Annotated in this window: 112 protein-coding genes, 1 pseudogene and 2 riboswitches (2 of these 115 running past the window's edge); of the genes and pseudogenes, 84 read left to right on the top strand and 29 right to left on the bottom strand. The window is 69.5% G+C overall.

Annotated elements, in window-relative coordinates; translation table 11 throughout:
- Positions 1-179, top strand: partial view of an MFS transporter gene (locus ACYVAG_RS03885; RefSeq protein WP_460766738.1) — the 3' portion only. The gene continues 1,024 nt to the left of window position 1, outside the view; the window shows 179 of its 1,203 coding nt (coding positions 1,025-1,203); the start codon falls outside the window, past its left edge; the stop codon is at positions 177-179.
- Here the strand turns inward: ACYVAG_RS03885 and ACYVAG_RS03880 are convergent, their stop codons facing one another.
- Genes ACYVAG_RS03880 through mobA form a run of 3 tightly spaced genes read right to left on the bottom strand, consistent with a single transcriptional unit; the run spans position 180 to position 2,433 of the window.
- Complete coding sequence (locus ACYVAG_RS03880; RefSeq protein ID WP_460766736.1) at positions 180-1,520, bottom strand: serine hydrolase domain-containing protein; 1,341 nt, start codon at positions 1,518-1,520, stop codon at positions 180-182. It abuts the gene before it with no gap.
- A gap of 42 nt (positions 1,521-1,562) precedes the next feature.
- Positions 1,563-1,847 (bottom strand): DUF6457 domain-containing protein, encoded by a 285-nt coding sequence (locus ACYVAG_RS03875; RefSeq protein WP_460766733.1) that lies wholly within the window; start codon positions 1,845-1,847, stop codon positions 1,563-1,565.
- Entirely contained in the window at positions 1,837-2,433 is a 597-nt protein-coding gene (gene mobA, locus ACYVAG_RS03870; RefSeq protein WP_460766731.1) for a molybdenum cofactor guanylyltransferase, read from the bottom strand. The genes ACYVAG_RS03875 and mobA overlap by 11 nt, the downstream gene beginning before the upstream one ends.
- Positions 2,434-2,497: 64 nt before the next feature.
- Here mobA and ACYVAG_RS03865 point away from each other — a divergent pair, with 64 nt between their 5' ends.
- The 8 genes from ACYVAG_RS03865 to ACYVAG_RS03830 all read left to right on the top strand — a co-directional run bounded on the left by ACYVAG_RS03865 (position 2,498) and on the right by ACYVAG_RS03830 (position 20,549).
- A complete protein-coding gene (locus ACYVAG_RS03865; protein ID WP_460766728.1) occupies positions 2,498-6,253 on the top strand; it encodes a nitrate reductase subunit alpha in 3,756 nt (1,251 codons plus the stop codon).
- Complete coding sequence (gene narH / locus ACYVAG_RS03860) at positions 6,253-7,977, top strand: nitrate reductase subunit beta (protein ID WP_460766726.1); 1,725 nt, start codon at positions 6,253-6,255, stop codon at positions 7,975-7,977. The genes ACYVAG_RS03865 and narH overlap by 1 nt, the downstream gene beginning before the upstream one ends.
- Positions 7,970-8,596 (top strand): nitrate reductase molybdenum cofactor assembly chaperone, encoded by a 627-nt coding sequence (gene narJ, locus ACYVAG_RS03855; RefSeq protein WP_460766723.1) that lies wholly within the window; start codon positions 7,970-7,972, stop codon positions 8,594-8,596. The genes narH and narJ overlap by 8 nt, the downstream gene beginning before the upstream one ends.
- A 19-nt stretch (positions 8,597-8,615) precedes the next feature.
- Positions 8,616-9,494: a respiratory nitrate reductase subunit gamma gene (narI, locus tag ACYVAG_RS03850; protein WP_460766720.1), complete on the top strand. Its 879-nt coding sequence runs from the start codon at positions 8,616-8,618 to the stop codon at positions 9,492-9,494.
- A 60-nt stretch (positions 9,495-9,554) separates the two neighbouring features.
- On the top strand, positions 9,555-10,898 hold the full coding sequence (locus tag ACYVAG_RS03845; RefSeq protein WP_460766718.1) for an MFS transporter: 1,344 nt from the start codon (positions 9,555-9,557) through the stop codon (positions 10,896-10,898).
- Positions 10,895-12,319 (top strand): MFS transporter, encoded by a 1,425-nt coding sequence (locus ACYVAG_RS03840; protein ID WP_460766714.1) that lies wholly within the window; start codon positions 10,895-10,897, stop codon positions 12,317-12,319. The genes ACYVAG_RS03845 and ACYVAG_RS03840 overlap by 4 nt, the downstream gene beginning before the upstream one ends.
- Positions 12,320-13,103: 784 nt before the next feature.
- Entirely contained in the window at positions 13,104-16,592 is a 3,489-nt protein-coding gene (gene rpoB / locus ACYVAG_RS03835; protein ID WP_460766712.1) for a DNA-directed RNA polymerase subunit beta, read from the top strand.
- Between the two features lie 105 nt (positions 16,593-16,697).
- A complete protein-coding gene (locus ACYVAG_RS03830; protein WP_460766710.1) occupies positions 16,698-20,549 on the top strand; it encodes a DNA-directed RNA polymerase subunit beta' in 3,852 nt (1,283 codons plus the stop codon).
- 146 nt (positions 20,550-20,695) lie between these two features.
- On the opposite strand, the gene ACYVAG_RS03825 is transcribed toward ACYVAG_RS03830, so the two are convergent.
- A complete protein-coding gene (locus tag ACYVAG_RS03825) occupies positions 20,696-21,313 on the bottom strand; it encodes a DUF5701 family protein (protein WP_460766707.1) in 618 nt (205 codons plus the stop codon).
- A gap of 110 nt (positions 21,314-21,423) precedes the next feature.
- Between ACYVAG_RS03825 and ACYVAG_RS03820 the strand changes: the two genes are divergently transcribed.
- Together ACYVAG_RS03820 and ACYVAG_RS03815 are read left to right on the top strand one after the other, a co-directional pair.
- Positions 21,424-22,569 carry an acyl-CoA dehydrogenase family protein gene (locus ACYVAG_RS03820; RefSeq protein WP_460766705.1) on the top strand — a complete coding sequence of 382 codons (1,146 nt, stop codon included), beginning with the start codon at positions 21,424-21,426 and terminating at the stop codon, positions 22,567-22,569.
- Positions 22,566-23,036: a DUF4442 domain-containing protein gene (locus tag ACYVAG_RS03815; protein WP_460766702.1), complete on the top strand. Its 471-nt coding sequence runs from the start codon at positions 22,566-22,568 to the stop codon at positions 23,034-23,036. Before ACYVAG_RS03820 ends, ACYVAG_RS03815 begins: the two co-directional genes overlap by 4 nt.
- A 1-nt stretch (position 23,037) precedes the next feature.
- On the opposite strand, the gene ACYVAG_RS03810 is transcribed toward ACYVAG_RS03815, so the two are convergent.
- The gene (locus tag ACYVAG_RS03810; RefSeq protein ID WP_460766699.1) at positions 23,038-23,445 is read right to left on the bottom strand and encodes a MarR family winged helix-turn-helix transcriptional regulator; all 408 of its coding nucleotides are present in this window, start codon (positions 23,443-23,445) and stop codon (positions 23,038-23,040) included.
- 135 nt (positions 23,446-23,580) lie between these two features.
- Between ACYVAG_RS03810 and ACYVAG_RS03805 the strand changes: the two genes are divergently transcribed.
- Positions 23,581-25,404 (top strand): ABC transporter ATP-binding protein, encoded by a 1,824-nt coding sequence (locus ACYVAG_RS03805; RefSeq protein WP_460766696.1) that lies wholly within the window; start codon positions 23,581-23,583, stop codon positions 25,402-25,404.
- Positions 25,405-25,407: 3 nt separating this feature from the next.
- On the opposite strand, the gene ACYVAG_RS03800 is transcribed toward ACYVAG_RS03805, so the two are convergent.
- From ACYVAG_RS03800 to ACYVAG_RS03785, 4 genes are all read right to left on the bottom strand, one after another.
- Entirely contained in the window at positions 25,408-26,262 is an 855-nt protein-coding gene (locus ACYVAG_RS03800) for an LLM class flavin-dependent oxidoreductase (RefSeq protein ID WP_460766693.1), read from the bottom strand.
- A gap of 104 nt (positions 26,263-26,366) precedes the next feature.
- Positions 26,367-26,837, bottom strand: coding sequence for a tRNA (cytidine(34)-2'-O)-methyltransferase (locus tag ACYVAG_RS03795; protein ID WP_460766691.1), 471 nt, complete (start codon positions 26,835-26,837; stop codon positions 26,367-26,369).
- A gap of 114 nt (positions 26,838-26,951) precedes the next feature.
- Positions 26,952-27,770 carry a pseudouridine synthase gene (locus ACYVAG_RS03790; protein ID WP_460766837.1) on the bottom strand — a complete coding sequence of 273 codons (819 nt, stop codon included), beginning with the start codon at positions 27,768-27,770 and terminating at the stop codon, positions 26,952-26,954.
- Between the two features lie 134 nt (positions 27,771-27,904).
- The gene (locus ACYVAG_RS03785) at positions 27,905-28,465 is read right to left on the bottom strand and encodes an AAA family ATPase (protein ID WP_460766688.1); all 561 of its coding nucleotides are present in this window, start codon (positions 28,463-28,465) and stop codon (positions 27,905-27,907) included.
- Between the two features lie 178 nt (positions 28,466-28,643).
- Between ACYVAG_RS03785 and rpiB the strand changes: the two genes are divergently transcribed.
- Positions 28,644-29,093: a ribose 5-phosphate isomerase B gene (gene rpiB, locus ACYVAG_RS03780; protein WP_460766686.1), complete on the top strand. Its 450-nt coding sequence runs from the start codon at positions 28,644-28,646 to the stop codon at positions 29,091-29,093.
- Between the two features lie 16 nt (positions 29,094-29,109).
- Here the strand turns inward: rpiB and ACYVAG_RS03775 are convergent, their stop codons facing one another.
- Positions 29,110-30,354, bottom strand: coding sequence for an alpha-hydroxy acid oxidase (locus tag ACYVAG_RS03775; protein WP_460766683.1), 1,245 nt, complete (start codon positions 30,352-30,354; stop codon positions 29,110-29,112).
- A gap of 299 nt (positions 30,355-30,653) precedes the next feature.
- On the opposite strand from ACYVAG_RS03775, the gene rpsL reads away from it, so the two are divergent.
- The 4 genes from rpsL to tuf all read left to right on the top strand — a co-directional run bounded on the left by rpsL (position 30,654) and on the right by tuf (position 35,159).
- Complete coding sequence (gene rpsL, locus ACYVAG_RS03770; protein WP_460743874.1) at positions 30,654-31,025, top strand: 30S ribosomal protein S12; 372 nt, start codon at positions 30,654-30,656, stop codon at positions 31,023-31,025.
- Positions 31,025-31,495, top strand: coding sequence for a 30S ribosomal protein S7 (gene rpsG, locus ACYVAG_RS03765; protein WP_460766681.1), 471 nt, complete (start codon positions 31,025-31,027; stop codon positions 31,493-31,495). Before rpsL ends, rpsG begins: the two co-directional genes overlap by 1 nt.
- 178 nt (positions 31,496-31,673) lie before the next feature.
- A complete protein-coding gene (gene fusA, locus ACYVAG_RS03760) occupies positions 31,674-33,719 on the top strand; it encodes an elongation factor G (protein ID WP_460766835.1) in 2,046 nt (681 codons plus the stop codon).
- A gap of 246 nt (positions 33,720-33,965) precedes the next feature.
- Positions 33,966-35,159, top strand: coding sequence for an elongation factor Tu (gene tuf / locus ACYVAG_RS03755; protein ID WP_460766678.1), 1,194 nt, complete (start codon positions 33,966-33,968; stop codon positions 35,157-35,159).
- Positions 35,160-35,317: 158 nt separating this feature from the next.
- On the opposite strand, the gene ACYVAG_RS03750 is transcribed toward tuf, so the two are convergent.
- The gene (locus ACYVAG_RS03750) at positions 35,318-36,043 is read right to left on the bottom strand and encodes a DUF72 domain-containing protein (protein WP_460766675.1); all 726 of its coding nucleotides are present in this window, start codon (positions 36,041-36,043) and stop codon (positions 35,318-35,320) included.
- Between the two features lie 184 nt (positions 36,044-36,227).
- On the opposite strand from ACYVAG_RS03750, the gene ACYVAG_RS03745 reads away from it, so the two are divergent.
- The 5 genes from ACYVAG_RS03745 to ACYVAG_RS03725 are packed head-to-tail and all read left to right on the top strand — an operon-like array spanning position 36,228 to position 40,533.
- Entirely contained in the window at positions 36,228-37,433 is a 1,206-nt protein-coding gene (locus tag ACYVAG_RS03745; protein WP_460766672.1) for a zinc-dependent alcohol dehydrogenase, read from the top strand.
- Positions 37,420-38,094: a glycosyltransferase family 2 protein gene (locus ACYVAG_RS03740; RefSeq protein ID WP_460766669.1), complete on the top strand. Its 675-nt coding sequence runs from the start codon at positions 37,420-37,422 to the stop codon at positions 38,092-38,094. Before ACYVAG_RS03745 ends, ACYVAG_RS03740 begins: the two co-directional genes overlap by 14 nt.
- Before the next feature lie 2 nt (positions 38,095-38,096).
- Positions 38,097-39,203, top strand: a complete 1,107-nt coding sequence (locus tag ACYVAG_RS03735; protein WP_460766666.1) for an acyl-CoA dehydrogenase — start codon at positions 38,097-38,099, stop codon at positions 39,201-39,203.
- Complete coding sequence (locus tag ACYVAG_RS03730; RefSeq protein ID WP_460766663.1) at positions 39,200-39,946, top strand: PIG-L deacetylase family protein; 747 nt, start codon at positions 39,200-39,202, stop codon at positions 39,944-39,946. The genes ACYVAG_RS03735 and ACYVAG_RS03730 overlap by 4 nt, the downstream gene beginning before the upstream one ends.
- Entirely contained in the window at positions 39,943-40,533 is a 591-nt protein-coding gene (locus ACYVAG_RS03725; RefSeq protein WP_460766660.1) for a class I SAM-dependent DNA methyltransferase, read from the top strand. The genes ACYVAG_RS03730 and ACYVAG_RS03725 overlap by 4 nt, the downstream gene beginning before the upstream one ends.
- Here ACYVAG_RS03725 and ppk2 read toward each other — a convergent pair.
- Complete coding sequence (gene ppk2, locus ACYVAG_RS03720; protein ID WP_460766658.1) at positions 40,530-41,384, bottom strand: polyphosphate kinase 2; 855 nt, start codon at positions 41,382-41,384, stop codon at positions 40,530-40,532. The genes ACYVAG_RS03725 and ppk2 overlap by 4 nt on opposite strands.
- A 140-nt stretch (positions 41,385-41,524) precedes the next feature.
- Positions 41,525-42,361: a bifunctional hydroxymethylpyrimidine kinase/phosphomethylpyrimidine kinase gene (thiD, locus tag ACYVAG_RS03715; RefSeq protein ID WP_460766655.1), complete on the bottom strand. Its 837-nt coding sequence runs from the start codon at positions 42,359-42,361 to the stop codon at positions 41,525-41,527.
- Positions 42,362-42,392: 31 nt separating this feature from the next.
- Positions 42,393-42,500, top strand: a riboswitch (TPP riboswitch).
- Here thiD and thiC point away from each other — a divergent pair.
- From thiC to ACYVAG_RS03695, 4 genes are all read left to right on the top strand, one after another.
- The gene (thiC, locus tag ACYVAG_RS03710; protein WP_460766652.1) at positions 42,496-44,274 is read left to right on the top strand and encodes a phosphomethylpyrimidine synthase ThiC; all 1,779 of its coding nucleotides are present in this window, start codon (positions 42,496-42,498) and stop codon (positions 44,272-44,274) included. It overlaps the preceding riboswitch by 5 nt.
- Positions 44,271-45,617: an MFS transporter gene (locus tag ACYVAG_RS03705; RefSeq protein ID WP_460766649.1), complete on the top strand. Its 1,347-nt coding sequence runs from the start codon at positions 44,271-44,273 to the stop codon at positions 45,615-45,617. Before thiC ends, ACYVAG_RS03705 begins: the two co-directional genes overlap by 4 nt.
- Positions 45,618-45,634: 17 nt before the next feature.
- Positions 45,635-46,417, top strand: a complete 783-nt coding sequence (thiM, locus tag ACYVAG_RS03700) for a hydroxyethylthiazole kinase (RefSeq protein WP_460766647.1) — start codon at positions 45,635-45,637, stop codon at positions 46,415-46,417.
- The gene (locus ACYVAG_RS03695; protein WP_460766644.1) at positions 46,414-47,070 is read left to right on the top strand and encodes a thiamine phosphate synthase; all 657 of its coding nucleotides are present in this window, start codon (positions 46,414-46,416) and stop codon (positions 47,068-47,070) included. The genes thiM and ACYVAG_RS03695 overlap by 4 nt, the downstream gene beginning before the upstream one ends.
- Positions 47,071-47,074: 4 nt before the next feature.
- Here ACYVAG_RS03695 and treY read toward each other — a convergent pair whose 3' ends face one another.
- Positions 47,075-49,351 (bottom strand): malto-oligosyltrehalose synthase, encoded by a 2,277-nt coding sequence (gene treY, locus ACYVAG_RS03690; RefSeq protein WP_460766641.1) that lies wholly within the window; start codon positions 49,349-49,351, stop codon positions 47,075-47,077.
- 144 nt (positions 49,352-49,495) lie between these two features.
- Between treY and ACYVAG_RS03685 the strand changes: the two genes are divergently transcribed.
- Both ACYVAG_RS03685 and ACYVAG_RS03680 read left to right on the top strand, forming a co-directional pair.
- A complete protein-coding gene (locus tag ACYVAG_RS03685; protein ID WP_460766639.1) occupies positions 49,496-49,651 on the top strand; it encodes a hypothetical protein in 156 nt (51 codons plus the stop codon).
- Entirely contained in the window at positions 49,651-50,340 is a 690-nt protein-coding gene (locus ACYVAG_RS03680; RefSeq protein WP_460766636.1) for a hypothetical protein, read from the top strand. The genes ACYVAG_RS03685 and ACYVAG_RS03680 overlap by 1 nt, the downstream gene beginning before the upstream one ends.
- 68 nt (positions 50,341-50,408) lie before the next feature.
- Here the strand turns inward: ACYVAG_RS03680 and ACYVAG_RS03675 are convergent, their stop codons facing one another.
- The gene (locus tag ACYVAG_RS03675; protein WP_460766634.1) at positions 50,409-52,283 is read right to left on the bottom strand and encodes a Na+/H+ antiporter; all 1,875 of its coding nucleotides are present in this window, start codon (positions 52,281-52,283) and stop codon (positions 50,409-50,411) included.
- Between the two features lie 371 nt (positions 52,284-52,654).
- On the opposite strand from ACYVAG_RS03675, the gene rpsJ reads away from it, so the two are divergent.
- Genes rpsJ through rpsQ form a run of 11 tightly spaced genes read left to right on the top strand, consistent with a single transcriptional unit; the run spans position 52,655 to position 58,103 of the window.
- Entirely contained in the window at positions 52,655-52,963 is a 309-nt protein-coding gene (gene rpsJ, locus ACYVAG_RS03670) for a 30S ribosomal protein S10 (protein ID WP_012923688.1), read from the top strand.
- A gap of 14 nt (positions 52,964-52,977) precedes the next feature.
- The gene (gene rplC / locus ACYVAG_RS03665) at positions 52,978-53,640 is read left to right on the top strand and encodes a 50S ribosomal protein L3 (protein WP_460766631.1); all 663 of its coding nucleotides are present in this window, start codon (positions 52,978-52,980) and stop codon (positions 53,638-53,640) included.
- Entirely contained in the window at positions 53,637-54,368 is a 732-nt protein-coding gene (gene rplD, locus ACYVAG_RS03660) for a 50S ribosomal protein L4 (RefSeq protein ID WP_460766629.1), read from the top strand. The genes rplC and rplD overlap by 4 nt, the downstream gene beginning before the upstream one ends.
- A complete protein-coding gene (rplW, locus tag ACYVAG_RS03655) occupies positions 54,365-54,676 on the top strand; it encodes a 50S ribosomal protein L23 (RefSeq protein WP_460766626.1) in 312 nt (103 codons plus the stop codon). Before rplD ends, rplW begins: the two co-directional genes overlap by 4 nt.
- Positions 54,677-54,701: 25 nt before the next feature.
- Positions 54,702-55,538 carry a 50S ribosomal protein L2 gene (gene rplB, locus ACYVAG_RS03650; protein ID WP_460766623.1) on the top strand — a complete coding sequence of 279 codons (837 nt, stop codon included), beginning with the start codon at positions 54,702-54,704 and terminating at the stop codon, positions 55,536-55,538.
- A 15-nt stretch (positions 55,539-55,553) separates the two neighbouring features.
- The gene (gene rpsS / locus ACYVAG_RS03645) at positions 55,554-55,841 is read left to right on the top strand and encodes a 30S ribosomal protein S19 (protein ID WP_460766620.1); all 288 of its coding nucleotides are present in this window, start codon (positions 55,554-55,556) and stop codon (positions 55,839-55,841) included.
- A gap of 29 nt (positions 55,842-55,870) precedes the next feature.
- A complete protein-coding gene (rplV, locus tag ACYVAG_RS03640) occupies positions 55,871-56,326 on the top strand; it encodes a 50S ribosomal protein L22 (protein ID WP_460766618.1) in 456 nt (151 codons plus the stop codon).
- A 1-nt stretch (position 56,327) separates the two neighbouring features.
- Positions 56,328-57,149 carry a 30S ribosomal protein S3 gene (gene rpsC, locus ACYVAG_RS03635; RefSeq protein ID WP_460766615.1) on the top strand — a complete coding sequence of 274 codons (822 nt, stop codon included), beginning with the start codon at positions 56,328-56,330 and terminating at the stop codon, positions 57,147-57,149.
- A 2-nt stretch (positions 57,150-57,151) separates the two neighbouring features.
- Positions 57,152-57,571, top strand: a complete 420-nt coding sequence (rplP, locus tag ACYVAG_RS03630; protein WP_460766612.1) for a 50S ribosomal protein L16 — start codon at positions 57,152-57,154, stop codon at positions 57,569-57,571.
- Positions 57,571-57,807 (top strand): 50S ribosomal protein L29, encoded by a 237-nt coding sequence (gene rpmC, locus ACYVAG_RS03625; protein WP_460766609.1) that lies wholly within the window; start codon positions 57,571-57,573, stop codon positions 57,805-57,807. The genes rplP and rpmC overlap by 1 nt, the downstream gene beginning before the upstream one ends.
- A gap of 2 nt (positions 57,808-57,809) precedes the next feature.
- Complete coding sequence (gene rpsQ / locus ACYVAG_RS03620; protein ID WP_460766607.1) at positions 57,810-58,103, top strand: 30S ribosomal protein S17; 294 nt, start codon at positions 57,810-57,812, stop codon at positions 58,101-58,103.
- A 62-nt stretch (positions 58,104-58,165) separates the two neighbouring features.
- On the opposite strand, the gene ACYVAG_RS03615 is transcribed toward rpsQ, so the two are convergent.
- From ACYVAG_RS03615 to ACYVAG_RS03600, 4 genes and pseudogenes are all read right to left on the bottom strand, one after another.
- Positions 58,166-59,056, bottom strand: a complete 891-nt coding sequence (locus ACYVAG_RS03615) for a contact-dependent growth inhibition system immunity protein (protein WP_460766604.1) — start codon at positions 59,054-59,056, stop codon at positions 58,166-58,168.
- On the bottom strand, positions 59,053-59,886 hold the full coding sequence (locus ACYVAG_RS03610) for an ABC transporter ATP-binding protein (protein WP_460766601.1): 834 nt from the start codon (positions 59,884-59,886) through the stop codon (positions 59,053-59,055). Before ACYVAG_RS03610 ends, ACYVAG_RS03615 begins: the two co-directional genes overlap by 4 nt.
- Positions 59,859-60,316 (bottom strand): annotated as a pseudogene (locus tag ACYVAG_RS03605) (iron chelate uptake ABC transporter family permease subunit). Before ACYVAG_RS03605 ends, ACYVAG_RS03610 begins: the two are co-directional and overlap by 28 nt.
- A 46-nt stretch (positions 60,317-60,362) precedes the next feature.
- Entirely contained in the window at positions 60,363-61,370 is a 1,008-nt protein-coding gene (locus ACYVAG_RS03600; protein ID WP_460766598.1) for an ABC transporter substrate-binding protein, read from the bottom strand.
- A gap of 80 nt (positions 61,371-61,450) precedes the next feature.
- Positions 61,451-61,528, bottom strand: a riboswitch (cobalamin riboswitch).
- A gap of 268 nt (positions 61,529-61,796) precedes the next feature.
- Between ACYVAG_RS03600 and rplN the strand changes: the two genes are divergently transcribed.
- From rplN to ACYVAG_RS03475, 25 genes are all read left to right on the top strand, one after another.
- Positions 61,797-62,165, top strand: a complete 369-nt coding sequence (gene rplN, locus ACYVAG_RS03595; RefSeq protein WP_460766594.1) for a 50S ribosomal protein L14 — start codon at positions 61,797-61,799, stop codon at positions 62,163-62,165.
- 1 nt (position 62,166) lies between these two features.
- On the top strand, positions 62,167-62,538 hold the full coding sequence (gene rplX / locus ACYVAG_RS03590) for a 50S ribosomal protein L24 (protein WP_460766591.1): 372 nt from the start codon (positions 62,167-62,169) through the stop codon (positions 62,536-62,538).
- Positions 62,538-63,188: a 50S ribosomal protein L5 gene (gene rplE, locus ACYVAG_RS03585; RefSeq protein ID WP_460766588.1), complete on the top strand. Its 651-nt coding sequence runs from the start codon at positions 62,538-62,540 to the stop codon at positions 63,186-63,188. Before rplX ends, rplE begins: the two co-directional genes overlap by 1 nt.
- 7 nt (positions 63,189-63,195) lie before the next feature.
- Entirely contained in the window at positions 63,196-63,381 is a 186-nt protein-coding gene (locus ACYVAG_RS03580) for a type Z 30S ribosomal protein S14 (protein WP_460766585.1), read from the top strand.
- A gap of 97 nt (positions 63,382-63,478) precedes the next feature.
- On the top strand, positions 63,479-63,886 hold the full coding sequence (gene rpsH, locus ACYVAG_RS03575; RefSeq protein ID WP_460766580.1) for a 30S ribosomal protein S8: 408 nt from the start codon (positions 63,479-63,481) through the stop codon (positions 63,884-63,886).
- Between the two features lie 27 nt (positions 63,887-63,913).
- The gene (gene rplF, locus ACYVAG_RS03570; protein WP_460766578.1) at positions 63,914-64,456 is read left to right on the top strand and encodes a 50S ribosomal protein L6; all 543 of its coding nucleotides are present in this window, start codon (positions 63,914-63,916) and stop codon (positions 64,454-64,456) included.
- A gap of 2 nt (positions 64,457-64,458) precedes the next feature.
- Positions 64,459-64,842, top strand: coding sequence for a 50S ribosomal protein L18 (gene rplR / locus ACYVAG_RS03565; protein ID WP_460766832.1), 384 nt, complete (start codon positions 64,459-64,461; stop codon positions 64,840-64,842).
- Between the two features lie 25 nt (positions 64,843-64,867).
- A complete protein-coding gene (rpsE, locus tag ACYVAG_RS03560) occupies positions 64,868-65,509 on the top strand; it encodes a 30S ribosomal protein S5 (RefSeq protein WP_460766575.1) in 642 nt (213 codons plus the stop codon).
- Positions 65,509-65,691: a 50S ribosomal protein L30 gene (gene rpmD, locus ACYVAG_RS03555; RefSeq protein ID WP_460766573.1), complete on the top strand. Its 183-nt coding sequence runs from the start codon at positions 65,509-65,511 to the stop codon at positions 65,689-65,691. The genes rpsE and rpmD overlap by 1 nt, the downstream gene beginning before the upstream one ends.
- A gap of 1 nt (position 65,692) precedes the next feature.
- Complete coding sequence (gene rplO / locus ACYVAG_RS03550) at positions 65,693-66,133, top strand: 50S ribosomal protein L15 (protein WP_460766570.1); 441 nt, start codon at positions 65,693-65,695, stop codon at positions 66,131-66,133.
- Between the two features lie 381 nt (positions 66,134-66,514).
- Positions 66,515-67,810 (top strand): preprotein translocase subunit SecY, encoded by a 1,296-nt coding sequence (gene secY, locus ACYVAG_RS03545; RefSeq protein ID WP_460766567.1) that lies wholly within the window; start codon positions 66,515-66,517, stop codon positions 67,808-67,810.
- Positions 67,807-68,400, top strand: a complete 594-nt coding sequence (locus tag ACYVAG_RS03540) for an adenylate kinase (protein WP_460766565.1) — start codon at positions 67,807-67,809, stop codon at positions 68,398-68,400. Before secY ends, ACYVAG_RS03540 begins: the two co-directional genes overlap by 4 nt.
- Entirely contained in the window at positions 68,400-69,248 is an 849-nt protein-coding gene (gene map, locus ACYVAG_RS03535; RefSeq protein WP_460766562.1) for a type I methionyl aminopeptidase, read from the top strand. Before ACYVAG_RS03540 ends, map begins: the two co-directional genes overlap by 1 nt.
- Before the next feature lie 279 nt (positions 69,249-69,527).
- On the top strand, positions 69,528-69,821 hold the full coding sequence (locus ACYVAG_RS03530) for a GIY-YIG nuclease family protein (RefSeq protein WP_460766559.1): 294 nt from the start codon (positions 69,528-69,530) through the stop codon (positions 69,819-69,821).
- Positions 69,822-69,923: 102 nt separating this feature from the next.
- Positions 69,924-70,301 (top strand): DUF1707 SHOCT-like domain-containing protein, encoded by a 378-nt coding sequence (locus ACYVAG_RS03525; protein WP_460766556.1) that lies wholly within the window; start codon positions 69,924-69,926, stop codon positions 70,299-70,301.
- A gap of 19 nt (positions 70,302-70,320) precedes the next feature.
- Positions 70,321-71,205, top strand: a complete 885-nt coding sequence (locus tag ACYVAG_RS03520; protein WP_460766553.1) for a GTP-binding protein LepA — start codon at positions 70,321-70,323, stop codon at positions 71,203-71,205.
- A gap of 119 nt (positions 71,206-71,324) precedes the next feature.
- Positions 71,325-71,546, top strand: coding sequence for a translation initiation factor IF-1 (gene infA, locus ACYVAG_RS03515; protein WP_460743921.1), 222 nt, complete (start codon positions 71,325-71,327; stop codon positions 71,544-71,546).
- Between the two features lie 88 nt (positions 71,547-71,634).
- Positions 71,635-71,748, top strand: a complete 114-nt coding sequence (rpmJ, locus tag ACYVAG_RS03510) for a 50S ribosomal protein L36 (protein WP_094363093.1) — start codon at positions 71,635-71,637, stop codon at positions 71,746-71,748.
- Positions 71,749-71,966: 218 nt separating this feature from the next.
- Positions 71,967-72,338, top strand: a complete 372-nt coding sequence (gene rpsM / locus ACYVAG_RS03505; RefSeq protein ID WP_460766550.1) for a 30S ribosomal protein S13 — start codon at positions 71,967-71,969, stop codon at positions 72,336-72,338.
- Positions 72,339-72,393: 55 nt separating this feature from the next.
- Positions 72,394-72,798 carry a 30S ribosomal protein S11 gene (rpsK, locus tag ACYVAG_RS03500; protein WP_460766547.1) on the top strand — a complete coding sequence of 135 codons (405 nt, stop codon included), beginning with the start codon at positions 72,394-72,396 and terminating at the stop codon, positions 72,796-72,798.
- Between the two features lie 25 nt (positions 72,799-72,823).
- Positions 72,824-73,429, top strand: a complete 606-nt coding sequence (gene rpsD, locus ACYVAG_RS03495) for a 30S ribosomal protein S4 (protein WP_460766544.1) — start codon at positions 72,824-72,826, stop codon at positions 73,427-73,429.
- Positions 73,430-73,553: 124 nt separating this feature from the next.
- On the top strand, positions 73,554-74,582 hold the full coding sequence (locus ACYVAG_RS03490; RefSeq protein ID WP_460766542.1) for a DNA-directed RNA polymerase subunit alpha: 1,029 nt from the start codon (positions 73,554-73,556) through the stop codon (positions 74,580-74,582).
- 51 nt (positions 74,583-74,633) lie between these two features.
- Positions 74,634-75,335 carry a 50S ribosomal protein L17, sunset domain variant gene (gene rplQ / locus ACYVAG_RS03485; protein ID WP_460766539.1) on the top strand — a complete coding sequence of 234 codons (702 nt, stop codon included), beginning with the start codon at positions 74,634-74,636 and terminating at the stop codon, positions 75,333-75,335.
- A gap of 140 nt (positions 75,336-75,475) precedes the next feature.
- Positions 75,476-76,657 carry a glycosyltransferase gene (locus tag ACYVAG_RS03480; RefSeq protein WP_460766536.1) on the top strand — a complete coding sequence of 394 codons (1,182 nt, stop codon included), beginning with the start codon at positions 75,476-75,478 and terminating at the stop codon, positions 76,655-76,657.
- The gene (locus ACYVAG_RS03475) at positions 76,654-77,319 is read left to right on the top strand and encodes an arylamine N-acetyltransferase (protein WP_460766533.1); all 666 of its coding nucleotides are present in this window, start codon (positions 76,654-76,656) and stop codon (positions 77,317-77,319) included. Before ACYVAG_RS03480 ends, ACYVAG_RS03475 begins: the two co-directional genes overlap by 4 nt.
- Positions 77,320-77,444: 125 nt before the next feature.
- Here ACYVAG_RS03475 and ACYVAG_RS03470 read toward each other — a convergent pair whose 3' ends face one another.
- The 5 genes from ACYVAG_RS03470 to trmB all read right to left on the bottom strand — a co-directional run bounded on the left by ACYVAG_RS03470 (position 77,445) and on the right by trmB (position 80,630).
- On the bottom strand, positions 77,445-78,053 hold the full coding sequence (locus ACYVAG_RS03470) for a superoxide dismutase (RefSeq protein WP_460766530.1): 609 nt from the start codon (positions 78,051-78,053) through the stop codon (positions 77,445-77,447).
- A 116-nt stretch (positions 78,054-78,169) separates the two neighbouring features.
- A complete protein-coding gene (locus ACYVAG_RS03465; protein WP_460766527.1) occupies positions 78,170-78,358 on the bottom strand; it encodes a CsbD family protein in 189 nt (62 codons plus the stop codon).
- 108 nt (positions 78,359-78,466) lie between these two features.
- Positions 78,467-79,105, bottom strand: coding sequence for a class I SAM-dependent methyltransferase (locus tag ACYVAG_RS03460; RefSeq protein ID WP_460766525.1), 639 nt, complete (start codon positions 79,103-79,105; stop codon positions 78,467-78,469).
- Positions 79,102-79,911: a tRNA pseudouridine(38-40) synthase TruA gene (truA, locus tag ACYVAG_RS03455; protein ID WP_460766522.1), complete on the bottom strand. Its 810-nt coding sequence runs from the start codon at positions 79,909-79,911 to the stop codon at positions 79,102-79,104. Before truA ends, ACYVAG_RS03460 begins: the two co-directional genes overlap by 4 nt.
- Positions 79,908-80,630 carry a tRNA (guanosine(46)-N7)-methyltransferase TrmB gene (gene trmB, locus ACYVAG_RS03450; protein WP_460766520.1) on the bottom strand — a complete coding sequence of 241 codons (723 nt, stop codon included), beginning with the start codon at positions 80,628-80,630 and terminating at the stop codon, positions 79,908-79,910. Before trmB ends, truA begins: the two co-directional genes overlap by 4 nt.
- Before the next feature lie 173 nt (positions 80,631-80,803).
- Between trmB and ACYVAG_RS03445 the strand changes: the two genes are divergently transcribed.
- The 9 genes from ACYVAG_RS03445 to ACYVAG_RS03405 all read left to right on the top strand — a co-directional run bounded on the left by ACYVAG_RS03445 (position 80,804) and on the right by ACYVAG_RS03405 (position 89,576).
- Entirely contained in the window at positions 80,804-81,520 is a 717-nt protein-coding gene (locus ACYVAG_RS03445) for a response regulator (RefSeq protein WP_460766517.1), read from the top strand.
- 231 nt (positions 81,521-81,751) lie between these two features.
- Positions 81,752-82,252: a cytochrome c nitrite reductase small subunit gene (gene nrfH, locus ACYVAG_RS03440; protein WP_460766514.1), complete on the top strand. Its 501-nt coding sequence runs from the start codon at positions 81,752-81,754 to the stop codon at positions 82,250-82,252.
- Positions 82,253-82,257: 5 nt separating this feature from the next.
- The gene (locus ACYVAG_RS03435; protein ID WP_460766511.1) at positions 82,258-83,115 is read left to right on the top strand and encodes an ammonia-forming cytochrome c nitrite reductase subunit c552; all 858 of its coding nucleotides are present in this window, start codon (positions 82,258-82,260) and stop codon (positions 83,113-83,115) included.
- A complete protein-coding gene (locus tag ACYVAG_RS03430; protein WP_460766508.1) occupies positions 83,079-83,816 on the top strand; it encodes an ammonia-forming cytochrome c nitrite reductase subunit c552 in 738 nt (245 codons plus the stop codon). The genes ACYVAG_RS03435 and ACYVAG_RS03430 overlap by 37 nt, the downstream gene beginning before the upstream one ends.
- A 419-nt stretch (positions 83,817-84,235) precedes the next feature.
- Entirely contained in the window at positions 84,236-85,222 is a 987-nt protein-coding gene (locus tag ACYVAG_RS03425; RefSeq protein WP_460766502.1) for a tetratricopeptide repeat protein, read from the top strand.
- 5 nt (positions 85,223-85,227) lie between these two features.
- Positions 85,228-86,682: a cytochrome c biogenesis protein ResB gene (locus ACYVAG_RS03420; RefSeq protein ID WP_460766499.1), complete on the top strand. Its 1,455-nt coding sequence runs from the start codon at positions 85,228-85,230 to the stop codon at positions 86,680-86,682.
- Position 86,683: 1 nt separating this feature from the next.
- A complete protein-coding gene (ccsB, locus tag ACYVAG_RS03415; RefSeq protein WP_460766497.1) occupies positions 86,684-87,601 on the top strand; it encodes a c-type cytochrome biogenesis protein CcsB in 918 nt (305 codons plus the stop codon).
- Positions 87,588-88,184 carry a TlpA family protein disulfide reductase gene (locus ACYVAG_RS03410; RefSeq protein WP_460766494.1) on the top strand — a complete coding sequence of 199 codons (597 nt, stop codon included), beginning with the start codon at positions 87,588-87,590 and terminating at the stop codon, positions 88,182-88,184. Before ccsB ends, ACYVAG_RS03410 begins: the two co-directional genes overlap by 14 nt.
- A gap of 108 nt (positions 88,185-88,292) precedes the next feature.
- A complete protein-coding gene (locus ACYVAG_RS03405) occupies positions 88,293-89,576 on the top strand; it encodes a citrate synthase (protein ID WP_460766491.1) in 1,284 nt (427 codons plus the stop codon).
- Positions 89,577-89,814: 238 nt separating this feature from the next.
- Here the strand turns inward: ACYVAG_RS03405 and ACYVAG_RS03400 are convergent, their stop codons facing one another.
- The 3 genes from ACYVAG_RS03400 to ACYVAG_RS03390 are packed head-to-tail and all read right to left on the bottom strand — an operon-like array spanning position 89,815 to position 91,906.
- Positions 89,815-90,954 carry a glycerate kinase gene (locus ACYVAG_RS03400; RefSeq protein WP_460766489.1) on the bottom strand — a complete coding sequence of 380 codons (1,140 nt, stop codon included), beginning with the start codon at positions 90,952-90,954 and terminating at the stop codon, positions 89,815-89,817.
- Between the two features lie 20 nt (positions 90,955-90,974).
- Complete coding sequence (locus tag ACYVAG_RS03395) at positions 90,975-91,328, bottom strand: GntR family transcriptional regulator (RefSeq protein WP_460766486.1); 354 nt, start codon at positions 91,326-91,328, stop codon at positions 90,975-90,977.
- Positions 91,325-91,906 carry a hypothetical protein gene (locus ACYVAG_RS03390; RefSeq protein WP_460766482.1) on the bottom strand — a complete coding sequence of 194 codons (582 nt, stop codon included), beginning with the start codon at positions 91,904-91,906 and terminating at the stop codon, positions 91,325-91,327. Before ACYVAG_RS03390 ends, ACYVAG_RS03395 begins: the two co-directional genes overlap by 4 nt.
- Positions 91,907-92,280: 374 nt before the next feature.
- Here ACYVAG_RS03390 and rplM point away from each other — a divergent pair, with 374 nt between their 5' ends.
- Genes rplM through glmM form a run of 3 tightly spaced genes read left to right on the top strand, consistent with a single transcriptional unit; the run spans position 92,281 to position 94,659 of the window.
- The gene (rplM, locus tag ACYVAG_RS03385; RefSeq protein WP_460766479.1) at positions 92,281-92,751 is read left to right on the top strand and encodes a 50S ribosomal protein L13; all 471 of its coding nucleotides are present in this window, start codon (positions 92,281-92,283) and stop codon (positions 92,749-92,751) included.
- Positions 92,752-92,771: 20 nt separating this feature from the next.
- Positions 92,772-93,299 (top strand): 30S ribosomal protein S9, encoded by a 528-nt coding sequence (gene rpsI / locus ACYVAG_RS03380; RefSeq protein ID WP_460766476.1) that lies wholly within the window; start codon positions 92,772-92,774, stop codon positions 93,297-93,299.
- Positions 93,300-93,306: 7 nt separating this feature from the next.
- On the top strand, positions 93,307-94,659 hold the full coding sequence (gene glmM, locus ACYVAG_RS03375; RefSeq protein ID WP_460766473.1) for a phosphoglucosamine mutase: 1,353 nt from the start codon (positions 93,307-93,309) through the stop codon (positions 94,657-94,659).
- Between the two features lie 460 nt (positions 94,660-95,119).
- Here the strand turns inward: glmM and ACYVAG_RS03370 are convergent, their stop codons facing one another.
- On the bottom strand, positions 95,120-97,501 hold the full coding sequence (locus ACYVAG_RS03370; protein WP_460766470.1) for an ATP-binding cassette domain-containing protein: 2,382 nt from the start codon (positions 97,499-97,501) through the stop codon (positions 95,120-95,122).
- A gap of 103 nt (positions 97,502-97,604) precedes the next feature.
- The gene (coaA, locus tag ACYVAG_RS03365; RefSeq protein ID WP_460766467.1) at positions 97,605-98,561 is read right to left on the bottom strand and encodes a type I pantothenate kinase; all 957 of its coding nucleotides are present in this window, start codon (positions 98,559-98,561) and stop codon (positions 97,605-97,607) included.
- 46 nt (positions 98,562-98,607) lie between these two features.
- On the opposite strand from coaA, the gene glmS reads away from it, so the two are divergent.
- From glmS to ACYVAG_RS03325, 8 genes are all read left to right on the top strand, one after another.
- Positions 98,608-100,455, top strand: coding sequence for a glutamine--fructose-6-phosphate transaminase (isomerizing) (gene glmS, locus ACYVAG_RS03360; protein ID WP_460766465.1), 1,848 nt, complete (start codon positions 98,608-98,610; stop codon positions 100,453-100,455).
- 2 nt (positions 100,456-100,457) lie between these two features.
- Positions 100,458-101,243 (top strand): 2-keto-4-pentenoate hydratase, encoded by a 786-nt coding sequence (locus ACYVAG_RS03355; protein ID WP_460766462.1) that lies wholly within the window; start codon positions 100,458-100,460, stop codon positions 101,241-101,243.
- Entirely contained in the window at positions 101,240-101,590 is a 351-nt protein-coding gene (locus tag ACYVAG_RS03350; protein ID WP_460766460.1) for a holo-ACP synthase, read from the top strand. Before ACYVAG_RS03355 ends, ACYVAG_RS03350 begins: the two co-directional genes overlap by 4 nt.
- A 46-nt stretch (positions 101,591-101,636) precedes the next feature.
- The gene (locus ACYVAG_RS03345) at positions 101,637-103,067 is read left to right on the top strand and encodes an NAD(P)H-hydrate epimerase (RefSeq protein ID WP_460766457.1); all 1,431 of its coding nucleotides are present in this window, start codon (positions 101,637-101,639) and stop codon (positions 103,065-103,067) included.
- Positions 103,064-104,227 carry an alanine racemase gene (alr, locus tag ACYVAG_RS03340; RefSeq protein ID WP_460766455.1) on the top strand — a complete coding sequence of 388 codons (1,164 nt, stop codon included), beginning with the start codon at positions 103,064-103,066 and terminating at the stop codon, positions 104,225-104,227. Before ACYVAG_RS03345 ends, alr begins: the two co-directional genes overlap by 4 nt.
- The gene (locus tag ACYVAG_RS03335) at positions 104,224-105,321 is read left to right on the top strand and encodes an alpha/beta fold hydrolase (protein ID WP_460766451.1); all 1,098 of its coding nucleotides are present in this window, start codon (positions 104,224-104,226) and stop codon (positions 105,319-105,321) included. The genes alr and ACYVAG_RS03335 overlap by 4 nt, the downstream gene beginning before the upstream one ends.
- A gap of 382 nt (positions 105,322-105,703) precedes the next feature.
- Positions 105,704-108,415 (top strand): LamG-like jellyroll fold domain-containing protein, encoded by a 2,712-nt coding sequence (locus ACYVAG_RS03330; protein ID WP_460766448.1) that lies wholly within the window; start codon positions 105,704-105,706, stop codon positions 108,413-108,415.
- Between the two features lie 15 nt (positions 108,416-108,430).
- On the top strand, positions 108,431-113,462 hold the 5' portion of the coding sequence (locus tag ACYVAG_RS03325; RefSeq protein ID WP_460766446.1) for an RHS repeat-associated core domain-containing protein. 1,370 nt of this gene lie beyond the right edge of the window; only the first 5,032 of its 6,402 coding nucleotides appear in the window; its start codon is at positions 108,431-108,433; its stop codon lies beyond the right edge, outside the window.

Here is a 113,462-nt window from a genome sequence, read left to right as displayed (position 1 = left end):
CCGCCGCCCGCGTCAGCGTGGTCTCGACGATCGGCTACACGGCGTTCCTCGGCGGCCCGCCGCTGCTGGGCTTCCTCGGTGCCCATGTGGGCGTGCTGCAGTCGCTGCTGCTCGTCGGTGGGCTCGCGGTGGTCGCACTCCTCCTGGTGCCGGTCACGCGGCCGCAGCAGGATCGGTGATCACTCCCAGTCCATCACCCCGCCCGGCACGTCCGCAGCCGGGTCATAGGGCGTACGCGTGAACCGGAAGCTCGCCACGTCGAGGTGGCTGACGGTGTCGTCGGGCCGGCGTACGACCTGCAGCGGCTCGCCGCAGTAGTAGCCGTCGAGGCCCTCCCAGGCGTCCGGACCCGTACGCCGGAACCGGGCCCCGCGCCCGGTGCCGGGGTCGCCGAGCACGAAGTGCTCGCCGCGCAGCGTTCCGGTGGTGACCGACGGCCCCCAGTGCCACGTGCCGACGAGCTCGAGGTCGTCGACCGAGCCGGACGCCGACCACGGCGCGACCGGGTGGGGTTCGTGGGCGGACAGCAGGTCGAGCAGTTCCGTGGCGACCGGGCCGATCTTCCCGGTGGTCGAGTTCGTGAAGATGACCACGCCGTCTCCGGTGGCGAGGTCGACCTGCAGTCCCGCGAGGAAGCCGGGCATCGACCCGCCGTGGCCGGCGATCCGACGCCCGTCCTCGTTCCAGATCTGCCAGCCGAGCCCGTGGCCCGAGGCCCAGGGCTGGCCGGGGGAGTCGACGACCACGCGGGGGTGCAGCATCTCGGCGAGGGTCTCGGGCGACAGCAGTCCCGCCGTGTCGCCGGCCAGGAACGCCGCCCAGCGGCCGATGTCGGCGACCGTCGACCACAGTTGGCCCGCCGGCGCCATGGCGCCGGCGTCGTGTTCGGGCTCGGCCAGCAGGACGTCGGCGAAGGGGTGGACGGCGAGCCCGGGGGCCGCGCCCGGCCGGGGACGGGTGGTGGTGTCGGCCATGCCGAGGGGCTGGAGCAGCTCGCCGGCGAGGACCTCGTGCCACGCCGCGCCGCGGTGCACCTCGACGAGGCGGCCGAGGGCCGCGTACCCCACGTTGGAATAGTGGTGCCGCACGCCCGCGCCGAAGCGCTGCGTCACCGTCGGCGCCAGGGCGTCCCAGTCGCCGCCCGGCGTACGCTCCCACCATGGGCCGTCGGTCTCGGCGCGGACGCCCGCGGTGTGGCTGAGCAGCTGGGCGATCGTGACGCGGTCGATCGGCGAGCCGGGGACGTGCTCGCCGAAGCGGTCGTCGAGGTCCAGCAGGCCCTCGTCGCGCAGGCGCAGCACCAGGACGCCGACGAAGGTCTTGGTGAGCGAGCCGATCCGATACTGCACGCCGGGGGCGGCGGGCGTGCCGTCCGCGCGGCCGTCGAGGGTCCCGACGGCGCCCTCCCAGACGAGTTCACCCCCGCGGACGAGGCCGGCGGCGAGCGAAGGGACGCGTACCTCGGCCTGGGCGCGGGCGAGTCGATGGTCGAGCAGGGTGCGGGTATGGGGTGCGATCACCCGCGCCACCCTAGCGACGGCAGCCGATGGGTGCGGCGGTGTTCAATGGCGCCGCGACGGGTCCGGCCCGTGCTCGGCCTCGAACGCGGCCGCGCCGTCCCGGAGCGTACGCAGGGCCTCGGCCGGGTCCATCCCGCGGCCCACGGCCAGCCCCAGCACAAACGCCGACACCGGTACGCCGGGCCTCATGACCGCGCGGGCGACGTCGGTGGAGAGGCCGAGGATCTCGGGGATCGGCACGGCGCCGGGGTCGATCCCCAGCGGGGGACCCACCGCCTCCAGATAGGCGTCGAGTCGCGACAGGTCCTGGTTGGTGTCATGGGGCATGGGGCACCTCGATGCCATAGCGGTGGGCGGACTCGGGGTCGTCGACGTCGCCGACCAGCGCGTCGTCGAGGGGGACCTCGACCACGTTCAGGGGGGCCACGAGGCTGCGCACCGACCGGTCGCGTACGCCCCCGAGCGCGGCCAGCGCGCCGTCGAGCGCCGGGCGCCGATAGAGCGCGAGCAGGTTCTGGCGGAATCCTGCCCCGTCGACGGCGGCGTACGCGTCCACGCCGGGCACGTCCTCGGCCGCGTCGAGCAGGCGGGCGACCGCGGCCGGCGACTCCGGATAGTCGACCGCCAGTACCAGGACCCACGGCGCCGGACCGGCGTACGCCAGGTCGGTCATGCCGGCGGCGATCCCGGCGACGGGACCCCCGAACGGGGGGTCCTCCAGCACGCGCCGCGCGGTGCCTACGGCGGGGGAGTCGGGGGCGACCACGACGGTGGCGGCGGCTCCGGAACACGCGTCCAGCGCCCGCTCCAGCAGGGAGTGTGACCTGTATGACAGTGTGGCCTTGTCGACGCCTCCCATGCGGGAGGAGCGGCCGCCCCCGAGGATGAGGGCGTCGAAGAGCGGGATGGGCACGACACGCACCTTAACGTCGCACCGGCCAATTGCGCTAATAAGTCTGGAACTCTAGGATCAAACTATGACGACGTTGGAACCCCGCCCCACCGGTGTGACGGGCGCTCGCCCGGACGGGCCGTTGGCCGATGCGATGCTCGGCCTCGGCAAGTTCTTCACCCGCTACGACGGGACGCCGGACGGCCGCGTGATCTTCAAGAAGGGCGGTCGCGAGGGCGACGTCTTCTATCGCGACCGCTGGAGCCACGACAAGGTCGTGCGGTCCACCCATGGCGTGAACTGCACCGGCTCCTGCTCGTGGAAGGTCTACGTCCGCGACGGCATCATCACGTGGGAGGCTCAGCAGACCGACTATCCGACGGCCGGCCCCGACCGCCCCGAATACGAGCCCCGCGGCTGCCCCCGCGGCGCGGCCTTCTCCTGGTACACCTACTCGCCGACCCGGGTGAAATACCCCTACGGCCGCGGCGTCCTGCTCGAGATGTTCCGCGAGGCCAAGAAGACCCACGGCGACCCCGTGGAGGCCTGGACCTCGATCGTCTCCGATCCCGAGAAGCGCCGCCGTTGGCAGCAGGCCCGCGGCAAGGGCGGCCTGGTCCGCATGAGCTGGGACGAGGCGCTCGAGCTCACCGCCGCCTCCTACGTCCACACCATCAAGACCTGGGGCCCGGACCGCGTGGTCTCGTTCTCGCCGATCCCGGCGATGTCGCAGGTCTCCCACGCCATCGGCACGCGCTTCACCCACCTGCTGGGCGGCGCGATGACCTCGTTCTACGACTGGTACGCCGACCTCCCCGTCGCCAGCCCCCAGGTCTTCGGCGACCAGACCGACGTGCCGGAGTCGGGCGACTGGTGGGACTCGACCTACCTCATGATGTGGGGCTCCAACGTCCCGCTGACGCGTACGCCGGACGCCCACTGGATGACCGAGGTCCGCTACCGCGGCACCAAGGTCGTCACGGTGTCGCCCGACTACGCCGACAACACCAAGTTCGCCGACGAGTGGATGCCGGCCCAGGCCGGCACCGACGCCGCGCTGGCGATGGCCATGGGCCACGTCGTGCTCAACGAGTTCTTCGTCAAGAAGCAGACCCCCTATTTCCACGACTACGTCCGCACCTACACCGACCTGCCCCACCTCGTACGCCTGGCCGAGCACCCCGACGGCCATGGCCTGACGGCCGGCAAGTTCCTCACCGGCGCCGACCTCGGCGACACCAACGAGGACCCGGCGTTCAAGACGGTCGTGTTCGACCTGAAGCAGGGCGACGTCGCGATCCCGAACGGCTCGATGGGCTTCCGCTATCACGAGGACGGCCAGGGCAAGTGGAACCTCGACCTCGGCGAGGTCGACCCGGCGCTGTCGATCATGGACACCGAGGGCTTCGAGACCGTCGAGGTCGCGCTGCCGTGCTTCGAGGATCCGCGCGGCGAGGGCTCGATCATCCGCCGCGGCGTTCCCGTACGCCGGGTCGGCGACCACCTCGTGACCACGGTCTTCGACCTGATGCTGGCGCAGTACGGCGTACCCCGTGACGGGCTGCCGGGCGTCTGGCCGAGCGGCTATGACGACGCGACCACGCCCTACACGCCGGCCTGGCAGGAGGAGATCACCTCGGTCCCCGCCCAGCAGTGCCTGCGCATCGCCCGCGAGTTCGGCCGCAACTCCGAGCAGTCGAGGGGCCGTTCCATGATCATCATGGGCGCCGGCGTCTGCCACTGGTTCCACGCCGACGTCGCCTACCGCTCGATCATGGCGCTGCTGATGCTGACCGGGTGCATCGGGCGCAACGGCGGCGGCTGGGCCCACTACGTGGGCCAGGAGAAGTGCCGTCCCATGATCGGTTGGTTCAACATCGCCAACGCGCTCGACTGGTCGCGCCCGCCGCGGACCATGATCGGAACCGGCTACTGGTACATGCACACCGACCAGTGGCGCACCGACGGCTATTCGGCCGACGCGATCAAGAGCCCGCTGTCGACCGGCGAGCTGGACGGCCTGCACACCGCCGACGCGCTGGTGAAGGCCAACCGCCTGGGTTGGATGCCGTTCTATCCCCAGTTCGACCGCAACCCGCTCGACCTGGCCGACGAGGCCAAGGCCGCCGTCGAGGCCGGCGAGGCCGAGACGCCGGGGGAGTGGATCGCGAACGAGCTCAAGGAGGGACGCCTCAAGAGCGCGATCGAGGACATCGACGCCCCCCAGAACTGGCCGCGCAACCTGATCCTGTGGCGCTCGAACCTGTTCGGCAGCTCGGCCAAGGGCAACGAATATTTCCTCAAGCACCTCCTCGGCACCCACAACAACGTGATGGAGAACGGCCACGGCTCCGACCTGCGGCCGACCGAGATCGCGTGGCACGACGAGGCGCCCGAGGGGAAGCTCGACCTGCTGGTCTCCGCCGACTTCCGCATGACGTCGACGACGCTGCTGTCCGACATCGTCTTCCCGGCGGCGACCTGGTACGAGAAGTACGACCTCAGCTCCACCGACATGCACCCGTTCGTCCACGCGTTCACGCCGGCCATCTCGGCGCCGTGGGAGTGCAAGTCCGACTTCGAGCTGTTCCGCCTGCTGTCGGAGCGAATCTCGCTGTACGCCGGCAAGCACCTCGGCACGCGGTCCGACATCGTCGCCGTCCCGCTCCAGCACGACACCCCCGGCCAGATCGCCCAGCCCGGCGGCAAGGTCTACGACTGGAAGAACACCAACCTCCCGGCCAGGCCCGGCAAGAACATGCCGAACCTGATGGTCGTCGAGCGCGACTACACCGCGATCGCCGACAAGCTCATGACCGTCGGTCCACTGGCCGACAGGCTCGGCTTCACGATCAAGAACATCACCTACGACGTGAAGCACCAGGTCGACCACCTCGGCCGCCTGCACGGTGTCTACGACCGCGGGCCGGCCGCCGGCCGCCCCGCGATCAACACCGACGAGCGCATGGCCGAGGCGATCCTGATCTTCTCCGGCACCACCAACGGCGAGCTCGCCACCCAGGGCTTCCGCACGCTGGAGAAGATGACGGGCCGCAAGCTGGCCGACCTGTCGGAGGGCTCCGAGGAGCGCCGCATCACCTTCGCCGAGACCCAGCAGGCGCCCCAGCCGGTGATCACGTCACCGGAGTGGTCGGGCTCGGAGACCGGCGGCCGCCGCTACACGGCGTTCACGATCAACACCGAGCGCCTCAAGCCGTGGCACACGCTGTCGGGACGCATGCACTTCTTCCTCGACCACGACTGGATGATCGACGCGGGCGAGCAGCTCCCGATCTATCGCCCGCCGCTCAACATGACCCGCATGTACGGCGAGCCCGAGCTCACCGGCCAGGCCGGCCCCAGCGGCGCCAACGGCCGCGAGCGCGAGATCGCGGTGCGCTACCTCACGCCACACAACAAGTGGGCGATCCACTCGGAATACCAGGACAACCTGTTCATGCTCTCGCTGAGCCGCGGCGGCCCCGCCTGCTGGCTGAGCGTCGAGGACGCCGAGGCGATCCAGGTCAAGGACAACGACTGGGTCGAGCTCGTCAACGCCAACGGCGTGTTCGTGGCGCGCGCGATCGTGTCCCACCGCATGCCGGCCGGCATCGTCTACGTGCCGCACGCGCAGGAGCGTACGGTCGACGTCCCCAAGTCCGAGGCCACGGGTCGCCGCGGCGGCATCCACAACTCGGTCACCCGCATCCTGCTGAAGCCCACCCACCTCATCGGCGGGTACGCCCACCAGGCGTACGCGTTCAACTACATCGGACCGACGGGTGTCCAGCGCGACATCGTCTCGGTGATCCGCAAGCGCAACCAGGAGGTGCAGTACTGATGCGCATCATGTGTCAGGTCGGCATGGTCATGAACCTCGACAAGTGCATCGGGTGCCACACCTGCTCGGTGACCTGCAAGCAGGCGTGGACCAACCGCGCCGGAACCGAGTACGTCTGGTTCAACAACGTCGAGACCCGGCCCGGTCAGGGCTATCCGCGGCGCTACGAGGACCAGGAGAAGTGGAAGGGCGGCTGGAAGCTCAACCGCCGCGGCCGCCTCGAGCTGAAGTCCGGCAATCGGCTCCAGAAGCTGTTCGGCATCTTCGCCTCCCCGGTCCAGCCGGAGCTGAACGACTACTACGAGCCGTGGACGTACGACTACCAGACGCTGGTCGAGGCGCCGCTGGGCGACGACTTCCCGGTCGCGCGCCCCAAGTCCTTGATCACCGGCAAGGACATGAAGATCGAATGGTCCTCGAACTGGGACGACGACCTCGGCGGCGTTCATGAGAAGGGCGAGCTCGACCCGATCGTCGCGAAGCTCCGCAAGGAGGCCAACGACAAGATCAAGTTCAGCTTCGAGCAGACCTTCATGTTCTACCTGCCCCGCATCTGCGAGCACTGCCTGAACCCCTCGTGCATGGCGTCGTGCCCCTCGGGCGCGATCTACAAGCGCGAGGAGGACGGCATCGTGCTGGTCGACCAGGACCAGTGCCGCGGCTGGCGCCAGTGCATCACGGGCTGCCCCTACAAGAAGATCTACTTCAACCACCGCACCGGCAAGGCCGAGAAGTGCACGATGTGCTACCCGCGCCTCGAGGTCGGCCTGCCCACCGTGTGCGCCGAGACGTGCGTGGGTCGCCTGCGCTACATCGGCGTGTTCCTCTACGACGCCGACGCGGTGACCGCAGCGGCGAGCGTGCCTGACGAGCAGGACCTCTACCAGGCCCAGCTCGACCTCATGCTCGACCCGAACGACCCGCAGGTCCAGAACCTGGCCCGCCAGCAGGGCATCCCGGAGGACTGGCTCGACGCGGCGAAGAAGTCGCCGGTGTACGCGCTGGCCAAGAAATACAAGGTCGCGCTGCCGCTCCACCCGGAATACCGCACCATGCCGATGGTCTGGTACATCCCGCCGCTGAGCCCCGTCGTCGAGTTGCTGCGCGAGCAGGGCCACGACTCCGAGGCGGCCGGCACGCTGTTCGGCGCGATCGACGAGCTGCGCATCCCGGTGGAATACCTCGCCGAGCTGTTCACGGCCGGCGACGTCTCCGAGGTCGACCGTGTGCTCAAGACCCTCGCGGCCATGCGGGCGTACATGCGTGACATCACGCTGGCCCGCGGAGCCGGACCCAACGCGTCGGGCGGCACCGAGGCGGCCGACGAGTCGATCGCCAACGCGGTCGGACTGTCGGGCGACGAGATGCAGGCCATGTATCGCCTGCTCGCCATCGCCAAATACAACGAGCGCTACGTGATCCCGACGGCCCACGTCGAGGACGCCCACAACCTCGAGGAGATGGGCTGCTCGCTCGACCTCGACGGCGGCGCCGGCATGTACGACAGCGGCGCGTTCGGCGAGGGCTCCGGCCCTGCGATGCCGGTGGCCATGGAGACCTTCCAGGCGCTCAAGCAGCGCCAGACCACCGACGTCCCGACCGGGCGCGAACACCTGCAGGGCCGCGTCAACCTGCTGAACTGGGACGGCAACGGCACCCCGGACGGCATGTTCCCGAAGGACCGACTTCCGAGCGAGCGAAGCGAGTCGAGGAACGATGCGTGACGTCCAGCTCCCCGAGCGTACGCAGCGCGTCCTCTGGCAGGCAGCCGCCTGGCTGCTGTCCTACCCCGACGAGCAGCTCCTCGAGCGCCTCGACCTGATCGAGTCCGCGCTCGCGGAGGAGGGCGTACGCGACCTCGTGTCGCCGATGCTGGACCACCTGCGGTCGACCGACCTGTACGCGTTGCAGGCCTCCCACACCCAGGAGTTCGACATCTCGCGGCGCCATGCGCTGCACCTGACCTACTGGACCGACGGCGACACGCGCCGTCGCGGCGAGGCGCTGTTGGAGTTCAAGCAGGTCTATCGCGACTCGGGCCTGCTGGTGGACCTCGACGGCGAGCTGCCCGACTTCCTGCCGATGGTGCTGGAGTTCGCGGTGGCCGAGCCGGCCGCCGGCCGCGCGCTGTTGATCAAGAACCGCCCCAGCATCGAGCTGCTGCGCCTGGCGCTGCGCGACGACGACCTGCCCCAGCGCTGCGTCGTCGAGGCCGTCTGCGCCACGCTGCCGGGGGAGTCCCCGGCCGACCGGCTGGCGGTGTCTCGGATGAACGGCTACGAGCCGCCCACCGAGTCCGTCGGCCTCGCCCCGTTCGCCACCCGCCTCCCGCTTCTCGACTGACCGGACCCAGGAGCACGCCATGTCACTGATTCCCCTCGCCCTGATCCCGCTCGAGTTGTCGCCGCCCGCCACGACCGCGCTCGACATCCTGCTGTGGGGCGTGCTGCCCTACGTGTCGTTCGCGCTGCTCGTCGGCGGCACGATCTGGCGCTGGAAGTACGACCAGTTCGGCTGGACGACCCGCTCGTCGCAGCTCTATGAGGGTGGCCTGCTGCGCATCGCGTCGCCGCTGTTCCACTTCGGCATCCTGGCCGTCCTGATGGGCCACGTCATGGGCCTGGTGATCCCGAAGACCTGGACCGACTTCGTGGGGCTGTCGCAGCACGCGTACCACCTGATGGCGCTGGTCGTCGGCGGCGTCGCCGGCTTCTGCACCCTGGTCGGCATCGCGCTGCTGATCTACCGCCGGCGCACCACCGGCCCGGTCTTCATGGCCACGACGGTCAACGACAAGATCATGTACGTCTTCCTCGTCGGCGCCATCGTCCTCGGCCTGCTGGCGACGTTCCTCGGCACGACGGGCCGCGACGGGGCCGAGCACAACTATCGCGAGACCGTCTCCATCTGGTGGCGCTCGCTCTGGTATTTCCAGCCCAACGTCGAACACATGGCCGCCGCGCCGCTGTGGTTCCACGTCCACGTGCTCGTGGCGATGGCCCTGTTCGCGCTGTGGCCGTTCACCCGCCTGATCCACGCGTTCTCGGCGCCGGTGCAATACCCGTTCCGCCCCTACATCGTCTATCGCTCGCGCGGTGGTCGCCCCGCCAACACCTCGCCCGTACGCCGGCGCGGCTGGGACCCGATCGGCACGCAGGACAACAACAGCCTCACCCGCACGCGACAGAGCCGCGGCGCCACCCAGGTGAAGAAGAAGCCCACCTCGGTCGAGAAGCCCTGAGGCCTCGGCCCCCGGATCCCTGATTGAACACGTCCCCCTGACAGAAGAAGAACCCCTGACATGAGTACGCAACCGCGCCCCGAGGCCGCACAGCCCGGGGCGGGGCGAGTGCTGACGCTGTCGACCGTCGGCTTCACCGTGATGTTCGCGGTGTGGATGATGTTCGGCATCCTCGGCAAGCCCATCCAGAAGGAATTCCACCTCACCGACGTCCAGCTCAGCTGGATCAGCGCCGTCGCGATCCTCAACGGGTCGATGTGGCGCCTGCCGGCCGGCATGATCACCGACCGGATCGGCGGCCGCAAGGTCATGACCGTCATCCTGCTGCTGTCGGCCGCCGCCTCGTTCGCGGTGTCGTTCGCCCAGAACTATCCGATGCTCCTGCTGCTGGCGTTCCTCGTCGGCTTCGCCGGCAACTCGTTCACCGTCGGCACCGCATGGAACTCCGCCTGGTCGACCAAGAACCGTCAGGGGCTCGCGCTCGGCGTGTTCGGCGCCGGCAACGTCGGCGCGTCGGTGACCAAGTTCATCGGCCCGCCGCTGATCGCCGGCACCGCCGGAGCGCTCTATCTCGGGTTCGTCCCCGGCGGCTGGCGTCTCGTGCCGGTCATCTACACCGTGCTGTTGTTGGTGCTCGCGGTCCTCACCTGGGTGATGACCCCGTCGGCCGACCGCATGCCGGGCGCCGGGCGGCCGATCCGCGAGATGCTCGCGCCGCTGCGCGAAGTGCGCGTGTGGCGCTTCAGCCTCTACTACGTCGCGGTGTTCGGCGCGTACGTCGCGCTGAGCTCGTGGTTGCCGAAGTACTACATGGACAACTTCGACGTCTCGCTGACCACAGCGGGCCTGCTCACGGCCACCTTCATCTTCCCGGCCTCGCTGCTGCGGCCCGTGGGTGGCTGGTTCGCCGACAAGTGGGGCGCCCGCAAGGCCATGTACGGCACGTTCGCCGTCATGCTCGCCACGACCGGCATCCTCATGATGCCCAACGGCCACCTCGTCATCTCGCACGCCGACGGGCGCCAGACGCAGCACCTCGCGTACGCGATGGGGCTCGTGCCGTTCGTGATTCTGGTCTTCCTGCTGGGCTGCGCGATGGGCGTCGGCAAGGCCGCGGTCTACAAGCACATCCCCGAGTACTTCCCCGACAACGTCGGCTCCGTCGGCGGCCTGGTCGGCATGCTCGGGGGCCTGGGCGGCTTCTTCCTGCCGCCGCTGTTCGCCTACACCAAGCAGTGGTCGGGCTTCCCGACCAGCACGTTCTTCGTCCTGTTCTGCCTGACCGCGCTGTGCACCCTGTGGATGCACCTCACGGTCGTACGCATGCTCCACCGCAACTCACCCGAGCTCGCGGACCACTTCGAGATTCCCACCACCACGCCCACCGCGGAGGCACGATCATGAGCACCAACACGAGCGCGGCCGCGTCGCCGCAGAAGGGCCGCACCGGCGGCGAGTGGCTCCAGAACTGGAACCCCGAGGACGAGGCGAACTGGGACAAGGGCCTCGCCTGGCGGACCCTGTGGATCACGACCTTCACCCTCACCCTGTGCTTCGTCGCGTGGTTCCTTCCCTCGGCGATCGCGCCGAAGCTCACGAACCTCGGCTTCAAGCTGACCAACAACCAGCTCTACTGGCTGACGTCGATGCCGGGCCTCGCCGGCGGCCTGATGCGCATCGTCTGGATGGTGCTGCCGCCCATGATCGGCACCCGCAAGATGGTCGCGCTGACCACGGCGCTGCTCATCTTCCCGGTGCTCGGCTGGGGCGTCCGCGTGCAGGACCCGACGACGCCGTTCTGGGAGCTGATGATCCTGTCGTTCCTGTCCGGCATCGGCGGCGGCGCGTTCTCGGGCTTCATGCCGTCGACGTCCTATTTCTTCCCGAAGTCGAAGCAGGGGACCGCGCTCGGTCTCCAGGCAGGCATCGGCAACTTCGGCGTCTCGCTGGTCCAGCTCATGACCCCGTGGCTGATCGGCTTCGGCATGCTCGGCTTCATGGGCAGCTCCCAGAAGATGATCGGCCTGCCCGGCAAGCCCCCGACCGACGTCTGGTATCAGAACGCCGCCCTGTTCTACATCCCCTTCATCGTCATCGGCGCCATCGTGGCCTGGCTGATGCTGAAGTCGGTGCCGATCAAGGCCAACATCAAGCAGCAGTTCGACATCTTCAACAACGCCGACACCTGGTACATGACCATCATCTACATCATGACCTTCGGCACCTTCTCGGGTCTGTCCGCCCAGTTCGGCCTGCTGATGAAGAACCTCTACGGCGCCGGCAACCCGCAGATCGTGCAGGGCGTGGGCGCCACGGCGAAGCTCCTCGTGCCGGGCTATGCGGTGCCTGACCCCGTCGCATACGTCTTCCTCGGTGCGCTCGTCGGCGCCGGGGCCCGCATCATCTTCTCGCCCCTCACCGACCGCATGGGCGGCGCGATCTGGACGCTGGTCTCCGGCATCGGCCTGTTCGCCTCGATCGTGTTCACGATGACCGCGCTCACGCCGAACCCGGCCGCCGGCGCGGCCGCGCTGCAGGCTGACTTCTCGAAGTTCCTGTGGGGCATGCTCGCGATCTTCCTGTTCACCGGCATCGGCAACGCCTCGACGTTCAAGCAGATGCCGATGATCTTCGAGCGGCGCCAGGCCGGCGGTGTCATCGGCTGGACGGCCGCGATCGCCGCCTTCGGCCCGTTCCTGTTCGGCATCGGCCTGACCCTGATGTCGGCCTGGACGTTCTATCTGATCGGCGCGGTGTACGCGCTGCTCTGCATCGCCATCACCTGGATGCGGTACGCCCGCCCGGGGGCCCCGAAGAAGAGCTGAGGTACGCAGGGGCCCGCTCGGTCGATCCGAGCGGGCCTTTGGCGTTCCCGAGCGCTGGTTGAGCTAGCGCAGCGAGTCGAGGAGCACCTCCCGTACGTTCTCCGAGCTAGCGCAGCGAGACGAGGAGCACTCGTCGAGCCCAACTGCTTCCCCGCGAGCCCCATGGGGCTCGCTCACAAACACCTTGGCTCGATCAGTGGTGCATACGCGCCGCTGGCCGAGCGCGCGGAGCGAACGAAGTCGCTTCAGCCGGGGCCGGGGGAGTACTACTACCGGCGCACTGAGCCGATGGCTGCGCGCACGGGCCAGCGGATCGGTCTGCCAGGACGAGGCCATCTTTCAGTCGATCACGCAGGCGTTGAGGGAGAATCCCGCCCGACAAGCGGGCGGCGATGCTCGTCGACGGCCCACCCCCGTGGGTGCCGCTCCCGGGGCGCGACTGCAGGCGTGTCGAATCGGACCCGACACGGAGGTCTTTCAGTGCACCTGACCGGCCGACGGGGCCCGACGAGGCCGACATCACCCGCCCCGCCGCACCGCAGTGCTTGCGCACGGGCCTCGTCTCGCTATGCTTTTCGCAGGCGTTCAAGGGCTCGTGGGTTTCCGAGCCGCTGACTTGACCGTTCTGCTCCGCCGCGCGCTCGGCGACTTTACAAAGCGCTCATCCGGGTCTAGAGTGGGTGTTTGCCCACGCTCATTGTCGACCCTTCGTCCAGCCAGTGCTTGACACGGGTCGTTCAGCATGCATACAGAACGCAAGCGAGTTCTCGGAAGGACCAAGCTGTTGGCCGCCCCGCGCACTGCCTCGAACACGAACATCATCTCCCCCGCCGGTCGAATCTCGTTCGCGAAGATCGCCGAGCCCATGGAGGTCCCCGACCTCCTCGACCTGCAGGTCGACTCCTTCGACTGGCTGATCGGCAACAAGGTCTGGCGTGACCGGGTCGATGCCGCGCTCGAGGAGGGCCGCACCGACGTCAACACCAAGTCCGGCCTCGAGGAGATCTTCGAAGAGATCTCCCCGATCGAGGACTTCTCCTCGACGATGTCGCTGTCGTTCCGCGACCACCGTTTCGAGGACCCGAAGTTCTCCGTCGACGAGTGCAAGGACCGCGACGTGACGTACGCGGCCCCGCTCTTCGTGACGGCCGAGTTCATGAACAACGACACCGGCGAGATCAAGTCCCAGACGGTGTTCATGGGTGACTTCCCCCTGATGACCGACAAGGGCACCTTCGTCATCAACGGCACCGAGCGTGTCGTGGTGTCCCAGCTCGTCCGTTCGCCGGGCGTCTATTTCGAGCAGACCCCCGACAAGACGTCCGACAAGGACATCTTCACCTGCAAGGTGATCCCGTCGCGCGGCGCGTGGCTCGAGTTCGAGGTCGACAAGCGCGACATCGTCGGCGTGCGTCTCGACCGCAAGCGCAAGCAGAACGTCACCGTGCTGCTGAAGGCGCTGGGCTGGACCGACGAGAAGATCCTCGAGGAGTTCGGCGACTACGAGTCGATGCGTTTGACGCTGGAGAAGGACTCGACGACCGGCCAGGACGACGCGCTGCTCGACATCTACCGCAAGCTGCGCCCGGGCGAACCGCCGACCCGCGAGGCCGCCCAGTCGCTGCTGGAGAACTACTACTTCAACCCGAAGCGCTACGACCTCGCGAAGGTCGGCCGTTACAAGATCAACAAGAAGCTCGGCCTGACCGAGGCCTTCGACCAGCAGGTCCTGACGGTCGACGACATCGTGGCGGCCATCCGCTATGTCGTCGCGCTCCACGAGGGTCGCGAGACGCTGCCCACCGAGGGTGACGCCGTCGACCTGATCGTCGAAGAGGACGACATCGACCACTTCGGCAACCGCCGCCTGCGTACGGTCGGCGAGCTGATCCAGAACCAGCTCCGCACCGGCCTCGGCCGCATGGAGCGCGTCGTCCGCGACCGCATGACGACCCAGGACATCGAGGCCATCACGCCTCAGACCTTGATCAACATCCGCCCCGTGGTGGCGGCGCTCAAGGAGTTCTTCGGCACGTCGCAGCTGTCGCAGTTCATGGACCAGAACAACCCGCTCGCGGGCCTGACCCACAAGCGTCGCCTGTCGGCGCTGGGCCCGGGCGGCCTGTCGCGCGACCGCGCCGGCATGGAGGTCCGTGACGTCCACCCGTCGCACTACGGCCGCATGTGCCCGATCGAGACCCCTGAAGGCCCGAACATCGGTCTGATCGGCTCGCTTGCCTCGTTCGGTCGCGTCAACGCGTTCGGCTTCATCGAGACGCCCTACCGTCGCGTCGAGAACGGTGTCGTCACCAACGACATCGACTACCTCACCGCCGACGAGGAGGACCGCTTCGTGGTCGCCCAGGCGAACGCCATCCTCAACGAGGACGGCTCGTTCGCCGAGGAGCGCGTCCTGGTCCGCAAGCGCCACGGTGACGTCGACACGATCCCGGCCGCCGAGGTGCAATACATGGACGTCTCGCCGCGCCAGATGGTGTCGGTCGCGACGGCCCTGATCCCGTTCCTCGAGCACGACGACGCGTCGCGCGCCCTCATGGGCGCCAACATGCAGCGCCAGGCCGTGCCGCTCATCCAGAGCGACCGCCCGTTCGTCGGCACCGGCATGGAATACCGCGCCGCCGTCGACGGCGGCGAGGTCACGGTCGCCGGCAAGGGCGGCGTCGTCTCGTCGGTCTCGGCCGACCTGATCGAGATCACCTGCGACGACGGCACCTACCAGACCTACCGCCTCCAGAAGTTCCGTCGCTCGAACGCCGGCACCTGCATCAACCAGCGCCCGCTGGTGTCTGCCGGTGACCGCATCGAGCCCGGTACGCCGCTGGCCGACGGTCCGGCGACCGACAACGCCGAGATGGCGCTGGGCCGCAACCTGCTCGTGGCGTTCATGCCGTGGGAGGGCCACAACTACGAGGACGCGATCATCCTGTCGCAGCGCCTCGTGCAGGACGACGTCCTCACCTCGATCCACATCGAGGAGCACGAGGTCGACGCCCGCGACACGAAGCTGGGCGCCGAGGAGATCACGCGGGACATCCCGAACGTCTCCGAGGAGATGCTGGCCAACCTCGACGAGCGCGGCATCATCCGCATCGGCGCCGAGGTCGGCACCGGCGACATCCTGGTCGGCAAGGTCACGCCCAAGGGCGAGACCGAGCTCACCCCCGAGGAGCGCCTGCTGCGCGCCATCTTCGGTGAGAAGGCCCGCGAGGTCCGCGACACCTCCATGAAGGTGCCCCACGGCGAGTCCGGCACCGTCATCGGCGTCCGCGTCTTCGACCGCGAGGAGGGCGACGAGCTCGCTCCCGGCGTGAACCAGCTGGTCCGCGTCTATGTCGCCCAGAAGCGCAAGATCTCCGACGGCGACAAGCTCGCCGGCCGCCACGGCAACAAGGGCGTCATCTCGAAGATCCTGCCCGTGGAGGACATGCCGTTCCTCGAGGACGGCACGCCGGTCGACGTCGTTCTCAACCCGCTGGGCGTGCCCTCCCGCATGAACGTGGGCCAGGTCATGGAGCTTCACCTCGGGTGGATCGCCAAGACCGGCTGGGACGTGACCGAGGTCGACGAGCCCTGGGCACACCGCCTGGTCGAGAACGGCATCGGCATGATGCAGGGCGACCAGCGCCTCGCGACCCCGGTGTTCGACGGCGCCACGGAGGAGGAGATCTCCGGTCTCCTCGCCCACGGCCTGCCCACGCGCGACGGCAAGCAGCTCGTGGACGGCACCGGCAAGGCCCCGCTGTTCGACGGCCGTTCCGGTGAGCCCTACCCCGAGCCCATCGGCGTCGGCTACATGTATGTCCTGAAGCTCCACCACCTGGTCGACGACAAGATCCACGCGCGCTCGACCGGCCCCTACTCCATGATCACGCAGCAGCCCCTGGGCGGTAAGGCCCAGTTCGGCGGCCAGCGGTTCGGCGAGATGGAGGTCTGGGCCCTGGAGGCGTACGGCGCCGCCTGGGCACTGCAGGAGCTCCTGACCATCAAGTCGGACGACGTGCAGGGCCGCGTGAAGGTCTACGAGGCGATCGTCAAGGGCGAGAACATCCCCGAGCCCGGCATCCCCGAGTCCTTCAAGGTGCTCGTGAAGGAAATGAAGTCGCTGTGCCTGAACGTCGAGGTGCTGTCGTCCGACGGCACCGTCGTCGAGCTGCGCGACAGCGACGAGGACAACTTCCGCGCGTCGGAGGAATTCGGCATCGACCTCTCCCGCCGTCCGGGCGAGGGCTTCGCCGGAGTCGAAGAGGTCTGAGCACGGTGAGCCCGGCGTACGCACGCCAACCCGCGTACGCCGGCTCCCGCTCGGTCCCCACCACCTGAACCCACTGGCTGACGCCTGAAGGAAAGAGAAAACAACGTGCTCGACGTGAACTTCTTCGACGAACTGCGCATCGGACTCGCGACCGCGGATGAGATCCGTGAATGGTCCCACGGCGAGGTCAAGAAGCCCGAGACGATCAACTACCGCACGCTCAAGCCCGAGCGCGACGGCCTCTTCTGCGAGAAGATCTTCGGACCGACCCGCGACTGGGAGTGCTACTGCGGCAAATACAAGCGCGTGCGCTTTAAGGGCATCATCTGCGAGCGCTGCGGCGTCGAGGTGACCCGTTCCGGCGTACGCCGTGAGCGCATGGGCCACATCGAGCTCGCGGCTCCCGTGACCCACATCTGGTATTTCAAGGGCGTCCCGTCGCGCCTGGGCTACCTGCTCGACATCGCCCCGAAGGACCTCGAGAAGGTCATCTACTTCGCGGCCTACATGATCACCGGAGTCGACGAGGAGGCGCGTCACCGCGACCTCGCCTCGCTCGAGGCCAAGGTCGAGAACGAGCGCAAGCAGCGCGAGAAGCAGCGCGACTCCGACGTCGAGAACCGCATGAAGAAGCTCGAGGAGGACATGGCGTCCCTCGAGGCCGAGGGCGCCAAGGCCGACCAGAAGAAGAAGGTCAAGGACGGCGCCGAGAAGGAGGTCAAGCAGCTGCGCGACCGCGCGCAGCGTGAGCTCGACCGCCTGGACGCCGTGTGGAGCCGGTTCAAGTCGCTCAAGGTCCAGGACCTCGAGGGCGACGAGATCCTCTACCGCGCGATGAAGGAGCGCTTCGGCAAATACTTCGAGGGCTCGATGGGTGCCGCCGCGATCCAGCGCCGCCTGGAGACCTTCGACCTGACCGCCGAGGCCGAGTCGCTGCGCGACACCATCACCAACGGCAAGGGCCAGCGCAAGACTCGCGCCCTCAAGCGCCTCAAGGTGGTGTCGGCGTTCCTGTCGACCCAGAACTCGCCGACCGGCATGGTGCTGGACTGCGTCCCGGTCATCCCGCCGGACCTGCGCCCGATGGTGCAGCTCGACGGTGGCCGCTTCGCGACCTCCGACCTGAACGACCTGTATCGCCGCGTCATCAACCGCAACAACCGCCTCAAGCGCCTCCTTGACCTCGGTGCGCCCGAGATCATCGTGAACAACGAGAAGCGCATGTTGCAGGAGGCCGTCGACTCCCTGTTCGACAACGGTCGTCGCGGCCGCCCGGTCACGGGCCCCGGCAACCGGCCGCTCAAGTCGATCTCCGACATGCTCAAGGGCAAGCAGGGTCGCTTCCGCCAGAACCTGCTCGGCAAGCGCGTCGACTATTCGGGCCGTTCGGTCATCGTCGTCGGCCCCCAGCTCAAGCTCCACCAGTGCGGCCTGCCGAAGGCCATGGCGCTCGAGCTGTTCAAGCCGTTCGTGATGAAGCGTCTGGACGACCTGAACCACGCCCAGAACATCAAGTCGGCCAAGCGCATGGTCGAGCGCCAGCGCCCGGTGGTGTGGGACGTCCTCGAAGAGGTCATCTCGGAGCACCCGGTGCTGCTCAACCGCGCGCCCACGCTGCACCGCCTCGGCATCCAGGCCTTCGAGCCCCAGCTGATCGAGGGCAAGGCCATCCAGATCCACCCGCTCGTCTGCACGGCGTTCAACGCCGACTTCGACGGTGACCAGATGGCCGTCCACCTGCCGCTGTCGGCCGAGGCCCAGGCCGAGGCCCGCATCCTCATGTTGTCGACGAACAACATCCTGAAGCCGGCCGACGGTCGCCCCGTCACCATGCCGACCCAGGACATGATCATCGGCCACTACTTCCTGACCCAGCAGCGCGACGACCTGCCCGGTGCGGGCCGCGCGTTCGGCTCGGTGGCCGAGGGCCTCATGGCCTTCGACCGCAAGGAGCTCGGCGTGGGCGCCCCGATCAAGCTGCGCCTGCGTGACATCGTCCCGCCGGCCGGCCAGGAGCTGCGCGCCGACGGTTCGATCATGATGGAGACGACGCTCGGTCGCGCCCTGTTCAACGAGGCGCTGCCGGCCGACTACCCCTTCGTGAACGCCGAGGTCGGCAAGAAGCAGCTGGGCGTGATCATCAACGACCTCGCGGAGCGCTATCCGAAGGTGGAGGTCGCCCAGACCCTCGACAACCTGAAGGAGCTCGGCTTCCGCTGGGCGACCCGCTCGGGCGTCACGGTCTCGATCTCCGACGTGCTCACCCCGGCCGACAAGCCGGAGATCCTCGCCGGCTACGAGGAGCGCTCGACCAAGATCGACAAGCAGTACGAGCGTGGCCTCATCACCGAGGAGGAGCGCCGTCAGGAGCTCATCGAGATCTGGACCGACGCGACCGCGGTGCTCACCGCGGCCATGGAGAAGAACTTCACGCGTACGAACCCCATCGCCATGATGGTGAACTCGGGCGCGCGAGGAAACATGACCCAGATGCGTCAGATCGCCGCCATGCGTGGCCTCGTGGCCAACCCGAAGGGCGAGATCATCCCGCGCCCGATCAAGTCGAACTTCCGCGAGGGCCTGACCGTCCTGGAATACTTCATCTCCACCCACGGTGGCCGAAAGGGCCAGGCCGACACGGCGCTGCGTACGGCCGACTCCGGCTACCTGACCCGTCGCCTCGTCGACGTGTCGCAGGACGTCATCATCCGCGAGGAGGACTGCGGCACCGAGCGTGGCCTCACCAAGGCGATCGCGCTCGACGAGAACGGCAAGCTGCTCATCGACGACAACGTCGAGACCGCGGTGTACGCGCGTACCCTCGCCGTCGACATCACCGACGACAAGGGCGACGTGCTGGTCCCGGCCGGCGTCGACCTCGGTGACGTCAACATCGCGATGCTCATCAACTCGGGCGTCACGAAGGTCAAGGTCCGCTCGGTCCTGACCTGCGAGGCCGTCACCGGCACGTGCGCCATGTGCTACGGCCGCTCGCTGGCCACCGGCAAGCTCGTCGACGTCGGCGAGGCCGTCGGCATCGTCGCGGCCCAGTCGATCGGCGAGCCCGGCACCCAGCTGACGATGCGTACCTTCCACACCGGTGGTGTGGCCGGCGACGACATCACGCAGGGTCTGCCCCGTGTGGTCGAGCTCTTCGAGGCCCGCCAGCCCAAGGGCAAGGCCCCGATCGCCGAGGTCGCCGGACGCATCCGCATCGAGGAGGGCGAGCGCTCGCGCAAGGTCTACCTCGTCCCGGACGACGGCACCGAGGAGATGGAGGTCGTCATCGGCCGCCGTGCGCGCCTCGAGGTCGAGGACGGCGACTCCGTGACCGTGGGCCAGCAGCTCACGGCCGGTACGCCGGACCCGCAGGACGTGCTGCGCATCCTGGGCGTCCGCAAGGTGCAGGAGCACCTCGTGGAGGAGGTCCAGAAGGTGTATCGCACGCAGGGCGCCGCGATCCACGAGAAGCACATCGAGATCATCATCCGCCAGATGCTGCGACGCATCACGGTCATCGAGTCCGGCGACACCACCCTGCTGCCGGGTGACTGGGCCGACCGCACGGCGTATGAGGGCGAGAACCGCAAGGTCGTCGCCGAGGGCGGTCAGCCGGCCTCGGGTCGCCCGGTCCTGATGGGCATCACCAAGGCATCGCTGGCCACCGAGTCGTGGCTGTCGGCGGCGTCCTTCCAGGAGACGACGAAGGTCCTCACCGACGCGGCGATCCACGGCAAGTCCGACTCGCTGCGCGGCCTGAAGGAGAACGTCATCCTCGGCAAGCTGATCCCGGCCGGCACCGGCCTGGACCGCTACCGCAACGTGCGCGTCGAGCCCACCGCCGAGGCCAAGGCCACGGCGTACTCGATGACGTACGACCCGTACGACTACGACTTCGGTCAGGGTTCGGGTGCGGCAGTGCCGCTGGACGACTTCGACCTCGGAGAATTCCGCTAAGGAGACACCGAAAGCCCCCGCGACCCAAGGGTCGCGGGGGCTTTCCCGTTGGCTGAGCGAGCGCAGCGAGTCGAAGCTACGCCACGCGCTCACGTTCTCCGAGCGAGCGCCAGCGAGACGAGGAGCCGCACTGGTCGACTGGCGCTCTACGCCACGCGCTCCCGCCCGCTCGCGAACCCCAGCCACGTGTGGCGGTTGCCGTGCCAGCACCAGCCCACCTTCGGCGCACCCTTCCGCGCCCGGCCGTCGCGGCCCGTGCCGCCGCTGATCCACAGCGCCGGCGTCCGCGCGTCGAAGCCGCCCCGCGCCTTCGGCTTCCGTGACCCGATGCACATGAAGCAGCGGTTCGGCTCGAGGCGCCCCGGCTCCTGCAGCAGCCAGCCGATGCCCTCGCTGATCGTCAGCGGCGTGCGGCCGCGGCGGGTGAGCTCCGGCAGGGCGTCCGCCGGCGTCCAGTTGAGCAGGTCGTCGCCGCGGTCGACGTCGGTCACCAGATAGAGGGGTGCCTCGGGGACGTCCAGCCCCGGCAGCGGCACGAACTCCGCCAGGTCGACCATGTCCTCCACCACGAAGCCCGGCAGCCCGTCCCGCGACAGCAGGGGAGCGAGGTCGGCGGCGGGGACGAGTGCCGGGTTCACCACGACGAGCCCGTCGGTCACCTCCGGCAGGGCGCGGCCCAGGGCGTCGAACTCCGCTCGGGACAGCCCCGCCAGCGCGGGGACGCCGAGGTCGCCGAGGCGGGCCACCTGCTCACTGATGGTCATGTCCAGCGAGCGTACGCTCGGGCCAAGAATTGCCTCGGTGAGAAGCCGCCCGCATCGCACTACCGGCAAGTAGCATGGCCCCAGACCACCGCGACCCCGAAAGGCCCGTCATGCCCCGCCACCTGTTCGAAGAAGAGCACGAGGACTTCCGCGCCTCCGTCCGCGAGTTCGTCGACCGGACGCTGATGCCCCGCGCCGACGAGATGATCGAGGCCCACGAGATCCCGCGCGACATCTGGCTCAAGGCCGGCGAGCAGGGCTTCTTCGGCTTCGGCATCCCGGAGGAATACGGCGGCGTCGGCATCGACGACTACCGCTTCTCGGCGGTCGCGACCGAGGAGTTCGCCCGCAGCAGCGCCGCGGTCAACTCGTGCTTCGGCATCCACTCGGGCGTCACGGCGCCCTACATCGTCCACCTCGGCACCGAGGAGCAGAAGCAGCGCTGGCTGCCGGCTGTCGCCGCGGGAGAGAAGATCCTCGCGATCGGCATGACCGAGCCGTCGGGCGGCTCCGACCTGGCGTCGCTCAAGACCACCGCCGTACGCGACGGCGACGGCTGGGTCATCAACGGCTCGAAGACGTTCATCACCAACGGCCACCAGTGCGACCTCGCCGTCGTCGCGGCCCGCACCGATCCCGAGAAGAAGGCGAAGGGCATCTCGCTGTTCGTCGTCGAGACCGGCACCGAGGGCTACACCAAGGGCTCGAAGCTCGACAAGGTGGGCCAGGACGAGTCGGCCACCTCCGAGCTGTTCTTCGACAATGTCCGCGTGGGCGACGACGCGCTGCTCGGCCCGCTCGACATGGGCTTCATCGAGATGATGAAGCACCTCCCGCAGGAGCGCATCGGCTCGGCGATCGCCAACATCGCCCACGCCACGTGGATCCTGAAGGAGACGATCGAATACACGAAGGAGCGCAAGGCCTTCGGGCAGGCCATCGGCTCGATGCAGCACAACAAGTTCAAGATCGCCGAGCTGCAGACCAAGGTCGAGGTCACGCAGGCGTACGTCGACGACTGCGTCCTGGCCCACTCACAGGGGAAGCTGACCTCGGTCGACGCCGCCAAGGCCAAGTGGTGGTCGTCGCAGGTGCAGGGCGAGGTGCTCGACGAGTGCGTCCAGCTGCACGGCGGCTATGGCTTCATGAACGAATATCGCGTGGCGCGCGCCTGGCGCGACGCCCGCGTGACCCGCATCTGGGCCGGCTCGAACGAGATCATGAAGGAACTCATCGGCCGCGACCTCGGCCTGTGAGCGGGGAGCGACTACGGTTCACGCCGCGCACGCTGACCTGGGGCCTGCGCGTCTGGCCACCGTTCCTCGGCGCCGGCATCTTCGTGCGCCACATCGCCGACGACTGGTCGTCCGCGCGCATCGAGCTGTCCCACAACCCCTTGGTCGCCAACGCCAACCGCACCGCGTTCGGCGGGTCGATCCAGTCGATGACCGACCCGCTGTACGCCCTGCTCCTCATGGGGCGCCTCGGCCATGACTACAACATCTGGGACACCGCGGCCGAGACGCGGTTCGTGAAGCCCGGGCGTACGCGCATGCACGCGACGATCGTCCTCACCGACGAGGTCGTCGAGCAGATCAGGGAGAAGACGGCCGACGGGTCGAAGTGCCTGACCTGGTTCGACGTCGACATCCTCGACGCCCACGACGAGGTCGTGGCCCACGTGCGGCGCGAGGTCTACGTGCGGCGCAAGAAGGGTCGCTGAGTCAGCGGTCGCCCTCGAGGAGCGCCAGCAGGCGGGCGAGCTCGGCGCGCTCGGCGCTGCTGAGCACCGAGAAGTACGCCGCCGCGCCCGCCTCCCGGTCGCGCTCGATCGCCGCGTGGACGCGTACGCCGTCGTCGGTGAGCCGCAGCAGGGTGGCGCGACGGTCGTCGGGGTGGGGGAGGCGCTCGACGAGCCCGGCCGCCGCGAGGTGGTCGAGCACGTCGGTGGCCGAGCGTGGCGCGATGCGGAGGCGCTCGGCGACGTCGGAGGGCCGCGGGTCGTCGAGCTGGGCCACGGTGCGCAGCGCCCGCAGCTGGTGGGGGTTGAGCCCATGGGGCTCGGCGGCCGCGACGGTGAGCCGCCGCAGGGCGTGCGAGACCCGGCGTACGCGGTCGGGCAGGTCGTCCATGGGAACAAACCTAGTGGGTCGCGTGTTAGCCTCATTGTGAGGTTGCCTCAATAAAGCGTGCGCTTTCCGTTCTGCAGGTGAGCGCAGCGAGTCAAGGAGCCTCGCGCACCACTCCGACTCCCGAGAGGAGCTCAGTTGTCTGAGTTCGACTTCTCCGGCGGTGGCGGCGGTGGCCGAGGTCCCCGACGGGTCGACCCGGCCGATCGCGCCCAGCTCGCCGAATCCCCCGTCCGCGCGGGCCGCGTGCTCGCCCTCTTCCGCGGCCACTGGCCCGCCGTGGCGACCGTCATGGCGCTCATCGTCGCCTCGTCGGCGGTCTCGCTGGCCCAGCCGTTCCTCGTGCGCGCCGTGATCGACGACGCGCTGCCCCACGCGAACACGCGCCTGCTGCTGTGGTGCGTCGCGGCCATGATCGGCATCGCCGTCGCCACCTCGGTGCTCGGCGTCCTCCAGACCTGGCTGTCGACCAGCGTCGGCCAGCAGGTCATGCACCGGCTGCGTACGCAGGTCTTCGACCACCTCCAGCGCCAGTCGATGGCGTTCTTCACCCGCGAGCGCAGCGGGGAGGTGCAGTCACGCCTGACCAACGACATCGCGGGCATGCAGAACGTCGTCACCACGACTGCCACCTCGATCGCCTCGAACCTGACCACCGCCGTCGGCACCGCCATCGCGATGGCCGCCCTGAGCTGGCGGCTGTCCCTGCTCTCGCTCGTCGTGCTGCCGCCCGCCATCTGGGTGAGCCGCCGCGTCGCGCTGATGCGTCGCGACAAGACGTCGACGCTGGCGCGCCTGCGCTCCGGCCTGCAGTCGCAGATCGAGGAGCGTCTTTCGGTCTCGGGCGCCCTGCTGGTCAAGACGCTCGGCGCCTCGCGTCGTGTCTCCGCCGACTTCGCCGAGGCCTCGGCCGACATCGCGCGCCTCGAGGTCGCCTCCCAGCTCGCCGGCCGCTGGCGGATGTCCACGATGACGATCATCTTCGCGACCATCCCCGCGCTGATCTACCTCGCCGCCGGCTTCCCCGCCACCTCGGGCGGCATGACCATCGGCACCCTGGTCGCCTTCAGTGCCCTGCAGGCCACGATCTTCCGGCCGATCATGGGACTGCTCTCGGTCGGCGTCCAGTGGGTGTCGTCGATGGCGGTCTTCAGCCGCATCTTCGGCTACCTCGACCTGCCCGTCGACGTGCCCGCGCCCGACCCCCCCGCGGTCGTCGACCATGATCACGTACGCGGCCGCGTGCGCTTCGAGGGCGTGGGCTTCACCTACCCGGGGTCGTCCGTGCCCGCCCTCACCGGCATCGACCTCGACGTCCCCGCCGGCTCGTCGCTTGCCCTGGTGGGGGAGACCGGGTCGGGCAAGACCACCCTCGCCTCGCTGGTCTCGCGGCTCCACGACCCGACGCTCGGCCGCGTCACGATCGACGACGTCGACCTGCGCGACCTCGCCCCGGAGGACCTCGCCCGCATCGTCGGCGTCGTGAGCCAGGACGCCTATCTCGTCCACGCCACGATCCGCGAGAACCTCCTGCTGGCGAAGCGCGAGGCGACCGGGGCCGAGCTGTGGCGCGCGCTCGCGGCAGCCCAGGTCGACGACCTCGTCGCGACACTGCCGGCCGGGCTCGACACGGTGGTCGGCGCCCGCGGACACCGCTTCTCGGGCGGCGAGAAGCAGCGCATCGCGATCGCCCGGACGCTGCTGCGCGACCCCCGCGTACTGGTGCTCGACGAGGCCACCAGCGCGCTGGACAACGAGACCGAGCGTGAGTTGCAGGCCGCACTCGACCGGCTCGTCGAGGGCCGCACGACCATCACCATCGCCCACCGGCTGTCGACGATCGAGGGTGCCGACCGCATCGTCGTGCTCGACCACGGCCGCATCGCCGAGGCCGGCGACCACGCGGAGCTCACCTCCCGCGGCGGCCGGTACGCCGGGCTCGCCGGCGCCCACGCCGCCTGAGGCTCACGCGAGCAGCGGGCGGACCTCCCTGCCGAGGAACTCCACGAGGCCCTCGATGTCGGCGCCGCGCGTGGGGTGGGCGACCACCGTCGTGGCGCCCGCCTCGGCCTGGCCCCGGATCACCTCGGCCACCTCCCCGGCGCTTCCGGCGGCCACGATGCCGGGCTCGTCGGGGTCGCTGAACCACCGCCGGGCCTCGTCGGCGGCCTGCTCGCGAGCCCCGTCACCGGTCGCCACGATCACGGTGACCGCCGTGGGGATCGGTCCGCCGTGGGTTTCGGAGGCCAGCTTCACGCGCTCGGCCAGCGTCGCGCGACCCGTCCACGGCAGCAGGAGCCCGTCGCCGACGCGGCCGCACAACGCTACGGTCTTCGGCCCGGTGCCGCCGGCCCACAGCTCCACCGGGGGCGGCGGCCAATGCAGACCCACGTCACGGAGCCGCACATAGCGCCCCTCCACCGTTACATTCTCGCCGGCCAGCAGCCGGCGGAGCGCGCCCGCGTACTCCTCCAGCAGCGTCAGCGGCGACTCCACCTTCGCGCCGACCTGGTCCATCCACTCCTGGACGCCGTGGCCGACGCCGGGCACGAGCCGGCCGGGGAACATGCGCGCGAGCGTGGCGACCTCCATCGCGGTGAGAGCGACGTTGCGCAGCGGCGTGGGGAGAAGCCCGATGCCGACGCGCACGCGCTCGGCCGACGCCAGGATGGCGGCAGCCGCGGCGATGCCGCTCTCCTTGAAGCAGTCCTCCCACACCCAGACGTCGTCGAGGTGGGGGTCACAGGCCCGGGCGAGCGGCACCATGCGCTCGGGGGCGATGTCGTCGGGAACGAGGGCGAGTCCGAGTCGGGTCTCCATGGGCCCCATGGTGTCAGGAGGCACTGACGGGCGAGCCCCCAGGGAGAACACTCTCCGAGCGAGGCCGCCTGCGGCCGAGACGAGGAGCCGCGCGCCCGAGGCGATCAGGTCCCCGCGTACCCGTGCTGGCGCCACGCCTCGTAGACCGCGATCGACGCCGCGTTCGCGAGGTTGAGCGAGCGGCGCCCCGCCAGCATGGGGATGCGCACGCGTGCGGTGACCCGCGGGTCGGCCAGCACCTCGTCGGCCAGCCCGGTCGGCTCCGGCCCGAACAGGAGGACGTCCCCCTCCTGGTAGGCGACCTCCGAGTGCGTCACCTCGCCGTGCGCGGTGAACGCGAACACGCGCGCCGGCAGCAGCGCCGCATAGGCGTCCTCGAGCGACGCGTGCGCGGTGAAGCTCGCGAGCTCGTGGTAGTCGAGGCCAGCCCGCTTGAGCCGCGCGTCGGTCAGCTCGAACCCCAGCGGTCCCGCGAGGTGCAGCGGTGCGCCCGTCACCGCCGCGAGCCGGATCGCGTTGCCGGAGTTCTGGGGGATGCGCGGCTCGTGGAACAGGATGCGGACGGGACAGGCCATGGGGGTCATCCTGTCATCGACGGCGTTGGGTGTGACGTTTCGCTCATCAGTGATGATCTCGAGGCGGCAGACGGCCCCGAGATCGTCACTGATGAGCGAAAAGTCACGCCACCGTCAGCTCCCGTGCTCCCGCGCGCTCACATACGCCCGCGGCGTCCCGTCGACGGGGTCGGTGAACGCGAGCCGGCGGGCGATCAGCTCCAGCGGCGTCGAGAAGTCGTCGACGTCGTCGGGCAGCACGTCGGGATAGAGCGGGTCGCCCACGATGCCGATGCCCAGCGCCGACAGGTGTAGCCGCAACTGGTGGGTGCGCCCGGTGTGGGGCGTCAGCCGATAGTGGCCGACCGCGCCACGGCGCTCGACCAGCTCGATCAGCGTCTCCGCGTTCGGCGCGAGCCCCTCCACCTCGTACGCCCGCAACTCGCCGCGCTTCTTCACGATGTGGCTGCGCCGCACCTGCGGCAGTTCGAGGTCGTCCCGCAGCCCCGCCAGCGCCGAATACTCCTTCTGCACCAGCCTCTGCTCGAACAGCCCCTGGTAGGCCGGGCGCCATCTCCGCTCGGTCGTCAGCAGCAGCACGCCCGCCGTCAGTCGGTCCAGCCGGTGCGCCGGCACGAGGTCGGGGATGCCGAGCTGGGCCCGCAGCCGCACGACCACCGTCTGCGTGATGTGGCGCCCGCGCGGGATGGTCGCCATGAAGTGGGGCTTGTCGATGACGACGATCCGCTCGTCGCGGTGGATCACGGGGATCGCGAACGGCACCTCCGGCTCGTCCCGCAGCACCCGGTGGAACCACACGAACGTGTGCGGCCGGTACGCCGCCCCGGGCTCCCAGGGGATGCCCTGCGCGTCGACGAACCCGCCCTCGGCGAGTTGGAGGTCGATCTGGGCGGGCGGAACCGGGTGGAGCCGGTCGACCAGGAAGTCCCGCATCGTCGCCCACGCCTTCGGCTCCGCCCCGCGGTCGGGCGTCCGCACCCAGGCGGCGTCGAGGCCGTGGCGGCGCGGGAGCGGGGAGCGGGGAGGCACGCGGGAACCCTACGCCCTCGACACCCGGCCGGCAGGGCTCAGACCCGCGCCTTCTCCAGGTTCTCCAGGATGTCGGCGACCGTCTCCTCGGGCGTCTGGGCCGACGAGTCGAGCCAATAGCCGACGTGGGCGGTCTCGGCGCGCAGCGCGTGGTCCATCGCGCCCGGCGAGAAATACACATAGCCGGCCTTGGCTCGCTGCTGCTCCCGCCATTCCAGCGCCGACACGCTCGGCGACAGGACGACCAGGAACCGCTCGGGATTCTTGACGCGGTCGATGAACGCCGGCAGCTCCGGCCCCACAATGACGTCCTGGACGATCGCGTCGAAGCCGGCCGCCGCGTACGTGTCGGCGACCTGGGCCGCCAGGTCATAGCGCAGGTGGAGCTGCCTGAGAGCGGCCTCGTCGGGCTGGGGCGTCATCTCGGCGCGGCCGTTGACGACCATGCGGCGGAACGCGTCGCCGCGCACGTGGACCGACCGCTCGAAGTGATGCGCCAGAAGCTCTGCCACGGTGGACTTCCCCGCCGCCATGGCGCCCGTGATGACGACGACGCGCCCGGCGCCGTCGTTGCGGTGGGATGTGGGGGAGGGATCCACGGGTCACATTCTGAGGGGAAAGGATGAATCAGGGGTCACGACGTTCGAAGAATGTCATGGCCGGGGTTGACTGGGGTCCATTGGGTCATCCCGGGTGTGGCGGGCCGTGCCAGAATGATCGGCGTACGCCGCATCGGCGTGCGCCGAACCCCCGCAACGACCCCGAGAAAGGCCCGTCATGAAGATCGCCCTGGGCGCCGACCACGCCGGCTTCACCCTGAAGAACGAGGTCTCCTCCCACCTGACCGGGCTGGGCCACGAGGTCGTCGACGCCGGGACGAACTCGCCCGAGCGCACCGACTATCCGCTCTGGGGATCGCGCGCCGCCCACCTCGTCACGTCGGGCGAGTGCGAGCTCGGCATCATCGTCTGCGGCTCCGGCATCGGCATCTCCATCGCCGCGAACAAGGTGCCCGGCGCCCGCTGCGTCGTGTGCACCGAGCCCTTCTCCGCCGAGATGGCCCGCCGCCACAACAATGCCAACATGCTCGCGATGGGCGAGCGCTTCGTGGGCGTCGACATGGCGAAGGCCATCGTCGACTCATTCCTCGCCGCCGAGTTCGAGGGCGGCCGCCACGAGGCGCGCGTCGACCTCTTCGCCCGCATCGAGCAGGGCGAAGAGATCTGACGCACGTCCTGGGCGGCTAGAGCCCGCGTACGGTCACGTGCTCCGGTGACAGCTCGCTGACGCGGGTCACGCCGAGCAACTGCATGGTGCGCGCCATCTCGGAGCGCAGGATGTCCAGCGCCCTGCGGACGCCGAGGTGCCCGCCGGCCATCAGCCCATAGAGGTACGCCCGCCCGATCCACGCGGCGTCCGCGCCCAGGGCGACCGCGGTGACGATGTCGTCGCCGCCCATCACGCCGCCGTCGATGAACAACTCGGCGTCGGGGTACGCGGCCCTCACCTGGGGCAGCAGCCGCAGCGGCGGCCTGCCGCGGCCGATCTGGCGACCGCCGTGGTTCGACAGCACGATCGCGTCGGCGCCGACGTCGAAGGCACGGCCCGCGTCGCCGACCGTCTGGATGCCCTTCACCACAAGCTTTCCGCCCCAGATCGACCGCAGCCAGGCGACGTCGTCCCACGTGACCGTCGGGTCGAACATGGCGTTGATCATGTCGGCGACGGTGCCCTCCCAGTTGTCCAGAGAGGCGAACTCCAGCGGGGCGGTCGTGAGCACGTTGGCCCACCAATAGGGGTGCGCGGCCATGTCGAGGAAGGTGCTCGGTGTGAGCTTCGGCGGGATCGTCAGGCCGTTGCGCTCGTCGCGGAGCCGGTTGCCCGCCACCGCCGTGTCGACGGTGACGACGAGCGCGCCATAGCCGGACGCCGCCGCCCGGTCGATGAGCTCGCGGCTCGCGTCGCGGTCGTTCCAGACATACAGCTGGAACCAGTGGGGCGTGTCGGGGCAGAGGGCGGCGACCTCCTCCATGGGCGTCGTGCCCATGGTCGACAGCGCGTACGGCAGCCGTGCCCGGTTGGCCTCGAACGCCACCGCGGTCTCGCCCTCGTGGTGCATCATCCGCGTGTAGCCGGTCGGGCCGAGCGCCAGGGGCATCGGCACGGTCTCGCCCAGCATCGTCGTGGTCAGGTCGATCCCGGTGATGTCGTGGAGCACCTCGCCGTGGAACTCCGCCGACGCGAACAGGTCGCGGCTGCGGGTCAGCGACGACTCGTCGTCGGCGGCGCCGTCGGTGTAGTCGAACACCGAGCGGGGCGTGCGCCGCTTCGCCATCGCGCGCAGGTCGTCGATGGTGACCGCACGCCGCAACCGGTTCTCCGTGCCGATCGCGGGGGGCGCGAATCCCAGCAGGGGCTGCAGCTCTTTCCACCGGGGGAGCTGGCGGCGTACGCCGGGGAACGGGGTTTCGTCGTGGTGTGTGTCCATGCCCCGAAACTAGCGTCGCGCAAGACGACGCGCCGTACGCGACCGCCCGCGCGTACGACGTTTTGACCCATCGCCCCGCTGAAGGTAATCTCGTACCTTGTGTTCGGCCTGTCCGAGCCCTCGTTCGTGCCCATCGCGGCCCAGAGGCATTGCCTCTGTCGCAGGAGCGGACAGAACCACAGCAGCGACCTTCTGGCCTGAGCGTTGGCTCGGCGGTGGGGAGTTGCGCCCCACATGCAGCAGTCGTCCAGACGCAGCCCCGGTCCGCCGGGGCGACCAACGGAAAGAGATACCAGCCGGTGCCCACTATCCAGCAGCTGGTCCGCAAGGGCCGGACCGACAAGGTCAGCAAGAACAAGACGCCCGCGCTCAAGGGCTCGCCCCAGCGCCGCGGCGTCTGCACGCGTGTCTACACGACCACCCCGAAGAAGCCGAACTCGGCGCTCCGCAAGGTCGCCCGCGTGAAGCTGTCGTCGGGCATCGAGGTCACCGCCTACATCCCGGGTGTCGGTCACAACCTGCAGGAGCACTCGATGGTGCTCGTCCGCGGTGGCCGTGTGAAGGACCTCCCGGGCGTCCGCTACAAGATCATCCGCGGCTCGCTCGACACCCAGGGTGTCAAGAACCGCAAGCAGGCTCGCAGCCGCTACGGCGCGAAGAAGGAGAAGTAATGCCTCGCAAGGGTCCCGCGCCTAAGCGCCCCATGCCCGCCGATCCGGTCTACGGCTCGCCGCTGGTCTCCCAGCTCGTGTCGAAGATCCTGCTCGACGGCAAGAAGACCGTCGCCCAGCACATCGTCTACACCGCCCTCGAGGGCGCCCAGGCGAAGAGCGGCGTCGACCCCGTCCAGACGCTGAAGCGCGCGCTCGACAACGTCAAGCCGAGCCTCGAGGTGAAGTCCCGCCGTGTCGGTGGCGCCACCTACCAGGTGCCGGTCGAGGTCAAGCCGAACCGCCAGACGACGCTCGCCATGCGCTGGCTCGTCATGTTCTCGCGCCAGCGTCGCGAGAAGACGATGGCCGAGCGCCTCATGAACGAGATCCTCGACGCCTCCAACGGCCTCGGTGCCGCGGTGAAGCGCCGCGAGGACACCCACAAGATGGCCGAGGCCAACAAGGCGTTCGCCCACTACCGCTGGTGATCCCACACCCTCAGTTCTGAGCCCCGGGGCCCGGTCCCGCCGATTCGTGCGCGACCGGGCCCTTCGGGCAGACTGGGGGAGATTCACGATCCGATCGCAAAACCACACAGATAAGAGGAACGCTTCCGTGGCTGTCGACATCAAGACCGACCTGGGCAAGGTCCGCAACATTGGCATCATGGCCCACATCGACGCGGGCAAGACCACCACAACCGAACGCATCCTGTTCTACACCGGCATCAACTACAAGATCGGCGAGGTGCACGAGGGTGGCGCCACGATGGACTGGATGGAGCAGGAGCAGGAGCGCGGCATCACGATCACGTCGGCCGCGACGACCTGCCACTGGAAGGACCACCAGATCAACATCATCGACACCCCCGGGCACGTCGACTTCACGGTCGAGGTGGAGCGCTCGCTTCGCGTGCTCGACGGTGCCGTCGCGGTGTTCGACGGTGTCGCCGGTGTCGAGCCCCAGTCGATGACGGTGTGGCGTCAGGCCGACAAATACCACGTTCCCCGCATCTGCTACGTCAACAAGCTCGACCGCACCGGTGCGTCGTTCGACCACTGCGTCAACACGATCATCGAGCGCCTCAAGGCCACCCCGCTGATCATGCAGCTCCCGATCGGCGCCGAGGGTGACTTCATCGGCGTCGTCGACCTGGTCGAGATGCGCGCGCTGACCTGGCGCGGTGAGACCACGATCGGCGAGGACTACGAGATCGAGGAGATCCCGGACGACCTCCGGGCGAAGGCCGAGGAGGCCCACCAGAAGCTCATCGAGCAGCTGGCCGACTTCGACGACGCGCTCGCCGAGAAGTTCCTCGACGGCGAGGAGATCACGCCCGCCGAGATCCAGCACGCCGTCCGCGCCGCCGTCCTGTCGACGAAGGTCACCGCGGTGTTCTGCGGCACCTCGTTCAAGAACAAGGGCGTCCAGCCGCTGCTCGACGCGGTCATCGCCTACCTCCCGGCTCCGACCGACGTCCCCGCCATCGAGGGCTTCAAGCCCGGCAACCCCGACGAGAAGATCGAGAAGCACGCCGACGCCTCCGAGCCGCTGGCCGCCCTCGCCTTCAAGATCGCTGCCGATCCCCACCTCGGCAAGCTGACCTATGTGCGCGTCTATTCGGGCGTGCTCGAGGCCGGCACCTCGGTGATGAACTCCGTGAACGGCAAGAAGGAGCGCATCGGCAAGGTCTACCAGATGCACGCGAACAAGCGTGAGGAGATCAACTCGGTGGGCGCCGGCCAGATCGTCGCCGTGATGGGCCTCAAGGCCACCACGACCGGCGAGACCCTGTGTGACCCGTCGTCGCCCGTCGTCCTCGAGTCGATGGACTTCCCCGCGCCGGTCATCGAGCAGGCCATCGAGCCGAAGACGAAGTCCGACCAGGAGAAGCTGTCGACGGCCATCCAGCGCCTCGCCGAGGAGGACCCGACCTTCCGCGTCCACACCGACGAGGAGACCGGCCAGACCATCATCGCCGGCATGGGCGAGCTGCACCTCGAGGTGCTGATCGACCGCATGAAGCGCGAGTTCAAGGTCGAGGCCAACATCGGCAAGCCCCAGGTGGCCTACCGCGAGACCCTCCGCCGTCCGGTGGAGAAGGTCGAATACACCCACAAGAAGCAGTCGGGTGGCTCTGGCCAGTTCGCGAAGGTCATCATCAGCCTCGAGCCGCAGGAGGCGGGCTCGGGCTACGAGTTCGTCAACGGCGTCACCGGCGGCCGCATCCCCCGCGAATACATCCCCGCGGTCGACCACGGCATCCAGGAGGCCATGGGCACCGGTGTGCTCGCGGGCTACCCGGTCGAGGACATCAAGGTGACCCTGACCGACGGCGCCTACCACGACGTCGACTCCTCGGAGCTCGCGTTCAAGATCGCCGGCCTCAACGTCTTCAAGGAGGCTGCGCGCAAGGCCGACCCGGCCCTGCTCGAGCCGATGATGAAGGTCGAGGTCACCACGCCGAACGACTACCTCGGCACCGTGATCGGCGACATCAACTCCCGCCGTGGCCAGATGCAGGGCACCCGCGAGGAGCACGGCAACCAGGTCGTCGAGGCGCTCGTACCGCTGTCGGAGATGTTCGGCTATGTGGGCGACCTCCGCTCGAAGACCTCGGGCCAGGCCTCCTACGCGATGGAGTTCGACTCCTACGCCGAGACGCCCAAGTCGGTCTCCGACGAGATCATCCAGAAGGCCCGCGGCGAGTGATCACCCGCCCCGCGTCCTGACGCTCGACTGGCCGGCCCCCGCGCTCACCCCATGGTGTACGCGGGGGCCGGCCATTTGACTATGCGGCGCGGGTGCACAAGACTTGGTCGGGTCGCCCTCAGGCGTGCTCGTGCGTGTGCTCAGCGCTCATGACGTGTGCTCAGGGGCCCCGACTGGTCCAGGCGGACCAACCAACCAGACGAATGTCGCGCAAACCCGCGGGGCATTGACCCAGAAGGAGCCCAAGTGGCAAAGGCCAAGTTCGAGCGGACCAAGCCGCACTGCAACATCGGCACCATCGGGCACATCGACCACGGCAAGACCACTTTGACCGCGGCGATCTCGAAGGTGCTCCACGACACGTACCCGGACCTCAACGAGGCCTCGCCGTTCGATCAGATCGACAAGGCTCCCGAGGAGCGTCAGCGCGGCATCACGATCTCGATCGCGCACATCGAATACCAGACCGACAAGCGTCACTACGCCCACGTCGACTGCCCGGGTCACGCTGACTACGTAAAGAACATGATCACCGGCGCTGCTCAGATGGACGGCGCGATCCTCGTGGTCGCCGCCACTGACGGCCCGATGCCCCAGACGCGCGAGCACGTCCTCCTGGCCCGCCAGGTCGGCGTCCCCTCGATCGTCGTCGCGCTCAACAAGTGCGACATGGTCGATGACGAGGAGCTCATCGAGCTCGTCGAGATGGAAGTTCGCGAGCTGCTGTCGGACAACGAGTTCGACGGTGACGACTGCCCGGTCGTCCGCGTGGCCGCCTTCCCGGCGCTGAACGGTGACGCCAAGTGGGCCGAGTCGATCGTCGAGCTCATGAACGCTGTGGACGAATACATCCCGCAGCCGGAGCGCGAGACCGACAAGCCCTTCCTCATGCCCGTCGAGGACGTCTTCACGATCACCGGTCGTGGCACCGTCATCACCGGCCGCATCGAGCGTGGCATCGTCAAGGTCAACGAGACCGTCGACATCATCGGCATCCGTGAGGAGAAGCAGACCTCGACCGTCACCGGCGTCGAGATGTTCCGCAAGCTCCTCGACGAGGGCCAGGCCGGCGAGAACGTGGGCCTGCTGCTCCGCGGCACCAAGAAGGAAGACGTCGAGCGTGGCATGTGTGTCATCAAGCCCGGCTCGACCACGCCGCACACCGAGTTCGAGGCTCGCGTCTACATCCTCAACAAGGACGAGGGTGGCCGTCACAAGCCGTTCTTCTCGAACTACTCGCCGCAGTTCTACTTCCGCACCACCGACGTCACCGGCACCATCGTCCTCCCCGAGGGCACCGAGATGGTCATGCCCGGCGACAACACCGACATGACGGTCAAGCTGATCCAGCCGATCGCCATGGAGGAGGAGCTGAAGTTCGCCATCCGCGAGGGTGGTCGCACCGTCGGCGCCGGCCGCGTCACGAAGATCCTCAAGTGATCTGACGCCTCCCAGGCCTGAACGAGGCCCCGCATCCACTCGGGTGCGGGGCCTCGTTGTTTCCCCTCAGTTCGTATTAGCGACCGATAATCACACTCAGCACACCGTGCACGGTGTGCTGAGTGTGATTACGGGTCGCTAATACGGGGGTGGGTGGGCTAGCTTCCCAACATCCCCCGCAACGTCCTTGCGTTGCGCACGGCGTGCCCGTGCCCGTCGTTGTTGAAGTACGCCCAGACATGCGCGCCGCCGTCCTCCCACTCGCGGATCCGGTCGGCCCACCAGCGCAGGTCGTCGTCGGAGTAGGAACCCGCGTACAGATGGTCGTGGTCGGGGCCGTGCAGCCGCACGTAGACGTCAGCGGCCGTGCGCCGCAGCACGCACGGCAGGCCGGCTCCGCTCATCACGACGTACGCGGCCCCGCGCCGCTCCAGCAGCGCGAACACCGCGTCGTCGAGCCAGGACGGGTGGCGGAACTCGACCGCGGGGCGCGACCACGGCGGCAGTGCGGCGAGGAAATGGTCGAGCCGCGCGTCGTCGCGCGCGAGGCCGGGCGGGAGCTGCACGAGCAGGGGGCCGCGACGGTCGCCGAGTGCGTGCAGCCCCTCGGTGAGGCGCGGCAGCCAGCTCTCCGGATCGAGGAGCTTCTTGCTGTGCGTCATGACGCGCGGCGCCTTCACCGCCATCGCGAATCCCTCGGGCAGGCGGTCGTGCCAGCCGGTGAACGTGGTCGTCGCGGGCCAGCGATAGAAGCTCGCGTTCAGTTCGACGGTGTCGAACGCCGCGACGTAGTGGTCGCGGCGGGCCCGCACCGGCGTGCCGGCGGGCCACAGCACGTCGTCCCAGTGGTCATAGCTCCAGCCCGAGGTCCCGATGCGTGCCATGTGCCCTTCCTCCGTCCCCTCCCTGCACCGGCATCGTAGCGATGTCGATATATTGATGGGTACGCCGCGTCCAGACCAGACGCGGTCCACCACGCTGGCTCAGCGAGTGCCCACACGCTGGCTGAGCGAGCAGACCCCACACGCTGGCTGAGCGAGCGCAGCGAGTCGAAGCCGAGGAGAGAACATGAAGGCTGTCACCTGGCAGGGCAAGAACGACGTGCAGGTCCGCGAGGTCCCCGATCCGGTGCTCCAGGAGCCCACCGACGCGATCGTGCGGGTCACCTCGACCGCGATCTGCGGGTCCGACCTCCACCTCTACGGCCCGCTGGCGCCGTTCCTCGACAAGGGCGACATCCTCGGCCACGAGGCCATGGGCATTGTCGAGGAGGTCGGCTCGGGCGTCTCGAACCTCCGGGTCGGCGACCGCGTCGTCGTCCCGTTCAACATCTCCTGCGGCCACTGCTGGATGTGCGAGCGCGGGCTGCAGTCACAGTGCGAGACCACGCAGGTCACGAGCCAGGGCAGCGGCGCGGCGCTGTTCGGCTACACGCGCCTGTATGGCTCCGTCCCCGGCGGCCAGGCCGAACTCCTGCGCGTCCCGCAGGCCCAGTACGGCCCGATCGTCGTCCCCCACGACGGCCCCGACGAGCGCTTCCTCTACCTCTCCGACATCCTGCCCACGGCCTGGCAGGCGGTCGCGTACGCGGAGGTCGGCGCCGGCGACACCGTCGCGGTCGTCGGGCTCGGACCGGTGGGCCAGCTCGCCGCGCGCTGCGCGAAGCTGCAGGGCGTCGAGCGGGTCATCGGGCTCGATCTCGTGCCCGAGCGGCTCGCCGCGGCCCGCGCCCACGGCATCGAGACGATCGACGTGTCCGAGGTCAAGGACCCGGTCGCGGCCGTACGCGACCTCACGGGCGGGCGCGGCGCCGACGGTGTCATCGACGCCGTCGGCATGGAGGCCCACGGCAGCCCGATCGCCGAGACCCTGGTCAAGGCCGTCAGCAGCATGCCGGCGCCGCTGGCGCGGATGGCGACCGAGAAGGCCGGCATCGACCGCCTCGCCGCCCTCCACCTCGCCCTCGGGCTCGCCCGCCGGGGCGGGACGGTGTCGCTGTCCGGCGTCTACGGCGGCATGGCCGACCCGATGCCCATGATGGAGATGTTCGACCGTCAGCTCACCCTGCGCATGGGCCAGGCGAACGTCCGCCGGTGGACCGACGAGCTGCTCGCGCTGGTGCGCGACGGCAACGAGGTCCTCGACGTCGAGGGCCTGGCCACCCATCGGGTCGCGCTGGACGACGCGGCCGACGCGTACGCCATGTTCCAGGAGAAGTCCGACGGCTGCGTGAAGGTGGTCCTGCGCCCGGGCGGCGTCCATGGAGCCCAGTGACATCACCGTCGTCGTCCCGGCGCACGACGAGGAGGACTGGCTGGGCGCGTGCCTGGCCTCGGTGTCCCGCGCGGCCGCGGGCGTACGCGTGCCCGTGCGGGTGGTCGTCGTGCTCGACGGCTGCACCGACCAGACCGCGGCACGGGTCCACGGCGGGGTGACGACCGTGGTGGTCGACCACCGGAACGTGGGGGCGGCGCGCGCTGCAGGATTCGCCGCGGTCCCGGTGGGGGAGGCGACGTGGTTCGCGACCACCGACGCCGACTCGCGGGTGCCCGAGACGTGGCTGGCGGCGCAGCTCGCGGCGGCGCGCGACCACGACGTCGTCGTCGGGACTGTGCGGGTCGACGACTGGTCGGGCCGCGGGCCCGAGGTCGGGCAGGCGCACGACCGGGCGTACGCAGCCCGCGACGGCCACCGCCACGTCCACGGCGCGAACCTGGGCCTCAGCGCGCAGGCGTACGCCCGGCTCGGCGGGTTCGCGCCGCTGCCGGTGCACGAGGACGCCGACCTCGTGGCGCGGGCCGACGCCGCGGGCCTGCGCATCGCGTGGTCGGGGGCCGCCCCCGTGGTGACGTCGGCGCGCGTCTCCCACCGGACCCCGGACGGTTTCTCGGCGACCCTGGACCGGCTCGAGACGGCCGGGGGCGAGAGGATCTGATCATGGATGAGCTCCGAGTCGACCATCGTGACCATGACGACGTCGGCGATCGCGTCCGTGCGGTGATCGCCCAGCCTGCCCCGCCGCTGCCCGGCTCGGGCCGGACCCGGGAGCGCTGGCGACGGCTGCGCGAGGAGGCGTCGGTCGACGTCGTCGTCGGTCGCCTCGCCGAGGCCCACTGGGACGCCGACGCGATCCTGGCCGATCTCGCGGCCGATCGACCGGCGGCGGGCGAGTGGTGGGGCGTGTGGGCGGCCGAGCCGCCGCTGCCCCTGGTGATGGCCGACGGTGACACCGGTTCCGTCCGACTGAGCGGCGCCAAGCCGTGGTGCTCGGGGGCGGGCTGGTGCAGCCACGCGCTTCTGACTGTGCGGTCCGCCGACGATCCGGAACGCCGACTGCTCGCCTCGGTCGCGCTCGACCAGCCGGGCGTACGGGTCGAGGACGGCCCGTGGCACAACGCCGGCATGGCGCGCTCGCACACCTGGACGGTCCACCTCGACGACGCCGCGGCCCAGATCGTCGGCACGGGGGACGACTATCTCGAGCGGCCCGGGTTCTGGCACGGCGGGGCCGGGGTCGCCGCGTGCTGGCTCGGCGGGGCGGAGGCGGTCGCGCGTGCGCTGGCCGCCCGTCCGCGCGACGCGCACGCGCGGGCCCACCTGGGCGCCGTGGACGCGGCCCTGGCGGGGGCGCGCTGGGCGCTGGACGCGGCGGCGGAAGAGCTGGACGGGGCGTCGGAGGAACCATTCACGTTGGCTGAGCAAGCGCAGCGAGTGGACGCCGCCCGCCTCCGCGCCCTCCGTCTCCGCGCGATCGTCGAATCGGCCGCCGCGCTCACCCTCGAGCGCGTCGGCCGCGCGCTCGGCGCGGGGCCGCTGTGCCTCGACGCCGACCACGCGCAGGCGGTCGCCGACCTCACGGTCTATCTGCGGCAGAGCCACGCGGAGCGTGACCTGGCGGGGCTGGGCGAGCTCGCGTCGACACGTTCTCCGAGCGAGCTGGTCGCCCCGCGTTCTCCGAGCGAGCTGGCCTCCCCACGTTCTCCGAGCGAGCTCGCCTCCCCACGTTCTCCGAGCGAGCGCAGCGAGTCGAGGAGCAGACCATGATCGAATCCAACGCCGATCGCCTCGGCGTCGTCGCCGAGTCCGAGTCCGACCGCGGTACGCCGGCCGAGGTCTGGGCTGATCATGGTCCGGACCTCCCGCCGCTCGACCCGTCGGCGTGGACCCGCGTGGTCGTCGTCGCGCCCCACCCCGACGACGAGGTCCTCGGCGTGGGGGCCCTCGCCGCCGCGCTCGCCGGCCGCGGCGTCGAGGTCGTCGTCATCGCCGTGACCGACGGCACCGCCGCCTATCCCATGCTCGACCCCGACGAGCTCGCCGCGATCCGCACCCGGGAGTCCGAGGAGGCCTGCGCCGTCCTCGGGCTCGCGCCCCCGCGACGGATGGCCCTGCCCGACGGCGCTGTCGCCGGCCACGAGGACCGCCTCGCCGGCCTGCTGGCCGATCACCTCGGCCCCGGCGACACCTGCCTCGCCACCTGGCGCGGCGACGGCCACCCCGACCACGAGGCCACCGGCCGCGCGGCGGCGAGGGCGTGCGCCACGGCGGGGGCGACCCTGGTGGAATACCCGGTCTGGATGTGGCACTGGGCGCAGCCCGGCGACCCGCGTGTGCCGTGGAGCCGGGCGTACGGGTGGGGGGTGGGGGAGGCCGACCTCGCCCGCAAGCGCGAGGCGGTGGCGCGCTTCACCAGCCAGCTCGAGCCGCCCGCGGCGGGCATCGACCCCATCCTGCCGCCCTTCGTCATCGACCGCCTCGTGACCCCCCGCGAGGTGGTGTTCACGTGAAGGACGGCTATTTCGACGCCATGTACGCCGCCGCCGACGACCCGTGGGGCTTCGAGACGCGTTGGTATGAGGAGCGCAAGCGCGCCGTCACCCTCGCCAGCCTGCCGCGGCGGCGCTATCGCGCGGCGTTCGAGCCCGGCTGTTCCATCGGCGTGCTCAGCGAGGGCCTCGCTGATCGCTGCGACCGGCTGGTCGCCTGCGACCTCGTCGAGTCCGCCGTGGAGCGTACGCGGGCCCGGCTCGCCGGTCGCGATGTCGAGGTGCGGCGCTGGAGCCTCACCGACGCCTGGCCCGACGAGGCGTACGACCTGATCGTGCTGAGCGAGGTGGCCTACTACCTCTCGGGGGAGGACCTGCCGCGCGTCGCCGCGACCGCGGCCGACCACCTCACGCCAGACGGCCACCTCGTCGCGGTGCACTGGCGCCACCCGGTCGACGACTATCCCCTGACCGGCGACGAGGCCGATTCCCTGCTGAGACAGGGATCTGAGCTTCACGTGATCGCCGAACACGTCGAGGACGACTTCCGCCTGACGGTGCTGGCGCACGACCCGCGCTCGGTCGCGCAGGTCGAGGGCCTCGCCTAGGTGCGCTCGCGCCCGCCCCGCACCCGCACCTTCGTCAGGTCGGCCACGTCCGACGGCAGGCTCGCCGCATAGTCCGGCACCTCGTGCTGCAGCTCGCGGTCGGGCCGCTGATAGCCGGTCGACGCCGGCCGCTTCGGTACGCGGATCTCCGGCACCGGCACGTCCTCGTACGGGATCGACTCCAGCAGGTGGGCGATCATGTTGATGCGCGCGCGGCGCTTGTCCTCGGACTCGACCACGTTCCACGGAGCCTCGGGGATGTCGGTGTGGACCAGCATCTCGTCCTTCGCCCGCGAATAGTCCTCCCACCGCGTCAGCGACTCGAGGTCGGTGGGGGACAGCTTCCAGCGCCGCATGGGGTCGGTGAGCCGCGACCGGAACCGCTTCTCCTGCTCCTTGTCGGAGACCGAGAACCAATATTTGCGGAGGATCACGCCGTCCTCGATCAGCAGCCGCTCGAAGATCGGCGTCTGGTGGAGGAAGCGGTGATACTCGGCCTGCGTGCAATAGCCCATGACCTTCTCGACGCCGGCGCGGTTGTACCAGGAGCGGTCGAACAGCACGATCTCGCCGGCGGCGGGCAGGTGCTCGATGTAGCGCTGGAAATACCACTGCGTCCGCTGCCGGTCGGTCGGCGCCGGCAGCGCGACGATCTTCGCCACGCGGGGGTTGAGATATTCGGTGACCCGCTTGATCGCGCCGCCCTTGCCGGCGGCGTCCCGGCCCTCGAACACCACCACGACGCGCTGCCCGGTGGCCTTCACCCACTCCTGCATCTTGACCAGCTCGGCCTGCAGGCGCAGCAGCTCGGCCTCATACACGGCCTTGTTCAGGCGCTTCACCCTGCTCATCGGCGACCTCCTCGGTTCATCGGGCCAGATCGGCTCATCCGGCCAGATCGGCTCATCCGGCCAGATCGGCTCATCCGGCCAGATCTGCTCATCCGGTCAGACTAGGCCGTACGCGCGGGCGCGGGAACGATCCCCGGCGATCATCTCCAGCGCTCCAGCTCGTGGAAGTGGTGCACCGGCCCCGGGCCCCGACCCACCCGCAGCTCGTTCGCTTGCCGCAGCGCCTCGGTCAGCCACGCCTTCGCTTCGTGGACCGCGGGGAGCCAGGCCTCGTGCCGCGGGCGGAGCGCCGCGATGGCCGAGCTGAGCGTGCAGCCGGTGCCGTGCGTGTGGGCCGTCGCGACCCGCGGCGTACGCAGGGTCACCGGCCCGTCCTCGGGAGACCACCAGAGGTCGACCGCGTCGGGTCCGTCGAGGTGCCCGCCCTTGAGCAGCACGCGCCGCGTTCCCCACGCACACAGTGATTCCGCCTGCGTACGCATCGTCGCCTCGTCGCCCGCGAGGTCGACACCGAGGAGGACGGCGGCCTCCGGCAGGTTGGGCGTGAGGACGTCGGCGCGGGGGATGAGCTCCCGCAGCGCGCCGACCGCGTCGTCGGCCAGCAGGCGCGAACCCGAGGTCGAGACCATCACCGGGTCCAGCACCACCGGTACGCCGGCCAGCGGCCCCTCCAGCGCCTCGCGGACCACCGCCACGAGCGCCGCCGACGAGAGCATGCCGACCTTCACGACGTCGATGGTGACGTCCGCCACCAGCGTCTCCACCTGCTCGCGCACGAAGTCGACCGGCACCTCGTGGACGCCGGTCACCCCGGTGGTCGCCTGGGCCGTGAGGGCGGTGATGACGCTGGTGCCGAAGGCGCCCAGTGCGCTGAAGGTCTTGAGGTCGGCCTGGATTCCGGCGCCGCCCGAGGGGTCGCTGCCGGCGATCGTCAGGGCGATGGGCGGGCGGCCGGGGCCGGCGTACGCGGGGGTCATGCACGGGACGCTACCGGGCGGGTTAGGGTGATGACATCCCCACGGGAGCTCGGGCACGAGCTGAGATCGCGCTGTCGCCGCGCGGACCGTCTGAACCTGTCCGGGTCATGCCGGCGAAGGAAGAGGAGGCGCTGATGCGCACCCAGGAACGTGCCCACGAAGAGGTCCACCCCCAACACCGTCCCCACCTCGTGGTCGACGAGGCCGATCCCACCATCGGCGTGCCGGTGACGGCGGTCCGGCTCGCCGACAGCCCCGACGGGACCCCGAACCCCGACGTGCACCTCTATCGCACGCGCGGCCCGGGCTCCGACCCCGAGGTCGGTCTGGCCCCGTTCCGGCACGACTGGATCACCGGCCGCGGCGACGTCGAGACGTACGCGGGCCGCGACCGCGACCTCGCCGACGACGGTCGCTCGGCGATCCGCCGGGGCGAGGCGTCCCTGGCGTGGAAGGGCGAGCGGCGCTCCCCGCTGCGCGGCCGCGACGGCGCCTGCGTCACGCAGATGCACTACGCGCGCCGTGGCGAGGTCACGCCCGAGATGCGCTTCGTGGCGCTGCGCGAGGGCTGCAGCGTCGAGTTGGTCGTCGAGGAGGTCGCCGCCGGCCGCGCGATCATTCCCGTCAACGTCAACCACCCCGAGTCGGAGCCCATGATCATCGGGCGGGCGTTCCTGACCAAGGTCAACGCCAACATCGGCAACAGCGCGGTGACCTCGTCGATCGCCGAGGAGGTCGACAAGCTCAGCTGGGCCACGCTCTGGGGCGCGGACACGGTCATGGACCTGTCGACCGGCGACGACATCCACACCACGCGCGAGTGGCTGATCCGCAACAGCCCGGTGCCGATCGGCACCGTCCCGATCTACCAGGCCCTCGAGAAGGTCGACGGACGGGCCGAGGCCCTGACCTGGGAGGTCTTCCGCGACACCGTCGTCGAGCAGGCCGAGCAGGGTGTCGACTACATGACGATCCACGCCGGCGTCCTCCTGCGCTATGTGCCGCTCACCGCCCGGCGGGTCACCGGCATCGTCAGCCGCGGCGGTTCGATCATGGCCGGCTGGTGCCTCGCCCACCACCAGGAGTCGTTCCTCTACACCCACTTCGACGAGCTCTGCGAGATCTTCGCCCGCTATGACATCGCGTTCTCCCTCGGCGACGGCCTGCGCCCCGGCTCGGTCGCCGATGCCAACGACGAGGCCCAGCTCGCGGAGCTGCGTACGCTGGCCGAGCTCACCGAGCGCGCCTGGCGCCACGACGTGCAGGTCATGGTCGAGGGCCCGGGCCACGTGCCGCTCGACCTCGTCGAGGAGAACGTCCGGCTCCAGCAGGACTGGTGCCACGGCGCGCCGTTCTACACCCTCGGCCCGCTGGTGACCGACATCGCGCCGGGCTATGACCACATCACCTCAGCCATCGGCGCGACCGAGATCGCGCGTCACGGCACGGCGATGCTCTGCTATGTCACCCCGAAGGAACACCTCGGCCTGCCCAACCGCGACGACGTGAAGACCGGCGTCATCACCTACAAGATCGCGGCCCACGCCGCCGACGTGGCCAAGCGCCACCCGGGGGCGCGTACGCGCGACGACGCCCTGAGCAAGGCGCGGTTCGAGTTCCGCTGGCACGACCAGTTCGCGCTCTCGCTCGACCCGCAGACGGCCATGGCCTACCACGACGAGACGCTGCCGGCCGAGCCCGCCAAGACCGCACACTTCTGCTCGATGTGCGGGCCGAAGTTCTGCTCGATGCGCATCAGTCAGGACATCCGCGACACGTTCGGCGCGACCGCCGAGGAGCAGGCGTCCGGCCTGGCGCGGAAGGCCCAGGAGTTCGTCGAGCTCGGCTCGAGCGTCTATCTCCGCCCGGGGCCGGCGGGCGCGAAGGACGACGCCGACGTGACGGTCCGGTGACCGCGATCGCCACGGAGAGCGGGCGCCGCCTCGTCCCCGACCTGCCCGTGGAGGGCAGGGCGGCGGTCCGGGGCGGGGTGATCGGCAACTACGTCGACCAGATCAACATCTTCCTGCCCGTCGTGGCGCTCACCCCGGCCCTGCCGACGCTCGCCGGGACCCACGCCTCGGCGACGACCGGTGCGGTCGTCATCATGGCCACCCTCCTGGGGCGTCCGCTCGGGGCGATCATCTTCGGGCGCATCGCCGACCGGGTGGGGCGCACGGCCACGACAAAGGTCGCGATCGCCGGGACCGCGGCGTGCTCGCTCGCCATCGCCGCGGTGCCGGGCCACACCGCGATCGGCGCGTGGGCCATCGGGCTCGTCATCGCGCTGCGGCTGCTCGGTGGGGTGTTCCTCGCCGGCGAATACACCTCGGCCATCCCGCTGGCCATGGAGTGGTCCCGGCCGCGGCGGCGCGGCCTCGTGTCGGGCCTGATCATGTCGATGGCGCCGTGGGCCCAGTCGACGATCGCCTTCGCCACCGCGGGGCTGTTCGCGGCGCTGGGACCCGCGGCGTACGCGGCCTGGGGCTGGCGCCTCGCGTTCGTCGCGGGCGGCCTCGGGAGCCTGGCCCTGCTGGCCTACTACCGCGCGCGGGTGGCCGACGCGCCCGCCGTGACCCGGCGCCGGGAGCAGGTGGCGGACCAGCCGGTCGCCGTCGGCCTGCGGGCGGTGCTGGTGGGGGCGTACGCGCGGGCCTTCTGGCAGGTGTTCGGGCTGATGACGGGCCTGTGGATCCTGACCAACCTGGTCGTCATCGTCCTGACCCAGCGGCTCGCGACCGACGTGGGGCTGCCCGCGGGCCGGGTGGCCGTGGTGATGGGGGTGGCGGCGATCGCGCAGGCGTTCGTCATGGCCGCGACCGGTCACCTGTCGAGCCTCCTCGGACGCCGGCGGTTCTTCGTAGTGTGGGGGAGCCTCGCCGCGATCACGGCGCCGCTGCTCTGGTGGCTGCTGATGTCCAGCTCGACGCTCGCCCCGCTCGTGATCATGGTCGGGGCCATCGGGCTGCAGGTCGTGACCGTCACGGCGTACGGGCCGATCGGCGCCTACCTTGCGGAGCGTTTCCCGGCGCACGTGCGGGCCACGGGCTATGGCACGGCCTACTCGCTCTCGATCGTCGGCCCGGCCCTCTATCCGTTCTGGCTGCCCACCGTCGAGAGGTGGCTCGGCCGGGACGGCTCGGTCATGGTCCTGCTGGCGCTGGGCGGCGTCCTCGTGGCGTCCTTCGGCGCGGCGGGCCCCCGGCTGTCGCCCCACGAACTCGACGACGACGTCGACACGGTGGCCGCCTCGTGAGCGCGGAGGGGAACCCGTTGAGGGCCGACGTCACCGCCGCGCTCGAGGCGTTCCGCCGAGACGCGCCCTTGGTGCACTGCATCGTGTCCACGGCCTCGATGTCGCTCGTCGCCGACGGCCTGCTCGCGGCGGGCGCGCGGCCGATGATGACCGAGACCAAGGAGGAGGCGCCGACCCTCGTGGGATCCGCCGACGCCCTCCTGGTCAACCTCGGCACGCTGAGCCGCGACGGCGCGGCCGGCATTCCGGCGACGGTCGCGGCGGCCCGAGCGGCCGGAGTCCCGTGGGTGCTCGACCCGACCGCCGTGGGCCTGGCCCCGGTGCGGACCCCGCTGGCGCGCACGCTCCTCCACGAGGGCCCTGCGGTCGTCCGGGGCAACGCCTCGGAGATCCTCGTGCTCGTCGGTGGGCAGGGCGGCAGGGGAGCGGACTCCACCCTGGAGCCTGCCGCGGTTGCGGCCGTCGCCCACGAGCTGGCCTGCCATCACCGGTGCGTCGTCGCGGCGTCGGGGGCGGTCGACCACCTCGTCGACGCCACGACCGTCGTCCGTCTGGCCAACGGGACGCCGATGTTGACCCGCGTGACCGGAACCGGCTGCCTCCTCGGCGCCCTCACCGCGGCGCTCGTCGCGGCGACGGAGGCGCGCATCGCCGCCGTGGCCGCGACTGCGCTCCTCACGGTGGCCGCGGAGTCGGCGCTCGAGCGGTCCTCGGGGCCGGGGAGCTTCCGGGTCGCGCTGCTCGACGCGCTCGCCGCGGTCTCGCCCGACGAGGTCGCCACGCGGATGGTCCTGCAATGACGGTCGATTGGCGCGTCCACGTCGTCACCTCCGGCACCGGTGCACCGACGGTGAGCGCCGCGGCGGCCGCCGCGCGGGCCGGGGCCGGCATGGTCCAGGTCAGGGCGAAGGAGGCCACCACCCGCGAACTGCTCGCCCTCGTCCGCGCGGTCGCCGACGCGGTGTCCGCGGTCGCCCCGGCCACGACGGTGATCGTCGACGACCGGGCCGACGTGGCGTACGCGGCCCGCCGCGCCGGAGCCCACGTCCACGGGGTCCACCTGGGCCAGGACGACCTCGCCGTGGCCGACGCCCGCGCGATGTTGGGGTCGCAGGCCGTCATCGGGCTCACGACGGGCACGCGGGACCTCGTGGTCGAGGCCGAGTCGCGGCGCGGCGGCGACCGTCCGGACTATCTGGGGGCGGGGCCGTTCCGGCCGACGCCGACCAAGGACTCCGGCCGGGAACCCCTCGGGCTGGCCGGCTATCCGCCGCTGGTCGCCGCGACCTCGCTGCCCATCATCGCGATCGGCGACGTCCGGCCCGACGACGTGGCCAGCCTCGCCGCCACGGGGATCGCGGGGGTGGCGCTGGTGCGTGCGATCATGGGCGCGGCAGACCCGGGCGCGGTGGTCGAGCGCTGCTTGGCGGGGTGGCAATCCGCGGCCCGGTGAGAGGTCAGTCCTTCACCAGCAGCGCCACCGGGAAGTGGTGCATCAGGTCGCTGACCGCGACCCGTCCCTCGTGGCGAGCGCCCGTCAGCACGTCGGTGTACGCGCCCGCCAGCTCGAGCCGGGTGTCGCGCCAGCCGCCCTCGGTCGCCAGCGTGTAGGGCAGCCGCGTCGCCACGGTGATCGCCCCGCCCCGGTCGAACGCCACCAGGTGGTCGGCCGCCGCGCCGTCGGCGCGCAGGGGTGCGTACGCCGAGAACAGCTCGGGGCGCTCGCGCCGCAGCCGCAGGGCCTTCGTGGTGACCCAGAGCTTGGCGTGGCCGCTGCCGTCGACGCGGGGCGCCTCGGTGGTGGCGAGCAGGCGGCGGCGCTCGTCGAAGTCGACCCGGCGCCGGTTGTCGGGGTCGACCAGCGAGTCTTCCCACAGCTCGGTGCCCTGATAGACGTCCGGGACACCCGGCATGGTGAGCTGGATCAGCTTCTGAGCCAGGGAATTCGACCATCCCGGCTGCTCGATGAGCGCCAGCAGCTTCTCGAGCCGGTCGTTCAGCCCGTCCTGGTCGTACGCCATGTCGACCAGTGCGTGCACCGCCGCCTCGAAGTCGGCGTCGGGGTCGCTCCACGTGGTGCCGTCGGCGGCCTCCCGCATCGCCTTCTCGGCGTACGCGTGGAGCCGCTCGCGCTCGACCAGCCCCGCGCCGACGATGTTCTGGGTCAGGAAATACACGAAGGGGCGACTCGGCACGTCGCGTCCATGGGCGAGGAACGCCCCGACGAGCTCGGCCCAGTGGTCACCGATCTCGCTCAGCACGGCCAGCCGCGCCCGCACGTCCTCGCCGCGCTTGGTGTCGTGGGTCGACAGCGACGTCATCGACGAGGGCTGGTCGGCCTGGCGCTTCTCCTGCTCCGCATGGAAATCATCGAGGGTCGAGCCGAACGCGGCCGGGTTGCCCCCGACCTCGTTGAGCGCGACGAAGCGCCCATAGCGGTAATAGGCCGTGTCCTCGACGCCCTTCGCCATGACCGCGCCCGTGAACTGCTGGAAGCGGCGCGCGACCTCCTGGTCGGGGTCGGACAGGAGCGGCATCAGGTCGCCCACGATCCCTTCCAGTGCAGGGTTCTCGGCGATCGCGGCGTCGGCCGCGGCCTGCAGGCGCTCGACGCCGGCGGGCAGGTAGGAGCGATAGACCTCCATGTGGGCGGCGATCGCGACGAGGGCCTCGCGTACGCGGGGTCCGTCCAGCCCGGGCGCCAGCGTGACGAGCCGGTCGAGCTCGGCCGGCAGCAGGACGGTCGCCGCCATCTCCTTGCCCACAAGGATGTGCGCGGCGATGTCGCGCTCGTCGCCGGTCATCTCGCGATAGAGCGCCGTGAAGAACTCCTCGGCGCGGGGGTCGACCATCAGGCGGCCGACCTCGTTCATCGCGTCATAGCCCGTGGTGCCCTCGACCGGCCAGTCGGCGGGGAGCTGCTCGCCGTGCTCGAGGATCTTCTCGGCGATGATCCACGCCTTGGGCGCGGCCTCGCGCAGGCGGGTCAGGTAGGCGCCGGGGTCGACGAGTCCGTCGGGGTGGTCGATGCGCAGGCCCTCGATGTGGTCCTCGTCCACCCAGCGCAGCACGCGCTCGTGGGTCGCGTCGAAGACCTCCGGCTCCTCCACGCGGACGCCCGCGAGCGTCGTCACGGCGAAGAACCGGCGGTAGTTCAGCTCGTCGGCGCCGCTGCGCCACGGCGCGAGGCGATAGTGCTGCCGCGCGAGCACGTCGGCGACGGCGTCGCCAGGCGCGTACGTCCCTGCGGCGATCGGGAAGCGGTGCTCGTGGTAGCGCACCTCCGGCCCGCCATCGCCGTCGGCGATCTCGAGCGCCTCGGGGTCGTCGCCGAGGATCGGCACCAGCACCGGCTCGCGCGTCCAGTCGATGTCGAACCACCCCGCGTACGCCGAATCGCGCCCCTTCGCCAGCACGTCCCACCAGGCCGGGTTCTCCGCCGGGGCGGAGATGCCGAGGTGGTTCGGCACGATGTCGACGACGACCTTGAGGCCGTTCGCGCGGGCCTGCCCGACGAGCGCGCGCCAGCCCGCCTCGCCGCCGCGCGCGGGGTCGATCGTGGTCGGGTCGGTTGTGTCATAGCCGTGGTCCGACCCGCGCGTCGAGGTCAGGATGGGGGAGAGGTAGACCGCGTCCACCCCCAGGTCGGTGAGATAGTCGGCGAGCCCGGCCGCGTCGTCGAGCGTCAGCGAGTCGCGGATCTGCAGGCGATAGGTCGAGGTGGGAGTCGTCACAGGGGCGAGCCTACTTGTGGCGATGTGGTGCCGACGAGCCGTGGAACGTTCCGCCTCTGACGGCGCGCCGGGGCGGCCCCGGATCCGCTTCCATGGCGTCATTGGGCGGCCGCAGCGGCGGCCCGGTGAACGGGGGGCAACACCATGCGTCGAGTATTCGTGGCGGGGGCGGCAGCGGCCGCGCTCAGCACCGCAGCGGCCGTCGGGATCGTGACCGATCGCGCCGGGGCGACCACGTCCGCGTGCCAGCGGGCCGACAACCACGTCAAGGTCGTCACCGCGACACGGGCCGTGAGCTGATGCACGGCGGCAAGGCCCCGATCAGCCCCAACCGCTACATCAGCTGGGTGGTCCTGAAGGATCGCGCGAGCGGCCGCAGGACGGTCTTCATGAACACCCACATGGTGTCCGGCGCGTGGAACGCGACGCACGACGACACCGACCCGTGGCGCCAGGCCCGCTGGAACGAACACCGCACCAAGCAGATGGCCCGGGTCGAGGCCTTCGTCAAGGCCGGCCACTCCGTCGTCTACGGCGGCGACTTCAACCGCCAGGAGATGGGCAAGCTGCACCCCCGCGACGAGCAGGTGTCGCCCAGGGGCATCGACAAGGTCGGCGTGGTGCTCGCCACGGGCGATCAGGTCGAGAAGGTCCACGCCCGGGAGACGGTCCAGCTCAACTCCGACCACAACGCGAAGGTCGTGAAGGCGACGCTGTCGGGCTGCACGAAGAAGGAGGTCCCGACGCCGACGAAGACCCCGACGAAGACCCCGAGCGTGACGCCGACGAAGACCCCGACCAGGACCCCGACGCCCACTCCCACGCAGGTTCCCGTCCCCTCGACGAGCCCGACCCGTGTGCCCGCGCCCCCGCACGGCGGCGGGGGAGGCACCCATGCGCCTCAACACACTGAGAAGCCCCAGGACACCCAGCCCCAGGACATCGCGCCGAAGGAGTCCGAGGGCGGACTGGCCAACACCGGGTCCTGACCGCCCGGGTGGCGACCAGATGCCGCGTACTCCCGGCATGTGCTCGCCACCCACCCGGTCAGCCGGCCCTAGGCCCCCAGCACCTCGTCCACATAGCACCAGCGCCACGACTCACCCGGCTCGATCGACCGCATGACCGGGTGCCCGGTCTCCCGGAAGTGCCGGTCGGCATGGCGCCCCTCCGACGAGTCGCAGCAGCCGACCTCGCCGCACGCGAGGCACATCCGCAGGTGGACCGGCTGCGTCCCCTCCGCGCGACAGGCGCCACATGCGGCCCCGGCCGCGCTGTCCCTGGGCGATCTGGCGCATTGCGCGTCCCCCAGGTGATCGCAGGGGGCATCCGGCAGTGCGGGCGCGAGGGGAGTGGTCGAGGCGCGCTGGGCGCCCTCGTTGAGCCGGATGAGCAGGGACTCCTCGAGATCGAGCGTCGCCAGGACGCGGGCGAGCACCTCGTGATCGGCCCGCCCCTCATCACGGATCCGCAACAGCGTCGCCCGCTCCGCCTCCAGCGCGACCAGTCGGAGCCGGCGATAGGCATCCGAGGGGGTGTCCACCTCGTCGCTGGGGCGGCCGAGCCGCTCCCAGGCGGCGTTCACGCGGGTGTCGTACGCGTCCTCCAGTCGCGCGAGCACCAGCCCGTCGCCGGGTGAGGCCGCCTCCCGGGCCGCGGTCAGCCCGTCGCCGAGCGCCGCCTGCAGCACGGTCGCCTCCTGCAGCGCGTCCTCCCGCGGGTCGGGCCCGCGTACGCCGAGCCGCCGCGCGAGCAGGGGCAGGGTCAGGCCCTGCAGCACCAGCGTGCCGAGGGTGGTCGTGAGCGCGACGAGGATGAGGGTCGCCCGCATCGGCGTCGCCAGCGGCAGGGTCAGGGCCGCGGCCAACGTCACCACGCCGCGCATGCCCGCCCAGCCGACCACCAGGGACTCGGCGAGCGTCAGGCGCGGCTCGCGACCGCGGCGGCGCCCGGGGATCAGCCACACCCGGCTCACCAGGACCCAGCCGACCCGGAGGACGATGACGGTGGCCAGGACGGCCAGGCAGAGGCCGGCCAGGGTCCAGCCGCTCGTCTCGGCCGTCCCCGCGACGACGATGCGCCGCACCTGCAGGCCGATGAGCAGGAACACCGAGTTCTCCAGCACGAACTGCACCGTGGCCCAGTTCAGGCGCTGGAACAGACGGGCCGGCGCGTCCTGGGTGGTGGGGCTGTGGTGGCCGACGAACAGGCCGGCCACGACGACAGCCAGCACGCCGGACGCGTGCAACTCCTCCGCGGGCGCGTACGCCGCGAACGGCACCAGGAACGTGAGCACCGTGGTGGTGATGGGATCGGTGATGTGGCGGAAGACCAATCCCGCGAGCTTCGCCACCACCACCCCCACCACGATGGCGATCGCCACGGCCTTGGCGAAGTCCAGCCCGATGGCCATGGCGGAGATCGGCGCGGCCAGTGCCGCCACGGCCGTGCGCAGCGACACCAGCGCGGTCGCGTCGTTGACCAGCGACTCGCCCTCGAGGATCGTGACGACCTTGCGCGGCAGCCCGATCTGCCGGGCGACTGCGGTGGCCGCGACGGCGTCCGGCGGCGCCACCACCGCCCCGATGGCGAAAGCCGCGGCGAACGGCACGTCCAGCACCTGCCAGACCACGAGCCCCACCCCGAGCGCGGTGAACAGCACCAGCCCGACCGACAGCCATCCGATGGGGGAGAAGTTGTCGCGGAAGTCCATCAGCGAGGTGTTGACGGCGGCCGCGTACAGCAGTGGAGGGAGGACGCCGACGAGGATCAGCTCGGGGGACAGGGCAGGCTCGTGCACGAACGGCAGATACGATCCGAGGACGCCGAGGGCGAGCAGCACCAACGGTCCCTGGACGCCGAGCCGGCGCGACACGAGGGTCCCGCCGAGCACGGCGAGGACGAACAGGGTGACGGCGATGAGGACTTCCACCCCCAGATCGTGTCACCGCCACGCCGGTCGGCGCGATGCTTGACACCGGGCGGGCGCCCGATTTGGTCTCGCCGTCGATCTCTGTCAAGATTGTCAGGTTGCTCCGACGGGGTCGCCGGGGCGTGGCCATGGAACACGGGCTTTGACAACTGGACAGAAGTGATCTTCCCTCCAGCCCCGCCATGTCGTTACGCCGCACCGCGAGACCCAGCCGGGCGAGTCACTTCGCCAGACAGCGAACATGCAGGGCAGAACTTTGCCCTGCGCGCGTCCAGCGGGTGCGACACGCCCGACCGCGTGGGTCGGAGGGACGCACGAACGGCGGCTCATCAGAGCCATCCGGACCAGCAGGGACGAGAGAAGGACGAACTGTGGCGGGACAAAAGATCCGCATCAGGCTCAAGGCCTATGACCACGAGGTCATCGACTCGTCGGCGCGCAAGATCGTCGACACGGTGACGCGTACGGGTGCCAAGGTCGCCGGCCCCGTGCCGCTGCCGACCGAGAAGAACGTGTTCTGTGTGATCCGTTCGCCCCACAAATACAAGGACAGCCGCGAGCACTTCGAGATGCGTACGCACAAGCGGCTCATCGACATCATCGATCCCACCCCGAAGACGGTCGACTCGCTCATGCGTCTCGACCTTCCCGCGGGTGTGGATATCGAGATCAAGCTCTGAGGGACGTGACTGACTTGAGCACTGTTGAACGCAACGTCAAGGGCATCCTGGGCACCAAGCTCGGCATGACCCAGCTCTGGGACGACAACAACAAGGTCGTCCCCGTGACCGTGATCCAGGCCGGCCCCTGCGTCGTGACGCAGGTCCGCACCCCCGACTCCGACGGCTACTCCGCCGTCCAGCTCGGTTTCGGTGCCGTGAAGGCCAAGAAGGTCACCAAGCCGTCCGCGGGCCACTTCGAGAAGGCCGGCGTGACGCCCCGCAAGCACCTCGTCGAGCTGCGCACCGCCGACGCCACCACCTACGAGTTGGGCCAGGAGCTCAACGCGGACGTGTTCGAGGCCGGCAACATCATCGACGCGACGGGTGTCAGCCGAGGCAAGGGCACCGCCGGTGTCATGAAGCGCCACGGCTTCCACGGCCTGCGCGCCTCCCACGGTGTGCACCGCAAGCACCGCTCGCCCGGTTCCATCGGCGGCTGCGCGACCCCCGGTCGCGTGTTCAAGGGCCTCAAGATGGCCGGCCGCATGGGCGTCGACAAGGTGACCGTGCAGAACCTCGTGATCCACTCGGTCGACACCGAGCGCGGTCTCATCCTGGTCAAGGGTGCGATCCCCGGTGTCAAGGGCGGCCTCGTCGTCCTGCGTACCGCTTCGAAGAAGGGTGAGAAGGCATGAGCGACCTCAACATCGACGTCGTCGACGCCAAGGGCAAGAAGGCCGGCAAGGCCGAGCTCCCCGCAGAGCTGTTCGGCCTCGAGCCGAACGTGCCGCTGATCCACCAGGTCGTCGTGGCCCAGCTCGCCGCTGCCCGTCAGGGCACCCACTCGGTCAAGGGCCGTGGTGAGGTCCGCGGTGGCGGCAAGAAGCCGTGGCGCCAGAAGGGCACCGGCCGCGCCCGCCAGGGTTCGACCCGCGCCCCCCAGTGGGTCGGCGGTGGCATCGTCCACGGCCCGACCCCGCGGTCGTACGCCCAGCGCACCCCCAAGAAGATGGTGGCCGCCGCCCTGCGCGGCGCCCTGTCCGATCGGGCCCGCGAGGGTCGCCTCCACGTCCTGAGCAGCCTGGTCGAGGGCGAGACGCCGTCGACGAAGGCCGCGCTCGCCGCCCTCGCGAGCGTCGCCAAGACCGACAAGGTCCTGGTCGCACTCTCGCGTGACGAGGACGTCGCCTGGCTGTCGCTGCGCAACGCCGCGAACATCCACGCGCTGGCCGTCGACCAGCTGAACGCCTACGACGTGCTCGTCGCCGACGAGATCGTCTTCACCTCCGCCGCGCTCGACGCGTTCGTCGCCGGTCCGACGAAGGGCAAGGCCGCCAAGGCCGTCGCCACCGAGTCCGAGGCCGCCGCCGAGTCGACAGAGACCGACGTCGTGACCGAGAAGAAGGGCAAGGAGTCCAAGTGAGCGACGCACTCAAGATCCGCGACCACCGCGACATCCTGCTCGCGCCCGTCGTGAGCGAGAAGAGCTACGGCCTGATCGACCAGAACAAATACACGTTCCTGGTCGCTCCGGACGCGAACAAGACCGAGATCAAGATCGCCGTCGAGCAGGTCTTCGGCGTCAAGGTCACCGCTGTCAACACGATCAACCGCATCGGCAAGAAGCGCCGTACGCGCGCCGGCTGGGGCAAGCGCCCCGACACCAAGCGCGCCATCGTGTCGGTCGCCGACGGACAGCGCATCGACATCTTCGCCGGCTCGGCCAGCTGACCGGGAAGCTGAGAGGAAGAAACCCATGGGTATTCGTAAGTACAAGCCGACAACGCCGGGCCGTCGTGGCTCGTCGGTTGCCGACTTCGTCGAGCTGACCCGGTCCACCCCGGAGAAGTCGCTCCTCGCGCCGAAGAGCAAGACCGGTGGTCGCAACAACACCGGTCGCATCACCACCCGTCACATCGGTGGTGGTCACAAGCAGGCCTATCGTCTCGTCGACTTCAAGCGCTACGACAAGGACGGCGTGCCGGCCAAGGTCGCTCACATCGAGTACGACCCGAACCGCACCGCCCGCCTGGCGCTGCTCCACTACGCCGACGGCGAGAAGCGCTACATCATCGCGCCCCACAACCTGAAGCAGGGCATGTCGGTCGAGGCCGGCGAGGGTGCTGACATCAAGCCGGGCAACAACCTGGCCCTGCGCAACATCCCGGTCGGCACCACGATCCACGCCGTGGAGCTCCGCCCCGGTGGCGGCGCCAAGCTCGGCCGCTCGGCCGGCGCGGCGATCCAGCTGGTGGCCCGCGAGGGCAAGATGGCGACGTTGCGCATGCCTTCGGGCGAGATGCGCATGGTCGACGTCCGCTGCCGCGCGACGGTCGGCGAGGTCGGCAACGCCGAGCAGTCGAACATCAACTGGGGCAAGGCTGGCCGCTCGCGCTGGAAGGGCAAGCGCCCGACCGTCCGCGGCGTCGCGATGAACCCGATCGACCACCCGCACGGTGGTGGCGAGGGCAAGACCTCCGGTGGTCGCCACCCGGTCTCGCCGTGGGGCAAGGCCGAGGGCCGCACCCGTGACAAGAACAAGGCGAGCAATCGCCTCATCGTCCGCCGCCGCAAGTCCGGCAAGAAGCGCTGAGCAGGAGTCTGAGATATGCCACGCAGCCTTAAGAAGGGCCCCTTCGTCGACGACCACCTCATGAAGAAGGTGGAAGTCCAGCTGGAGAAGGGTTCCAAGAACGCAGTCATCAAGACCTGGTCGCGCCGTTCCATGATCGTCCCGGACATGATCGGCATGACCATCGCGGTGCACGACGGTCGCAAGCACGTCCCGGTCTTCGTCACCGACTCGATGGTCGGTCACAAGCTCGGGGAGTTCGCTCCGACCCGCACCTTCAAGGGTCACGTCAAGGACGACCGGAAGTCGAAGCGCGGCCGCTGAGCCAGCGTGAGAGATAGGAACAGAATCTGATGAGCACTCAAGAGAAGGCACGGCCCAGCCGCCGCGCCGCCCTGCTCGGGGATCGTCCTGGCTCGTACGCCATCGCGCGTCACGTCCGGATGTCCCCCACCAAGGTGCGCCGTGTCGTGGACATCGTCCGCGGCATGGACGTCAACGAGGCCCTGACGGTGTTGAAGTTCGCACCCCAGGCCGCCTCGGAGCCCGTCTTCAAGGTCGTCGCCAGCGCCGCCGCGAACGCGGAGAACACCGACTCGCTGCGCGCCGACGACCTCTACATCTCGCAGGCCTTCGTGGACGAGGGTGTGACCATGCGTCGCATCCGCGCCCGCGCCAAGGGTTCGGCGTCGCGCATCCTCAAGCGCGGCAGCCACATCACCGTGGTGGTGGAGCCCCGCGAGGCCCGCGACGCGAAGCCCGCACCCAAGGCCGCCAAGGCCGAGACCGAGACCGAGAAGGAGGCCTGACATGGGACAGAAGATCAACCCGCACGGTTTCCGTCTCGGGATCACGACCGACCACAAGACCCGCTGGTTCGCCGAGAAGAACTACTCGGAGATGGTCGGCGAGGACGTGAAGATCCGTGAGTTCCTCACGAAGAACCTCGAGCGCGCCGGCATCTCGTCGGTCGAGATCGAGCGTCGTTCGGAGCGCGTCACGATCTTCCTGTACGCCGCCCGCCCGGGCATCGTCATCGGCCGCAACGGCGCCGAGGCGGAGCGCGTCCGCGGTGAGCTCGAGAAGCTCACGGGCAAGCAGGTCCAGCTGAACATCCTCGAGGTCAAGAACCCCGAGATCGATGCCCAGCTGGTCGCCCAGGGCGTCGCCGAGCAGCTCGGCCAGCGCGTGGCCTTCCGCCGCGCGATGCGCAAGGCCCAGCAGTCGGCCATGCGCGCCGGCGCCAAGGGCATCCGCATCAAGTGCTCCGGCCGTCTTGGCGGTGCCGAGATGTCGCGCTCGGAGTTCTACCGCGAGGGCCAGGTGCCCCTGCACACCCTGCGCGCCGACATCGACTACGGCTTCTACGAGGCCCGCACGACGTTCGGCCGCATCGGCGTGAAGGTCTGGATCTACAAGGGCGACGTCTCGGGCACCCGCGCTGAGCGCGCTGCCCAGAAGGCCGCTCGCAACAACGCTCCCGGCGGTCGCGGTGGCCGTCCGCAGCGCGGCGGTCGCCCGCAGCGCGGTGACCGTCCCGAGCGCGGCGGTCGCCGTCGCGCCGAGGGTGCCGAGGGCAACGACAACGCAGCCGCGCAGGCTGCTCCCGCCACCGAGACCGCAGGAGCCTGATCATGCTGGTACCTCGTCGAGTCAAGTACCGCAAGCAGCACCACCCGAAGCGCACCGGCATGGCCAAGGGTGGCACCCAGCTTGCCTTCGGTGACTACGGCATCCAGGCGATGGAGTCGGCGTACGTCACCAACCGTCAGATCGAGTCCGCTCGTATCGCGATGACGCGTCACATCAAGCGTGGCGGCAAGGTGTGGATCAACATCTACCCCGACCGCCCGCTGACGAAGAAGCCCGCCGAGACCCGCATGGGTTCGGGCAAGGGCTCGCCCGAGTGGTGGGTCGCCAACATCAAGCCCGGACGCGTGATGTTCGAGCTGTCCGGCGTGCCGGAGGAGATTGCTCGTGAGGCCATGCGCCTCGCGATCCACAAGCTCCCCATGAAGGCGCGCTTCATCAAGCGTGAAGGTGGTGACAACTGATGGCGAAGACACTCGTCGCCGCCGATCTTCGTGGGCTGTCCCGCGAGGAGTTGAACAAGAAGGTGACCGAGCTGAAGGAAGAGCTCTTCACCCTCCGATTCCAGAACGCCACGGGCCAGCTCGAGTCGCACGGCCGTCTGCGTGCGGTCCGCAAGGACATCGCGCGCATCTACACCGTGCTGCAGGAGCGCAACCTGGGCATCGTGGCCGAGCCCGAGACGAATGAGAAGGCGTGAGCATGGCTGAGAAGACCACCGAGAACACGGTCGAGGCGCCGCAGCGCACCTCGACCCGCAAGGTCCGCGAGGGCATGGTCGTGTCCGACAAGATGGACAAGACCATCGTCGTCGCGGTCGAGGACCGCGTGAAGCACCGCCTCTACGGCAAGGTCCTGCGCCAGACGACCCGTCTGAAGGCGCACGACGAGAACAACGAGGCCGGTGCGGGCGACCGCGTACGCATCATGGAGACGCGTCCGCTGTCGGCCACCAAGCGCTGGCGCCTGCTCGAGATCGTCGAGAAGGCCAAGTGAGCAAGGCTTTCTGAGCCGACGACGGCGCCCGTTCCCCATGGGGGAGCGGGCGCCGTCGGCGTTCATGGCGGGGAAGTGGAGTCAGGTGGTTGTGGACCATCTGCGGAGGAAGGTGCGGACGAGGCCGAGGAGTACGTCGTCCGCCTCCTCCGGCGGAGAACACTCGAGGACGCGGAGCGTGTGCAGGAGACTCTTTCGGGCCGAGTCCTGCGCTCCCAGAGCGCGTCGGGGAGTCCGAGTGCTGCTTCGAGCACGTCGCCCTCGTAGAGGTCGCCCTCCATCAGGGGGTCGGTGCGGAGTCGGCCCACAGCGATCGGCATGACGAGCTCCGGATCGATCTGCTGGCCCAGCAGCAGGCGCAGGTCCTCAGGGGTGAGCTGGCTCACTGGGACGCGCCGTGCGAGCGTGGCTCTGACCTGCAGCGACGTGGCCTCGATTCTTGTGCCATCGGGCAGCCGGCGCACGCATCCGGCTAGTCGAGCGCCGTGGCCCATCAGCTCGACGTCCCACACGTCGACCATGTTCGGGGTGTCGAAGGCACCGCCGACGAGGAATGGGGCGATCGGCATGAGGCGACGTCGAGGCGCCAGCGGACCATGCTTGTCCGGTCGGATCCCGGCGAGGTCTGCCAATCCGGTGATCGGCGGAAGGCAGACGTCGGCGATGACTGCGGAAAGATCGTGGGCCGACACCGAGGGCCCCGTCGTGGCCAATCCCCCCAGATAGCCGTCGGGCCGGAGCCATCCCCGTGTCGGATCCGGTCGCGGCGCGATGCCAGTCATCACGACCCCCGCCACGAGGGGGAACACGATCACGCTGGACGCCGAATACCACCACAGGGTGGCGTTGACCCTCGGGTCGGCGTGGTTCCACCGGAGGCCGGTGTCGTTGATCCGCTCACGCAGCCATGACTCGTCGCCGAGGCCGAGTGACACCATGTCGGGTCGACTCATGGTGTGCCCGATCGTGCCACCAGCCCCTTCACGACCAGCCGCCGCCCGTCGTCGTCGGTGACCAGGCGTCCGCGGACGCCGAACACTGCGGCGAGGACATCGGGGGTGAGGACGTCGTCCGGGGTCCCGTGTGCCACCACCTGCCCGCGATGCAGCACGGCCAGACGGTCGCAGAACTCGGCCGCCAGCCTCAGGTCGTGCAGGGTGAGCACCACGGCGCGGCCACGATCGCGCTGGGCGGCGAGCAGTTCCATGATCGAGATCTGGTGATGCAGGTCGAGATGGTTCGTCGGTTCGTCGAGCAGCAGCACGTCGGCATCAGTGGCCAGCGCCCGGGCCAGTGAAACCCGTTGCCGTTCGCCCCCGGACAGGGCCGCGACATCGCGATCGGCCAAGTCCGTCAGCCCGACCTCCTGCAGTGACCGGGCCACGAGCTCGGCGTCGACGGGCGTCTCGCGTGCGAGCACTCCGTGGTGCGGGCTGCGTCCCAGCGCGACCGACTCGCGTACGGTCAGCCCGGCGGTCGGCGGTGGCTCCTGGGCTGCGACCCCGATGCGACGGGCCAGTTCGCGCCGCGGCAGGCGGGTGACGTCGACGCCGGCGACGACGGTACGCCCGGCCGCCGGTGTCAGCGCCCGATAGCAGCAGCGCAGAGCGGTCGTCTTACCCGACCCGTTCGGCCCGACGAGGCCCAACAGTTCGCCGGGTCGGGCCTCGAGGTCGACCCCCTGCAGCACCGGCGTGGCGCCGAAGCTGTGGCGCAATCCGTCGGCGCGCAGGCCCCCGGCGGTCGTCGAGCCCGTCACGACAGCCTCGTGCGCGAGTGCCACAGCATGACGACAAGGATCGGAGCGCCCACGAGGGCGGTGACGACGCCGACGGGCAGTTCCACCTTCGCCGACACCGAGCGGGCCCCGGTGTCGGCAGCCACCAGGGCGACTGCGCCGAGCAGCGCCGCGACGGCAGCAGCCGTCGTGCGCTCGCGCCGACGAGCAGGGCGGCCAGGTGGGGGATCAACAGGCCGACGAACCCGATGCCGCCGGCGACCGCCACCGAAGTCCCGGCCAGCAGCGAGACCCCCAGCAGCGTGGTGACGCGGAAGCGTACGGCGTTCATGCCGAGGGCGGCCGCGCCGTCGTCGCCGGCGTGCAGGAGATCCAGGCGTCCGCCCGTGGCGACCATGACGGCGCCAATCACCAGCAGTGCTGCACCCGGCAGCCACACGCTCTGCCACCGGGCGTCACCGAAGCCCCCGGCCATCCGAGGAGCCAGAGGACAAGCGGGACCCTGCGCCCGAGAGCCGAGCTCATCCGGGGATCCGGTCGGGGTGCAGGAACCGGGCGATGGTCTGGGCGGAGCCGACCAGCCGGGGGCTTTCGAAGAAGTCGTCGAGAGGCACGACCACGAAGCGGCCGGCCCGAACCGCCGGCGTGGTGCGCATCACCGGGTGGTTCTTGAGGAACTCGATCTTGTCGGTGGCCGAGGTCTTGCCGTAGTCGAGCACCACGATGGCCTGCGGTGCCCGTTCGGAGATCTGTTCCCAGCTCGCCTTCGCGTACGGCCGGGTGCCCTCGTCGAAGAGGTTCTTGGCGCCCGCCGCCGTGACGATGAGGTGACCCACGCCGACGCCACCGACGGTCAGCGGCTCCTTCTCGCCGGAGTCGTAGACGAATGTCGGCACCGGCGTCGTCCCCTGGAGCCGGTGGCGCAGTTCCTCGAGGGAGCGCTGGACGTCCTGGCCGACGCGTACGCCCTGGTCGGGCTGGCCGAGGATCACCCCGAGCTGGGCATAGTCGGTCGTCAGCACGTCCAGGGTGGCCAGGCCCTTGCCGCAGTATTCGGAGAACAGGAACGTCGGGACCTTCTTCTCCGCCAACTGGTCGCGGGAGCGCCCCCTCTTCTCGTCGAAGGCGCTCGACATGCCGCCGACGACGAGATCGGGTTCGGCGTCCAGCAACTGTTCGGCGGAGGGATATTCATCTGCCAGTTTCGGGATCTTCGCCCACTGCGCGGCGTATTTCGGACGGGGCGAGGCCTTTCCGTATCCCATGCCGACGATGCGGTCGCCGACGCCCATCTCGAGGAGCACCTCGGTGACGTGGTCGTTCATCGAGACGATGCGCTGCGGCGGTCGCTCTAAGGTCAGGGGGCGATCGCAGTTGGTGACGTGCACGGGGGTGCCGTACGCGGTGGGGCGGGCTGCACCGGGTTGTGACGGCGTGGCTGAGGTCGCGCAACCGGTCGCGGTCAGGGCCAGAGCGGCCAGGACAGCGCCGACGCGGCGTACGCGTGCGGAGGGGGTGGGGGCGGGCATGGGCTTCCTCGGGGGATGCGCGCGGTCGACACCATGCAGCCGGGGCCACAGTTCGTTGACCACGACGAACTTGTACGGGCGTGTCCGGGCAGGCGATCGGGCTCTCCGCCGAAGGCGGACTACCGTTGCGGGACAGCGCCGGACTTGGACCGGCTTCCCCTGCGTCGAACGTCTGGGAACCTAGCACAGCCGATTCGCGGCGGCGCACGACGCCTCGGACCGCGACCGTCGTCGATTTCTGTCGCGGCGCCCACTGATGTACGCTTGCACGGTTGCCCAGCGTCGAGCCCGGGGTGAGTCATGCCCGGGGACCTTCACTGTGCAGCCGACACAATGTCCGTTCCACCAGGCCCGCCCGCACAGACCTGGACCACTGAGCCAGTGCAACACGGTGTCGGGAACCGGTGAGACAAACAGGAGAAATCAATGATCCAGCAGGAGTCGCGACTCAAGGTCGCCGACAACACTGGTGCCAAGGAGATCCTTTGCATCCGTGTCCTCGGTGGCTCCGGTCGCCGCTACGCAGGTATCGGTGACACCATCGTCGCCACCGTCAAGGACGCGATCCCCGGTGGCAACGTGAAGAAGGGCGACGTGGTCAAGGCCGTCGTCGTCCGCACCGTCAAGGAGCGCCGTCGTCCCGACGGCTCTTACATCAAGTTCGACGAGAACGCCGCTGTCATCCTGAAGACCGACGGCGAGCCGCGTGGCACGCGCATCTTCGGCCCGGTGGGCCGCGAGCTGCGCGAGAAGAAGTTCATGCGCATCGTCTCGCTCGCCCCGGAGGTGATCTGACATGGCGAACAACCTCCATGTGAAGAAGGGTGACCGCGTCATGGTCATCGCCGGCAAGGACAAGGGCACCGTGGGTGAGATCCTCTCGGTCGACCCCCGCGCCGAGCGCGTCATCGTCGAGGGCGTCAACATCGTCAAGCGCCACACGCGCGAGCAGGCCACCCCGACCGGCAAGACCGAGGGCGGCATCATCGCGTCCGAGGCGCCGATCCACGTGTCCAACGTGCAGCTGGTCGTGAAGGTCGACGGCAAGGAGGTCGTCACGCGTGTCGGTTTCGAGCGCAAGGACGTCACCAAGCGCCGCGCCGACGGCACGGAATACCAGGCCCAGCGCAGCGTACGCATCGCCCGCAAGACCGGGAAGGAGATCTGATGACCGAGACGATCGAGACCTCGGAGCAGACCGAGCGCACGAACACCCCGCGCGAGCTCCCGCGTCTGAAGAAGCAGTATCGCGAGGACATCAAGCCGGAGCTCCTCAAGGAGTTCGGCTACGCGAACCCGATGCAGGTCCCGGGCCTCGTCAAGATCGTGGTGAACATGGGTGTCGGCGACGCCGCCCGTGACTCCAAGGTCATCGACGGCGCCATCAAGGACCTCACGGCCATCACCGGCCAGAAGCCCTCGGTGACGAAGGCCCGCAAGTCGATCGCCCAGTTCAAGCTGCGTGAGGGCCAGCCCATCGGCTGCCACGTCACGCTGCGCGGCGACCGCATGTGGGAGTTCGCCGACCGTCTGCTGACGCTGGCGCTCCCGCGTATCCGCGACTTCCGCGGCCTGAACAGCCACCAGTTCGACGGCAAGGGCAACTACACCTTCGGCCTCACCGAGCAGGTCATGTTCCACGAGATCGACCAGGACCGGATCGATCGCGTCCGTGGCATGGACATCACCTTCGTGACGACGGCCACCAACGATGAGGAGGGCCGCGCGCTGCTGAAGCACCTCGGGTTCCCCTTCAACGACAACCCGAAGCCGCCGAAGGCCAAGGCCAAGGGCCCGGCATACCAGCGGAGGAAGTGAATAACCCATGGCTAAGACAGCTCTGAAGGTCAAGCAGTCCCGCAAGCCGAAGTTCGCCGTTCGCGGCTACACCCGGTGCCAGAAGTGCGGCCGTCCCAAGGCCGTGTTCCGCAAGTTCGGCCTGTGCCGAGTCTGCCTCCGCGAGATGGCCCACGCCGGCAACCTGCCCGGTGTGACCAAGTCCTCCTGGTGAACCCCACCAACCACTTTTCACATAACCCGCAGCAGGTCCCTCGGGAGACCTCCGGTTGCCCGGACGGAAACCACTGCGAGAAAGAGGCTTCCAAGCCATGACGATGACTGATCCCATCGCAGACATGCTGACGCGTCTGCGAAACGCCAATCAGGCGTACCACGACTCGACCTCCATGCCCCACTCGAAGATCAAGGTGGGCATCGCCCAGATCCTCAAGGAGCAGGGCTACATCAGCGACTTCGAGGTCGCTGAGCCCGGCGAGGGCGAGGTCGGCAAGTCGCTGACCATCACGCTGAAGTACGGCCAGAACCGTGAGCGTTCGATCGCCGGCGTACGCCGGATCTCGAAGCCCGGCCTGCGCGTGTACGCCAAGTCCAACGAGCTCCCCAAGGTGCTCGGCGGCCTCGGCATTGCCATCATCTCGACCTCTCAGGGCCTCCTGACCGATCGTGATGCCAACTCCAAGAGCGTTGGCGGGGAAGTCCTCGCCTACGTCTGGTGATCCGACAAACACGAGAGGAGACAGAGAATGTCGCGCATTGGCAAGATGCCGATTGCAGTCCCGTCGGGTGTCGAGATCACCATTGACGGACAGGACGTCCAGGTCAAGGGCCCCAAGGGCCAGTTGACCCACACCGTCCCGAACCCCATCATCATCGCCCGGGCCGAGTCCGGCGAGATCGAGGTGTCGCGTCCCAACGACGAGCGCGTGAGCCGCTCGCTCCACGGCCTGACCCGCACCCTGGTCGCCAACATGGTCCAGGGCGTCACCGAGGGCTACGAGAAGAAGCTCGAGATCGTGGGCGTCGGCTACCGCGTCATGGCGAAGGGCCCGCAGCAGCTCGAGTTCAACCTCGGCTTCTCGCACCCCGTCGTCGTGAACGCGCCGGAAGGCATCACGTTCACCGTCGAGAACCCGACCAAGTTCGCGGTGCAGGGCATCGACAAGCAGACCGTCGGTGAGGTTGCGGCCAACATCCGCAAGATCCGCAAGCCGGAGCCCTATAAGGGCAAGGGTGTGCGGTACGCCGGCGAGCACGTTCGCCGCAAGGTCGGAAAGGCTGGTAAGTGATCATGGGAATCGCACTGTCCAACAACAAGGGCATGTCCCCGAAGGCTGCCTCGCGCACCCGTCGTCAGGTCCGCGGCCGCAAGAAGCTGTTCGGCTCGGCGGAGCGTCCGCGCCTGGTCGTCTCGCGCTCGGCGAAGCACGTCTTCGCCCAGGTGATCGACGACTACCGCGGCGTGACGCTGGCCTCGGCCTCCACCATGGAGGCCGACCTGCGCACCCTCGACGGCGACAAGTCGGAGAAGGCGAAGAAGGTTGGTGGGCTGCTCGCGGATCGCGCGAAGCAGGCCGGCATCGAGAGCGTGGTCTTCGACCGCGCTGGCAACAAGTACCACGGTCGCATCGCGGCGCTGGCTGACGGCGCACGCGAGGGCGGTCTGGACTTCTGAGAACGACGGATACGAGGAGATAGCGATGAGCAACACCGCTACCCAGAGCACCCAGGGCCGAGGCCAGCAGGGTGGTCGTGGAGGCAACGGCGAGCGTCGCGGCCGCGATGACCGTCGTGGGGGCCAGCAGCGCGAAGAGAAGAGCCTTTACATCGAGCGCGTGGTTGACATCAACCGCGTGGCGAAGGTCGTGAAGGGTGGTCGTCGCTTCAGCTTCACCGCCCTGGTCGTCGTCGGTGACGGCGAAGGCATGGTCGGCGTGGGCTACGGCAAGGCCAAGGAGGTGCCCGCGGCGATCGCCAAGGGTGTCGAGGAGGCGAAGAAGCACTTCTTCCGCGTCCCCCGCGTCCAGGGCACCATTCCCCACCCCGTCCAGGGTGAGAAGGCCGCAGGCGTCGTCATGCTGCGTCCGGCGTCGCCCGGTACGGGCGTCATCGCGGGCGGCTCGTGCCGCGCCGTGCTCGAGTGCGCCGGCATCCACGACGTGCTCGCCAAGTCGCTCGGCTCGGCGAACGCGATCAACGTGGTGCACGCCACTGTCGCCGCCCTGCAGGGCCTGGAGGAGCCTGCCGCCGTGGCCAAGCGTCGCGGCATGGCGATCGAGGACGTCGTCCCCGCCGCCCTCCTTCGCGCCCAGCAGGCCAAGCCGGAAGAGGAGGCCAACTGATGGCTCGTCTCAAGGTGACCCAGACCCGTTCCGGGATCGGCTGCAAGCAGAACCAGCGCGACACGCTGCGTACCATCGGCTTGAAGCGCATCGGCGACGTGGCCGTCAAGGAGGACCGTCCCGAGATCCGCGGGATGCTCAACACTGTGACGCACCTGATCAGCGTCGAGGAGGTCGACTGACATGGCACTGAAGGTCCATCACCTTCGCCCCGCCCCGGGCGCCAAGACCGCCAAGACCCGCGTGGGTCGAGGCGAGGGCTCCAAGGGCAAGACCGCCGGACGTGGCACCAAGGGCACCGGCGCTCGCAAGAACACCCCCGAGAACTTCGAGGGTGGCCAGATGCCGATGCACATGCGTGTGCCGAAGCTTCGTGGTTTCAAGAACCCGTTCCGCACGGAATACCAGGTCGTGAACCTGACCAAGCTGAACGAGCTGTTCCCCAACGGTGGCAAGGTCGGGGTCGATGACCTGGTGGCGAAGGGCGCCGTGCGCTCCGGTCTGCCGGTCAAGGTCCTCGGCAACGGCGAGATCACCGTCGCGGTCCAGGTGACCGCCGACAAGTTCTCGTCCACCGCGAAGGACAAGATCGAGAAGGCGGGCGGCTCGGCCAACGAGCGCTGATTTCCGCTGACCAACGCCGCGGCCCGGGAGTGATCCGGGGCCGCGGCGTTCTGCGTACCATCGTTGGCTGAGCGAGCGCGGCTCCCACGTTGGCTGAGCGAGCGTGGCTCCCACGTTGGCTGAGCGAGCGCGGCTTCCACGTTGGTTGAGTGGGCGCGGCTCCCGCGTTGGTTGAGCGAGCGCGGCTTTCACGTTGGTTGAGTGGGCGCGGCTCCCCGTTGGCTGAGCGAGCGTGGCTTCCACGTTGGCTGAGCGAGCGCCAGCGAGTCGAAGCCTCTTCTTCAGTTCTTTGTTTTGCGCCCCCGCTTGCTACGCTGCCCGGGTTGCCAATTCGGTGACGCGTGCTCACGCATGCCCGTCAGTCACTCAGGAGAGGGCCCGGTGCTTTCCGCCTTCGCTAACGCGTTCAAGACGCCGGATCTTCGGAAGAAGATCTTGTTCACGCTGATGATCCTCGTGGTCTTCCGCCTGGGCTCGGTCATCCCGACTCCGAACGTCAACATCCAGCAGGTCGATGTCTGCCGCAAGATGATGGCGGCGGGTGAGCAGGCCGGCCTCTATTCGCTGGTGAACCTCTTCTCCGGTGGCGCCCTCCTCCAGCTCGCGATCTTCGCGCTGGGGATCATGCCCTACATCACGGCGTCGATCATCCTGCAGCTGCTGACCGTGGTCATCCCGCGTCTCGAGGCGCTGAAGAAGGAGGGCGCGTCGGGTCAGAACACGATCACGCAGTACACGCGCTATCTGACCCTGGTGCTGGCCGTGCTCAACTCGACCGCGTTCGTCACCCTGGCGGTCAACGACCAGCTCTTCCAGGGCTGCACCGGCATCGTCTATTCCAAGGACATTTTCCCGATCATCGTGATGATCATGACGATGACCGCCGGCACCGGCATCGTGATGTGGCTCGGCGAGCTCGTCACCGAGCGCGGGCTCGGCAACGGCATGTCCATCATGATCTTCACCCAGATCGCGGCGACCTTCCCGACGGCCCTGTGGGACGTCAAGCAGAAGAACGGCGTGGCCGCCTTCATCATGGTCCTCGCCATCGGCCTCCTGGTCATGGCCGGCGTCATCTTCATGGAGCTCGGCCAGCGCCGCATCCCGGTGCAGTACGCCAAGCGCATGGTCGGTCGCCGCATGTTCGGCGGCACCACGACCTACATCCCGCTCAAGGTGAACCAGGCCGGCGTCATCCCGGTCATCTTCGCGTCCTCGATGCTCTACCTGCCGTCGCTGTACGCGCAGTTCCGCCCGAACGACGCGGCCTCCAGCTGGATCCAGAGCCACTTCGTCACCGGGTCGAGCCCGATCTACATGCTCATCTTCTTCCTCCTGATCGTGTTCTTCGCCTACTTCTATGTGGCGATCACGTTCGACCCGGTCGAGGTCGCCGACAACATGAAGAAGTACGGCGGCTTCATCCCCGGCATCCGCGCCGGCAGGCCGACCGAGAAATACCTCGGCTTCGTGCTGTCCCGCCTGACGTTCCCGGGCGCCCTCTATCTGGGCCTCATCTCCCTGATCCCCTCGATCGCCTTCATTGCGCTCAAGGCCAACCAGAACTTCCCGTTCGGCGGCACGTCGCTCCTCATCATCGTGGGCGTCGGCCTCGACACCGTGAAGCAGATCGAGTCGAAGCTCCAGCAGCGAAACTATGAAGGGTTCCTCCGTTGACGCGTCTCCTCATCATGGGTCCGCCCGGTGCCGGCAAGGGCACCCAGGCCAAGGGCATCGCCGAGGCCTTCGGCATCCCCGCGATCTCCACCGGCGACATCTTCCGGGCCATCTCCAAGGCCGATGAGAAGACGGCCTCACCGCTGGCGCTCGAGGTCAAGGAGATCATGGACGGCGGCGGCTACGTCTCCGACGAGATCACCAACCGCATCGTCGCCGAGCGCCTCGACGAGGCCGATGCCAAGGACGGCTTCCTGCTGGACGGCTACCCGCGTACGGCCGGCCAGGTCGACGCCCTCGACGCCATCCTCGCCGAGCGCGGCGAGAAGCTCGACGCCGTCATCTCGCTCGAGGCCGACCAGGACGCCCTGGTGGAGCGCCTCCTGAAGCGTGCCGAGACCGACGGCCGCGCCGACGACAACGAGGCCACCATCCGCAAGCGCCAGGAGGTCTACGTCGCCCAGACCGCCGACCTGCTGAAGGTGTACGCCGACCGCGGCCTCCTCGTCGCCGTCGACGGCCTCGGTGAGATCGACGAGGTCTCCGACCGCATCACCGACGCGCTGGACACCCACCTCAACGGCGAATGATGCGCGGACCCGGTCGCGGCATCGAGGTCAAGACCCCCGACCAGATCCGCGTCATGCGCCGCGCGGGCCTTGTGGTCGAGCGCGCGCTGACGGCGGCCTGCGGGGCGGCGCGCCCCGGCGCGACGACCGCCGAGGTCAACGCCGTGGCGGAGGACGTGATCCGGTCTGCCGGTGCGGTGCCGTCCTTCCTCGACTATGGCGCTGATGCGCGCGGTCGGGGTGGCTTCCAGGGTGTCGTCTGCATCTCGGTCAACGAGGAGATCGTCCACGGCGTGCCGGGGGAGCGGCTGCTCGCCGACGGTGACCTGGTGTCGATCGACTGCGGCGCGATCGTCGACGGTTGGCACGGCGACTCGGCGCGTTCCGTCTTCGTCGGTACGCCGACCGCGGAGCTCCAGACGCTGAGCGATGTGACCCGCGAGTCGCTGTGGAGGGGCATCGCCGCGGCGCGCCTGGGCGGACGGGTCGGCGACATCTCCGCCGCCATCGACGACTACGTCACCGAGCAGCCCGTCGAGTACGGAATCGTGGAGGAGTTCGTGGGCCACGGCATCGGCTCGGCCATGCACCAGCCGCCGGACGTCCACAACTACCGCGTGGGCGGGCGTACGCCGAAGATCGTCGAGGGCCTGTGCCTCGCGGTGGAACCCATGCTGACGCTGGGCTCGCCCGACAACGAGACGCTGGCCGACGACTGGACCGTGGTGACGCGGGACGGCTCGGTGGCCTGCCACTGGGAGCACACGATGACGGTCACGCGGACGGGCGTGTGGGTGCTGACGGCTGCCGACGGGGGCGAGTCCGAACTGAAGCGCCTGGGCGTACCGTTCGGCCCGCTGGCCGACTGACACCGACGTTCTCCGAGCGAGCGTCAGCGAGACGAGGAGCGGGGACCTTCGTTCTCCGAGCGAGCGGAGCGAGTCGAGGAGCCGGGACCTCCGTTCTCCGAGCGAGCGGAGCGAGTCGAGGAGCGGGGACTTTCGTTCTCCGAGCGAGCGCCAGCGAGACGAGGAGCGGGGACTTTCGTTCTCCGAGCGAGCGTCAGCGAGTCGAGGAGCGGGTCAGAGTTATCCACAGATCTTCGTCGCGGGCGCCCACCGGCCTTGATGGCCCACAAGACTTGAGTCATGCCATGGACCTACATGTTGACCTGCGCCGATGGCTCGACCTACGTCGGTAGCACCAGGAATCTCGACGCGCGCCTGATGGAGCACCACAACGGACTAGCGGGCGCGTACACCAGGGATCGACGACCCGTCCAACTGATCTGGGCCCAGGAATTCGAGCGCATCGACGAAGCCTGGGACGCCGAGCGCCGACTGCACGGTTGGAACCGCGGGAAGCGCTTGGCGCTGGCCGAGGGGCGGCTCAACGACCTCGGCGGATACTCGGCCAGGTCACGGAAGCGGATGAGAGGGTAAGTGCACAGGGCGAATCAGTGGGTGCTCCTCGACTCGCTGCGCTCGCTCGGAGGGCGTTCGGGCTCCTCGCTCGGAGAACGGCGGCCGGGTACGCTCGGTCCTGTGAGCAACCTTCCGATCTCCTCGAAATACCGCAGCCGGCCGAACGATCCCGTTCCCGAGGCCGAGCGGAACGACCTGAGCACCCAGCTGAACCAGGCGTTCACCGACGGCAAGGTCGACCAGGACCAGTACGACCAGCTGCTCAACCAGGTCTTCGACGCCCAGAACCTCGGCGAGCTCGCCCCCGTCGTCGAGGCCCTCGGCAAGCCCATGTCCCACAACACCCCGGCCATCGTGGCCCAGGCGTCCGGCGGGCGGCCCGGCGAGCTGGCCGAGGGGCGCAAACCGAGCAACCGGCAGACCATGGTCGTCGTGGGCGCGCTCGGCGGACTGGCCTTCATCATCGCCCTGATCCTGGGCCTGCTCATCGCCTTCTGACCGACGCTACAATCGTCACGTGGGCGCAGACCTCATCACCGAACAGAAGATCCTGGACCACGTCCAGCGACTCGGCGAACAGCACCCCCCGATCTCCATGGGGTCGGTCGACCGCACCATCCACGCCCCCCGCCTCGTCCGGCAGCGCTACAGCCACGTGCTCGACTACCTCGCGCGCGTCGAACTCGAGGTCGACCGGAACGTCCTCGAACTGCTCGTGCTCCTGCCCGACGTCAGCGAGGTCGACCGCCTCTTCTACCAAGACGTCTGGCAACCCCAGGAGATCCAGCACGGGTTGATCCTCGACCGGGTCCAAACCGACCTCGGCATGGCCCCGGCCGAGCCCATGCTCGAGATCCAGATGTCGATGAAGGTCCTCGGCGCGCTGTCCCACCTCGACCCGATCCAGGACGTGACCCGCCTCCTCTACTACTTGACGGGGGCCTCCACCGAGCGTCAGGCCACCCTCGCGTACAACACCTTCGCCAAGGGACTCATGGCGATGGGGGAGGAGCCTCTGGCCCGCACCGTCGTCGAGCCCATCAAGCGGCAGGAACCCGGCCACTTCGCCTTCTACGCGATGTCGGCGACCTCGCTCGTGCAGAGCGGCGTCCTCAAGCCGTGGCAGATGTTCCTGGCCCGCCAGCTCCGGTCGACCTCCTACATGCTCGTCGGCGTCAACGGCGTCAAGGAGTTCAAGATCGACATGGGCGGCGTGATCGTGGAGCTGGACATCCACGACGAGTTGGAGGCGTACGCCCGGGAGATCGGCCGTCTGGAGGCCAGACTGCTGTGGGCGAATCGGCGTGGCATGGAGTTCCCGCCCTACATCCTCGCCGCGCTGCGGGAGTCGGTGGACCTCTACCGCGAGCGTGGCATGAACCCACGCCTGGCCTTCGCCTGAGCCCCTACACACACGATTTGGGTCACGTCAAGCAATTGGCGTAGAGTGTCACGTCGGTCACCCATGCCGGTTGGCCGATGCATCCTGACGTCCCCAACCACCGGACAGATTGAGAGTACATGTCGAAGAAAGAGGGTTTCCTCGAGATGGAGGGCACCGTGGTCGAGGCCCTGCCCAACGCGATGTTCCGCGTTGAGCTGGCCAATGGTCACAAGGTGCTCGCCCAGATCAGCGGCAAGATGCGGCAGCACTACATCCGCATCCTTCCGGCCGACCGCGTGGTCGTCGAGATCTCTGCCTACGACCTCAATCGCGGACGCATCGTCTACCGCCACAAGTGATCACAGTCCGGCCGCCCCTGTCGGGGCGGTCAATCATCCATCACAGGTACGCCGCCCTGCGGCCTGCCTCGAATCAGAAGGTTGCTCGATGAAGGTTAAGCCGAGCGTCAAGAAGATGTGCGACAAGTGCAAGGTGATCCGTCGCCACGGTCGCGTGATGGTGATCTGCGACAACCCGCGCCACAAGCAGCGCCAGGGCTGAGCATCTGGCACTGCGGAGCGGACGGCCCGCAGAGCACCCGTCTTGACAACTGAACATCCACACAACGTGATGCCAATCCCGCACCTGTGCGGGGCTCACGCCCGGTCGGAGGCCGGGCCCGGAAGAACTCCGGACGCATCACGCCACACACCTCCGCGGATCGTGGACAACCGTCGCTGGAACCGACGCCACGACCGGATCCGAAGGGACACTGCCTGATGGCACGCCTCATCGGTGTCGACCTCCCGCGCGACAAGCGCCTCGAGGTCGCACTCACCTACATCTTCGGCGTGGGTCGCACCCGCGCCCTGGAGACCCTGGACGCCACCGGAATCTCCGGTGACCTCCGCGTACACGAGCTCACCGACGAACACCTCGTCGCGCTGCGTGACCACATCGAAGCCAACTACCAGACCGAGGGTGACCTCCGTCGCGAAGTGGCTGCCGACATCCGCCGCAAGATCGAGATCGGCTCCTACCAGGGCCGTCGTCACCGCGCCGGTCTTCCCGTGCACGGCCAGCGCACGCGCACCAACGCGCGTCAGCGCAAGGGCAAGCGCAAGGCCGTCGCCGGCAAGAAGAAGAAGTGACCCGGTCACTTCCCGCGTACGCGTGAAACCACTCTTCCAGGAGAACTAGAAACTTATGGCTACAGCAGGCCGCAACACCGGCGCCAAGAAGGTGCGCCGCAAGGAGAAGAAGAACGTGGTCGCCGGACAGGCGCACATCAAGTCCACGTTCAACAACACGATCATCTCGATCACCGACCCCACCGGCCACGTCATCGCGTGGGCCTCCGCGGGCACGGTCGGCTTCAAGGGCTCGCGCAAGTCGACCCCGTTCGCCGCCCAGATGGCCGCCGAGTCGGCCGGTCGTCGCGCCATGGACCACGGCATGAAGAAGGTCGATGTGTTCGTCAAGGGTCCCGGCTCCGGCCGTGAGACCGCCATCCGCTCGCTGACCGCGATCGGCCTCGAGGTCAACGCCATTTCCGACGTGACCCCGGTGCCGCACAACGGCTGCCGCCCGCCCAAGCGCCGTCGCGTCTGATCGGCTGAAGAGGAGTATTTGAACCATGGCTCGCTACACCGGTCCCATGACCAAGAAGTCGCGTCGACTCGGCACTGACCTCGTCGGCAACGACAAGGCCTTCGAGCGCCGCCCCTACCCGCCCGGCATGCACGGCCGCGGCCGCACCAAGGACTCGGAGTACGCCCTCCAGCTTCGTGAGAAGCAGAAGGCGCGCTTCACCTACGGCGTCCTCGAGAAGCAGTTCCGTCGCTACTACGAAGAGGCCCACCGTGTCTCCGGCAAGACCGGCGACACGCTGCTTCAGATCCTCGAGTCGCGTCTCGACAACGTGATCTACCGCGCCGGCTTCGCGTCGACCCGCCGTCAGGCGCGTCAGCTCGTCGTGCACGGCCACTTCCTGGTCAACGGCCAGAAGGTGAACATCCCGTCGTTCCGCGTCTCCTCCCACGACGTCATCGACGTCAAGGAGAAGTCGCTCAACCTCCACCCGCTGGTCGTGGCTCGCGAGACCCACGGCGAGCGCGAGGTCCCGGCCTGGATGGACGCGCGTCCGAACCAGATGCGCATCCTCATCCACCAGCTGCCCGTTCGCGCGCAGATCACGGTGGACGTCCAGGAGCAGCTGATCGTCGAGCTCTACTCGAAGTGATCCCTCGTACGCCCGGTCGCGAGATTTCGATCTCGCGCCCGGGCGTACGCGCGGTCCCGGCGCCCGCCTGGACCCCCGCATGATTCGCGCTTTCAAATAGTGGTTGGCGCGGAAAGGAAACGAAATGCTCATCGCACAGCGTCCGTCCCTCTCCGAAGAGGTCGTCGACGAATACCGTTCGCGGTTCGTCATCGAGCCCCTCGAGCCGGGCTTCGGCTACACCCTCGGCAACTCGCTGCGTCGCACGCTGCTGTCGTCCATCCCGGGCGCGGCCGTCACCAGCATCAAGATCGACGGGAACCTCCATGAGTTCTCGACGATCGACGGCGTCGTCGAGGACGTCACCGAGATCATCCTCAACCTCAAGGGCCTCGTCGTGTCGTCCGAGGAGGACGAGCCGGTGGTCATGTATCTCCGCAAGGCCGGCGCCGGCGCCGTCACGGCGGCCGACATCGCTCCGCCCGCGGGTGTCGAGGTGCACAACCCCGACCTCCACATCGCGACCCTGAACGACAACGGCAAACTCGAGATGGAGCTCGTCGTCGAGCGTGGCCGCGGCTATGTGTCGGCGTCCCAGAACAAGTCGGGCGAGACCGAGATCGGCCGCATCCCGGTCGACTCGATCTATTCGCCCGTGCTGAAGGTGACCTACAAGGTGGAGGCCACCCGCGTCGAGCAGCGCACCGACTTCGACCGCCTCGTGGTCGACGTCGAGACCAAGCAGGCCATGCACCCGCGCGACGCCGTCGCGTCGGCCGGGCGCACCCTGGTCGAGCTGTTCGGCCTGGCCCGTGAGCTCAACGTCGAGGCCGAGGGCATCGAGATCGGCCCGTCGCCCGTCGACGAGCAGCTCGCCGCCGACCTGGCCCTGCCGGTCGAGGACCTCAACCTGACGGTCCGGTCCTACAACTGCCTCAAGCGTGAGGGCATCCACACCGTGAGCGAGCTCGTCTCGCGCTCGGAGCAGGACCTGCTCGACATCCGCAACTTCGGCTCGAAGTCGATCGACGAGGTCAAGCTGAAGCTCCACGAGATGGGCCTGTCGCTGAAGGACTCCGCTCCCGGCTTCGACCCGATGACCGCGATCGGCCGCTACGACGACGAGGAGGGCGAGGACGGCGACGCCGACTTCGCTGAGACCGAGCAGTACTGAGCACACTGACCCCGGGCGTGCCCGCACGCTCACGACTTCTGGAGAACTGACATGCCCAAGCCCACCAAGGGTCCCCGCCTCGGCGGTACGCCGGCCCACGAGCGCATCATCCTCGACAACCTGGCTTCCCAGCTGTTCGAGCATGGCCGCATCACCACGACCGAGACGAAGGCCAAGCGCGTCCGTCCGCTCGCGGAGAAGCTGATCACGAAGGCCAAGCGCGGCGACCTGCACGCCCGTCGCCTCGCCGCCACCCACATCCGTGACAAGGGCGTCCTGCACGTCCTGTTCACCGAGATCGCCCCGGCCGTGGCCGAGCGCGAGGGCGGCTACACCCGCATCACGAAGATCGGCCCCCGCAAGGGCGACAACGCCCCCATGGCGATCATCGAGATCGTGACCGAGGCCGTCGCGAAGAAGCCCGCCAAGTCGCAGGCCGCGGCGAAACCGGCGAAGGTCGTCGAGACCCCGGCCGAGGAGACCTCCGTCGAGGAGACCTCGACCGGGGCCGCCGAGCAGCCGTACGGCGACGAGTCGTTCCGCGGCGAGAACCCGCCGGCCGGCTTCGACATCAAGGGCAACGAGGACTCGATGAAGTTCCACACGCCCGAGTCGCGCTGGTATGACGCCACCGTCGCCGAGGTCTGGTTCAAGACCGCCGCGGCCGCCGAGAAGGCCGGCTTCACCGACGCGATGGCCGGCAAGACCGCCGACGCGGACGACGCCGACGAGAAGGCCGACAAGGACGCCTGAGTCCTCGACCACGACAGCGCCCGCCCCGATCAGTGATCGGGGCGGGCGTTTCGCTTGGGTGAAAGCGGCTCGGGTGAATCGCTCATGGCTCCATCGTGGAGCCTCACCTCGCGTGAGGGGCAAGGCCCTAGGCTGATCCGGTGAGTTCTCCCCTGCGTATCGCCCAGCTGGCGAACTTCGTCGGGCCCGTCTCGGGCGGCATGCGCACGGCCATCGACCGCCTCGGCCACGGTTATGTCGAGGCCGGCCACGAGCGCATCCTCGTGGTGCCGGGGGAGCGCGACCACTACGAGGAGACGGCCGACGGCGTCATCGTCCACGTCGAGTCGCCCCACCTGCCCAACTCCGCGTACCGCATGATCGCCCAGCCCTGGCGCGCGCTGGACGTGCTCGACCAGTTCCGGCCGACCAGCGTCGAGGTCTCCGACAAGTGGACCCTGTCGCCGGTCGCGCGGTGGGGACGCCGCAGGGGCATCGGCTCAGTGCTGTTCAGCCACGAGCGGCTCGATGGCATGTTGAAGGGCTGGTTCCGTCGCCAGTTCGGCGTGGAGAGCGCCGTCGGCGCGCTGAACCGGCGCCTGGCGCAGGCGTTCGACGCGGTGGTCGTCACGAGCCAGTACGCGGCCGACGAGTTCGTGAACACCGGCGCCAACCTCGTCCGCGTTCCTCTCGGGGTGGACCTCGAGACGTTCCGCCCCGGCCTCGCCTCGCCGATCGATGACGGTGTGACCCGCCTCTGCTATGTCGGGCGGCTCTCGCGCGAGAAGAGCCCCCACCTGGCCGTGGCCTCCGCGGTCGAGGCCGCCCGCCGCGGGGCTCCCATCGAACTGCACGTGTTCGGCGACGGGCCCGACACCGACGAGCTGCGCGCGATCGCCGGCGACGGGCCGGTGGAGTTCCACGGGTTCGTGTCCGGCAGGGACGAGGTCGCGCGGGCCTTCGCGCGCTCGGACATCTCCCTGTCGGTGAGTCCCAACGAGACCTTCGGCCTCGCGGTGCTCGAGGCGCTGGCCTGCGGGACGCCGGTGGTCACCTGCAACCGCGGCGGCGCCCGCGAGTTGGTCACCACCGACTGCGGCGAGTGGGGCTCGCCCGACCCCCACGGCATCGCCGACGCCATCGAGCGACTGGCGGCGCGAGACCCGGCCCGCGTACGCCCGGCCGCCCGCGCCCAGGCCGAGCGCTACGACTGGGGGAGTAGCGTCGAGCGCATGTTGGACCTGCACGCCCAACTCGCCACCGAGGTGCCCTATCGCCCGGTGTGGAGCCAACGGCTGCGCGAGCGCTACACCGACCGCTTCGACAGGGGAGGCACCCCATGACCGACCGCACGCGATCCAGGGTCGACCGGCTGATGACCACCGTGGCCGGGACTGCCGGAGTCGTCGCACTGGCCCTCGCCCCGGCCATCGTCAAGGCGCCGACGCCGGTGCGCGCGACCCCCGACGGCGTACGCACGCTCGCGGACGCCGTCGCCGCCTGCCGGGCGACCGGTCTGGAGGGCTGGGACCTGGTGGCGTACGCGCAGCAGCTGGTGTTCCGGAAGTTCACGCGCTATTCGATCCTGAACCTGTGGGAGAGTCCCGCGCTGGCGTTCCGCAACAGCCGTGGGTTCTGCAACCAGTACAACGCGGCGCTCGGCCGCATCCTCGAGGAGCTGGGCTTCGAGGTCGAGCGCGTCCACGCGAGTCGCGTACGCCAGGACGACAACCCGTGGTGGCGCATGGGCCACTCGTGGCTCCGCGTGGAGGTCGACGGGGTGTCGAAGGAGGTCTGCGCGGGGCGCGCGAGCCACCGCCCGGGACACGTCGAGTTCGTGCCGGTGTCGGAGATCCACCCCTTCACGACCTTCACCTACCTGAACACGACCAACGGCATGGTGCTGTTCACGGTGTTCCAGGCATGGCGCTCGGTGTTGACGGGCAAGCCCCTGCCACGCTGGGTCTACCGGCCGTTCGGGGAGCGGGTGCAGGAAGAGGACTGACGCCTCGCCCCGCGAGCCTGCTCGGAGAACGCTCCTCGTCTCGCTGGCGCTCGCTCGGAGAACGTCACCACGCGAAAGCGGGCCGGCCCCGAAGGGCCGACCCGCCTGGGGTTCGCTGGGGTCGCTCAGACCAGCTTCGCGCCCTGCGCGTTGTCGAAGCGCTCCTGGGCGTCGGCCCAGTTCACGACGTTCCACCACGCCTTGACGTAGTCGGGCTTCACGTTCTTGTACTGCAGATAGAACGCGTGCTCCCACATGTCGAGCTGGACGACCGGGACCTGGCCCTCGGGGACCTGGGCCTGCTGGTCATACATCTGGAAGACGTTGAGGCGCTTGCCGAGCACGTCCCACGCGAGGACGGCCCAGCCGGAGCCCTGGATGCCGGTCGCGGCAGCCGTGAAGTGCTTCTGGAAGGCGTCGAAACCGCCGAAGAACTCGTCGATGGCGACCTCGAGGTTGCCGGTCGGCCTGTCGCCGACCTCGGGGGACAGGTTCTTCCAGAAGATCGAGTGGTTGACGTGGCCGCCGAGGTTGAAGGCCAGGTCGCGGGTGAGCTGGTTGACGTAGCCGAGGTCACCCTTGGCGCGCGCCTCCTCCAGCTTCTCCACCGCGGTGTTCGCGCCCTTCACGTAGGTCGCGTGGTGCTTGCTGTGGTGGAGTTCCATGATCTCCGGCGCGATATGGGGGGCCAGGGCGCTGTAGTCATAGGGAAGGTCGGGAAGTTCGTACGTCATCGTCACTCCTAGAAGTCGTGGGGACTTTGGTTCGCCCTCGAGTCTATGGGGGCCGTACGCGGCGGCGGGGCCGGGGGTGTGCCGTTCGGCACACTCCCGGCCCCGCTCGGTCCGGTTCAGCGTCGGTCGGTGACGTCCTTCGCGGCGTCCTTGACCTTCTCGCCGGCCTGCTTCACGTTGGCCGAGCCCTGGTCGCCGCGGCCCTCGGCCTCGAGGCGCTCGTTGTCGGTCGCCTTGCCGAGGCCTTCCTTCACCTTGCCGGCCGCGTTCTGCGCCGAGTTGCCCAGCTTGTCGTCGATCCCCATGTCCTGCTCCGTTCTCTCGTTCGGGCGGCGGGTTGCCGTACAGGAGACGATAACCCGGCGAGTCAATAGGTCGACATGGGGGGGTGGGTCCGAGAGGGATCGCGCCGCTCAGCCTGCGTGCCGCGTCACCGCGAACACCCGGAACCCCTTCGCGCTGGCCGTGCGTGCGCAGTCCCAGCCCTGCTCGCCGAGCCACCGTTGCAGCGAGTCGGCGCCAAGGTTCTTCCCGACCACCAGCCGCGCGACGCCGCCCGGTGCGAGTCGCGGCAGCCAGGTCAGGAGCAGGTCGTGCAGCGCGTCCTTGCCGATCCGGATGGGCGGGTTCGACCAGATCTCGTCGTACGCGGCGCCCGGGTCGGCCTCGGTCGGCAGGAGCGGGCGTACGCGGTCGCCCAGCCCGAGCGCCGCCGCGTTGTCGGCGCACAGCCGAAGGGCGCGCTCGTTGACGTCGACCGCGTCGACGACCGCGCCGGGGCAGTGGTCGGCCAGGGCCACCGCGATCGGTCCCCAGCCGCAGCCGAGGTCGAGGATGCGTGGCGCGCCGGCAGGGGGCTCGGTCTCGCGCAGCAGCACCGCGGTGCCGAGGTCGAGGCCGTCGAACGAGAAGACGCCGTTCGCCGTGGTGAGCTCATAGTCGGTGCCCCACACCGCGAACCGCACCGTGCGGCGCTTCTCGGGGCCGGCCGGGGTGGTGAAGTAGTGCCCCGCCCCGTCGGTCGGGCCCACCTGCTCGTGCTCGTCGCTCATGACAGCTCGCTCTCCTCGCGCATGGTCCGGGCCCGCGCGGCCCGCGCGGCCAGCTCGTCGTCGGGCGGATAGCCGACCTCCTCGAGGCACAGGCCATGGGGCGGCATGACGGGGATCGTCGACGCGCGCCCCGGTGCCGCCATGACGGCGCGCAGCCAGTCGGCGTCGCGGTGGCCACGCCCGATCTCGGTCATCGCCCCCATCAGCGAGCGCACCATCGAGTGGCAGAACGCGTCGGCGCGGACGGTGAACTCGAGGTCGCCGCGGGCGGCGCGGGCGGCGTGGAGCTCGGTCAGTGTGCGGATCGTCGTCGCGCCCTCGCGACGCTTGCAGAACGGCGCGAAATCCTTCAGGCCAAGGAGAATGGGGGCGGCGGCGTTCATCGCCTCGACGTCGAGGGGTCCGCGTACGCGCACGACATGTCCACGCTGCAAGGGATCCGGGGCGCTCGTCTGGTCGGAGATGCGGTAGGCGTACCTGCGCCAGACCGCCGAGAATCGGGCGTCGAACCCCGGAGCGGCGGGGCGCACGTCGCCGACCACGACGTCGCCGGGGAGAACGCGGAAAAGCCTGTGCTGCAAGCGATCCGCGCCACAGTCGTCGGGAAGGTCGAGGTGGCAGACCTGCCCGCGCGCATGCACGCCGGCGTCGGTGCGTCCGGCACAGACGAGCTGGGCCGGGGCGTCGAGGCGCAGCACCTGGCCGATCCATTCCTCGAGCACGCCCTGGACCGTGCGCAGCCCCGGTTGGCTGGCCCAGCCCGAGAACCCGGTGCCGTCGTACGCCACCGCGAGCCGCCACCTCACGCGCGCCGCCCGTACGCCAGGTCGAACACCGCGCGGCCCTGGTCGATGCCTCGCTGCTCATATTTCGTGACGGGGCGCGCGTCCAGGCGCGGCGCCCAGTCGTGGTGGAGGTTCACCAGGTCGGGATGGTCGTCGAGCACGGCGCGGCAGTGGTCGGCGTACTCCTCCCAGTCAGTGGCGATGTGCCACGTCCCGCCGGGGGCGAGTCTCGAGGCGACCAGCGCCCCGAGTTCGGCCGACACCAGGCGGCGCTTCGCGTGGCGCGCCTTGTGCCAGGGGTCGGGGAAGAAGGTCCAGACCTCGTCGACGGTGCCGGGGGAGAACAGCGTACGCAGCCCGTCGACGCCGTCGGCCTCCACGAGGCGCACGTTGGTCAGCCCGCGCTGCTTCGCCTTGATGATCGTCGAGGCCAGGGCGGGCCGGAACACCTCGAACGCGACGTGGTCACGGTCGGGGCGGGCATCGGCCATCACGCTCAGCGCGTCGCCGGTGCCGCAGCCGATCTCGACGACCAGCGGCGCGCGGCGGCCGAACACGGCCCCCCAGTCCACATCGGCCTCGGGGGCGATCGACGTGGTCGTCTCGCGCCGCGGGACGTCGACCAGCCAGCGTTCGCGATCGGCCCAGGCCTTCTCCTGCGAGAGGTTCATGCGGGTGCTGCGGCGGACGAACGACACGATCTCGCGGTGCACGCGGTCGGGGCGCTCAGGGCTGTCCATGGGGCAGGAGTCTAGCGGCGCGAGCCCGCGTACGAATGACGAGGAGAAACCGGGAAATATGACGAAGGTCTCGTCCCGAAGAGGTGCCGACGGGCACAGCCTGTTCATAGACTGCCCGTGTACAAGGGCATCCCCCCACAGTGGGGGAACAGCCCCGAGAGGAGCCCGTGACCATGACGGTCATCACCCCCGCGCCGCACCGCAGCGCCAGTGCCCCCACCTGTGCCCGCGTGGTCGTCGCCGACGGCCAGCCCCTGTTCCGGCACGCGATCGGCGCCCTGTTGGCCGCCCAGCCCGACTTCGAGGTCGTCGGCGAGGCCGGCACCGGCCCCGAGATGGTCGAGCTCGTCCAGGAGCTGTCGCCCGACCTGGTGATCCTCGACCCCGGTCTGGGCGTGATGGACGACCTCGAGCTCGTCGCGATCCTGCGCGCCAAGCACCCGCCCGTACGCGTGGTCATGCTCGGCGCGCGCGCCGACGACGACCAGCTGCTGAGCGCGGTGCGCCACGGGGTCAACGGCTACCTGCTCAAGGACCTCCACCCGGGTGAGCTGTTCGACCAGCTCCGGCTCGTCCTGCAGGGCCAGACCCAGGTCGCGCCGTCGCTCGTCGGCCGGCTCGTCGCCGCCCTGCGCGAGACGGGCTGTGAGCCGAGCGCCGCGCGCGCCAACGCGCCGGCCCCCGAGGACTCGCTGTCGCACCGCGAGCTCGAGATCCTCCAGCTGGTCGCCCACGGCCTCAGCAACAAGGAGATCGGCCGTCGGCTCTCGATCACCGAGGGCACCGTGAAGAACCACGTGCACAACGCGCTGCACAAGCTCCACATGTACAACCGCATCCAGGCGGCCGCGTACATCGTGAAGCGGGGACTGGGCGCACCGCTGAACTGAGAAGGGACGGACGCTCTCGAGCGGGGCGGAAGTGAAGGAACGTTCTCCGAGCGAGCGCTTCTGCGGAACGTTCTCCGAGCGAGCGCCAGCGAGACGAAGAGCGATTTTTCACAGTTATACCAAAGATGTATCCCCCGGGGGATGGTCGCACGACCCAGGAACCGGAACGATCAGACGCAGGGTGGCTCGGACTGACCGATGCCACCGGCGAACTGATCATGGGAGGACCCGATGCGCGGTCTGCTCGACAAGACCATCGCCCTGCTGGGCGGCGCCCGACAGGCGCTCATGTCGGTGCTCGTCTTCTTGGTCAGCATCCTGTTCGGCGTCGCGGTGTTCACCTTCGGGTACGCGAACGGCTGGGCCTATTTCGGCAAGGACCCGAAGTCGTGCCAGCAGTGCCACTCGATGAACGAGCAGTACGCCGGGTGGGAGAAAGGGAGCCACAAGAACGTGGCGACCTGCCAGGACTGCCACTCGCCGGCGGACAACCCGGTGAAGTGGGCGTACGAGGAGGCCGACAACGGCTTCTGGCACTCCCTGAAGTTCACCACCGGGTGGTATCCGGAGAACATCAAGATCCGCGAGATGAACAGCCACACGACGCAGGAGAACTGCCTGCGCTGCCACAAGGACTTCGTCTCCAACATCGAGGGACCGCGGCTCGCCAAGTCCCACGACCAGCAGGTCAACTGCCTGCGCTGCCACAACGAAGTCGGTCACAAGAGGTGAGGGACATGGACGAGAAACCCGACGAGCCCGGCGGTGCGGCGCCGAAGGGCGCGACCCCGGCCGCCGACGCGAAGGATGGCGGCCGTCCCAAGCGGCGCCTGTGGGGGATCAAGTTGCTGCCGCTGGCGGCCTTCCTGGTCCTCGGGGCGCTGGCGACGGTGACGGCGCTCGCGCTGCTCGTGAACATCATCCAGAAGAAGGAAGAGGCCAAGGACCCCTGGTTCCGTGTCGTCGAGCAGACCGAGACGACCTATGACCCGGCGGTCTGGGGCCAGAACTTCCCCCTGCAGTACCAGGGCTGGAAGAAGACCAACGCGTGGCCCGAGGCCGACAAGGTCAAGCAGGCCCCGACGGCCCAGGACCCGCGCGAGTGGAAGACGCCGAGCAAGCTCCAGGACGACCCCCGCCTGGTCACCATGTGGCAGGGGTACGCCTTCGCGGTCGAATACAACGAGCCGCGCGGCCACGACTGGATGCTGAGCGACCAGCAGAACGTCAAGCGCGTCACACAGTTCAAGCAGCCGGGCGCGTGCCTGAACTGCCACGCGTCCACCGTCGAGATCATGCGGGACCTCGGCAACGGCGACATGAACGCGGGCTTCGACGCGATGAACAAGATGCCGTACGCGGATGCCACCAAGCTGGCCAAGCACCCGGTGGGCTGCATCGACTGCCACGACCCGAAGACGATGGCGCTGCGCGTGACCCGTCCGGCCTTCATCAACGGCATCAAGACGCTCAAGGCGGGCCAGGGCCTCAAGGACTACGACGTGAACAAGGACGCGACGCCGCAGGAGATGCGCGCGTTCGTGTGTGCCAGTGCCACGTGGAGTACTACTTCAAGGGTGACGCCAAGACGCTGACCTTCCCGTGGGAGAAGGGATTGACGGTCGACGACGCGCTCGCGTACTACGACGAGAAGGGCTTCACCGACTTCAAGCACGCCATCACGGGCGCCAACGTGGTCAAGGCCCAGCACCCCGACTTCGAGACCTGGAGCAACGGTGTCCACGCCCGGGCCGGCGTCACCTGCGCCGACTGCCACATGCCGTACCGGCGTGATGGCGCGATGAAGTACAGCGACCACCAGATCAAGAGCCCGATGGTCGACGAGGTGCAGATCAACCGCACCTGCCTCACGTGCCACAAGGAGACCGAGAAGGAGATGAAGGAGCGCGTCGAGCAGATCCACAGCCGCTACGAGCACTCCAAGGACGTCTCGTTCGACGCCTTCGACGCCCTGGTGAAGGACCTCGACAAGGCGCGCAAGGAGAACTCGGCCACGGCCGACCGCATCCAGCTGGCGCAGAACTACCAGCGCAAGGCCTCGTTCTTCCTCGACTACGTCGTCTCCGAGAACTCCCGAGGGTTCCACGCCCCGGCGTACACCCAGCGGATCCTCAACGACGTGACCGACGCCTCCCGCCTGGGCCAGTTGGCCCTCCGCGGCGGGGAGATGCCGGCGACGGGCACGAAGCCGGCGAACCCGGTGCCGGCCCCGCCGGCCCCGGCGCCGGTGCCGACGGCGACACCGGTCCCGGTCCCGGCCCCGACCCCGAAGTGAGCTGGCCGCGGTGGTGAGGCGCCGCGGTCGAACGGAGGGCAGGCCCGATGGGTCTGCCCTCCGGGACGTTCTGGGCAGGACGGGGAGGTGGTTGGCGCGGTCGACTGTGAAAAGTGCACAGGTGTGCGCAACACGCCGGGCGGGGCGGGTGTCGGGCTGCTGATTGGGCGCAGGTGTGCGCAATGCGCCGGGCGGGGCGGGCGCGGGGCCGCCGAATGGGCGCAGGTGTGCACTTTCCACACCCCTGGCCGACGTGATTTACACCGCTTTTCGGTGACTAAAGATATAGTCCGTCGGCCCGGTGCCCTGTGCCCACCGGCCCACGCGTGTGCCGTAAACGTGCCGCGCGAAGGATGGTCGCCCACGACGCTTCTTGGGACGCTCGAGTTGTTGAACGAACGCCTCACAAGGAGACACCGATGGCACCCCGAGACCGCGACCAGGGCATGGCCCAGACCCTGGAGGAGCTGGGGCTCCCGCCGGCCGCGGGTCCCGATGAGGTCCGGGCCGCGCGCGATGCGTTGGACAAGTTGCTGGCCGACCTCGAGCCGGCCGGTGTCGCGCAGCCCGTCGAGGCCGCCCCGGCCGCCCCCGAGCCCGACACCGTCGTCGACGGTGACACCTACGTGGATGTCGCCGAGCTGGACGGGGCGCTGCCGGCCGACGCCGCGTCGGTGCCGGCGCCCACGCCTGCGAAGAAGCCCCTCGCCCGCCGCGCTCCCCGCACTCCCCGCACTCCACGCCCCGCCAAAGCAACTCGCCCCGCCGCCGCCCCGACCTCGCGCCACCGCCGCGCCAGCCTCGCGGTCATGGCCCTGCTCGTCCCCGCACTCGTCTGGGGCGTGTACGCCGTGGGCGCCCCCGCGAAGACCATGCCGGCGAACCACCCGGCCACCGGCGGGACCGCCACCCCCGCCCCGCAGGCGACGTTCGACGCGGCGAAGGCCGAGGAGCTGAACAAGCGCATCGCCGCCGACCCCGACGACATCGAGGCCCGTCGCTCCCTGGCCACCATGCACTTCAAGGTCCAGCAGTTCGCCGAGGCCGCCACCGTGATCAACGGCCTCCTCGAGCGCCGCCCGCAGGACTTCGACTCCCGGCTGATCCTCGGGGTCGCCTACTTCAACGTCGGCGACCTCGCCGGCGCCGAGCGCGAGTGGACGCGCTGCGCCCAGCAGGATCCCAAGAACGCCGACGTCCACTACAACCTCGGCTTCCTCCACATGAGCACGAACCCGCCCGACATGGCGAAGGTCGAGGCCGAGTGGCGCCTCGTGGTCGAGCTCGCGCCCGGCTCCGAGATCGCCAAGACCGTGACCAACCACATGGAGAAGCTCAACGGAGCTGCCCCCTCCGCGACCCCCGCGAATCCCGCCGCCCCCTCCGCCACTCCCGCGAAGAAGTGATCCCGATGACGACCACGACCCGACCCCCCGCACCCGTCGAGCCCAATGCCCCGCAGCCCGTCGAGCACGACCTCTCGCTCGGCCAGCTCGCCCGCCGCGTCTATGCGCTGTTCCACAACAAGCGCTTCGGCCTGCTGCTGATCCTGGCCATGGGCATCCTCACCCTGTTCGGCGTCCTGTTCATCCAGGCGCCCGAGCCCGTGCGCGCCGATCCCGCCCAGTACGCCGAGTGGCTCGAGCAGGCCAAGCAGCGCTACGGCGGCTGGGCCGTCGTGCTGGACATCCTCGGCGTGTTCCACATGTTCAGCTCCCTGGCGTTCCGCACGGTCACCACGCTGCTCGCCCTCAGCATCATCGCCTGCACGACCCACCGCATGCCGAACCTGTGGAAGCAGGCCAAGCACCCGCACGTCCACGTGCGCGAGGGCTTCCACGAGCGCGCCCGCACCCACGGGGCCGCGTACGTCGAGGCCAGCCCCGAGGAGGCGTACGCCGCCGCCACGGCCGCGCTGAAGAAGAAGGGCTTCCGCGTGGTGCGGGACAGCGACACCCCGTACGCGGCCTACACCGACCGGTTCCGCTGGGCGCCGTTCGGCACCGTTGCCGCCCACGCGGCCTTCGTGATCATCCTCGTCGGCGTCCTCGTGACCGGCTCGCTGGGCTTCCGCGACGACGACTTCGTCGTGCCGGTGGGCCAGCGCGTCGACGTCGGCAATGGCACCGGCATGGCGGTCGAGGCCAAGGCGTTCACCGACACCTACCACCCCGATGGCCGGCCGAAGGACTACTACTCCGACCTCGTGCTCTACAAGGACGGCCAGCAGGTCGCCGCCCGGCAGGTCAGGGTCAACACGCCCCTGCGCCACGGCGGCGTGGCCTTCAACCAGGCCACCTTCGGCGTGGCCGCCGATGTCGCGATCACCGGCGACGGCGTCGACCGGCGCGCGAGCGTCCCCCTGAAGTTCACGACCCAGGACGAGAAGGGGGTCTACGGCACGCTCGACCTGCCCGAGAAGAACTTCGAGGTCTATGTCATGGGCGCCGCCTCGGGCTCCGGTGACGGCCGCGTCAAGCCGGGCCAGATGCTCGTCGAGGTCTATGGCAAGGACCAGCGCAAGCCGCTGGCGAGCTCGGTGCTCGACCAGGGCAAGCCCGCCAAGGTGGGCGACCTGTCGATCACCTTCGAGCGCGAGCGTCAATACACGGGCCTGATGGTCGCCCGCGATCCCGGCGCCCCGCTCGTGTGGATCGGCTCGATCATGATCATGATCGGCATGTGCCTGACCATGTTCCTGCGCCACCACCGCGTGTGGCTGCGCGCCGATCCCGAGGGCACGGGCAGCATCGTCCGCCTCGCCTCGCCCGACCGTCACGACATCACCTTCGAGCGCTGGTTCGCCAGCCTCGTCGCCGGGCTCGGCACCCCGGTCTCCACCACCCATCAGAGCAAGGAATCCTGACATGCTTGACGCCTCGCGCTACTGCCTGACCGCAGCAACGATCATGGTCGCGCTCGCCGCGATCTGCTACCTCGCTGTCCTCACCGTGCGGCGGCGTACGCCCGTCGCGGTCGCCACCACGGCGGCTACGCCGGCCCTCGTCGGAGCCGGGGCGCCCGTCCCGGAAGTGCCGGCCGAGCACGTCGACCACGCCACGCCCGAGGGCCGCAGCCACGGCGTCGCCTGGATCGGCGAGCGCCTGGTCGAGCTCGCGCTGGCGGTGCTCACGGTCTCCCTCGTGCTGCGGATGATCGTGGTCGGCCACGCGCCGTTCTCGAACCAGTACGAGTTCTCGGTCTCCTTCGCCTGGGGCATGCTCGTCGCGTTCGTCTATTTCCAGTGGCGCTACCGCACCCGGATCCTCGGGCTGCTCGTGCTGCCGATGACGCTCGGCATGATGCTGTTCGCCGGCACAATCAGCTCCGAGACCGCCCCGCTGATCCCCGCGCTGCAGAACCAGATCCTGTTGCCGTTGCACGTCGTCACCGCCGTCCTCGGCTATGGCGCCGCGGGCGTCGCCTCGGGCGCCGGGATCCTCTACCTCCTGTCCGACCACGTCCACCTGCCGGCGATGCCGAAGAAGGAGCTGCTCGAGGAGATCGGCTATCGCGCGGTCGTGTTCGCCTTCCCGCTGATGACCCTCACCAACATCCTCGGCGCGATCTGGGCAGACATCGCGTGGGGCCGCTACTGGAGCTGGGACCCCAAGGAGACCGCATCCCTGTGCACCTGGCTGGTCTACGGGGCGTACCTCCACGCCCGTGTCGTCAGCGACTGGCGCGGGAACCGCGCCGCCTGGCTGCTGATCCTCGGCTTCGTCGCGGTCCTGTTCACCTTCTTCGGCAACTACTTCTTCGGTGGTCTCCATGGGTACGCGTAGTCCCTCGCCCACGCAGTCGCGCGGCGGGGAGCTCTCTCCGCTCGCACGCATCCTCGCCCTCGTCGTGGTCGTCGCGGTGCTGGTGGGCGGGTTCGTCCTCGCCCAGCGGCTCCGCGGGGGCGACGCGTCCGCGGCCCCGGTCGCGGCCGGCGACGCCCACCTGCCGCGGGTGGGGGAGATGGCGCCCGACTTCACCGCGCGTACGACGACCGGCGAGCAGGTCTCGCTGTCCGGCCTGCGCGGCAAGCCCGTCTGGGTGACGTTCGGGGCGAGCTGGTGTGCGGGCTGCCGCGCCGAGGCGCCCGACATCGAGCAGACCTACAGGGACTCGCGCGAGGCCGGCGTACAGGTGTTGGCGGTGTATCTCTCCGAGGACGCGCAGGCGGTGCAGGCGTACGCCGGCAAGCTCGGCATGACCTACCACCAGATCCCCGACCCGAACGCGACCGTCTCGAACCTCTATGGGGCCCGGGCCGTGCCCATGCACGTCTTCGTCGGACCGGACGGCCGGGTGAAGCGTGTGCACGCCGGAATCCTCACTCCGGAAGGGATGCGGGAGGCGGTCGGGCAGCTGCGGGCGTGACCCATATCACCCGGTCCGTGGACGCTCGGTGTGCGGAGCGCTCCACGATGGGCATAACCTGTGGCCAACTGGTTCGCCGGCAGTGATGCCGAAAACCCTAGGAGAGAAATGTCGAACGACGACGTCGCCGTGCTCCAGCACGGAGAGCACAAGGTCGAGCTTGCGATCACCGAGGCCACCGAGGGCAACTCGGGCTACGGCATCAGCCAGCTGATGAAGGTCACCGGCAACACAACCCTGGACCCCGGCTTCACGAACACGGCGAGCTGCAAGTCGGCCATCACGTTCATCGACGGTGACCAGGGCATCCTGCGCTACCGCGGATATCCCATCGAGCAGCTGGCCGAGAAGGCCACGTTCCTCGAGGTCGCCTGGCTGCTGATCTACGGCGAGCTGCCCACCGCCGACGAGCTCGAGACGTTCGAGGACAACATCACCCGCAAGTCGGTCCTCGACGAGCGCATGCGCGACCTGTTCCGCTGCTTCCCGCGCCGCTCCCACCCGATGGCCGTGCTCGCGTCGGGCGTCAACGCCCTCGCGGCGTTCAACGCCGACGCGCTGGCGATCAAGGACCAGGCGCAGGTCGAGAAAGCCACGATCGGCCTGATGGGCCAGTTCCCGACGCTGGCGGCGTACGCCCACAAGAACTCGATCGGCGAACCGTTCCTCTATCCCCAGTCGAAGCTCTCCTATGTCGAGAACTTCCTGCGCCTGTCGTTCGGCAACCCGACCGAGGAATACGAGCTCGACCCGGCCGTCGTCCGTGCGTTCGAGACGCTGTTCATCCTCCACGCCGACCACGAGCAGAACTGCTCGACGTCGACGGTGCGCCTGGTCGGTTCGGCCGAGACGAACATGTACGCGTCCGTCGCCTCCGGCGTGAACGCCTTGTCGGGCCCGCTCCACGGCGGCGCCAACCAGGCCGTGCTCGAGATGCTGATGCAGATCCGCAACGAGGGCATGGACATCAGCACCTTCGTGAACAAGGTCAAGGACAAGAAGTCGGGCGTGAAGCTCATGGGCTTCGGTCACCGCGTCTACAAGAACTTCGACCCGCGCGCCGTGATCATCAAGAAGCACGCCGACGAGATCCTCAGTCAGACCGGCAAGTCGAACGAGCTGCTCGACCTGGCCAAGCAGCTCGAAGAGGTCGCGCTGCAGGATCCCTATTTCGCCGAGCGCAAGCTCTATCCGAACGTCGACTTTTACACCGGCCTGATCTATGAGGCGATGGGCTTCCCGGCGTCCTATTTCACCGCACTGTTCGCGCTGGGCCGCCTGCCCGGCTGGATCGCCCAGTGGCGCGAGCAGATGTCGGACCCCGACGGCAAGATCGGGCGTCCGCGCCAGGTCTACGTCGGCGAGACCGAGCGCGACTACCCGAGCAAGTGATCATGGTTTGAGTGGAGGGGCCGTCCCGGAAGGGGCGGCCCTTTCGCGTTGCCGCGGTCCGTGAGCGAGCGGAGCGAGTCGAGGAGCCGAGCGAGCGCGCGCCCCCACGTTCCCTGAGCGAGCGGAGCGAGTCGAGGAGCCGAGCGAGCGCGCACCCCCACGTTCCCTGAGCGAGCGCCAGCGAGTCGAAGGGACTACCCACCACGTTCCCTGAGCGAGCGCCAGCGAGTCGAAGGGACTACAGCCCCATCCGCAGCACCGCCCCCACGTTCCGCGCCGTGCGCGTGAGGTTGGCCGCCGCGTCGGCGAGGACCTCGTCCAGCGTCGCGACCCCGGGGATCACCGAGAACACCGCGTCGAAGCCGCTCGCGTACAGTTCCTCGACCCCCTCGCCCAGGCCGCCCGCGATCGCGATCACCGGCACGCCGTGGCGTACGCCGACCTGCGCCACCCCGAACGGGGTCTTGCCGAAGCGGGTCTGGCCGTCCATGCGGCCCTCGCCGGTGATGACCACGTCGGCTCCGGCCACCGCGGCGTCGAGCCCGGCGCGCTCGATGACGATCTCGACACCGCTGCGCAGCCGCGCATCGGTGAAGGCGAGCAGTCCGGCGCCGAGGCCGCCCGCGGCCCCCGCGCCGGGGATGTCGGCGACATCGCGCCCAAGGTCGGCGCGCACCCGCTCGCCGAACACCGCGAGGGCGGCGTCCAGCTCGGCGACGCACGCCGGGTCGGCGCCCTTCTGGGGGCCATAGATCGCCGAGGCGCCCTCGCGCCCGCACAGGGGGTTGGACACGTCGCAGGCGACCTCGACGGCGAGATCGGCGACGCGCGGGTCGAGCCCGGAGGCGTCGATGCGGGCGAGGCGGGCGAGGGCGGCCCCGCCGGGCGGGAGGTCGTTCCCGTCGGCGTCGAGCAGGCGTACGCCCAGGGCCTGCGCCATGCCGGCCCCCGCGTCGTTCGTGGCCGATCCGCCGAGGCCGACGATGAGGCGGCGTACGCCGGCGTCGAGCGCCGCGAGGACCAGCTCGCCGGTGCCGCGCGTGGTCGCGGCCCGGGGGTCGCGCCGGGCGCGCTCGACCAGGCCCAGCCCGCTGGCCTCGGCCATCTCGATGACGGCGCTCTGGCCGTCGCCGAGGAGCCCCCAGGTGGCGTCGACGGCGTCGCCGAGGGGCCCGGAGACGCGGGTCGTGACGGTGCGGCCGCCGGTGGCGTCGACGAGCGACTGGACGGTGCCCTCACCGCCGTCGGCCATGGGCACGTGGACGAAGGTCGCGTCGGGGAAGCTCTCGCGCAGCCCGTCCTCGAGCGCCACACAGGCCTGCTGGGCGGTGAGGCTCTCCTTGAAGGAGTCGGGCGCGAGGACGAACGTCGGCTTCATGGACCGAGGATAGGGCCGGGTCAGCCCTTCAGCGCCCGGCCCACCGCGACCGCGATCGCGGCATCGTCCGCGCCCAGGCTGCGGGCGTCCGAGACGTACGCGGCCGCGCGTACGGCCAGTGCCTTCGGCAGCGCCTCCTCGGTTCCCGTGACGAACGACCCGTGGCGTCCACGGGTCTCGATCACGCCGGCGGCCTCCAACTCGCGGTACGCCCGGGCCACGGTGTTGGCCGCGACCCCGAGCTCGGTCGCGAGGTGGCGTACGGGTGGGAGGCGATGGCCCGCCGGGAACTCACCGGTCGTGCGCGCGGCCGCGATCTGGTCGCGGATCTGCTCGAACGGGGGAGCGGGCAGACCGGGGTCAATGACGATCATCGACGCGCGGGCTTCCGCTCGACGACGGCCCAGGCGACAGCGAACGCGACGAGGACCGCCGCGTACGCCCAGGCGAGTCCCGCGAGCGGTTGCACGGGAGCGTTCATGGGGCCGTCCCCCGAGGTGTACGCGGCGGCGGCCAACCCAAAGGTCAGACCTGGTCCAAGCACCAGCAGGGCCGACACGTCGCGTCGCCGCAGCGTGTCCGACCAGGCGAGCTCCTCGGCCGAGGACGCGAGCTGGGGCTGCCGCACGAGCCACAGCGCCGCAACCCACCCCGCGACCGTGCCGATCAGGGCGAGTACGCCGGTCGCCACCACCCATCCGCGCACGTCGGGCCTAAGGCCCACCGCGAGAGGGAGGTACGCGGCCGCGAAGCCTGCACTCACCACGGTCAGGGCCACGGTGAGACCCAGGGGGATGAGTCCGCCCAGCCGCGGAACCGACACGCGTGACAGGCGTGGACCCGGCGTACGCTCTCGGAGGACGTCGGCCGGCGCGAGCGCGCTGCTGTTGATGCTGAGCGCGACCGCGCCGCCGACGAGGGCGGTCGCGAGCATCTGGGCCAAGGTGTCCATGGAGTGAATGTAGCATGCTTTGTATTAACTGTCGGAGGCGACGCCCCACGTCTCGTGTGCACGAGTTGCGTCGACACGCCGGGGCACCGGCCCAACCTGTGCACCCGCGTGCACAAGTTGCGTCAGGGGTGAGGGCATGCGTCAGCGCCCTGGATTTGCCGCTCGCCGCCCACCCCGCGTACAGTTCCGTCTGTTGCGCTCGACGCAAACGGGAGCCCGTCCGCCGCGGACGACTCCGACTGGCCGAAACATCGACTCCCCGGAGTCGTGGGTTCGAGAAGCGGACGCTGCACTCCGGCGCCTTTCTCGAGCGCTGTTGAGGATCATCGAGCGTCTGCCGAATGTCTGTCCAGTTCCTACCGAAGAAGGTTTGCGTGTCCACGTACAGCCCCAAGCCCGGCGAGATCGACCGCAAGTGGGTCGTCATCGACGCTGAGGACGTCGTCCTCGGGCGTCTCGCCGTTGCCGCCGCCACCCTCCTGCGTGGCAAGCACAAGCCCACCTACGCGCCCCACGTCGACGGCGGTGACTTCGTCGTCGTCGTCAACGCGTCGAAGATCTCCCTGTCGGGTGCGAAGCGCACCGACAAGATGGCCTACCGCCACTCGGGCCGCCCCGGTGGCCTGAAGGCCGTTCCCTACGGCGAGCTGCTCGACAAGGACCCGCGTCGCGCCGTCGAGCTGGCCGTGTGGGGCATGCTGCCCAAGAACCGCCTGAGCCGTCAGCTCATGAAGAAGCTCAAGGTCTATGCCGGCCCGGAGCACCCGCACACGGCTCAGAAGCCTGAGTCGTACCAGATCACCCAGATCGCCCAGGTCGCCACGACCTCCGCGAACGCCAAGTGAAGCCCGGAGATCCGCAGAACATGTCTGAGCACGTAGAAGAGACCGAGACCGTCGTCGACGAGGCGACCCCGTTCACCGAGGGCGACCGCGAGATCGCCTATCGCTCCGAGGCTGGCGCCCCGTCGGGCCAGGCCCAGCCGACCGGCCGTCCCGCGGTCGTCGCCCCCGGCATGGCCACCGGCCGCCGCAAGGAGGCCGTCGCCCGCGTCCGCATCACCCCCGGCTCCGGCCAGTGGAAGATCAACGGCCGTACGCTGGAGGACTACTTCCCGAACAAGGTGCACCAGCAGATCGCGTCCGACCCGTTCGCGACCGCCGGTGTCGAGGGTTCCTATGACGTCATCGCCCGCATCCACGGCGGCGGCATCACGGGTCAGGCCGGCGCCCTGCGCCTCGGCATCGCCCGCGCCCTCAACGGCATCGACGCCGAGGCGTCGCGTCCGGCCCTGAAGAAGGCCGGCATGCTGACGCGCGACGCGCGCATCAAGGAACGCAAGAAGGCTGGTCTCAAGAAGGCCCGCAAGGCTCCCCAGTACAGCAAGCGCTGATTCGGCTGTGGCACGCCTCTTCGGAACCGACGGGGTCCGCGGTCAGGCCAATCAGGACCTGACCGCGGAACTCGCGCTCGACCTCTCGGTCGCCGCTGCCCACGTGCTCGGCGAGGCCGGCGCGTTCGGTCGGCACAAGCCTGTTGCCCTCGTGGGTCGTGACCCGCGCGCGTCGGGCGAGTTCCTGGAGGCTGCTGTGGTCGCGGGGCTGGCCAGCGCCGGCGTGGACGTCGTCCGCGTCGGCGTGGTGCCGACCCCGGGCGTGGCCTTCCTGGTCAACAACACGGGCGCCGACCTCGGCGTCATGCTGTCCGCGAGCCACAACCCGATGCCCGACAACGGCATCAAATTCTTCTCCCGCGGTGGTGCGAAGCTCGGCGACGACCTCGAGGACGCCATCGAGGAGCACATGGGCGAGGAGTGGCAGCGCCCCGTCGGCGCGGCCGTGGGTCGCGTCCGCGACGATGGTCTGCTCCTGGACACCTATGTCGACCACCTGGCCGGCAGCCTCGGAGACGTACGTCTGGACGGCCTCACCGTCGTCGTCGACTGCGCCAACGGTGCCGCCCACGCCACCGCCGTCGCGGCCTTCGAGCGCCGCGGCGCGACCGTGGTCGCGATCCACGCCGACCCCGACGGCACCAACATCAACGACAACTGCGGCTCGACCCACATGGGCGACCTGCAGCAGGCCGTCGTCGAGCACGGCGCCGACCTCGGCATCGCCCTCGACGGCGACGCCGACCGCTGCCTCGCGGTCGACCACGAGGGCAACCTCGTCGACGGCGACCAGGTCCTCGCGGTCCTCGCGCTCGACCTCAAGGAGCAGGGCAAGCTCGTCGGCGACACCGTCGTCGCGACGGTGATGAGCAACCTCGGCTTCGTCAACGCCATGCGCGACCACGGCATCAAGGTCGACCAGACCAAGGTCGGCGACCGCTACGTCCTCGAGTCGATGCGCGACAACGGCTTCACCCTGGGCGGCGAGCAGTCCGGCCACGTGGTCATGAGCGAGTTCGCGACGACCGGCGACGGGGTGCTGACCGGCCTCCACCTGATGGGGCGCATGGCCGCGACCGGGCGTACGCTCGCGGAGCTCGCCGGGGTGATGACCCGCATGCCGCAGGTGCTGTTGAACGTGCCGAACGTCGACAAGGCGCGCGCCGCGCTCGAGCCACAGGTCATGCAGGCCGTCACGGCCGAGTCCCAGGCGCTGGGCACCACCGGCCGCGTGCTGTTGCGCCCGTCCGGCACCGAGCCGCTCGTCCGCGTGATGGTCGAGGCCGAGACCCACGACGTCGCCCACGACGTAGCGCACCGCCTGGCTGCGGTTGTACGCGAGCACCTGTCGCTGAGCTGACCGTTCTCCGAGCGAGGCCGCGGTGACCTACGTTCTCCGAGCGAGGCCGCGGTGACCTACGTTCTCCGAGCGAGGCCGCGGTGACCTACGTTCTCCGAGCGAGGCCGCTTGCGGCTGAGTCGAGGAGCGGTGACCTACGTTCTCCGAGCGAGGCCGCTTGCGGCTGAGTCGAGGAGCGGTGACCTACGTTCTCCGAGCGAGGCCGCTTGCGGCCGAGTCGAGGAGCGGCCGCTCCACCTCTGGACAACGTGCATGGATCGGCGACCTCGACCACGATTTCGCGGTTGGACGGGTGATCTACGCAGATCGTCCATAGATCGTCGCCGTACTCCTAGACTCGCTGCGCTCGCTCGCTCGGAGAGCGTGGGGCTCCTCGACTCGCTGCGCTCGCTCGGAGAGCGTTCGGGCTCCTCGACCCGCTGCGCTCGCTCGGAGAGCGTTCGGGCTCCTCTACTCGCCCCTACCTCTTCACGTACTCCTTGAGGTGCTTCCCTGTCAGCGTCGACGCGTCCTTCACCAGCTCCGCCGGCGTCCCCTCGAACACCACGCGACCGCCGTCGTGGCCCGCGCCCGGGCCGAGGTCGATGATCCAGTCGGCGTGGGCCATCACGGCCTGGTGGTGCTCGATCACGATGACCGACTTGCCGGAATCGACCAGCCGGTCCAGCAGCCCGAGCAACTGCTCGACATCCGCAAGGTGGAGCCCCGTCGTCGGCTCGTCCAAGATGTAGATCCCGCCCTTCTCGCCCATGTGGGTCGCCAGCTTGATGCGCTGGCGCTCGCCACCGGACAGCGTCGTCAGCGGCTGCCCCAGCGTGAGATAGCCCAGCCCCACGTCGGCCAGGCGCTTCAGGATCGTGTGCGCGGCCGGTGTCTTCGCCTCTCCCGACCCGAAGAACCCCGTGGCCTCGTCGACCGACATCGCCAGCACCTGGCTGATGTCCTTGCCGCCCAGGTGATAGTCCAGCCCCGCGGCCTGGAAGCGGCGGCCCTCGCACTCCTCGCACGGGGTCGCGACGCCCGACATCATCGCGAGGTCGGTATAGATGACGCCCGCGCCCTTGCACGTCGGGCACGCGCCCTCCGAGTTGGCGCTGAACAGCGCGGGCTTCACGCCGTTGGCCTTCGCGAACGCCTTGCGGATCGGCTCCAGCATGCCGGTGTAGGTCGCCGGGTTGCTGCGTCGCGACCCGCGGATCGCGCCCTGGTCGATCGCCACGATCCCTGACTCCGCACCCTTCAGATGGTCCTTGACCAGCGACCCGTTCACCAGCGAGCTCTTTCCCGAGCCCGCGACGCCGGTGAGAACCACGAGCACGCCCAGCGGCACGTCCACGTCGACGTCCCGCAGGTTGTTGGTGTCGGCGCCGCGCACCTCCAAAGAGCCCGACGGCGTACGCACGGTCTCCTTGAGCGCGGCCCGGTCGTCGAGGTGGCGGCCGGTGACGGTGTCGCTGGCACGCAGCCCGTCGATCGTGCCCTCGAAGCAGATGCGGCCGCCCTTCGAGCCCGCACCCGGGCCGAGGTCGACGACGTGGTCGGCGATCGCGATCATCTCGGGCTTGTGCTCGACCACGAGCACGGTGTTGCCCTTGTCGCGCAGCTGGAGCAGCAGCTCGTTCATGCGCTGGATGTCGTGGGGGTGCAGGCCGATCGTGGGCTCGTCGAACACATAGGTGACGTCGGTCAGCGACGACCCGAGGTGGCGGATCATCTTCACGCGCTGCGCCTCGCCACCCGACAGCGTGCCGGACGGTCGCGCCAGGGACAGATAGCCGAGCCCGATGCCCACGAACGAGTCGAGCGTCTCGGTGAGCGCCTCCAGCAGGGGAGCGACCGACGGCTCCTTGAGGCCGCGTACCCAGTCGGCGAGGTCGCTGATCTGCATCGCGCAGGCGTCCGCGATGGTCACCCCGTTGATCCTGGACGACCGCGCCCCCTCGCTGAGACGCGTGCCCTCGCATTCGGGGCAGCTGGTGAACGTGACGACGCGATCGACGAACGCCCTGATGTGGGGCTGCAGTGCGTCCTTGTCCTTCGACAGCATCGACTTCTGGATCTTCGGGATCAGACCCTCGTATGTCAGGTTGATGCCCTCGACCTTGATCTTGGTCGGCTCCTTGTGGAGCAGGTCGCGCAGTTCCTTCTTCGTGAAGTCCTTGATCGGCTTGTCGGGGTCGAAGAAGCCGCAGCCGCGGAAGATGCGGCCATACCAGCCGTCCATCGTGTAGCCGGGGATCGTCAGCGCGCCCTCGTTCAGCGACTTGTCCGCGTCATAGAGCTGGGTCAGGTCGAAGTCGTTCACCTCGCCCATGCCCTCACACCGCGGGCACATGCCACCGGTGACCTGGAACTCGCGGCGCTCCTTGACCTTCTCCCCGCCCTTCTCGAGCGTCACGGCGCCGGCGCCGGAGATCGAGGCCACGTTGAACGAGTACGCCTGCGGCGACCCGATGTGGGGCTGCCCTAGGCGGCTGAACACGATGCGGAGCATGGCGTTGACGTCGGTGACGGTGCCGACGGTCGACCGAGGGTTGGCGCCGATGCGCTCCTGGTCGACGATGATCGCCGTTGTCAGCCCCTCGAGCAGGTCGACGTCGGGGCGGGCCAGCGACGGCATGAACCCCTGCACGAACGCGCTGTAGGTCTCGTTGATCATGCGCTGCGACTCCGCGGCGACGGTGCCGAAGACCAGGGAACTCTTGCCGGACCCGGAGACGCCGGTGAACACGGTGAGCCGACGCTTCGGAATCTCGACATCGACGTCGCGGAGGTTGTTCTCGCGCGCCCCGCGGACGCGGATCAGGTCGTGGGAGTCGGCGGCGTGCGCCTGGCTGGTCATGGTGAGGATTCAACCATGTGCTCCTCGTCTCGGCCGTGGACGGCCTCGCTCGGAGAGCGTTCGGGAGGGTACGCCTGGACGGCCTCGCTCGGAGGACGTCCGGTCAGATCTTGCGGATCCGGACCCACTTCACCTCGTGGTTCTCTCCCTTGCGCAGGATCGCGGTCGCGCGTCCGCGCGTCGGCCGGATGTTCAGCGCCAGGTTGGGTCCGTTGATCGTGTCCCAGATGTGGTCGGCCAGTTCGAAGGCCTCGCGGTCGTCGAGTTCTGCGTACTTCTTGAAATAGGAGCGCGGGTCGCGGAAGGCGGTGCTGCGCAGGGACATGAATCGCTGCAGATACCAGCGCTTGATGTCGGCGTCGGCCGCGTCGACATAGACCGAGAAGTCGAAGAAGTCGCTGACCGCGAGGCCGGTGGTGCCGTCGGCCCGCACCCGCGCCGGCTGGAGCACGTTCAAGCCTTCCACGATGAGGATGTCGGGCCGCTGCACCGTGATCGTCTGGTCGGGGACGATGTCATAGACCATGTGGGAATAGACCGGCGCGGTCACCTCGTCCTTGCCTGACTTCACGTCCATCACGAAGCGCTGCAGGGCGCGGCGGTCATAGGACTCCGGGAATCCCTTGCGCTGCAGGATTCCGCGCCGCGCGAGCTCGGCGTTCGGCATCAGGAATCCGTCGGTCGTGATCAGCTCGACACGCGGGTGCTCGGGCCAGCGCGACAGCAGCGCCTGCAACAGGCGCGCGGTGGTGGACTTGCCGACGGCGACCGATCCGGCGACGCCGATGACGAACGGCGTACGCCGGGCACTGAGCTGGAGGAACCGGTTGGACGACTGGAACAGCTCGCCGGTGTGGTGGTGATAGAGGCTGAGCAGGCGGGTCAGCGGGAGATAGACATCCGAGACCTCGGCGAGGTTGGTGGGGTCGCCCAGACCGCGGAGGTCGTCGAGCACCCCCTGATCGAGCGGCTGCGCCATCTGGTTCGCCATCGCGGCCCAGTCGGCGCGGCTGCGCTCGACGTAGGGGCCCTGTCCTTCGGTGGTCACCTCGGCTGCCATGCCGGTCATTCTGCCCCAACCGACCCGCGCCGGTATGGTTCCTCGCATGTGCGGAATCGTGGGTTATGTCGGCGGCAGATCCGCCAAGGATGTCGTCGTCGACGGGCTTCGGCGTCTCGAATATCGGGGCTATGACTCCGCGGGCGTCGCGGTGGTGGTCGACGACGGGCCGGGCCACATCGAGTCGGCCAAGAGGGCCGGCAAACTCGCCAACCTGACCGCCGAGCTCGAGGCACACCCCCTCAGCGCGTCCGGCACCGGCATCGGCCACACCCGCTGGGCCACCCACGGCGCCCCCAACGATCCGAACGCCCACCCGCACGTCTCCGCGTCGGGCCGCGTGGCGCTGGTCCACAACGGCATCATCGAGAACTTCGCGTCGCTGCGCGACGAGCTCGTGGGCGTCGACCTGAAGTCGGAGACCGACAGCGAGGTCGCGGCCCAGCTCGTCGGCCGCGAGGTCGACAACGGCGCCGACCTCGTCGAGGCCATGCGTACGATCAGCAAGCGTCTCGAGGGCGCTTTCACCCTGGTGGCCGTGGATGCCCACGAGCCGGGCCGCGTCGTCGCCGCCCGTCGCAACTCCCCGCTGGTCCTGGGCGTCGGGGAGGGCGAGAACTTCGTCGGCTCCGACGTGGCGGCGTTCATCGAATACACGCGCGACGCCGTCGAGCTGGGCCAGGACCAGATGGTCGAGATCACCGCCGACAGCTGGCGCGTCACCGACTTCGACGGCAACGAGGCCGAGGTCAAGCCCTACCACGTCGACTGGGACACCTCGGCGGCCCAGAAGGACGGCTTCGACTGGTTCATGCGCAAGGAGATCTTCGAGCAGCCGAAGGCCATCGCCGACACGCTGCTCGGCCGTCACGACACCAACGGCAAGCTGACGCTCGACGAGATCCGCATCAGCCCCGAGGCCCTGCGCGGCATATCCAAGATCATCATCATCGGCTGCGGCACCGCCCACTACGCCGGCATGGTCGCGAAATATGCCATCGAACACTGGACGCGTACGCCGTGCGAGGTCGAGCTGGCCAGCGAGTTCCGCTATCGCGACCCCATCGTCGGCCCCGACACACTCGTCGTCGCGATCTCCCAGTCGGGCGAGACCGCCGACACGCTCATGGCGATCCGTCACGCCAAGGCGCAGGGCTCGAAGGTGCTGGCGATCTGCAACACCAACGGATCGACGATCCCGCGCGAGTCGGACGCGGTGATCTACACCCACGCCGGCCCCGAGATCGGCGTCGCGTCGACCAAGGGCTTCCTGACCCAGGTCCTGGCCTGCTATCTGCTCGGGCTCTATCTGGCCCAGGTCAAGGGCACCAAGTTCGGCGAGGAGATCGCCGCCGTCATGGCCGAACTCGAGGACATGCCGCGCCTCGTGCAGGAGGTCCTCGACGACATCCAGCCCGTGATGGACCTCGCCGCGGAGTTCAAGGACGAGCCGTCGGTGCTGTTCCTCGGCCGCCACGTGGGCTATCCCGTCGCGCTCGAGGGCGCGTTGAAGCTCAAGGAGCTGGCCTACATCCACGCCGAGGGCTTCGCCGCCGGCGAACTCAAGCACGGACCGATCGCGCTCATCGCCGATCGCCTGCCGGTCTTCGTCGTCGTGCCGCCCCGTGGTCGCGACATGCTGCACGACAAGGTCGTGTCGAACATCCAGGAGATCCGGGCGCGCGGCGCGCGCACCATCGTGTTGGCGGAGGCCGACGACGACATCGTGCGCCCGTACGCCGACACGCTCTTCCCGCTGCCGAAGGTCTCGACCCTGCTGCAGCCGCTGCTCGCGGCGATCCCCCTGCAGGTGTTCGCCTGCGAGCTCGCGACCCAGAAGGGCCACGACGTCGACCAGCCGCGCAACCTGGCGAAGTCCGTGACGGTGGAGTGACCATGTCCACCGGTCCCGACACGCGCGCCGCCTTCGACCTGCTCTGGCGGGCCGACGTCACGGGGGAGACGATCGACGCGCTGCCCGACGACGTGCGGCCCACCACGCGTGCGGAGGCGTACGCGGTCCAGGCCCACTGGGCCGAGGTGACCGCCGGCGTGCCGGGGTGGAAGATCGCGGCGACCTCGGTCGCCGGGCAGCAACACGTCAACGTCGACGGCCCACTCGCGGGCCGCGTGCTGGCCGAGCGGGTGTTCGAGCCGGGGCGGGTTTCCCTGGCGGGCAACGTGATGCGGCTGGCCGAGCTCGAGTTCGCGTTCCGCCTCGACCACGACTTCCTGCCGCGCGCGGAGGCGTACGCGGAGGCCGACGTCCTCGACGGCGCCGGCGAGCTGCTCCTGTCGTGGGAGCTGCCCAGCAGCCGGTTCACCGACCCCGCCGCCGCGGGCGAGGTCCAGCTGATCGCCGACAACGCCTGCGGCCACAGCCTCGTGCTCGCCCCGGCGGCCGCGCAGGATTGGAAGTCGCTCGACCTTGCAGCGGTGCGCGTCACCGGCAGCAGCAGCAACGGGACGGTTCTCGAGGGCGCCGGTGATCGCGTGCTCGGCAGCCCGCTGACCGCGCTGACGTGGCTGGTCAACGAGCTGTCGACCCATGGGATTCCCTTGCACGCCGGACAATTCGTCACCACCGGCGTGTGCACGCAGCCGATGCTCGTCGCGCCGGGCGAGACGATCGTGGGTGACTACGGCCGGTTCGGGACGCTCGAGCTGACGTTCGTTCCATGATCATCGGCATCGGCGTCGACGTCTGCGACGTCAGCCGCTTCGCCGCCGCGTGTGCCCGCAGGCCCGGATTCGCCGAGCGCTGGCTCACCACCGCCGAGGCCGCGCGACCCATGGAGGGGCAGGCCGCCCGCTATGCGGCCAAGGAGGCCCTCGCCAAGGCCCTGCTCATCGAGCGGGCCCTGGGCTGGCACGACGCCGAGGTCGTCGTCGACGAGCACGGTCGACCCTCGTTCGCGACGCGCGGTTCGGTCGCGGCCCGCATGGCCGAGCTCGGCGTCGCCCGCGTCCACCTGTCGCTGGCCCACGACGCGGGCGTCGCCACGGCGTTCGTGGTGTGCGAGTCCTGACCCCGCCCTGTCCGGCAGCCGGGGCCGCGGGTCCTAGAGTGGACGGGTGAGGTACGCGTACACGAGCGACCAGGTCCGCGCCGCCGAGGAGCGGGCGTTCGCGGCCACCGGCGGCGACGACGGGCGATTGATGCAGCGGGCGGCCGAAGGCCTGGCCTGGGCGGTGCGGCGCACGCTGCGCGCTCGCACGGGCGGGTTCCGCGGCCGCGACGTCGTGCTGCTGGTCGGCCCGGGCAACAACGGCGGCGACGCCCTGTATGCCGGGGTCCGCCTGCTGCGGGCAGGCGTACGCGTCCGCGCGTGGTGCCAGTCGGACCGCTTCCACGCCGCCGGCGCGCGAGCCTTCCAGGCCGCGGGCGGCCGCTGGATCGGCCGCGTGGCCACTGCGGGCGACGCGATCGAGCACGCCGACGCCGTCGTCGACGGGATCTTCGGCATCGGTGGCCGCCCCGGACTGTCAGGCGATCTCGAATCGCTGGCGCGGCGGGCGGAGGCCTCGCCCGCGGCGCTCGTCGCCGTCGACGTACCCTCGGGCCTGGGCGCCGACACCGGGCGCGGCGACGGGGCGTTCGTCGCCGACCTGACGGTGACCTTCGGCGCCCTGAAACCCTGCCACGTCAGTGATCCCGGCCGCTCCGCCTGTGGGCGGGTCGAAGTCGTGGACCTCGACCTCGACCTCGGCGCCCCGGACCTCGAGGTGTGGGAGGCGCCCGATGTCGCCGACGCGTGGCCGTGGCCCGACGCGTCGAGCGACAAGTATGCCCGCGGCGTCGTCGGTATCGACGCCGGCTCGGCGCGGTATCCCGGCGCGGGCCTGCTGGCGACCGGGGGAGCGGTGCACACCGGCGCCGGCATGGTGCGGTTCGTGGGCGATGACGAGGTCGCCGCGCGCGTCGTCGAGCATTTCCCCAACGTGGTGCCCGGCAGCGGGCGCTGCCAGGCGTACCTCTTCGGGCCCGGCTGGGGCGAGCGCGCCGACGGGCGCTCTCGCATCGAGTCGGTCGTGGCCACGGGGACGCCGTGCGTGATCGACGCCGACGGGCTGCGCGACCTCCCCGGGCGCCTGGGCCGCTGCCTGCTGACACCGCATGCCGGTGAACTCGCCCGCCTGCTGGGCGTCGAGCGCGCCGAGGTGGAACAGGACCCGGGCGGGGCGGTCCGGCGCGCCGTCGAGAAGACCGGCGCAACCGTGCTCCTCAAGGGATCCACGCAGTTCGTCGGGGCCCCGGACGACCCGACTCTGGCCGTCGCGCTTCCCGGTCCCGCCTGGACGGCGCAGGCCGGATCGGGCGACACCCTGGCCGGGGCGTGCGCCACGCTGCTGGCGGCGGGGCTCTCGCCCAAGCACGCCGCGGTGGCCGCCGCCTCGCTGCAATCCCTGACGGCACAGGGAAACCCGGGCCCCTATCCGCCCCACGAGCTGGCCGCGCGCTTCCCCGCGACCGTCGCCGCGCTGGACGCGGGGGAGCTGTGGTGATTCCCGACGTCGCGACGACGAGCGCCCGCATCCACCTCGACCGTTTCGTGGCCAACGTCGCCGCGATCCGTGCCCACGTGGGAAAGGCGGAGGTCATGGTCGTGGTGAAGGCGGACGCGTACGGCCATGGCATGGTGCCGTGCGCCCGCGCCGCCCGCGCCGCGGGCGTGACGTGGCTCGGGGTCGCGACCACCGGGGAAGCCCTTGCCATGCGGGAATCGGGGGACACCGGGCGCCTGATGGCGTGGCTGTTCGGCGAGGACACCGACCTCGCCGCGCCGGTCGCCGCCGACGTCGACCTCGGGCTCCACCGCGTCGACCACGTGACCCGCGTCGCCGCGGCCGCGGCCACCGTTGGCCGCCGCGCCCGCGTCCACCTCAAGATCGACACCGGCCTGTGCCGCAACGGATCCTCACCCGAGGAGTGGGACGACCTGTGCCGCGCGGCGGCCGAGGCCGAGGAGGCCGGGGCGATCGAGGTCGTGGGGGTGTGGTCCCACTTCGCCTCGAGTGACGAGCTCGAGCTGCCCCACACCGACCAGCAGCTGGCCGTGTTCGACGCGGCGTACGCGCGGGCCCGCGCGCTCGGGCTGAACCCGCCGATCCGCCACATCGCGAACTCGGCGGCGGCGCTGCAGGTGCCGCGGGCCCACTACGAGATGGTGCGGGTGGGGATGGCCGCGTACGGCGTCGACCCGGGCGACGGCATCGCCGCCCGGCAGGGCATCGCGCTGCAGCCGGTGATGGAGCTGCGCGCCCAACTGGTGCACGTGAAGCGGGTGCCCGCCGGCGCGACCGTGTCCTACGGCGGGCGCTGGACCGCGCCCGAGGCCACGACGCTGGGGCTGGTGCCATTGGGCTATGGCGACGGCATCCCGCGGCACGCGTCCGGTGTGGTCGACCTCGCCGTCGGCGGGCGGCGCGTGCCGCAGCGCGGACGGGTGTGCATGGACCAGCTGGTCGTCGAGCTGGGACCGGACGCCACCGACGCACCCGGTGACGAGGTGTGCCTGTTCGGCGCGCCGGGCGCGCCCACCGCGGAGGAGTGGGCCGAGCGCTGTGGCACGATCGGCTACGAGATCGTGACCCGTGTCGGCGTACGCGTCCCCCGCGTACACGTGGGTGCGGGGATTGCTGCGGGAGAAGGGGAACACACGTGAGCCGGCGACATCGGAAGCCGTCCAGGGCCGCCCAGGGGTGGGGCATCGTCGGCGGCGTCGCCGCGCTCGCTGCCGGGGCCGCGGCGGGTGGCCTGCAGATCGAGCGCCGCCGGCTGACGCGCGGCTTCCCGCCACTGGCAGAGCTCGAGGCCCACCCGTTCTATTCGCTGCGGGCCGGTGGCCCCGACGTGACGACCGCCGACGGCGTACGCCTCCACGTGGAGGTCGACGAGTTCGACCGCTTCGCGCCGCCCGGCGCCGTCGATCCAGGGCTGACGATCGTGCTGGTGCACGGCTATGTGCTGTCCCTGCACTGCTGGCACTTCATCCGCGCCCACCTGCGCGGCCGCCACAAAGTGGTGCTCTATGACCAGCGGTCCCACGGGCGGTCGAGCCGCGGTGACGGAGAGCTGTCGCGCATCACCCAGCTCTCCCAGGACCTCCAGCAGGTGCTCGAGGCGACCACGGCGCCCGACGAGCCCGTCGTGCTGATCGGCCACTCGATGGGCGGCATGACGATCCAGCAACTGGCGATCGACCGGCCCGACCTGTTCGGCACCAAGGTCATGGGCGTCGGCCTCGTCGCGACGTCGTCGGGCGGTCTGACGCAGCACTCGATCGTGCCCGGGATCCCGGGGACGCTGTTCTCGAAGGTCGCGCCACCGGTGCTGTCGGTCCTGAACCGGGTGCCGGCGCTGGTGGAGCGCTCGCGCCGCGCGACGACCGACCTGGGGTTCGTGGCGACGCGGCGCATGTCATACGGCTCCAACGTGCCCCCGGCGTTCGTCGACTTCATGTCCCAGATGGTGGCGGGCACACCGATGGAGGTCGTCGCCGACTTCTATCCGGGCTTCGCGCTGTTCGACGGCGAGGAGGCGTACGCGACCCTCGCCCAGGTCGAGAGCACCGTGATCGGCGGGGCGGACGACCAGATCCTGCCGGTCGAGCACACCGAGCGGATCATCGAGCTGCTGCCGGGGGCCGAGACGCTGGTGCTGCCGCGCAGCGGCCACATGGGCATCATCGAGCACCACCGGGAGATCAACGAGGCGCTGGACCACCTGATCGCGCGGGCGGCGCGCCACCTGGGCTGACGCTTCCCTATTGCGCGGGACGTGCTTCCGCGAGCGAGGGTCTGACATGCGGGCCGGCTCAAGCACGACGGAGCTCGAATTGGTCGGCATGGAACTGAGAATCGTTCATCTGATGTTCATCGACGATATTTCCTGATTGGTTGCGGAGGGTTCCGGTTGAGGTGGATTCTTCTGCTGCGCAATGGTGCGCTGTGAGCGAGCGGGGGGCGGGCCCATGAGTGTCCGTGCGGGAATGTGGAAGTTGTCGGCTGCGGTCTTCGGGTTTGCGTTGGTGGGGGCAGTGGGGGTGCCGCAGGTTTCGGTCGCTGCTCCGACGCCGGCCCCGTCTCCGAGTGTTTCGCCTGCCCCGGCGCCCGGGGTGGTGTCGGCGGAGTCGGCGGCGGTGAAGGAAGCCCGGCTGTCGGGTCGTGAGGTCGAGGTGGCGTCGTTGACGACGGAGACCCAGCGGGTGGTGGCGCAGCCGTCGGGGCGGTTGCGGGCGGAGGTGTCCCCGGTCCCGTTGAGGAAGAGGGCGTCGTCGACGGACCGGAGCGGGAACGGTGCTTGGCAGGAGCTTGATGGCCAGCTGGGCCGGCGTTCCGATGGGCGGGTCGCGCCGAAGGTCGCGTTGCAGGAGGTGTCGGTCTCGGGTGGGGGTGCGGGGCCGCTGATGTCGATCGGGTCGGCGGGGAGGTCGCTGCAGTTGTTCTGGCCCGGCGCGTTGCCGGCACCGCAGTTGTCGGGTGACACCGCGGTGTATCCGGAGGTCGCTGCGGGGATCGACCTGGTCGTGCGGACCTCCCCGATCGATGGCATGGCGCAGTATCTGGTGGTGAAGGACCGCGCTGCTGCTTCGAGTCCGTTGTTGTCGAACCTCGTGTTGACGTGGACCGCGACCGGGGTGTCGCTGCGGAAGTCGCCGGCTGGCGGTTTGGACGCGGTCGCTGCGGATGGATCGGTCGCGTTCACTGTCCCGGTCCCGCAGATGTGGGGCTCGGCTTTGGGGGTGACCGCGGGTACGGGTGTCACGGCGGCGGAGAAGGCTCGCGATGTGGTGGCTCGCCCGATCGAGGCGAAGACCGCGGTCGTTGGGGTCGAGCTGGCCGGGAACCGGCTGCAGCTGACGCCGTCGCGGGCGATGCTGGACGATCCGGCCACGGTGTATCCGGTGGTGATCGATCCGATCATCTATGAGCGCAAGATGCGTTGGGCGATGGTGTGGAGTGACGGGCAGTCGTTCGACAACGCCCCGGACTCGACGAATGCGCGGGTCGGGTATGACGGCTGGTCGGGGATGAAGAAGTCCCGGGTCTACTACCAGATGTCGACGACGGGGCCGTGGAACGGTAAGGACATCATCAAGGCCGACTTCCGGCATCGTCAGATCCATTCGCCCAACGGGGGCGCGAACCGGGTGGACTGCAACCTCGGGTCGTACGGCCCGCCGGTCGAGCTCGGGTTCACCGGTGTGATCCCGGGCGGGGTGTCGTGGTCGAACCAGCCGGCCTGGTTGCAGACGATCGCGTCGAACGGGTTCGCGGTCGGCAGCTCGGCGTTCTGCAACGACCAGCGGGAGCAGTCGTGGGAGATCACTGACTGGGTCCGCGGTCATCAGGGCTACAACAACATCACCTTCGGGTTGCGGTCGGCCAACGAGTCCGACCGGGACGGGTGGCGTCAGTACACGCATGTGTCGAAGGAGGGCTGGCCCTACCCGGTTCTTGTGGTGGAGTACAACACCCGTCCCGACGTTCCGGGTGCCCCGTGGGTGAGCAACCGGCTGTGGGACAACCAGCCGATCGCGAACATCCCGCAGCCGGAGTTCCGGTCGACCGTGCGTGATGGCGATGGCGGCCAGGTCCGCGCGGTCCACCTCATCCAGCAGGTACCGGACCCGGATGGGCGGACCTATCCGGTGGTCGAGTTGCCGGGCACCATGGTCAACTCTGGTGACACCTCGGTGAGCAAGCCGTTCTGGAACCTGTGCAACTGCACGTTCGAGGTGTGGGCCCGGGCCGAGGATGGCACCGGCCGGTCGGCCGATGGTCCTCGAACCACGTTCGCTGTCGACACGATCAACCCGGACGCCCCGAGTGTCACGGGTCAGTCCACTCGGGCCTATGTGGGGCAGAGGATCGAGGTCACCTTGTCGTCGACCTCGTCGGATGTGATCGGCTACAAGTGGAGTGCGGGATCGAACTCGCTGGCCCAGTACGTCGCCGCGAACGGCACGGCGCCGGTCACGGTGCTGGTCCCGACGTCGGCGCCGGGACCGTTGGACATGTACGCGGTCGCGGTCGACCGGGCCGGCCTTGAGAGCGCGACGACTCACCGGGGGCCGATCGTGACGGTGATGGCACCTCCGGTCGGCCACCGCTATACCTTGGACGGCTCGATGGCAGACCAGCCCGGCCCGAACACCACCGGGGTTCCGCTGTTCTCTCCGCTGGACTGGATGGCCGACCTGACCGCGAACGGTGCCTGGTACCACAACGACCCGAACGATCTTGGGAGCGGTGTCAATGTGTGCACCGACAAGGCGTACCGCCTGTCGACGCAGTTCGTGCGATCGGCGACCCCGATCGTCGACACCACCGGGTCGTTCTCGGTGATGGCGTGGGCCCAGGTCGATCCGGCTGGGCTGATCACGACCGGTGATCGCCGCGGCGTGTTGTCGCTGCCCTTGCCAAATGCCTGGCCGAAGAACGCGATGACGCTCGGCCTGCACAAGAAGCAGAGCGGTGCGATGGTGTGGGCTTTCGGTGTCGCCAACGGCCAGGGATCGGCGAACGAGATGGTGTGGGCCGACTCCACGGTCGTCGCGCAGGCCGGGCAGTGGGTCCACCTGATGGGTGTCTACAACAAGGGCCAGAACAAGCTCGAGTTCTTCGTCAACGGCCAGACGGTGACCGAGGTGCCCTTCACCGGCACTGTTCCGATGAGTGACTACCTCGGTGTCGGAATGGCGCCTCCCACGGACCCCGCCACCGCCGATGCGCAGTGGATCGGTCGGATCGATGATGTCCGGACCTTCCCCGGCGTCGAGAGCATCGACATCGCCCGCAACATCGTCCAGGGCGCCCCCGACATGGTGGCCTGCCCGGGCGCCAACTAACGAGAGGTGTGGGTCATGCGTGGTGTGGTGCGGGGGATCGTCGGGGTGGTTGCGGTCACGGCGGTGTTGGCGGGCAGTGTGGTGCCGGCGGGTGCGGCGCCGGTGGTTCCGGTGAAGGCGGGCCGGTGGCCGGTGGTGAAGGCGATGGTCCCGGCGGGGACCGCGCCACGGACGGCGGGGGTGGAGTCGGAGACCCGCAAGGCTGCCCGCGCGATGCAGCCCGCGGCGCCCGCGAAGGGGGTCCCGGTGGCGGGAACGACGACGGTCGACCTGACCACCGGTGTGGGGCGTGGTGATGGCCTGGCGGTTGCGGACGGGCGGGGTGTGGCTGTCGGGCCGGTGACGGCGCCGGTGACGCAGCGCCGCAGGCTCCCGGTCCCGGAGGGCCCGACGCCGGCGACGGTGGAGGTGTCGACGGTGGACCCGGCGATCGCGGCGCGGCTGGGGGTGGAGCGGCTGGTCACGCTGACTGGTGAGGGGCCGGTGACGGCGAAGGTTGAGGCCCCGAACAGTTCGGGTGGTGTGGCGGGCCGGTCGCGGTTGGTCCGGCTGCCGGCGTGTGCGCTGACCACGCCTGAGGTGGCGTCGTGTCAGGTGGTGGAGCCGGTCGGCTCGGTCGTGGAGGAGGAGGCGGGGTCGACCCAGCTCGTGGCCACGTTGACGTTGCGGTCGGCGGAGGCGATGGTGTTGGCGGTCGCCGCCGACGCCGGTGGCGGGGCGGGGAACTTCGGCGCGACATCGCTGTCGCCGACGGGGTCGTGGTCGGCGGGTGGGTCGACGGGTGACTTCGCCTGGTCGTATCCGATGGAGACCCCGAAGGTGGCGGGGTCGCCGGCGGCGGGGGTGAGTGTGGCGTATTCGTCGCAGGCGATGGATGGGCAGTCGTCGGCGACGAACAACCAGCCGTCGTGGGTGGGGGAGGGTTGGGAATCGACCCAGGGATTCGTGGAGCGTTCCTACAAGGCGTGTGCCGATGACCAGGCGGGCGGGTCGAATGCGTCGGTCAAGACCGGCGACCTGTGCTGGTTCTCCGACAACTTCACTGTCTCCTTCGGTGCGCATTCGGGGGAGTTGGTCCAAGACGGCACGTCGAGTGTGTGGCGGTTGCGGCGTGATGACGGGTCGCGGTTCGAGCACCTGTTCGGCGCGTATGGCAATGGGGATGACAACAACGAGTACTGGAAGATGACGACTCCCGATGGGATGCAGTACTGGTTCGGGTTGGGCAAGCCGAACCCGAACGGGCAGGCGACGAACTCGACCTGGACGGTGCCGGTGTTCGGCAACCAGCCCGGTGAGCCGTGTTACACCGCGACGTATGCGAACGGGTCGTGTGTGCAGGCGTGGCGGTGGAACCTGGACCACATCGTCGACACCCATCAGGGGTCGTTGACGGTCTACTACACCGCGGAGACCAACAAGTACGGCCGCAACAACAACGCCGCCCCGGTCACTTACACCCGTGGTGGGTTCCCGAACCGGATCGAGTACGGCCAGACCGGCGGGCAGGAACACACCAGCCCGGCGCCGGCGCGGGTGATGTTCGAGGTGGCGGAGCGGTGCCTGCCGACCGCGGCGCAGACGTGCGCGGAGGCCAATCTGACGGCGACGACGAAGGCGGCGTGGCCGGACGTGCCGTTCGACCGGATCTGTGCGGCGGCGACGTGCACGACGTCGCAGACCTCGCCGGCGTTCTTCACCCGTAAGCGGTTGGCGCAGGTCCGCACCGAGGTCCACAACGGCACGAGCTTTGAGGAGGTGGAGCATTGGAACCTGACCCACACGTTCCCCGCGACGGGGACCAACCAGAACCCGTCGCTGTGGCTGGCGCAGGTCACCCACGGCGCGCCGGGGATGCCCGATGACCCGTCGGTGGTGTTCTCCGGCACGGCGATGCCGAACCGGGTCGAGGGCATCAGTGATTCCCTCGGGCAGGTCTGGGGGGCGTACTGGCGGTTCCGGGTGACCGGGATCGACAACGGCATGGGCGGGGAGACGCTGGTCACCTATTCCGGCAAGGACTGCGCTGCGGGGAACATGCCGGTCCCGGAGACCAACGGCCGGCGGTGTTACCCGATCTGGTGGACCCCGACCGGGGAGACCCAGCCGCGGCTGCAGTGGTTCCACAAGTATGTGGTGACCCAGGTCAACGAGTACGACCGGTCGGCGGCCTCGTCGGGGCACAAGACGACCAGCTACGACTACCGCGGGGGCGCGGGGTGGGGGTGGAACGACTCCCCGCTGACCAAGGATGCGGAGCGGACGTGGTCGCGGTATGTCGGCTACGCCGACGTCTCGACCCAGATCGGCGACCCTGGTGATCCGGCGAACCTCCGCACCGATACCCGGTTCTTCCGCGGCCTGAACGGCGACCGGCTGAACGCCGCGGGTGGGGCGAAGAGTGTGGCGCTGCCGGACTCCCAGGGCGGGACGGCGGTGGATCATCGTGGTCTGCAGGGCGCGGTCCACGAGACCTTCACCTTCAACGGCCCGACCGGACCGGAGGTGGGGGGCACGATCACCGGCTACACGATCCTGCCGGCGAAGGCGGTCAGCCCGGCCGGGATCCGGGCGGAGAAAGCCGTCGCGACCCACACGAAGTCGCGGCAGAAGATCTCGACCGGAACCCGGACCACCGAGACGTTCACCCGGTTCGACAGCGAGGGCTACCCCGACCAGACCGAGGACCTCGGCGACACCGCCACAGCGGCCGATGACGCGTGCACCCGCACCACGTATGCGCGCAACCCGGCCGCCCACCAGCTGTCGCAGCCGGCGACCACACAGACTCGCGCGGTCGCCTGCGGTGGGTTCGACACCCTGGCGTTGACCCCCGAGAACCTGCTGGCCGACACCCGGACCTACTACGACAACCTCCCGTTGGGCCAGATCGGGAAGGGCGATATCACGCGGGCCGAGGCGGTGACGAGTCTGAACGCCGGCCAGCGCGTCTACACCACTGTCGGGACGACCACGGTCGATGCGATCGGCCGTGCGACCGCGAGCACCGATGTCCTGGGCCGGACCTCGACGACGAGCTATGTTCCCGCGGGCCGGGGGATCGTGACCGAGCAGGCCACGACCTCGCCCGACCCGGACGGGGCCGGCCCGCTGGCCGCGCACACCGGGCGGATGTTCTCCGATCGCCGCCTCGGTGTTCCGACCCGGTCGGTCGCCGCGGGGGGTGAGGTCACCGAAGCCGTCTATGACGGCTATGCCCGGGTGACGGGGGTGTGGCTGCCGGGCCGGGACAGGGCCACCCAGACGCCGTCGACGACGTTCGAGTACACCGTCCGCCCGGCGGGCCCGAACGCGGTCACCACGAAGGTGTTGCTGCCGAACGGGACGAGTTACGCGACCAGCACCACACTGTCCGACGGGCTGGGCCGGCCGATCCAGGAACAGGCCCAGTCCCAGGACCAGGCCGTCGACGCGAACGGCAATGTGTCGACCAAGGACGGCCGGGTCGTGGCGTCGGTCGGCTACGACTCCCGTGGTCTGGCGACGGTCCAGCGGGCCGGGGTGTTCGCGTGGGGGCTGCCGGACACGACCTATCAGCACATCGACGAGGCGACGATGCCGGCGGTCACCAAGACCGTTGTTGACGGCGCCGGGCGGCCCACGAAGGCGACCCTGTTCTCCAAGAACGTGGAGAAGTGGTCCACCAGCACCGTTCATGAGGGCGACCGGACCCACGTCACCCCGCCCGCCGGCGGGACGGCGACCACGACGATCACCGATGCTGACGGCAACACCACCGCGGTCCGCTCCTACACCGGCGCCCCGTTGTCGACGGCCTTCGACGAAGCGACCTACACCTACACCCCGTCGGGGAAGGTCAAGACCCACACCGACCATGCCGGCAACACCTGGACCCACACCTACGACCTGCTGGGCCGGGAGACCTCGAGCACTGACCCCGATGCCGGCACAGGGACGAAGTCCTACGACCTGGCCGGGCAGCTGCTGTCAGCGACCAACGGCAACAACCAGACGGTGGGCTACACCTACGACCAGCTCGGCCGCAAAACGTCCCTGCGTGACGGCAGCCCGACCGGGACAGTCCTGGCGTCGTGGGAGTACGACACGCTCAAGGCCGGCCAGCTGACCTCGAGTTCGCGGTGGATCGACGGGAAGCCGATCACCACGAAGGTCACGGCCTATGACACCGCATCCCGCCCGACCGGGGCCACGATCACGGTCCCGGAGATCCCGGGCTGGGTCGAGACCCCGTTGGCGAAGACCTACACCACCGCCCACACCTACACCCCCAATGGCCAGCCCGCGACGTCGACACTGACGGGGTATGGGCCGTTGACGTATGAGAAGTTCACCCATTACTACGACGCGCTCGGGCGGGCGTCGGGGCTGGGTGGGCGTGGATCGTATGTGGGCAACACGATCTACAACGGCGAGGGCCAGGTCATGCAACTCGCCCTGGGCAACACGCTCGGACAGACGAGCTGGCAGACCTACGCCTACGACGACACCCATACCCGCCTCACCCAATCCCGGCTCGACCGGGAAGTCGCCACCACAGCCGATGTGGTCGTGGACTACACACGTAACCCCGCCGGGGCGATCACGAAGCTGGCGACCAGCACGCCGGAGACCGGCGCGGCGACCGACACCCAGTGCTTCACCACCGATCACCTCCAACGGCTGACCCGGGCCTGGACCCCGGGTAGCGGCGACTGCACCCCCGCGCCGACGACGACCGGGTTGGGCGGCCCGGCGCCGTATTGGCAGGACTGGACGTTCGACAAGGCCGGGAACCGGCTGTCGGAACTCAGCCATGCCGCGAGCGGGGACACCACCCGCACCTGGACCGTTCCCGGGACCGGCGCGAAGCCGCACCAGGCCACCGCGCAGACCACCACCAGCCCGGCCGGCACCGTGTCCAGCCCGATCACCTACGACCCGGCCGGGAACACCACGACACGGACGACGACGGCGAAGTCGGTGAACCCGGCCACCACCGCCCAGGCCCAGACCCTGGCCTGGAACGCCGAAGGCCGCCTCACCCAGGTCGTCCAGGGCGGGCAGA

It is taken from the genome of Mariniluteicoccus flavus, assembly GCF_054776655.1.
This window is presented reverse-complemented; position numbering and strand designations above follow the sequence as displayed.

Bases quoted from the DNA above. Each gene is read 5' to 3' on its own strand.
- rplQ (WP_460766539.1), top strand. From the start codon at position 74,634: ATGCCCAAGCCCACCAAGGGTCCCCGCCTCGGCGGTACGCCGGCCCAC.
- rpmC (WP_460766609.1), top strand. From the start codon at position 57,571: ATGGCGAAGACACTCGTCGCCGCCGATCTTCGTGGGCTGTCCCGCGAG.
- glmS (WP_460766465.1), top strand. From the start codon at position 98,608: ATGTGCGGAATCGTGGGTTATGTCGGCGGCAGATCCGCCAAGGATGTC.
- rpiB (WP_460766686.1), top strand. From the start codon at position 28,644: ATGAAGATCGCCCTGGGCGCCGACCACGCCGGCTTCACCCTGAAGAAC.
- ACYVAG_RS03685 (WP_460766639.1), top strand. From the start codon at position 49,496: ATGCGTCGAGTATTCGTGGCGGGGGCGGCAGCGGCCGCGCTCAGCACC.
- ACYVAG_RS03865 (WP_460766728.1), top strand. From the start codon at position 2,498: ATGACGACGTTGGAACCCCGCCCCACCGGTGTGACGGGCGCTCGCCCG.
- trmB (WP_460766520.1), bottom strand. From the start codon at position 80,630: ATGGACAGCCCTGAGCGCCCCGACCGCGTGCACCGCGAGATCGTGTCG.
- ppk2 (WP_460766658.1), bottom strand. From the start codon at position 41,384: ATGAGCAGGGTGAAGCGCCTGAACAAGGCCGTGTATGAGGCCGAGCTG.
- rpmJ (WP_094363093.1), top strand. From the start codon at position 71,635: ATGAAGGTTAAGCCGAGCGTCAAGAAGATGTGCGACAAGTGCAAGGTG.
- ACYVAG_RS03410 (WP_460766494.1), top strand. From the start codon at position 87,588: ATGGGTACGCGTAGTCCCTCGCCCACGCAGTCGCGCGGCGGGGAGCTC.
- rplO (WP_460766570.1), top strand. From the start codon at position 65,693: ATGGCACTGAAGGTCCATCACCTTCGCCCCGCCCCGGGCGCCAAGACC.
- ACYVAG_RS03845 (WP_460766718.1), top strand. From the start codon at position 9,555: ATGAGTACGCAACCGCGCCCCGAGGCCGCACAGCCCGGGGCGGGGCGA.
- ACYVAG_RS03745 (WP_460766672.1), top strand. From the start codon at position 36,228: ATGAAGGCTGTCACCTGGCAGGGCAAGAACGACGTGCAGGTCCGCGAG.
- ACYVAG_RS03390 (WP_460766482.1), bottom strand. From the start codon at position 91,906: ATGGACACCTTGGCCCAGATGCTCGCGACCGCCCTCGTCGGCGGCGCG.
- ACYVAG_RS03695 (WP_460766644.1), top strand. From the start codon at position 46,414: ATGACGGTCGATTGGCGCGTCCACGTCGTCACCTCCGGCACCGGTGCA.
- rpsK (WP_460766547.1), top strand. From the start codon at position 72,394: ATGGCTACAGCAGGCCGCAACACCGGCGCCAAGAAGGTGCGCCGCAAG.
- ACYVAG_RS03400 (WP_460766489.1), bottom strand. From the start codon at position 90,954: ATGAAGCCGACGTTCGTCCTCGCGCCCGACTCCTTCAAGGAGAGCCTC.
- ACYVAG_RS03600 (WP_460766598.1), bottom strand. From the start codon at position 61,370: ATGCCCGCCCCCACCCCCTCCGCACGCGTACGCCGCGTCGGCGCTGTC.
- ACYVAG_RS03825 (WP_460766707.1), bottom strand. From the start codon at position 21,313: ATGACCATCAGTGAGCAGGTGGCCCGCCTCGGCGACCTCGGCGTCCCC.
- ACYVAG_RS03350 (WP_460766460.1), top strand. From the start codon at position 101,240: ATGATCATCGGCATCGGCGTCGACGTCTGCGACGTCAGCCGCTTCGCC.
- ACYVAG_RS03680 (WP_460766636.1), top strand. From the start codon at position 49,651: ATGCACGGCGGCAAGGCCCCGATCAGCCCCAACCGCTACATCAGCTGG.
- coaA (WP_460766467.1), bottom strand. From the start codon at position 98,561: ATGGCAGCCGAGGTGACCACCGAAGGACAGGGCCCCTACGTCGAGCGC.
- ACYVAG_RS03790 (WP_460766837.1), bottom strand. From the start codon at position 27,770: ATGCGGGACTTCCTGGTCGACCGGCTCCACCCGGTTCCGCCCGCCCAG.
- rpsS (WP_460766620.1), top strand. From the start codon at position 55,554: ATGCCACGCAGCCTTAAGAAGGGCCCCTTCGTCGACGACCACCTCATG.
- rplB (WP_460766623.1), top strand. From the start codon at position 54,702: ATGGGTATTCGTAAGTACAAGCCGACAACGCCGGGCCGTCGTGGCTCG.
- rpsC (WP_460766615.1), top strand. From the start codon at position 56,328: ATGGGACAGAAGATCAACCCGCACGGTTTCCGTCTCGGGATCACGACC.
- ACYVAG_RS03775 (WP_460766683.1), bottom strand. From the start codon at position 30,354: ATGGACACACACCACGACGAAACCCCGTTCCCCGGCGTACGCCGCCAG.
- ACYVAG_RS03355 (WP_460766462.1), top strand. From the start codon at position 100,458: ATGTCCACCGGTCCCGACACGCGCGCCGCCTTCGACCTGCTCTGGCGG.
- ACYVAG_RS03735 (WP_460766666.1), top strand. From the start codon at position 38,097: ATGGATGAGCTCCGAGTCGACCATCGTGACCATGACGACGTCGGCGAT.
- thiD (WP_460766655.1), bottom strand. From the start codon at position 42,361: ATGACCCCCGCGTACGCCGGCCCCGGCCGCCCGCCCATCGCCCTGACG.
- map (WP_460766562.1), top strand. From the start codon at position 68,400: ATGCGCGGACCCGGTCGCGGCATCGAGGTCAAGACCCCCGACCAGATC.
- ACYVAG_RS03530 (WP_460766559.1), top strand. From the start codon at position 69,528: ATGCCATGGACCTACATGTTGACCTGCGCCGATGGCTCGACCTACGTC.
- rpsH (WP_460766580.1), top strand. From the start codon at position 63,479: ATGACGATGACTGATCCCATCGCAGACATGCTGACGCGTCTGCGAAAC.
- ACYVAG_RS03475 (WP_460766533.1), top strand. From the start codon at position 76,654: ATGACCGACCGCACGCGATCCAGGGTCGACCGGCTGATGACCACCGTG.
- ACYVAG_RS03420 (WP_460766499.1), top strand. From the start codon at position 85,228: ATGACGACCACGACCCGACCCCCCGCACCCGTCGAGCCCAATGCCCCG.
- ACYVAG_RS03405 (WP_460766491.1), top strand. From the start codon at position 88,293: ATGTCGAACGACGACGTCGCCGTGCTCCAGCACGGAGAGCACAAGGTC.
- ACYVAG_RS03810 (WP_460766699.1), bottom strand. From the start codon at position 23,445: ATGGACGACCTGCCCGACCGCGTACGCCGGGTCTCGCACGCCCTGCGG.
- nrfH (WP_460766514.1), top strand. From the start codon at position 81,752: ATGCGCGGTCTGCTCGACAAGACCATCGCCCTGCTGGGCGGCGCCCGA.
- rpsQ (WP_460766607.1), top strand. From the start codon at position 57,810: ATGGCTGAGAAGACCACCGAGAACACGGTCGAGGCGCCGCAGCGCACC.
- ACYVAG_RS03875 (WP_460766733.1), bottom strand. From the start codon at position 1,847: ATGCCCCATGACACCAACCAGGACCTGTCGCGACTCGACGCCTATCTG.
- ACYVAG_RS03425 (WP_460766502.1), top strand. From the start codon at position 84,236: ATGGCACCCCGAGACCGCGACCAGGGCATGGCCCAGACCCTGGAGGAG.
- ACYVAG_RS03460 (WP_460766525.1), bottom strand. From the start codon at position 79,105: ATGAGCGACGAGCACGAGCAGGTGGGCCCGACCGACGGGGCGGGGCAC.
- ACYVAG_RS03370 (WP_460766470.1), bottom strand. From the start codon at position 97,501: ATGACCAGCCAGGCGCACGCCGCCGACTCCCACGACCTGATCCGCGTC.
- narJ (WP_460766723.1), top strand. From the start codon at position 7,970: ATGCGTGACGTCCAGCTCCCCGAGCGTACGCAGCGCGTCCTCTGGCAG.
- ACYVAG_RS03840 (WP_460766714.1), top strand. From the start codon at position 10,895: ATGAGCACCAACACGAGCGCGGCCGCGTCGCCGCAGAAGGGCCGCACC.
- ACYVAG_RS03445 (WP_460766517.1), top strand. From the start codon at position 80,804: ATGACGGTCATCACCCCCGCGCCGCACCGCAGCGCCAGTGCCCCCACC.
- ACYVAG_RS03730 (WP_460766663.1), top strand. From the start codon at position 39,200: ATGATCGAATCCAACGCCGATCGCCTCGGCGTCGTCGCCGAGTCCGAG.
- ACYVAG_RS03490 (WP_460766542.1), top strand. From the start codon at position 73,554: ATGCTCATCGCACAGCGTCCGTCCCTCTCCGAAGAGGTCGTCGACGAA.
- rplV (WP_460766618.1), top strand. From the start codon at position 55,871: ATGAGCACTCAAGAGAAGGCACGGCCCAGCCGCCGCGCCGCCCTGCTC.
- infA (WP_460743921.1), top strand. From the start codon at position 71,325: ATGTCGAAGAAAGAGGGTTTCCTCGAGATGGAGGGCACCGTGGTCGAG.
- rpsM (WP_460766550.1), top strand. From the start codon at position 71,967: ATGGCACGCCTCATCGGTGTCGACCTCCCGCGCGACAAGCGCCTCGAG.
- ccsB (WP_460766497.1), top strand. From the start codon at position 86,684: ATGCTTGACGCCTCGCGCTACTGCCTGACCGCAGCAACGATCATGGTC.
- rplX (WP_460766591.1), top strand. From the start codon at position 62,167: ATGGCGAACAACCTCCATGTGAAGAAGGGTGACCGCGTCATGGTCATC.
- ACYVAG_RS03580 (WP_460766585.1), top strand. From the start codon at position 63,196: ATGGCTAAGACAGCTCTGAAGGTCAAGCAGTCCCGCAAGCCGAAGTTC.
- rpsI (WP_460766476.1), top strand. From the start codon at position 92,772: ATGTCTGAGCACGTAGAAGAGACCGAGACCGTCGTCGACGAGGCGACC.
- rpsE (WP_460766575.1), top strand. From the start codon at position 64,868: ATGAGCAACACCGCTACCCAGAGCACCCAGGGCCGAGGCCAGCAGGGT.
- rplF (WP_460766578.1), top strand. From the start codon at position 63,914: ATGTCGCGCATTGGCAAGATGCCGATTGCAGTCCCGTCGGGTGTCGAG.
- ACYVAG_RS03395 (WP_460766486.1), bottom strand. From the start codon at position 91,328: ATGATCGTCATTGACCCCGGTCTGCCCGCTCCCCCGTTCGAGCAGATC.
- ACYVAG_RS03465 (WP_460766527.1), bottom strand. From the start codon at position 78,358: ATGGGGATCGACGACAAGCTGGGCAACTCGGCGCAGAACGCGGCCGGC.
- fusA (WP_460766835.1), top strand. From the start codon at position 31,674: ATGGCCCACATCGACGCGGGCAAGACCACCACAACCGAACGCATCCTG.
- rpsD (WP_460766544.1), top strand. From the start codon at position 72,824: ATGGCTCGCTACACCGGTCCCATGACCAAGAAGTCGCGTCGACTCGGC.
- ACYVAG_RS03615 (WP_460766604.1), bottom strand. From the start codon at position 59,056: ATGAGTCGACCCGACATGGTGTCACTCGGCCTCGGCGACGAGTCATGG.
- rplN (WP_460766594.1), top strand. From the start codon at position 61,797: ATGATCCAGCAGGAGTCGCGACTCAAGGTCGCCGACAACACTGGTGCC.
- rplP (WP_460766612.1), top strand. From the start codon at position 57,152: ATGCTGGTACCTCGTCGAGTCAAGTACCGCAAGCAGCACCACCCGAAG.
- narI (WP_460766720.1), top strand. From the start codon at position 8,616: ATGTCACTGATTCCCCTCGCCCTGATCCCGCTCGAGTTGTCGCCGCCC.
- rpmD (WP_460766573.1), top strand. From the start codon at position 65,509: ATGGCTCGTCTCAAGGTGACCCAGACCCGTTCCGGGATCGGCTGCAAG.
- ACYVAG_RS03750 (WP_460766675.1), bottom strand. From the start codon at position 36,043: ATGGCACGCATCGGGACCTCGGGCTGGAGCTATGACCACTGGGACGAC.
- ACYVAG_RS03795 (WP_460766691.1), bottom strand. From the start codon at position 26,837: ATGGCCTGTCCCGTCCGCATCCTGTTCCACGAGCCGCGCATCCCCCAG.
- ACYVAG_RS03820 (WP_460766705.1), top strand. From the start codon at position 21,424: ATGCCCCGCCACCTGTTCGAAGAAGAGCACGAGGACTTCCGCGCCTCC.
- ACYVAG_RS03800 (WP_460766693.1), bottom strand. From the start codon at position 26,262: ATGGAGACCCGACTCGGACTCGCCCTCGTTCCCGACGACATCGCCCCC.
- rpsG (WP_460766681.1), top strand. From the start codon at position 31,025: ATGCCTCGCAAGGGTCCCGCGCCTAAGCGCCCCATGCCCGCCGATCCG.
- ACYVAG_RS03470 (WP_460766530.1), bottom strand. From the start codon at position 78,053: ATGACGTACGAACTTCCCGACCTTCCCTATGACTACAGCGCCCTGGCC.
- rplE (WP_460766588.1), top strand. From the start codon at position 62,538: ATGACCGAGACGATCGAGACCTCGGAGCAGACCGAGCGCACGAACACC.
- ACYVAG_RS03435 (WP_460766511.1), top strand. From the start codon at position 82,258: ATGGACGAGAAACCCGACGAGCCCGGCGGTGCGGCGCCGAAGGGCGCG.
- ACYVAG_RS03740 (WP_460766669.1), top strand. From the start codon at position 37,420: ATGGAGCCCAGTGACATCACCGTCGTCGTCCCGGCGCACGACGAGGAG.
- rplD (WP_460766629.1), top strand. From the start codon at position 53,637: ATGAGCGACCTCAACATCGACGTCGTCGACGCCAAGGGCAAGAAGGCC.
- narH (WP_460766726.1), top strand. From the start codon at position 6,253: ATGCGCATCATGTGTCAGGTCGGCATGGTCATGAACCTCGACAAGTGC.
- thiC (WP_460766652.1), top strand. From the start codon at position 42,496: ATGCGCACCCAGGAACGTGCCCACGAAGAGGTCCACCCCCAACACCGT.
- rplR (WP_460766832.1), top strand. From the start codon at position 64,459: ATGGGAATCGCACTGTCCAACAACAAGGGCATGTCCCCGAAGGCTGCC.